Below are 115,343 nucleotides of genomic sequence, written 5' to 3' on the forward strand. Positions count from 1 at the left end.
AGTCCGTGCCGCGCGAACATCCTTCCGCACCATTGCCGTTGCCGGCCAAGGACCGCGGTTCGCTGCCGCTGGTGGTGGGCGCCCTGCTCGGCGTGGTCCTGGTGCTGGGGTCGGTACTGGCCTGGGTGCTGTTGTCCGGCAACGACTCCGGCGACAGCAAGGACTCCGCCACCGTCACCACGACTCGCGCGGGAAACAGCGCGGGTACCTACACGTCGCCGACGATGGCCCCGACCACCACGCTGGTCCCGCTCAGCGCGAACGTATCCAACTCGGACGCACAGGGGTTCGACTCGAGCCCGCGTTGCGGTTCGAGCGATCCCGCCATGGTCATCGGCCGTACGGAGCGTTCGCGCCTGGTCGTATGCCGCAACGCCGCCGGCCGCTACTACTACAAAGGCCTGCGCATCAGTGATGGCGCGACCATCCAGATAAACGATCCGGTGCCCGACGGCAACGGCGGCTTCACCGTCACCAACCCCACGGACGGCACCCAGTACCGCATCACCGCGTACGGCCTGGTCATCACCAAGGACGGTCAGGTCGCGGCCAACGAATCCATGATCGAGTACGCCCACCGCTGAGCGAACCGGCTTGTGAAGTACGCGGTGGCCAACGGCTTCCAGCCACCGGATGTATGGTGGCGATGCGCGACGTGACGACTGATTTCGTGGCGCTTGGGGTAACTCCCCGGGTACGTCCAGAACCAGGTTCGCACCCGACGCAAGTACGGATGCAGGACAGCCGACGGCGCTCAGCCGCCCGCTGAAGGTACGGAGAGGCGGTGGAGTTCGCGAATGCGCGCAGCCGTGGTGAGCAAGCTGGAAGGCCCGGAAGCGATCGAGGTTCTCGATATCCCGGAGCCGGTCGCCTACCCGGGCGGTGTCGTCATCGACGTGCACGCCGCCGGGATCGCCTTCCCCGACGTCCTCATGACTCGCGGACTGTACCAGATGAAGCCGCCGCTGCCCTATGTCGTGGGCTGCGAGGTCGGCGGCATCGTGCGTGAGGCTCCCGAGGGCTCGCATGTCCAAGCCGGGGATCGGGTGATCGCGCTGACGCTGCTGGGCAATGCCGCCGCCGAGGTCGCCATCGCTCCGAACGACATGGTCTTCAAACTGCCCGACAACGTCTCCCTGGAGTCCGGTGCGGGCGTGCTGTTCAACGACCTGACCGTGCACTTCTGCCTGCGCAACCGCGGCCGCCTGGCCCCGGGCGAGACCGTGCTGGTGCACGGCGCGGCGGGCGGCATCGGCACCTCCACGCTGCGCATGGCGCAGGCGCTGGGCGCGGGCCGGGTGATCGCGGTGGTCAGCACCGAGGAGAAGGCCGAGGTCGCTCGCGCCAACGGGGCCACCGACGTGGTGCTCACCGACGGCTGGCTGGCCGCGGTCAAGGAACTGACCGGCGGCCGCGGCGTCGACATCGTGCTGGACCCGGTGGGCGGCGACCGCTTCACCGACAGCATCCGCTCGCTGGCCTCGGGCGGCCGCGTCCTGGTGGTCGGCTTCACCGCCGGCGACATCCCCACCGTGAAGGTGAATCGCCTGCTGCTCAAGAACGTCGAGGTGATCGGCGCGGCCTGGGGCGAATGGGTCATGACCCACCCGGGCTACCTGCGCGAGCAGTGGGAGGAGGTGGCGCCGCTGCTGGCGAACGGCAAGATCACCCCGCCGGAGCCGCAGATCTATACCCTCGCGCACACCGCCGAAGCCGTTTCCGCGCTGGACAAGCGCACCGCCACCGGCAAGGTCGTCGTCACCCTGCGCTGAGCGGGGACGGCACCCTCGTGCAGGACGAGGGCCTCACCTCCGTGTGGACGCGAGGCCCGCAGCGTGATGGACGCGAGTTCCCCGCGCGCTGACGTGGGCGTCGTCCGGTGCGGGCGTGACAGGTTCGGGTCGCGTAGCGTCACGAAACGTGAAGCTGTCCAATCGGGTTCTGAATCGCACCTTGCTCGAACGCCAGCACCTGCTGGAGCGGTCCACGCTCGGCGTGCACGAACTGTGCGATCACCTCGTTGGCCTGCAGGCGCAGGACATGCTGCCGCCGTTCGTCGCCCTGTGGAGCCGCGCAACCGATTTCGACCCGGCCGCGGTGTCGGCGGCGCTCGACGACCGCTCCCTGGTGCGAATCACCTTGATGCGCGGCACCATTCACCTGGTCACCCCGCCGGACGCGCTGCGCATCGCCCCGCACATCCAGCCGGAGCTGGAGAAGATCCCGTTCCGCAAGGGCTTCAACTACGGCGCCCTGGTCGGCCTGGACCCGGAAGAGGTTCGCGCCCAGGGCGAATCGGTGCTGGGCGACGACCCGACTCCCGCCGCCACCCTGCGCGAGCACGCCGCCGCGCGCTATCCCGACCGCGATCCGGGCGCGATCGTCCAGGCCTGGCTCTACCAACTGCCCGTCCTCCAGACCCCGCCGCGCGGCCGCTGGGGCGACAGCAGCCGTCCGGTCTGGTCCCGCGTCCAGCCGTGGCTCGGCGCCCCCCTCGACCTCGGCTACCCCCTGGAAGAACTGCTCCTCCGCTACCTGCGCGCCTTCGGCCCGGCCACCACCATGGACATGCAGACCTGGTCCAAGCTGACCGGCATGAAAGCGGCCGTCGCGAAACTGGGCGACCGCGTCCGCACCTACACCGACGACCGCGGCCGCACCCTCTACGACGCCGCCGACGCCACCCTGGCCGACCCGGACACCCCCGCCCCCGTCCGCCTGCTCGGCTGGTACGACAACGCCCTGCTGTCCCACCAGGACCGCACCCGCATCGTCCCCGACGGCAACGCCCCGCCGCTGCGCGCGTTCGCCAACCAGGTCTCCCCGATCCTGGTCGACGGCTTCCTCTCCGGCGTCTACAAGGTCTTCACCAAGGGCGACACCGCGGCTGTGCGGATCAGCCCGCGCGCGGCGTGGTCCGACGCGGACCGTGCCGCGGTGGAGGCGGAAGCCGGTGCCCTGCTGGCCTTCTCGGAGCCGGATCGCACCCCGGCCGTCGAGATCCTCGAAGCCGGAGCCGACCTGCGCCCGTGATCAGTGCGCGGCTCGGTAGGCCGGGGCCTTGCTCGACCCCGTCGGCGTGAGCGTCCGCAGCAGCGGCAGCGTGCGGTGGGGGACCACCGTGGACAACACCACCACGCTGTGCGACCGCACCACCGAACTGGTCCGGTCGATGCTCAGCAGCACCGCCTGCAACCCGGCGTGCGAGTCCGCGCCGATCCGGCACAGCACGTCCCCGGAACCGGTGGTCGCGTAGGCCTCGAGCACCCCGGGAATGGCCTCGAGGTCGATGGCGACCGCGTCCAGCGCGCCCTGCGCGATCTCCAGGGTGACGAAGGCCTGCACGTCGAAACCGGCCGCGGTGACGTCGATCTGCGGGTCGTAGGAGGAGATCACCCCCGCCTCCTCCATGCGCGCGATGCGGGACTGCACGGTGGCGCGGGCGACCCGGGTGCGGCGGGAGAGTTCCAGGATGCCCGCCTTCTGGTACTCGTGCATGGCGGTGAGGATGGCCAGGTCGAGTTCATCCAGCCGGGCGGGCGTGCGGGACATCGCGGAGCCTCCACTCATGGGGTCGAGCGGAGCCTCCGCTCGTGAGTTCGCTGCTATTCAAATTGTCCAGCACCGGGTAGCGGATGGTGGTGCGATTCACCACAGTGTTCAGTGAATTTCGGCGATATTGCCTAGTGGCGACCGGTGGGCTTTTCCTGATCACATGAGCATCGACGCAGGACACCAGCGCCCGCGGTCCGGCGACCTGCCCGGCGACGACGAACTGCGCCGCCTGGTCGGCCTGATCGACCACGACGCCGCCGCGGACCCCTTCCCCGTGCTGGGCTGGGACGCGCTGGTGTGGGTGGTCGGCAATGCCACCCAGACCGCGCACTACCTGCAGTCCGCGTTCGGCATGCGGCTGGAGGCCTACTCCGGGCCCGAGACCGGCAATCGTGACCACAAGGCGTTCGTGCTGCGCAGCGGCGGCGCCCGCTTCGTGGTGCGGGGCGCGGTGGACCCGGCCAGTCCGCTTGTCGCGCACCATGATCGGCACGGGGACGGGGTGGTGGACATCGCGCTCGAGGTGCCGGACGTGGACCGCTGCATCCGGCGCGCCCGCGCCCAGGGCGCGACCGTCCTGGTCGAACCGCACGACGAGGGCGACGAATACGGGGTCGTCCGCTCCGCCGCCATCGCCACCTACGGCGACACCCGGCACAGCCTCATCGACCGCTCCCGCTACTACGGCCCCTACCTGCCGGGCTATCAGCCCCGCCGCTCCGGGTACGCCCCGCGCCCCGGGCAGCCGGCACGCATCTTCCAGGCCATCGACCACGTGGTCGGCAATGTGGAACTCGGGCGGATGGACCAGTGGGTCGAGTTCTACCGGCGCGTCATGGGATTCGAGAACATGGCCGAATTCGTCGGCGACGACATCGCCACCGACTACTCGGCGCTGATGAGCAAGGTCGTGGCGAACGGCAACCACCGGGTCAAGTTCCCGCTCAACGAACCCGCCCCGAGCCGCAAGCGCTCCCAGATCGACGAGTACCTCGAGTTCTATCGCGGCCCCGGCGTCCAGCACATCGCCCTGGCCACCGGCGACATCCTCACCGCGGTCGACGTGCTGCGCCGCGAGGGCATCGAATTCCTCGACACCCCCGACAGCTACTACGAGGATCCGGAACTGCGCGCCCGCATCGGCCACGTCCGGGTCCCGGTCGCCGAACTCCAGCGCCGCGGCATCCTGGTCGACCGCGACGAGGACGGCTACCTGCTCCAGATCTTCTGCAAGCCCGTCACCGACCGCCCGACCGTGTTCTTCGAGCTCATCGAACGCCACGGCTCCCTCGGTTTCGGGAAGGGAAACTTCAAGGCCCTGTTCCAGGCGATAGAGCGTGAACAGGACGCGCGCGGAAACCTCTGAACAGCAAAGCAACACGACCGCAAACCCTGGCGACGAGCCGGACCCGGCAAAACCAGTAGAGTTCAGGCCATGCGAATGGCGTCAGCGATCGTCGCGGGGTCGGTCCTCGCCTTGCTGCTGTCGGCGTGTGGGGGAGCCAAGGATTCCGAGGACGCTCCGGGGTTGCGCACGCCGCCCAAGGTGGCGACGCTGGGCCCGTTCGTGGGGGAGTGCGGCCACCTCACCGACGACGAGGTCCGGGACCTGGGTGGTCTGGGCACCCTCACCACCGTCTTCAAGAACTCCACCGGCTGCAATTGGCAGGCGGGTGGAATCAGTTCCTCCAGCGTGACTTTCGCCTCGTACCGCGGCAGTCCCATCGATCGTGAGAAGGCGTGGGTGGCCAGCGTCGGCCGCACCCCCGCCAGCATCGAGGTCGGCGGGCGCAAGGGCTTCCAGGCGCTGGACCCCAGCAACGCGGTCTGCGATCTCGCGGTGCAGCTCGACGACGACTTCTTCGAATGGTCCATCTCCTACGGCGCGTTCGGCAGCGGCAATCTCGGCAACCCCTGCGATCGCACCCGCAAGATGGCCGAACTGACCGTGCAGCGGCTCGGATGAGGGGGACCGCCATGCCGCGTCGCAGCAAGCTGGCCGTCGCCGCGTCCGTGCTCGCCCTGACCGCGGCCCTGGCGGGCTGCGGCAAGACCGTGCCGGGCACCGCGCTGCCCGCGGGCGGCACCACCGGTACCGGCGGCGCGCCCCGCATCAACACCAACTTCGACAAGCTGCTGCGCGAATGCCAGGTGGTCGCGGTCGACGACATCGGCAAGGCGGTCGGCGACAACATGTATGTGGAGCCGTCGTTCAACGGCGCGGTCTGCATGTGGAATCTGACCGGTGGCGCCGCGGGCAGCGGCATGGTCACGCTCAGCTGGTACGAGCTCGGTTCGCTGGCCAACGAGAAGGCCAACAACGACCGCCTGAAGTATGTGACCAACGACATAACCGTGCAGGGCCGGCGCTCGCTCGAGACGCACCGCCCGAACGATCCGGACTCGTGCGGTGTGAGCGCACCGGCCGCGGATACCGGCATCGTCGGCTGGTGGGTCAACTACCGCAACGGATCTCGGCACGCGGACCCCTGTGAAGCGGCTCGCAAGCTGGTGGAGTTGACGTTGAACCTGGCCCGATAAGGGCTCTACCAGCCCCGGCGGGGGGACCCTCTTTTGCCCCCCATGGAGCCCGCGGGTATCGTGGACCGCTGTGCCCGGAAGCATTCGGGCAAGTTGATGCGCAGTACGTAGGCCAGCGAGAGCGGCTGACCTTTTCAGCGTGCCTTGAAAAGGGCTCCGAGCTGCGTACGACACGCCCGACCCCGTGGCGGCGAAATGCCGCGGGAACTGGGCGGAAAGCTCGAATGACAAAGACATGAAGTTCCAGACACCTGGTTACTAATAAGGAAAGCCGGTCTATGCCAACCATCAACCAGCTGGTCCGCAAGGGTCGCCGCGACAAGGTCGCCAAGACCAAGACTGCGGCCCTCAAGGGGAGCCCGCAGCGTCGTGGCGTGTGCACCCGCGTGTACACCACGACCCCGAAGAAGCCGAACTCCGCGCTCCGTAAGGTCGCGCGTGTTCGCCTGACCAGCGCGGTCGAGGTCACGGCCTACATCCCCGGTGAGGGCCACAACCTCCAGGAGCACTCGATGGTGCTCGTGCGCGGCGGTCGTGTGAAGGACCTCCCGGGTGTGCGCTACAAGATCATCCGCGGCTCGCTCGACACCCAGGGTGTCAAGAACCGCAAGCAGGCCCGCAGCCGCTACGGCGCCAAGAAGGAGAAGAGCTAATGCCGCGTAAGGGTCCCGCTCCCAAGCGTCCCCTGATCAACGACCCGGTCTACGGCTCGCCCCTGGTGACGCAGCTGGTCAACAAGATCCTGCTGGACGGCAAGAAGTCCACCGCCGAGCGCATCGTCTACGGCGCCCTCGAGCAGGCTCGCGAGAAGACCGGCACCGACCCGGTCGTGACCCTCAAGCGCGCGCTGGACAACGTCAAGCCCGCCCTCGAGGTCAAGCCCCGTCGTGTCGGTGGCGCCACCTACCAGGTGCCGGTCGAGGTCCGTCCGGGCCGCGCCAACACCCTGGCGCTGCGCTGGCTGGTCAACTACTCCCGCGCCCGTCGCGAGAAGACCATGGTCGAGCGTCTGGCCAACGAGCTGCTGGACGCCAGCAACGGCCTGGGCGCTTCGGTGAAGCGTCGTGAGGACACCCACAAGATGGCCGAGTCGAACCGGGCCTTCGCGCACTACCGCTGGTGACCTGTGGCCCGGCCCTCCGTTCGGAAGTGCCGGGAGACGAGTCACATGTCGGGCGCGACAGCCGAGCTGTTCGCAAGCGAGGCACTTACGCGTCGCGCCCGACGTTGACACCGAGGGCTCAGGGAAAAACTCCCTGGCTCATCCCGTTGAATCCCAACTAGCTACGAGCGGGGAAGATTTCCGTGGCACAGGAAGTGCTCACCGACCTGAACAAGGTCCGCAACATCGGCATCATGGCCCACATCGATGCGGGCAAGACCACCACCACCGAACGCATCCTGTTCTACACCGGTATCACGTACAAGATCGGTGAAGTTCACGATGGCGCCGCCACCATGGACTGGATGGCGCAGGAGCAGGAACGCGGCATCACGATCACGTCCGCCGCGACGACCTGTTACTGGAACGACAACCAGATCAACATCATCGACACCCCCGGCCACGTCGACTTCACCGTCGAGGTGGAGCGTTCGCTGCGCGTGCTCGATGGCGCCGTCGCCGTGTTCGACGGCAAGGAAGGCGTCGAGCCGCAGTCCGAGCAGGTGTGGCGTCAGGCCGACAAGTACGACGTGCCGCGTATCTGCTTCGTCAACAAGATGGACAAGCTGGGCGCTGACTTCTACTTCACCGTTCAGACCATCAAGGACCGCCTGGGCGCGAAGCCGCTGGTCATCCAGCTGCCGATCGGCGCCGAGGACACCTTCGAGGGCATCGTCGACCTGGTCGAGATGAACGCCAAGGTCTGGAAGGGCGAGACCAAGCTCGGCGAGCAGTACGAGGTCGTCGAGATCCCGGCCGATCTCGCGGAGAAGGCCGAGCAGTACCGCCAGGAGCTGCTCGAGACCGTCGCCGAGTCCGATGAGGCCCTGCTGGAGAAGTTCTTCGGCGGCGAGGAGCTCTCGGTCGAGGAGATCAAGGGCGCCATCCGCAAGATGACCGTCAACTCCGAGCTCTACCCGGTGCTGTGCGGTTCCGCGTTCAAGAACAAGGGCGTTCAGCCCATGCTCGACGCGGTCGTCGACTACCTGCCGTCGCCGCTGAACGTCGAGTCCGTGCAGGGTCACGTGCCCGGCAAGGAGGACGAGGTCCTGACCCGGAAGCCGTCCTCGGACGAGCCTTTCGCGGCCCTCGCGTTCAAGATCGCGACCCACCCGTTCTTCGGCAAGCTGACCTACGTCCGTGTGTACTCCGGCAAGGTCGACTCCGGCGCCCAGGTCATCAACGCGACCAAGGGCAAGAAGGAGCGTCTGGGCAAGCTGTTCCAGATGCACTCCAACAAGGAGAACCCGGTTCCCGAGGCCGTGGCCGGCCACATCTACGCGGTCATCGGCCTGAAGGACACCACCACGGGTGACACCCTGTGCGATCCGCAGAACCAGATCGTGCTGGAGTCCATGACCTTCCCGGACCCGGTCATCGAGGTGGCCATCGAGCCGAAGACGAAGGCCGACCAGGAGAAGCTGGGCACCGCGATCCAGAAGTTCGCGGAGGAGGACCCCACCTTCAACGTGAAGCTGGACCAGGAGACCGGCCAGACCGTCATCGGCGGTATGGGTGAGCTCCAGCTCGACATCTACGTCGACCGCATGAAGCGCGAGTTCAAGGTCGAGGCCAACATCGGTAAGCCGCAGGTGGCCTACCGTGAGACCCTGACCAAGACGGTGGACAAGTACGAGTACACCCACAAGAAGCAGACCGGTGGTTCGGGTCAGTTCGCCCGTGTCATCATCGCGCTTGCTCCGCTGGTCGACGCCGAGGACGGCGCCACTTACGAGTTCGAGAACAAGGTCACCGGTGGCCGCGTTCCTCGTGAGTACATCCCCTCGGTCGACGCCGGTATCCAGGACGCCATGCAGTACGGCGTGCTCGCCGGCTTCCCGCTGGTGAACGTGAAGGCTTCGCTGCTCGACGGCGCCTACCACGAGGTCGACTCCTCGGAAATGGCGTTCAAGATCGCCGGCGCGATGGCCCTCAAGGAAGCGGCCCGCAAGGCCGGTCCGGTGATCCTCGAGCCGCTGATGGCGGTCGAGGTCACCACGCCCGAGGACTACATGGGCGAAGTGATCGGCGACCTGAACTCCCGCCGTGGCCAGATCCAGGCCATGGAGGAACGCAGTGGTGCCCGTGTCGTCAAGGCGCTGGTTCCGCTCTCGGAGATGTTCGGCTACATCGGTGACCTGCGGTCGAAGACCCAGGGCCGGGCGAACTTCTCGATGGTGTTCAATTCGTACGCGGAGGTTCCGGCCAACGTGTCGAAGGAGATCATCGCCAAGGCGACCGGCGAGTAATTCGCTGTCGGGGCGGATTCTCGAGAGTCCGCCCCGCGTGGTCGTCGAACGACCCCCTGTAATACAAACCGCACTGCTGCAAAAAAGCACGCACTAACTAGTCCAGGAGGACCACAGTGGCGAAGGCGAAGTTCGAGCGGACGAAGCCCCACGTCAACATCGGCACCATCGGTCACGTCGACCACGGCAAGACCACGCTGACTGCCGCGATCACCAAGGTGCTGGCTGACACCTACCCGGACGTGAACGCCGCGTTCGCGTTCGACCAGATCGACAAGGCGCCGGAGGAGAAGGCTCGTGGTATCACGATCAACATCTCCCACGTCGAGTACCAGACCGAGAAGCGCCACTACGCGCACGTCGACGCCCCCGGTCACGCGGACTACATCAAGAACATGATCACCGGTGCCGCCCAGATGGACGGCGCGATCCTGGTCGTGGCCGCCACCGACGGCCCGATGCCGCAGACCCGTGAGCACGTGCTGCTCGCCCGCCAGGTCGGCGTGCCCTACATCCTGGTCGCGCTGAACAAGTCCGACATGGTCGACGACGAGGAAATCCTCGAGCTCGTCGAGATGGAGGTCCGCGAGCTGCTGGCTTCGCAGGAGTTCGACGAGGATGCCCCCGTCGTGCGCGTCTCCGGCCTGAAGGCGCTCGAGGGCGACCCGAAGTGGACCGCGTCCGTGCTGGAGCTCATGAACGCCGTCGACGAGTCGATCCCGGACCCGGTCCGTGAGACCGACAAGCCGTTCCTGATGCCGATCGAGGACGTCTTCACGATCACCGGTCGTGGCACCGTCGTCACCGGTCGTATCGAGCGCGGTGTGATCAACGTGAACGAGGAAGTCGAGATCGTCGGCATCCGCGAGAAGTCGCAGAAGACCACCATCACCGGTGTCGAGATGTTCCGCAAGCTGCTGGACCAGGGCCAGGCGGGCGACAACGTCGGTCTGCTGGTTCGTGGTCTGAAGCGTGACGACGTCGAGCGTGGTCAGGTCGTCGTGAAGCCGGGCACCACCACCCCGCACACCGAGTTCGAGGGCCAGGCGTACATCCTGTCGAAGGACGAGGGCGGCCGCCACACCCCGTTCTTCAACAACTACCGCCCGCAGTTCTACTTCCGTACCACGGACGTGACCGGCGTCGTGACCCTCCCCGAGGGCACCGAGATGGTCATGCCCGGCGACAACACCGAGATGAGCGTCAAGCTGATCCAGCCGGTCGCCATGGACGAGGGCCTGCGTTTCGCGATCCGTGAGGGTGGCCGCACCGTCGGTGCCGGTCGCGTCACCAAGATCATCAAGTGATTCGCTGAATCATCTGGTGATTCCTTGAATCGCTGACAGACGGCGTCGCTCCGAAAGGGGCGGCGCCGTTTGCCTTTTCGGCGTCCCTCGAGTCGCCGCATGCGAAAGGGCCGCTTCCCTCGGGGGAGCGGCCCTTTCGTGTGTCCGGGAGTGGTCAGGAGGCGGTGAGCCGGTCCTCGCAGGTCGCGCCGAGCAGGCGGCCGGATTCGAAAGCCGCTGCGGCGGAGGGCAGTCGGGCTGCACGCCCGGAGGCCAGGATGCGGACGGCGCCCGCTCCCGCGGTGGGCCGTCCGAGCGCGTCCAGGCGGCGCAGGGTCTGCCCGGCCACGGCCTCGGCGCTGTCGAAGACGCGCACCCCGGCGGGCAGCGCGGCGAGGATGTCGTCGAGGACGAGCGGGTAGTGGGTGCAGCCGAGCACGATGCCCTCGGTGTCGGCGGGGGTGCGGGCGGCGGCGTCGGCGATGGCCTCGGCGATGACCGGGAGGTCGCCGCGGTCGATGGCGTCGGCGAGCCCGTGGCAGGCGACCCCGGTGACCTCGGCATCACCGCCGAACTGCGCGATCAGCCCGGCCTGGTAGGCGCTACCGGTGGTGGCGGCGGTCGCCCAGACGGCGACCTTCGCGCAGGCGGCCGCGGCGGGCTTGATGGCGGGCACGGTGCCGATCACCGGCACCTCGGGCCCGACCATGGCGCGGACGTGTTCGAGCGCGGTGACGCTGGCCGTATTGCAGGGCAGCACAATGACTTCCGCGCCCTCGCGCAGGGCGAGGCGTGCGGTGTCCAGCACCCGGTCGATGACCCATTGCTCGGGCTTGGGGCCCCAGGGCGCGCCGTCGGGGTCGTTGAGCAGCAGCAGGTCGAGATCGGGCCGCAGCTTCCGCAACCAGGCGGCCGTGGGCAGCAGCCCCAGTCCGGAGTCGATGAGCGCGACGATCACACCATGCACGGTAGTGAAGGCACCGGCCTGATCGCGAACCGCGGGTCGGAATGTCGTGGTCGCCCGGGTGTAGCCGAACGGTTCCCGGCTCCGGTTCAGCCCGCGGTAGCCACCGGCTGCAGGTTCGCGGCGAGTTCGCCGCGGGCCTTCATGACCTTGCCCGCCATGCTCGCACCGACCACGGCGACCAGCGTGCCCGCGCGGCGGTAGTGGGCCAGGAACTTGCGGCCCTTGTCCTCCACGATCTCGATCTCGTCGGCCAGCGCCGGGATGCCGAGCACCTGGATCTTCATGTCGTACTGGTCGCTCCACACGTACGGCACCTGGATCTCGGCCGGGGCCTCGCCCAGCAGCGCGGCGGCCAGCACCTGCGCCTGCTCGCCGGCATTGGTCCAGTGCTCGACGCGCTTGTTGCGGCCGATGGCGTGCGGCCAGGCGGCCACGTCGCCGAGCGCCCAGACGCCGGGGATCGCGGTGCGCCCGGTCTCGTCGGCGAGCACGCCGCCGCCGTCGGCGGGCGCGGCCAGCGGAATGCCGGAGCCGTCGAGCCACTCGGTGACGGGCACCGAGCCGATGCCGATGACCACCAGGTCGGCGTCGACGACGCTGCCGTCGGCGAGCCGGACCCCGCTCACCGAGTCGCCCTCGGTGACAAGCGTTTCCACCCCGACACCACAGCGCAGCTCGACGCCTTCGGATTCGTGCAGCCGGGCCACCAGCGCACCGACCCGCTCACCGAGCGCGGCGTAGAGGGGAGTGGGCTGCGGTTCGACGATGGTGACGTCGAGCTCGCGCGCCCGGAAGGCGGCCGCGAGTTCGCAGCCGATGAAGCCGGCGCCCACGATGACGGCCTTGCGGGCCGAGCCCAGGTGTTCGCGCATCGCGGCGGCGTCGTCGTGCGAGCGCAGCACGTGCACGCCGGAGACCTCGGGCAGTCCGGGGATGCGGCGCGGCCGCAGCCCGGTGGCGATGACCAGGGCGTCGTAGGCGGCTTCGGTGCCGTCGGAGAGCCGGACCCGGCGCGCGTCGGTGTCGACGCCGGTGGCGGTGACGCCCAGGCGCAGCCGGATGTCCTGTTCGGCGTAGAACTCGGCGGGCCGCAGCGCGGTGTCGTCGGTTTCGCCGCGCATGTACTGCTTGGACAGCGGCGGCCGGTCGTACGGGGCGTGGTTCTCGTCGCTCAGCAGGGTCAGTTCACCGGTGTAACCGGCACGTCGGAGCTCCTCTGCGGTGCGCAATCCCGCGAGTCCACCACCGACAATTAGAACCTGTTCTACCGAGTGCGACATGTGCCCACCTTAGCGGTTCCCCGAGGCCCTCACCGACGTGTCGGCCGTCACACCCGAGATGCGGCCCAATCGTATCCGGGCATTTATTGATCGGGCGGTCAATCAGGATTACAACGGGATCAGAACATATTTCCTGGCCTTTCAAAGGAGGCATTCCATGTTCACCGTGAGTCGCGCGGAGCACGCCTTGACGTTCGTGCTCGGCGTAGTAGCCGCGCTGTCCCCGATCTGGGTGGCGCACAGCGATCGCGCACTGTGGACCCTCGTCGTGCTCGGTGTGCTGATCGCACTCGCGGGCCTGGCGCAGTTGCGCGATATGGGTACCGCGATGACGGGCCGAGCGCTCGGCGTCCTCGGTGTCCTGATGTTCATCTCCCCGTGGGTGATGAACTTCCACTCCTACAGCAACGCCTCCTGGGTCGCATGGATCGTGGGCGCGTTGACGGTCGTGGTCGCGTTGGCCGAGATGCCGGAGGTTGCGGGCCGATTCGGCACCGCGGCGCACCACTGACCGGGTCGCGGCGCGCCGGCCTCGTTCTCCTGTGAAGGGCGGGAGACCTCACGAGGCCGGCGCGTCCTTCCCGTGTTCCAACCGCGCGATATGCTTGTTCCCTACGTCCGCCCGACCGGTGGCGGCCGCCTCCGCTTCGAAGCGTGAGGAGGAAGTCGAGCAGTGCCTGCACCACGGAAGCGTCGCAGCAAGAAGGTCGACGGGGACGCTCGCCAGCTCATCCTCGATGCGGCGGAGAAGCTGTTCGCGGCCAATGGTTTCGACGCCACGGCCACCGCGGCCATCGCCGAGGCCGCCGCGGTGCCCAAGGGCCTCGTCTTCTACTACTTCCCGACCAAGGACGCGATTCTGTCGGCCCTGATGGCCGAGCGCGTCCCGCCGGAGCCGATCGACGACATCTATTCGGTGGTGGTGCCGGGTGATCCGGCCAAGAGTCTGGTCAATATGGATGCCGCGCTGAATCTGCGCGATCACCATTCCTCGGTGCTGCGCGTCATCATGTGGCGCGAGGCCGATACCCATCCGGATGTGCGCAAGCAGTTGCGCCGCATGCGGGATCAGCTGCTGGACGCGACCGCGCGGGTGCTGGCGGCGAGCGCGCCGGGCCCGGTGCAGCCGGGGACCCTGCGGGCCTGCGCGGCGGCGTGGGTGTCGGCGATGCTGGCCATCGCGAGCACGGATCGGTTGCACGCGCTGGACGGGCTGCCGTTGCCGACGGCCGACGAGATCCTGAATGTGGCGAACGTGGTGGCCGCGGGCATGACCCAGATGGGTTGAGTTCGCCGCGACATCATGTTTGCTGGCGTGTCGCTATTTCTTCTCCAACCTTCGCAAACCACACTCGTTGTGGGGCAAGCATGCGATTCTCACTGCGAAGTTCGTGGAGGAACTGGTGAAAGCCAAGCTGTTGCTGCGTATTTTCGGATTGTTCTCGGCGGGTCTGGCTCTCGTGGCGATGGCGCCCGCGGCGCACGCGGATCCGATCTATCCCGCGCCCGACCCGGATCCGTTCTACGCGCAACCGGCCGATATCGCCGACCACGCGCCGGGTGACGTGCTGGCGACGCGGCCCATGCCGCCGCTGCTGATGTTCCCCGGCACCACGGTCACCATGGTGAAATTCCGGTCCACCGGTTCCGAGGGCGGCCCCATCGCCGCGGTCACCACGGTGCTCACACCGCAGGAGCATCAGCCGGGCGGGCCGCTGCTGTCCTATCAGCACATCATCAACGGCCTCGGTGCGCAGTGCGCGGTATCGCGGGTGCTGTACACCAGCGATCCGAATCTGTATGTGAAGGAAGCCGTCGCCCTGAACGTGGCGCTGCGGCGCGGCTGGTCGGTAGCGCTGCCGGACCACCTCGGACCGAACTTCGCTTACGGCGCGGCCAAATTGGGCGGCCAGATCACCCTGGACGGGATTCGCGCGGCCAAGCGGACACCGGAACTGGGCCTGGGCGAGAGCCGGGTCGCGATGGCCGGATACTCCGGCGGCGGCATGGCCACCGCGTGGGCGGCGGCGCTGGCCCCGCGCTACGCGCCGGAACTGGATATCGCGGGCGCGGCCACCGGTGGCGTGCCGATGAACCTGGAGAAGATGGTGCGCCAGCTGGGCTTCCAGCCGCATCCGGCGTTCGGGCTGGCCATGGCGGCGGCCATCGGCCTGGAGCGGGAGTATCCGGACCGGCTGCCGATCAGCACCCAGATGAACGCCGCGGGCCTGTCCGCCCGCAATGCCATGGCCAATGGCTGCACCAACGAGATCATGGCCATCGGCGCGGGCCACAGCGCGCGCGAGTTCGCGGCCAGCACTTCGCTGATCGACGATCCGACGGTGATGTCGGTGCTGCAGGAGAACAGTCTGGAGCTGTACGACGGTGTGCCGAATACGCCGATCTTCGAATGGCATTCACCGACCGATCCGCTGATCCCGGTGGACGCCATCGTGAATACCGACCGCCGGTACTGCGCGGCGGGGGTGCCGGTCGAGGTCAATCTGAACTCGTCGCCCGAACACCTGTCCGCGGCGGTGCTGGGCCTGCCCGCGGCGCTGGACTGGGTGGACGCCCGGTTGCGCGGCGAACCGGCGCCGACCACCTGCTGAGCCGGTCCGCCGCCGGGCGGCGCGTGCGTCAATGCCCCAATACCGTTGGTCGTGAGCCGGTTTCGTGGTGACCGGGCGCACGGCCGGACCGTAGCCCGACTCGCACCCGCCGCCACCGCCCGGTAAGAATGGCGGCCATGGATGCCGATTTCACCACCGGCCCGGGGGATTCGCGTTCCGCGCGTCAGCCGGGTTACCGCCTCACCCACCCGGACGCGCCGGGCACCTCGCCGAATCCGGTGCTGACCGGCATCGATACCGGCGGGCACGCCGGGTTGTCCCACAACGGTCACGACGGTCTGAGCCGCAACGGTCACGACGGTCTGAGCCGCAACGGTCACGACGGTCTGTCTCGCAACGGGCACGACGGGCTGAGCCGGAACGGCCACGACCAGCAGGTGCAGTGGTCCTCGGCGCCCGTAACCCTGCGCAGCACACCGGAATCGGAGGCCCTGTCGCGCCGGATCGCGCCCGATCTGCCGCAGCGCTCCGCTGACCAGCCGCAGCGCAACTTCGACCTGACCCAGCGCGCGCCGGAGTTGCCGCAGCGCGCTCCGGAACTGCCGCAGCGCAGCCCCGAACTGCCGCAGCGCACCTCGGACCCGGAGGCCGTGGCCGCCCGGCTGGCCGCGGACGAGCCGTTCTCGGCCCGCATCACCACCGACAGTGAGCCGTTCGCGGTCCCGGCCAACGGTGAGCCGTTCGGAACGCGTCCCGCCGCCAACGGTTCGCCGTTCGCCCGTTCGATCAATGACAGCGGTCCGCTGACCCGTCCCGCCGACAGCGGGCAGTTCACCCGTTCCGCCCCGGAGAGTGAGCCTTTCGCGGCGTCGTCCGCCATGGACAGCGACACGCTGGGTCTGCGTCCCGCCCCCGAGGTTCAGTCCTTCGCCCTGCCGGCCGAACCGCGGGACAGCGGCTTCGGCGCGAGCCCCGCCGTCGAATTCGAGGCTCCGGTGTCGCGCCGCTACGCGCCGGACCCCGAGCCGCCCGTCCGGTACGAGATCCCGGAGCGGCTGGAAACCCCTGAGCGACTGGAAATCCCGGAGCGACTGGAAATCCCGGAGCGACGGGAGGCTCCGGCCCGCCTCGAGAGCCTGGCGGCCCCGGCCGGTCTGGAGAGTATGGAGGCGGTCGCCGCGTCCCTGCGGGAGAGCGTGCACGAGGCGCCGCGCGAGTCCACCCGCCCGGCGGGCGCTCCCTCGCGTCGTCGCGCCGCACCGGAACCCGTTGTCGAGCACCAGGTTTCGAGCGTGCCTGATCCCATCGCCGAGCCTGTTGCCGCGCTGTCCGAGCCTGTGGCTGTGCCTTCCGGCACCGTGGCCGCGCTGCCCGAGCCGGCGCACGCGCTGACGGAGCCGACGCCCGTCGTGACCGAGTCGACGCTGATCGCGACGGAGTCGACGGTCGTCGCGCCGGTGTCGACCGCCGCCGCGCCGGAGCCCAAGGCCGCCGCCGCGTTCCGTACCAGCGACGCCGCCATCGACCTGCACCACATCATGAGCCTGCTGGTCGCCAGCCACGATCTGGAAGTGGCCGCCACCGCCGCGGAATCCGGCGAGGCGGATATCGCGCAGCTGGCCGACGCCGCGCACCGGACCCGTTCGGCGGCCGTGGAATTGGTCGCCGCCTGGTACGGAGGGGCGGACCACATGCGAAATTTTGGCGAGGTCCTCTTACGAGCCGCGGCGGACACACGGTAAAGCTCGAGGACGTCCCCGGCGGGTTACCCGGACCGTTATGGGAGCAGGCGTCACTTTAGGATTCGTTCGAGAGGGCCTCGGATCACTGACTCGGGAGGCGCGATGAGCGGTACCGGTGCGGCGTCGAATGGATTGACCGCCGATGCGGTGCGCGCGGATTTGGCGGCGCTCGCCGATCCGGCCGACGCGGTGCATCTGCAGCGCTTTTTCAAGACCGGGCCGGGCGAGTACGGCGAAGGGGATGTATTCATCGGCGTCCGGGTTCCGCTGACCCGGAAGGCGGTGAAACGGTTTGCCGGGATGCCGCTTTCGGAGATCGACGTTCTGCTCGACAGTCCGGTGCACGAGCATCGGCTGGCGGCGCTGGTGATTCTGAATGGCGAGATGGCGAAGGCGTCGCGCAAGCGCGGGGGCGATGCGGCGCGGCAGCGCGAGATTGTCGAGTTGTATCTGGCGGCGGTGCGCCGGGGCCGGGTGAACAACTGGGATCTGGTGGACGCCTCGGCGGAGTTCATTCTCGGCCCGTGGTTGCTGGAGCGCCCGCGCGATCTGCTCGAGAAATTCGCGGCGGGGGATTCGCTGTGGGAGCGGCGGGTGGCGTTGCTGACCACGTTCGCGTTCATCAAACAGGGCGATACCGTGACGACCCTGGAATTGTGTGAGCGGCTGCTCGATGACCGCCGCGATCTCATCCAGAAGGCGGTGGGCTGGATGCTGCGGGAGATCGGGAAGCGGGTGGATCCGGTGATTCTCACCGGATTTCTGGACGCGCACGCGGCGGCGATGGGCCGCACGGCGTTGAGTTACGCGACCGAGCACCTCGCCCCGGAGCGGCGGGCGCACTACCGCGCCCAGCGGTGACCGCCGCGGCGTAGCCCACGCTGTCGGGTTGCTGTGACGCATAGCTCGGTAGATTCGCACCGATTGTTCACCTTGGGTTAAGTTTACGTTCATTTGTCGAGACCACTCTGTGATCAGTCGATGACGACCGATACCAGCTCGAAACGAGTTGGAGCCCCACACGCGGAGACCGCCGCACTTCGGCGAGAGCGTGAACGAACGGTGATAGCTGGGAAATCTCCCGAATCCCGTTCCGCCACCTTGCACATCACAATCCATGCAGTGCGTCGGCAGGCTCCCGAGGGAGACCCGCCGTGGTCAGCGCTGCGCCAGTGAGAATCGCCATGCATAAGTTCTTCGCTCAGCCCGTCAAATCCGTCACCGGCCTGGCCGCTATCGCGCTCGCCGCGTCGGCCGTGATCACCGCCGGCGCCGCCTCCGCGGACGTCAACGGTGTGCCGCCCGAGTTCCAGGCCACCGCCCAGCAGGTGCAGCAGCAGGCCGTCGGCCTGAACGCGTCGCTCCCGCCGGCGCAGCAGGACCAGGTCCGCGCGGCCGTGCAGGGCCTGCCCGCGCCCTTGAATCAGGTACTGCCCCCCGCCTTCGCCAACGACCTCGACGGCTGGATCCGCAATGCCATGTACGTCCTGAACCAGCACGGCATCCCGGGCAGCTACGACGGCATCTTCCGCAATATTCAGCGGGAGTCCGGCGGTAACCCGCAGGCCATCAACCTCTACGACTCGAACGCCGCCGCGGGCATCCCGTCCAAGGGTCTGCTCCAGGTGATCGATCCGACCTTCCAGGCGTACCACGTCGACGGCACCTCGTGGGACATCTACGATCCGGTCGCCAACATCACGGCCGCCTGCAATTACGCGGCGCACCGCTACGGCTCGATCGACAACGTCTTCTCGGCGTACTGAGCCTTACGGACACAATAGAATTCGGCCGCCGCGTGCATCACGCGGCGGCCGACTCGTTTCGGGCGTTAGCTCAGAACTGGATCTTCAGGCGGTCCGTCACCGGCCGGGCCTGGCAGCCCAGGATGTAGCCGTTGGCGATGTCCTCGGGGTCGAGGATCTCCGCGTTCTCCATCTCCACCTCGCCCTCCAGGACGGTGCAGGCGCAGGAGCCGCATTCGCCCTCGAGGCAGGAGTAGGGCACGTCCAGGCCCTTGGAGAGCATGATGTCGACCAGGGTCTGGCTGCGCGGCCAGGTCATCTCGTGGGTCTCGCCGTCGAGTTCGACCTCGACGCTGGCGGCGTCGGCGGCCTCCTCGGCGCTGATCTCGGCCGGGGCGACATCGGCGAACGGGTCGCCGGAGAGCGAGTTGAAGACCTCGGCGTGGGTGCGGTTGCGCGGCACGCCGAGCTGGCCGAGGGCGTCGTGGACCCGGTCCATGAACGGCTTGGGGCCGCACATGAACGCCTCGTGGGCGGTGTAGGGCGAGACCAGGGCGGCGAAGGCGTCGGCGGTCGGCAGGCCCTGGAGGGCTTCGAGCCAGTGGATGACGACGACCCGCTGTGGGTTCTTGTCGGCGAGTTCGCGCAGCTCGTTGGCGAAGATGACCGACTCGTGGTCGCGGTTGGCGTAGACCACCACGATGCGGCCGTCGCCGCGGGCGAGCGCCGACTTGAGGATGGACATCACCGGGGTGATGCCGCTGCCGGCCGCGAACAGCAGCAGGTCCTCGTCGAGGTTCTTGGGGGTGAAGACGCCGGACGGCGGCAGCACCTCGATGGAGTCGCCGGCTTTCACGTTGTCGCACACCCAGTTCGACGCATAGCCGTCGACGGTGCGCTTGATGGTCACCTTCGGCTTGTCGTCGGTGTGCGGCGAGCTGGCCAGCGAGTAGCAGCGGGCCACGGACCCGGTCAGGTCGCTGGGGATGCGCAGGGTCAGGAACTGGCCCGGCGTGTAGGCGAAGCGCTCGCTGAGTTCCTCGGGCACGTCGAAGACCAGCGAGCAGGAGTCGGCCGTCTCGTTGATGACCGCGGAGACCCGCAGCACGGCCGATCGCGAGCTGTGCGGTACGTCGACGGTGGTCATAGTGTCCTCTCGAACCCGGCAGTGATGGTCAGCCGGAGCAGTCTACCCAAACTAGAACGTGTTCTAGTTTGACTATACGTGGCTGTCGCGCTGCCGGACAAGCTGAGCTTCCAGACCGGCGATCAGCACGTCCATCGAGAAGTCGTAGGAGAACTTGCCACGCAGATCCGCCAGGTGTTTGGTGGCGCGTTCCACCGCCTCGGGCAGCACCCGGTCCAGCAGCGACGAACGGTCGCGCGGGTTCACCTTGGAACGACCGAACAGATAGGTGTGGATGGTGGCGTAGGCGGAGAGCACATTGCGCTCGTCGAAACCGGCGTCGAAGAGGATTTCCATCACGGCCGCGATCAGGTCGAGCTGTTTGCCGAGCATCTGCTCGATCAGGACGTCGCCGAGACCCGGGTGCTTGCGCAATTTCTCGTCGATCTGGTCGATGAGATCCCGCAAACGCATTTGCCACGTGCCGAATTCGGGTGGCGGCTTGCGGACGCCGGTGAGCGCCGCGGTCGCCACCAAGTCGAGTAGCTCCCGCTTGTCGGCGACGTAGTAATAGGGGGCCATCGGCGAAACTCCGAGTTCGCGGGAGAGCCGTCGCATGGACAGCTTCTCCACGCCGTCCTGCCGGACCACCCGCAGGGCGGCCTCGACGATCTCGGATTCCGAGAGGGTGTTACCGCCCCCGCCTGTCTGCATGCGCCCGACTCCCATACCGCCTCGACCACCACGGGCACGGATACCCGTCCCCTACCTGTTCAACTGCCGATTTTCCTCCCGGCAGTCTAGAGCGCCCACGACCGCACCCGTCGAGCTACCACCAGATGCGCGAGACACCGAATACGCCTCCTCCCTTGCGGAATGTCGCCTCAGTGTTCGCGGCCGTCCCGATTCTGGACTGCGGCTCGATAGACCTCCGCCTTGGAGCGGGGGAGCGAAGCGGAGGAGCGGAGGAGGGAAGAATCGGGACCAGGGGGCCGCGAACCCGCCCGTAGCGAAGCGGAGGGCAGATAACACCGCGTGGCAATCATCATTGCCAGTGGTGTGCTGACTTAGCATTCGGGAATGCGCCATGATCGCCTTCCCGATGGTTTCGGGGTGCGAATCGATCCCAAGGTGCGCACTTATTCCGGTGGACGGCTACTGGTCGGCGGCACGCCGACGAAGTTGCTACGGCTCGCTCCGGAAGCTGCGGCCTTGATCGGTGACGGGTACCTCGAGGTGACCGACCCGGCGTCGGCGCGGGTTGCCAGACGTCTTCTCGATTCCGGTGTCGCGAATCCGCGTCCGCGGCTGTTGCCGTCGCTGGAGGACGTGACCGTGATCGTGCCGGTGCACAACAACACTCCCGAGCTGTCGCGGCTGTTGTCGGCGCTGCGTGGCCACACGGTGATCGTGGTGGACGACGGTTCGGATCAGCCGGTGCGGATTCCGGAGGCGCGCAGCCGATGCCGGATCACCGTGCTGCGCCGTGATCGCCGGCACGGCGCGGCCGCGGCCCGCAATTTCGGATTGCGTTCCGCGTCAACGGAATTCGTGGCCTTCCTGGATCCGGAGGTGGTGCCCCGGACCGGTTGGCTGGAGGTCATGCTGGGCCATTTCAGCGATCCCAAGGTGGCGCTGGTGGCCCCGCGCATCCTGGCCATGGATCCCGATTCCACGGTGCTGGCCCGCTACGAGCACACCCGCGGTTCGGTGCATCGCGGCCGCCGCGAGTCGGCGGTGCAGGCGCACGGCCCGGTGCCGTACGTGCCGAGTTCGGCGGTGCTGGTGCGCCGGCTGGCCCTGCTGGGCGAGGGCGGTTTCGACGAGTCCATGGGCGCGGGCGGCGATGTCGACCTGTGCTGGCGGCTGGACCGCGCGGGCTGGCGGCTGCGCTACGAGCCCGCGGCCCGGGTGGCGCACAGCAATCCGGTGTCGCTGCGAAAGTGGTTCGCCCACAAGGTCACCCATGGGACGGGTGTGGCGCCGCTGGCGCAGCGGCACAGGGGGATGGCCGCGCCGCTGTCGCTGCCGATCTGGACGGCGGTGTCGGCGGGCCTGCTGAGCACCGCGTCGGGCTGGGGCATCTTCGGCGGGGTGCTGACCCTGGGCGCGACCCTGGTCCGATTACGCCGGGTGTTCGCCGGGCTCGACAATCCGACCCGGGTGGCCGCCATCTATATGACGCGCGGTTTCGGCGGTGCGGTGTGGCGGCTGGCGTCGGCCATGTGCCGGCACTATTGGCCGGTGACGCTGCTGGGCATGTTGTGCTCGCGCCGGATCCGGCACATCGCGATCACCCTGGCCATGGCGGAGGGCTTGGCGGACTGGTTCACCCATCGGGAGCCCGGCAGCCTGGATCCGATCCGCTACGTGTTCTGCCGGCGGCTGGACGATGTGGCCTACGGGACGGGCGTGTGGTGGGGCGCGGCTCGCACCCGCAGCGCGGCGGCGCTGAAACCGACGCTTCCGTCCAGTTGATCAGCGGTAGTAGATCTCCAGTGTGGTGATGCGCCCGTCAGGGCCGAGACCGAAGACGTCGATCGCGTAGGTGCGGTTGCCGGGCTTGCCGAGCGGGCTGGTCGCCTCGAGCTGTGCGACTTCGACTGCCGGGCCCGGGATTACCCGCGTGATCTCGGTCCGCGCCCGGCCCGCGAACACGACATCCCGATAGAACCCGGCGATTTCGTCGTGACCGGTGAAAATACCTCGCGGATTGCGCAGTTCGGCCCCGGGCGCGAAGAGCGCCAGCAGCGCGGGCTCGTCGGCGGCGTTGACCGCCCGTACGTAATCGTCCGAAATGCTCATCTACTCCTCCTCCCCGCGCGCCCGCAGCCGGACCGGCATGTGCCGGACGCCGGTGTGCTTGTTGCTGCGCGTGTATTCGACGGCCCCGGTGAGTTCGGCGATCTCGACCCGGTCGAGCAGTGCGTCGAACACCACCCGCATCTCCATGCGGGCCAGGTTGGATCCGAGGCAGAAGTGCCCGCCGCGTCCGAAGGCGAGGTGCGGGTTGGGCCGCCGGGTGATGTCGAAGGTGTGCGGGTCGGTGAACACGGCCTCGTCGCGGTTCGCGGAGGTCCACCACAGGGTGACCTTGTCCCCGGCCTTGATTCGCTGACCGCCGAGTTCGGTGTCGCGGGTGGCGGTGCGCCGGTTGTAGGAGGTGGAGGAGGCCCACCGCAGCATTTCGTCGACGGCCCCGTCCAGTTGGGACCGGTCCTCGCGCAGGCTGCGCCAGACCTGGGGCCGTTCGATGAGCGCCAGCATCCCGACAGCGATGGAGTTGCGGGTGGTCTCGCTGCCCGCCGCGATGAGCAGGCTGAACAGCATGGCCTTCTCCATATCGGTGAGCGGCTGCCCGTCGATGGTGGCGTGCGCGGCCAGGGAGAGCAGGTCGTCGGCGGGCGCCGCGGTCTTGGCGGCGAGCAGTTCCCGCCCGTAGGCCCGGGTTTCGGCGACGGCCCGCTGGGTGCGCGCGGTGGCCTCGCCGAGGTCGCGATCGTCGTAGTCCAGGGCGACGTTGGCCCAGCCGAAGAGCCGGTGCCGGTCCTCCTGCGGCACCCCGAGCAGTTGGGCGACGGCCTGCAGCGGCAGTTCGGCGGCGAGGTCGAGGAGAAAATCGCACTCGCCCTTGGCCAGTGCCGCGTCGACCAGGTCGGCGGCGCGTCGCCGCAGGTCGTCCTCGATGAGTTTCAGGGTGCGCGGCGCGACGCTGGGCATGAGCAGTTTCCGCACGCCCGCGTGCCGGGGGTCGTCCATCATGTTGAGCAGCACGCCAACGGCCCAGTCCACGGGCAGGTCCTCGATGAGGGTGCCGCCGCCGCGCCGTTCCCCGCCGCTCTCGGAGGAATAGGTGACCGAATCCCCGGCTACGGCAACGATGTCGGCGTACCGGCTGACCACCCAGAACCCTTCCCCGTCGGGGGTGTGCGGGGTGGGCGGATGCCACCGGACCGGCGCATCGGCCCGCAGCCGGTCGAAGACCGCGTGTGGGAAGCCGTGCGCGAAGCGGTCGAGATCGGTCAGGTCGATGTCCTCCACCCCACCCACCCTCGCACAGTGCCCGAGCCGGGGCGGTACATTCGGTGAACCGTGTTAACCGAAAACCTGGCCGCCGCAAGGATTTCGGGGCGGGGTGCGCGGTCGTGATCCGGTCAGCGGCGCCACCGCAACCTCGGCAAGTCCCTCGCGACGCGCGGATCGCGCGGAGTGACTGAACACGGCGTGTTTAACAAGATGCTGCGTAGCTCACATTTCCGTAGGGCACGGTTGCTGTGTGACCTGTCGGACAAACGTCCTGCTTCCGCCTTGGGCTCTCAGGTCCGCCGGTACCCTTTGGGTGCGGAAAGAAAGGCAAATGGTCAGCAATCTTGCGGGTGGGGGAAACCCTAACCACGGCGCCGAACCGGGCAGTCAACTCGGTGCGCTCGAAACATATGCCGCCCAGGCTCACGGATATCTCAGCCTGGGTGGAGAACAGCTGGGGCAACTGCCCGGCTTGTTACGTCCCATGGTCCTGGAATCGTGGCTGCGCAGCGTGCGCGGCGGCGTGGACCCGATGGACGATGGGGACGGTCGCGGCCTGCGTGGCGCGGACCTCGAGCGCTATCGCGACGCGCATCCGATCGCCGCGGTGATGCCGCTGGTGGACAAGCTGTTGCTGCGGGACGCGACCAGTACCGGTTTGATCGTGGTGGTGGCCGACCAGTTCGGCCGCGTGCTCTCGGTGCACGGCAATGCCGACCGGGTGCAGCCGGCCGCCGAGGCGGGATTGCGGGAGGGCAACGACCTGAGCGAGCGCCGGGTCGGCACCAATGCGGTGGGCCTGGTGGTGCGCACCGGCCGCGCGGCCTGGATCCACGGCCCCGAGCATTTCCTGCACCGCATGCACCAGATCACGGGAGCGGCTGCGCCGGTGCACGATCCGGACGGCCGCCTGGTGGGCGTGCTGATGATCGCCGGCGGTGTGCGGGTGGCGCGCCCGGAGATCCTGGCACTGGTGAAGGCGGCGGCCACGGCCGCGGAGATGGATCTGCTGCTGGCCGCGGTGCGTTCGGGTCAGGACCGGCGTTCGCACGCCGACGCGCCCGCGCCGGAACGCCTGGGCCTGGAGGTGCTCGGGCTCGGGCAGCCGCAGTTGACCGTGGCGGGGGAGCGGGTCCCGTTGTCGCAGCGGCACGCGGAGATCCTGTTGCTGCTCGCCGAGCATTCCGAGGGGTTGTCGGCCGATCACCTGGCCCTGCTGCTCGATGACGCCGATCTGGACAACGCCACGATTCGCGCCGCCATGTCGCGGCTGCGCTCGGTGGTCGGTTCGAACGTCTTCGGCTCGCGCCCGTACCGGTTGCGCGTGCCGATCGCCACGGACGTGGAGGCGTTGCGCGCCGCCCTGGATTCCGGGGATGTGGACGCCGCCGTGCGGCTGTACGCGGGCCCGGTGTTGCCGCGCTCGACCGCTCCGGGAGTTATAGACATTCGCGATGAATTGCGGGTGCGCTTGAGAACGGCTGTATTACGTTCCGGCGACGCTTCGGTCTTGAGTCGGTGGACCGCGGGCGCCGAAGGGCGTGACGACGCGGCGGCGTGGGCGGCCTATCGGGCCACCGTGGACCGCGAGTCTCCGCTGTATGCGCAGATCGAGGCCAAGATCCGGGTGCTGGATCGGCGCCTGGGCGCCGATGCAACGCAGTTGCAACGTTTCGACTCCTAATCTCCACATCCGAAAGTGCGGTCGGTCACACCGCCGCCTTGTTATGTGGTCTGACCCACATTCATCGCGATCTTCGCGCCGGATCGGCTGCCAACTAGACGCTCGTCCAACTTTTTTTCAGGAAAAAGTTCCTTTTTATTGTGTAAACGCCTAGTGTCCACAGGCATGAACGGCATCCCTGTGATGCAGGTGACAGTTGGAGGAGATCGGCAGTAGGACAGTCCGGATGCGGTGACCCGGAGGCAACCGCATCCCGGCCGGCGAGCCAGTAAGCCCGGCCGCTTCGAGCACTAGTTGGATCACGCGCGGATTCGCCGCGCATTCGTCGAAAAACCCAGGGCGATGCGATAACTCGCGGCCTGGTGCGCTCTCGTCAGCCGAGCGCACTCAGGTCTATTTCGTGATGCCCCGAAACCGTTGGTCGACATAGCAATTCGCCATGACAAGGGAGGCTCTGGTGCAGGGTACGGACTCGAGTGGTCTCGGACCGAGTGAAGTTCCGACGTCGACTGAATTGTCTGCGCCGTTCCCGCTCGGACCCGCGCAGATCGGGCTGTGGTACGCCCAGCTGCTGGCTCCCGAAGTGCCCCTCAACCTGGTCCAGTACGTCGACATCGAGGGTGACTTCGACGTCGACCTGCTGCTGCGCGTCGCCGAGGACGGCGTCCCGATCTGGCGCTCCTCCCAGCTGCGTTTCACCGAGATCGACGGACAGCCCCACCAGTACATCGACCCGACCGCGGGTCACAACACCGAGCTGATGGACCTGCGCTCGGAAGCCGATCCCATCGCCGCCGCGCACGAGTGGATGCAGGTCCAGATCCTCGAGCCGATCGACCTGCTCACCGGCAAGCTGTTCTCGCCCACCCTGATCCGGGTCGCCGACCAGCGCTGGTTCTGGTTCTTCGTCGGTCACCACATCGTGGGCGACGGCTACGCCGCCCTGAACACCATGCAGTGGACGGCCCGTCGCTACACCGCGCTGCAGCGCGGCCTGGAGCCGGAGACGGTGAAGGTCGGCACGCTGCGCGAGCTGGTCGAATCCGAACTGGCCTACCGCGAGAGCAGCCGCTTCCGCACCGACCGCGCCTACTGGCAGGAGCGCACCGCGGGCCTGGACGGCACCATGTCGCTCAAGGGCCGCACCGCCCCGCCGCGCTCGGACAACCTGCGCCGTGGCGTGGTGCTGCCGGAGGACCTGGTCCGCCGCATGGAAGAGTGTGGCGCGCAGCATGATTCGGGTCTGGCGGGCGTGATCATCGCCGCCTTCGCGGCCTACATGGCCAAGCTGACCGGCCAGGACGAGGCCGTGCTGAGCCTGCCGGTCACCGCCCGCACCACCGCGGTCATGCGCCGCTCGACCGGCATGCTGTCCAACATCGTGCCGCTGCGGATGGCGGCCGGGCCGGACACCACCTGGCTGGAGCTGCTCACCGCGGCTCGCCTGGAGATCTCCGGCGCGCTGCGCCACCAGCGCTACCGGCACGAGGACATCCGCCGGGACGCGGCCGAACTGCAGGGCGCTCCGGCGTCGCGGGCGCTGTACGGCCCGATGGTCAACATCATGCTGTTCCACCCGCAGCTGGACTTCGGCGACATCCAGGGCCGGCTGAACCTGCTGTCCACCAGCCCGGTCGAGGACATGAGCCTCAACGCCTTCTACGGCGAGAACGACCGGGTGCGCCTGGACCTCGAGGTGAACCCGAACCTGTACACGGCCGACGAGATCGACCGCCACATCGAGCGTTTCGTGGCGTTCGTCGAGCGGCTGGTGGAGCTGGACCCGGCGGCCCCGCTGTCCGCGGTCGAGGTCATCACCGAGCGGGAGCGCGAGGTGGTGCTGCGCGAGTGGAACGACACCGCGTTCACCGTGGACCCCGAGGCGACGCTGGTGTCGATGTTCGAGGCGCAGGCCGCCCGGACGCCGCAGTCGCTCGCGGTGCGTTTCGGCGGGACCCCCGCCTGCGATCTCACCTACGCCGAGTTCGCCGGACGGGTGAATCGGTTCGCCCGCTACCTGATCTCGCGCGGCATCGGCCCGGAGTCGCTGGTCGCGCTGCACCTGCGCCGTTCGCCGGAGCTGCTGGTCGCGGTGTACGCGGTGCAGGCCGCCGGTGGCGCCTACGTGCCGCTGGACCCCGATCACCCGGCCGACCGGATCGCGCACATCCTGGACACCGCCGCGCCCGCGCTGGTGCTGACCACCGCCGCCGACCGTCCCGCCACCGCCGCCGCCGTGCTGGACATCGCCGACCTGACCGAGGCCGCGCTGGCCGAGTTCTCGGCCGCCACGGTGACCGATGTGGACCGGCTGTCCCCGCTGCGTCCGGCGAACACCGCCTACGTCATCTTCACCTCGGGTTCCACCGGCCGCCCCAAGGGCGTGGCGGTGAGCCACCGCTCCATCGTCAACCGCATGGTCTGGATGCGCGAGACCTTCGCGCTGTCCGCCTCGGATGTGATGCTGCAGAAGACGCCGATGACCTTCGACGTCTCGGTGCCGGAGCTGTTCTTCGCGCTGCAGATCGGCGCGACCCTGGTGCTGGCCCAGCCCGACGGCCACCGCGATCCGGCCTACCTGCGCGCGGTGATCGACGAATTCGGCGTCACGGTGGTGCATTTCGTGCCGTCGATGATGGATCCGTTCGTGGCCGAACTGGAGGCCGCCGCGGCCGCGGGTGCACCGCCGCTGCGGATCCGGCAGCTGTTCGCCTCGGGCGAGGCGCTGCCGGGCCCCATCGCGCAGCGGCTGCGCGCCCTGACCGGCGCCCCGCTCCACAATCTCTATGGCCCCACCGAAGCTGCGGTCGAGGTCACCTCGCACGAGGTGACCGCCGCGGACATCACCGCCGTGCCGATCGGCGCGCCGGTGTTCAATACCCGGCTGTACGTGCTCGACGCACGCCTGCGGCCGGTCCCCATGGGGACTCCGGGTGAGCTGTATCTGTCGGGGGTTCAGCTCGCCCGGGGTTACCTGGCGCGTCCGGGTCTGACGGCGGAGCGGTTCGTCGCCGACCCGTTCGCGGCTCCGGGTGAACTCATGTACCGCACCGGTGATCTGGTCTGCTGGACCGAGTCGGGTGAGATCGAGTACTTGGGGCGCACCGACTTCCAGGTGAAGGTGCGCGGCCTGCGCATCGAGCTGGGTGAGATCGAGACCGTGCTCGGCGATGTCGAGGGCGTGTCCCGCGCGGTGGTGATCGTGCGCGACGACCAGTTGGTCGCCTACGCGGTCGCGACCGACGAGGTGGACGCGATCAAGCTCAAGGCCGCTGCCGCGCGGGCGCTGCCCGCCTACATGGTGCCGAGCGCGTTCGTGCTGCTGGAGGCGTTGCCGGTCAACGCTTCCGGCAAGCTGGACCGGGCCGCGCTGCCGGATCCGGTCCGGGTCGCGGTGGTGCACGAGGTGCCGGTGACGGTGACCGAGCGGGCCGTGGCCGCCATGTTCGCCGAGGTGCTGGGCACCGACCAGGTCGGCCGCACCGACGACTTCTTCGCCCTGGGCGGCAACAGCCTGATCGCCACCCAGGTGGCGTCGCGGCTGAACGCCGAGCTGGGCTGCCGCCTCACGGTGCGCGAGATGTTCTCCGCCACCGGCGTGGCCGAGCTGGCCGCGGTGATCGACGCCCAGTTCGTCGACGCCGACGCCGAGTCCGGCAGCGCGGTCGCCCTGGTGCGCCGCGACCGGCCGGAGGCGCTGCCGCTGTCCCCGGCGCAGCAGCGCATCTGGTTCCTGAACCGTTTCGACACCGCGAGCGCCGGCTACAACATGCCGTTCGTGGTGCGGCTGCGCGGCGAGGCCGATCCGGAGGTCATGCGGGCCGCGCTGGCCGACGTGCTGGGCCGCCACGAGGTGCTGCGCACCGTGTTCCCCACCACCGCGGCGGGTTTCGCGCAGCAGCAGGTACTGCCGGTGGCGGTGGCGACCGAGCCGGTGGCGCAGGAGCCCTGTGACGCCGACGAACTGGACGCCCGCCTGCGCGCCTTCGCCGCCCAGGGGTTCGACCTGGAGCGCGAGATCCCGTTCCGTGCACGACTGTTCACCGTTACCGGCGCCGTCGCGTCCGATTGCGGACTGGGCGGTCCGGTGCTGGTCGACGCCGCGGATCTCGACGTCCCCGAGTACGCGGTCGCCATCGTGCTGCACCACATCGCCGCCGACGGCCTCTCGCTGCCCATCCTGGCCCGCGACCTGATCACCGCCTACCTGGCCCGCACCGGCGGCCAGGCGCCCGCCTGGGAGCCGCTCGCGGTGCAGTACGCCGATTACACGCTGTGGCAGCGGGATCGGCTCGGCGCGGCCGACGACCCGGAGTCGCTGCTCTCCCGGCAGCTGGACTTCTGGCGCGGCACCCTGTCGGGCGCGCCGGACGTGCTCGAGCTCCCGGCCGACCGTCCCCGGCCCGCCGTCGCGACCGGTCGCGGCGGCAAGCTCGACGTCGAGCTCACCGCGGAGTTGCACGCCGCCATTTCGGAAACGGCTCGGGCCGAGGGCATCTCGACCTTCATGCTGATGCACACCGCGCTGGCGGTGCTGCTGTCCCGCCTTTCCGGCGAATCGGACATCGTCATCGGCACCCCGGTCGGCGGCCGCGGCGCGCGCGAACTCGACGACCTGATCGGCATGTTCGTCAACACGCTGCCGCTGCGTACCGAGATCGACGGCGAGCTCAGCTTCCGCGACCTCGCGCACCGGGTCCGTGACATCGATCTTGCCGCGTTCGCGCACGCCGACGTCCCCTTCGAACAGCTCGTCGAGACCCTGAATCCGGTGCGGTCGGCGGCCCGGCATCCGCTGTTCCAGGTGGCCCTGTCGTTCACCGCCGCCGGAGACATCAGTCTCGAACTGCCCGGATTGCTTGCCACGACGAGTACCCTGGACACCGAGGTGACCAAATTCGACCTGTCGGTCGCGGTCACCGAAAGCTTCGCCGGTGCCGGTCCCGGGGAAGGTCCGGCACCGGCGGGGATCCACGCGGAGTTCGAATTCGCGGTGGATCTCTACGATCCCGCCACCATCGAGGTCTTCGCGCGCCGCTATGTGCGCCTGCTCGAGGCGATCACCATCGATCCGGCCGTGGTCGTGAACACGCTGCCGCTGCTGTCCGAGGCCGAATACGCCGATCTGACAACCCGTTCCGGTGGAGCCGTGGACGCGGTCAGCCTGCTGCCGGAGATCATGGCCGCGGCTGTGGCGTCCGCTCCGGACCGAATCGCCTTGATCGAGCGCGATGTCCAGTTCACCTACGCCGAACTGGACGCCCTCTCAAATCGCTTGGCGCGCCTGCTGATCGAGCGCGGCCTGGGCCCGGAGCAGCTGGTGGCCGTGAGCCTGCCGCGGTCGATCGAGTACATCGTCGCCGTGTGGGCCATCGCCAAGACCGGCGCCGCCTGGGTGCCGGTGGACCCCGCCTTCCCGGCCGACCGCATCGAGTACATCGTCCGCGACGCGGGCGCGGTGCTCGGCCTGACCGTGGCGTCGGTGCGCGACGCGCTGCCCGGCACGCTGCCCTGGCTGCTGCTCGACGACGCCGAATTCACCAGCGCCCGCACGGCCTTCCCGGCCGATCCGATCACCGACGCCGACCGGGTGCGGCCGCTGCGCGCCGCCAATGTCGTGTACTCCATCTACACCTCCGGCTCGACCGGCCTGCCCAAGGGCGTCGTGGTCACCCACTCGGGTCTGGCGGGTCTGTCCGAGGCGCAGTACGAGCGCTTCAGCGGTTCCGCCGAGGCGCGGGTGCTGCACGTGACCAGCTCCTCGTTCGACGTCTCGGTCGGCGAGCTGCTGCTGGCCCTGCGGTCGGCCGCCACCCTGGTGGTCGCCCCGACCGGCGCGCACATCGGCGACGAGCTGGCGGAAGTCATTCGGGCGCACGGGGTCACCCACGTCTTCATGACGCCCTCGGGCGCGAGCACCATCGATCCGGCCGACGTCCCCACCCTGCGCCACGTCGCGGTCGGCGGCGAGGCGCTGTCGCCGGAGATGGTGCGGCGCTGGGCCGAGGCCGGGCGCGACATGATCAACGCCTACGGCCCCACCGAGGCCACCGTGGTCGTGAACATCACCGGCGCGCTGGCGGCGGGCGAGACCGTCACCATCGGCCACCTGGTGCCGGGCGCGCGCGAGTGGATCCTGGACCAGCGGCTGCGGCCGGTGCCGGTCGGCGCGATCGGCGAGCTGTACCTGGGCGGCCTGCCGGTCACCCGCGGCTACCGCAATCGCGCGGAGCTCACCGTGAGCCGGTTCGTGGCCTGCCCGTGGGCGCCCGGTGAACGTATGTACCGCACCGGCGACCTGGTGCGCTGGACCGCCGACGGCCAGGTGGAGTACCTGGGCCGCAACGACTCCCAGGTGAAGCTGCGCGGCTTCCGCATCGAACTCGGCGAGATCGAGGCCGCGCTGGCGGCGCTGCCGCAGGTGCGCCGGGCCGTGGTGGTCCTGCACCACGACGCGGTGCGCGGCGACCAGCTGGTGGCCTACCTGGTGGCGGCCGCCGGCGGCGTGGACGTGGCCGAGATCAAGACCGCGCTGGCGGATCGCCTGACGGCGTACATGATTCCGTCGGCCTTCATGGTGCTCGACGCCATGCCGATGACCGTCAACGGCAAGCTCGACTACCGCGCGCTGCCCGCCCCGGTCTTCGCGGCCCGCGAATTCCGCGCCCCCGCGACGCCGATCGAACTGCTGGTGGCCGAGGTCTTCGCCGAGGTGCTGGGCCTCGCGCCCGCCGCCGACATCACGCCGGTGGACGCGGCCCTCACCGCGGCCGTGGCCGTCGCCGACTCCGCGCTCGGCTCGAATGCTCCAGTGGCGCACCTGGATTCGGTCGTCGAGGCCGACGCGCCCGCCGCCGGTGTCGGCGCGGACGACGACTTCTTCGAGCTCGGCGGCAACTCGCTGATCGCCACCCAGGTGGTGGCGCGCCTCGGCGCGGCCCTGGACACCACCGTCCCGGTGCGCCTGCTGTTCGAGGCGTCCAGCGTCGCCGAACTGGCGGCCCGGCTGGCCGACCTGGCCGGTACCGGCGGCCGCGCGCCGCTGGTGGCTGGGGAGCGGCCCGAGGTGGTGCCGCTGTCCTACGCGCAGCAGCGCATGTGGTTCCTGAACCGCTTCGACAACAGCTCGATCGCCGACAACCTGGTCGCGGCCATCCGCCTGGACGGCCCGCTGGACGCGGACGCGCTGGCCGCCGCGGTCACCGACGTGGTGGCGCGGCACGAGACGCTGCGCACCGTGTACCCGGCCGTGGACGGCGTGGGCCGTCAGCTGGTGCTGCCGGTCGAGCAGTCCGGTGTCGCACTGGTTTCGGAGCAGGTGCGTGCCGAGGATCTGGAGAACCGGATCTTCGAGCTCGCGGTGCTGCCGTTCGCGGTGGACGAGCGGGCTCCGGCCCGGCTCACCCTGCTGCGGGTGGCGCCCGAGACCCACGTGCTGGTGCTCGCCGTGCACCACATCGCCGCCGACGGCTGGTCCATCGCGCCGCTGACCCGGGATCTCATGCTGGCCTACGCGTCCCGCACCGCGGGCGCGGCCCCGGCGTGGACGCCGCTGCCGGTCCAGTACGCCGACTACACGCTGTGGCAGCGTGACCTGCTGGGCGCCGAGGACGACCCGGAATCCCTGCTGGCGGATCAGGTTCGCTTCTGGCGCGCCGAATTGTCCGGGCAGCCCGACACTCTGGAGCTGCCCGGCGACCGGCCGCGCCCGGCCGTGGCGACCCGCCACGGCGCGCAGTACCGCTTCGCCATCTCCGCCGAGCGGCACGCCCGCCTGCGCGAGCTGGCCGAGGGCGATCGCGCCACCCTGTTCATGGCGCTGCACGCGGCCTACGCCACGCTGCTGGCGAAACTGTCCGGCGCCGCGGACATCTCGATCGGCTCCGTCGTCGCCGGCCGCGGCGAGCAGGCGCTCGACGACCTGGTCGGCATGTTCGTCAACACCCTGGTGCTGCGCACCGAGGTGGCCCCGGACCGTTCGTTCCGGGAGCTGCTGGCCCAGGTGCGTGAGACCGATCTGCGCGCCTTCGCGCACGCGGACGTCCCGTTCGAGCGCCTGGTCGAGGTGCTCAGCCCGATGCGCTCGCAGGCCCGCCACCCGCTGTTCCAGGTGGCCCTGGATCTGCAGAACACCACGCAGACCAGCCTCGAGCTGAACGGCCTGACCGCTTCGCGGGTCGAGCTGGACCCGGGCATCGCCAAGTTCGATCTGCAGCTGTCGCTGGTCGAGGATCGTGCGGCGGGCGGGCTGGACGCCGTGTTCACCTACGCCACCGACATTTTCGACGAGGCCACCGTCGCGGCCTTCGCCCGTCGCCTGGACGTGGTGCTGGACGCGGTCACCGCCACCCCGGACCGCCCGGTCGGCGATATCGACCTGCTCACCGACGCCGAGCGCGCCCAGGTGCTGACCGGCTGGAACGACACCGCCCACGACATCCGCTCGGCGCTGCCGGTCGGCGCCTGGGGCGAGACCACCCCCGCGACCCTGGTCGCCCTGTTCGAGTCGCGGGCTCTGACCTGCCCGAACGCCCCGGCCGTCGAATTCGGGGGAACAGCTCTGTCCTACGGCGAGTTCTCCGGCCGCGTACACCGCCTGGCCCGCAAGCTGGTCGAGTCCGGCGTCGGCCCGGAATCCCGGGTGGCGCTGGCGATCCGCCGTTCCCACGATCTGCTGGTCGGCATGTACGCGATCCTGGCCGCCGGCGGCGCGTACGTCCCCGTCGATCCGGATCAGCCCGAGCAGCGCACCGACTACGTGCTGGACGCGGCGGGCCCGGTGCTCGTGCTGACCACCGCCCGCGACGGTTTCACCACCGCCCGCGACATCCCGGTGCTGGCCGTCGACACCGTCGATCTGGCCGGGTACGCCGCGACCCCGCTGACCGACGCCGATCGTCTCGCGCCGCTGCGGGAGTCGAACGCCTGCTACGTCATCTTCACCTCCGGTTCCACCGGCCGCCCCAAGGGTGTCGCGGTCTCGCACGCCGCCGTGGTGAACCGCCTGGTGTGGGGTCAGGACCGCTACCGCCTGACCGCCGACGACGTGGTGCTGCAGAAGACCCCCTTCACCTTCGACGTGTCGGTGTGGGAGTTCTTCTGGCCCTTGCAGATCGGCGCCAAGCTGGTCGTGGCCGCCCCCGACGGCCACCGCGACCCGAAGTATCTGGCCGAGTTGATCATTCGCGCGGGCATCACCCACGCGCACTTCGTGCCGTCCATGATGGCGGTCTTCGTGACCGAGCCGGCCGCTGCCCACTGCACCGGTCTGCGCCAGGTGTTCGCCTCCGGTGAGGGCCTGCCCGTCGGCACCGCCGCCCGCATGCGCGAGCTGACCGGCGCGCGCGTGCACAACCTGTACGGCCCCACCGAGGCCGCGGTCGAGGTCACCCACCACGAGGTCGCCGACACCGATGTCGCGTTCGTGCCCATGGGCCGTCCGGTCTGGAACACCCGGACCTATGTGCTGGACGGCCGCCTGAACCCGGTCGCGCCCGGCGTCGCCGGTGAGCTGTACCTCGCGGGCGATCAGCTGGCCCGCGGCTACCTGGGCCGTCCGGATCTGTCCGCGGATCGCTTCGTGGCCAACCCCTTCGGCGACGGCGCGCGCATGTACCGCACCGGTGACCTGGTCACCTGGACCGCCGAGGGTGAGCTGATCTACCTGGGCCGCACCGATTTCCAGGTGAAGCTGCGCGGCCTGCGCATCGAACTGGGGGAGATCGAGGCCGCGCTGCTGGCGCAGCCGGGCGTCAACCAGGCGGTCGTGCTGGTGCGCTCGGACGACCGCGCGGGCGATCAGCTGGCGGGCTACCTGCAGCGCGAGCCCGGCCACGCCATCGACCTGGACGCGGTCAAGGCGGCGCTGGGCGGCCTGCTGCCCGCGTACATGGTTCCGGCCGCGTTCGTGGTGCTGGACGCCTTCCCGGTCAACGCCTCCGGCAAGCTGGATCGCGCCGCGCTGCCCGCCCCGGTCTTCGAGACCGCGGCCTACCGCGCGCCCGAGACCGTGGCCGAGGATGTGGTGGCCGGGGTCTTCGCGGATCTGCTCGGCGTCGACCGGATCGGCGCGAACGACGACTTCTTCGCGCTCGGCGGCAGCTCGCTGCTGGCCGCCCGCGTGGTGGCCCGGGTCGGCGCGGCGCTGGACGCCGAACTGTCGGTGCGCGACCTGTTCGACGCCCCGAGCGTCGCCGGTCTGGCCGCGGTCGCCGAATCCCGTTCGGGCAGCGGCACGCTGGTGCCGCTGACCGCGCGCCCGCGCCCGGCGCTGGTGCCGCTGTCGGACGCGCAGCGCCGCATGTGGTTCCTCAACCGCTACCACGCCGACGCGACCGGGGTCGGCCCCGGCGCGGCGGCGGACAACATCCCCATGGTGCTGCGGGTGACCGGCCCGCTGGCCGCGGCCGCCCTGCACTCCGCGCTGCGGGATGTGGTGGCGCGCCACGAGACCCTGCGCACCGTCTACTCCGACGGCCCGGACGGTCCCGTGCAGCGGGTGCTGGCCGAGGGCGATGCCCGGCTGGTCACCGCGCCGATCACCGCGGACGAACTGACCGCCCGGGTGGCCGAGGTCGTCGCCCGCCCGTTCGACCTGACCACCGAAACCCCGGTGCGCGCGGCCGTTTTCAGCCTGTCGCCGACCGATCACGTGCTGGTGCTGGTGGTTCACCACATCAGCTCGGACGGTTTCTCGATGGGCCCGCTGGCCGCTGACTTCATGACCGCGTACCAGGCCCACCGCGCCGGGGTGGCGCCCGCCTGGGCCCCGCTGCCGGTGCAGTACGCCGACTACACCCTGTGGCAGGCCGAGCGCCGGGGTGACGAGACCGATCCGGCCTCGCTCGCGCACCGGCAGCTGGCGTTCTGGCAGCAGCGCCTGTCCGGGCTGCCCGAACAGCTGGAGCTGCCCGTGGACCGCCCGCGTCCGGCGGTGGCCTCGCTGCGCGGCGGCACCCACCGCATGCGCGTGGACGCCGAATTGCACGGCGGCCTGGTGGATCTGGCGCGCGCCCACGACACCACCCTGTTCAGCACCGTGCACGCGGCGCTGGCCGTGTTGCTGGCCCGGATCTCGGGCAGCACCGACATCGCGATCGGCACCCCGGTCGCGGGCCGCGGCGAGCAGCAGCTCGACGCCCTGGTCGGCATGTTCGTCAACACCCTGGTGCTGCGCAGCGAGATCGACCCGCGCGCCGGCTTCGACACCGTGCTGAACGCGGTGCGCGCCGACGACATCGCGGCCCTCTCGCACGCCGAGGTGCCCTTCGAGCGACTGGTCGAGGTGCTGTCCCCGGCCCGCTCGCAGGCCCGCCACCCGCTGTTCCAGGTGGCGCTGACCTTCCACAACTACGCGCTGCCCGCGGTGGAGCTGCCGGAGCTGACGGTGCGCCCGGAGGCCCTGGACGCCGGGGTGTCGAAGTTCGACCTCCAGTTCACCGTGCTCGAGCAGCACGGCCCGGACGGCCGCCCGAACGGCATGGACATCGAGATCAGCTACGCCAGTGAGCTGTTCGACGCCGACACCATCGCCGCCCTGGCCGGTCGCTTCGACCGGGTGCTGGCGTCGGTGGCCGCCGACGACACCGTGGTGGTCGGCGACATCCCGCTGCTGACCATCGAGGAGAGCGCCCGCGTTCTCCACGAGTGGGCCGGCACCGGACCCGATATCGCTGAATTCACCACGCTGGCAGACCGTTTCGCCACTGCGGCGGCCATCGACCCGGCCGCCCCGGCGGTGCGTTCCGGCGACGTCACGCTCAGCTACGCCGAGCTCGACGCGCGCTCCAACCGCCTGGCCCGTTGCCTGATCGCGGCCGGCGTCGGCCCGGAATCCCTGGTGGCCGTGGCCCTGCCGCGCACCGAGGAGCTGGCGGTGGCGTTGCTGGCCGTGGTCAAGGCGGGCGGCGGCTACCTGCCGATCGACCCCAACTACCCGGCCGACCGCATCGAGTACGTGATCGACGACGCCCGCCCGGTGTGCGCGATCAGCAGCGGCGCGGCCCAGCTGCCCGCCGGCTGGTTCGGCGGCCCGGTGGTCTGCCTCGACACCATCGACCTGGACGGTTACGACGCCGCCCCGGTCACCGACCGCGACCGGCGCGCCCCGCTGCGCCCGGCCGACATCGCCTACGTCATCTACACCTCGGGCTCCACCGGCCGCCCCAAGGGCGTGGTGATCCCGCACCGCAATGTGATCCGGCTGTTCGACAATGCTCAGGGCCACTACGGTTTCGGGCCCGCCGACGTGTGGACCATGTTCCACTCCTACGCCTTCGACTTCTCGGTGTGGGAGCTGTGGGGCGCGCTGCTGTACGGCGGCAGCGTGGTGGTGGTCGACTACTTCACCTCGCGGTCGCCGCAGCAGTTCCGGGAACTGCTGTCCACCGCGGGCGTGACCGTGCTGAACCAGACCCCGTCGGCCTTCTACCAGCTGATCACCGCCGACGCCGAGAGCGACTCCGAGCTCGCGCTGCGTTACGTGATCTTCGGTGGTGAAGCGCTGGAGCCGCAGCGGCTCTCGGGCTGGTTCGCCCGGCACCCGCAGGGCCCGGCCCTGATCAACATGTACGGCATCACCGAGACCACGGTGCACGTGTCCTACCGTCCGATCACCCCGGACACCGGTTCGGCCAGCGTGATCGGCGGCGCGCTGCCGGGTCTGACCGTGCGCGTGCTGGATTCGCGGCTGCGTCCGGTCCCGGTCGGCGTCCCCGGCGAGATCTACGTCTCCGGCGGTCAGCTGGCGCGCGGCTACCTCGAGCGCCCGGCGCTCACCTCCGGCCGCTTCGTGGCCGACCCGTACGGCGCCCCCGGCGAATCCGCCTACCGCACCGGCGATCTGGCGCGCTGGACCCCCACGGGCGATCTGGAGTACCTGGGCCGCATCGACCAGCAGGTGAACCTGCACGGCTTCCGCGTGGAGCTGGGCGAGATCGAGGCGGCGCTGCTGCTGGATTCGCGGGTCCGCGAGGCCGCGGTCATCGTGCGCCACGACGAGGCGGCGGACGTCTCCCGCATCATCGGCTACGTGGTCCCGGCGGCGGGCGCGGTGGTGCCCACCACCGAGCTGCGCACCGCCGTCGCCCGCGAACTGCCCGAGCACATGGTTCCGGCCGCACTGGTGGTCGTGGACCGGATCCCGTTGACCGTCAACGGCAAACTGGACCGCGCGGCGCTGCCCGCACCGGTCTTCGAGGGCACCGAGTACCGCCAGCCCGCCACCGTGGCCGAGGAACTCATCGCCAACGTGTACGCGGACCTGCTGGGCATCGAGCGGGTCGGCGCGGACGACGACTTCTTCGCCCTGGGCGGCAGCTCGCTGCTCGCGGCCAAGGCGGTCGCCCGCATCGGCGCGCTGTTCGACACCACCGTCGGCGTGCGCGCGCTGTTCGAGGCCCCGACCGTGACCGCGCTGGCGGCGCGGGTGCAGGCCGAGGCCGACGGCCCGAAGCGGCCGGTGCTGGCCGCGGGCGCCCGTCCCGAGCACCTGCCGCTCTCGCCCGCCCAGCAGCGCATGTGGTTCCTGAACCGCTTCGACCGCTCGTCGACGGCCTACAACATCCCGGTGGCGCTGCGCCTGACCGGCGAACTGGACGCCCCGGCGCTGGAGGCCGCGTTCGCGGCGGTGATCGAACGCCACGAGACCCTGCGCACCGTCTACCCGGAGCTGGCCGAGGGCCCCGCGCAGGTGATCCTGCCCGCCGCGGACGTGATCGCCGAGCTCAAGCCGGTCGACCTCACCGAGGCCGAACTGGTCGGCAAGGTCACCGAATTCGCCATGACCACCTTCGACGTGACGGTGGACGTGCCGGTGCGGGTGCTGCTGCTGCGCATCGTGGACGCGGACGGCGTGCCGACCGGCGACCACGTGCTCGCCGGTGTGCTGCACCACATCTCGGCCGACGGCTCCTCGGTGGTGCCGTTCGTGCGCGACCTGATGATCGCCTACAACGCCTGCCTGGGCGGCGCCAAGCCGTCCTGGACGCCGCTGGTCGTGCAGTACGCCGACTACGCGCTGTGGCAGCGCGCGCTGCTGGGCTCGGAGGACGATCCGGAGTCGGTGGCCGCGGGCCAGCTCGCCTACTGGCGCGAGACCCTGGCCGGGCTGCCCGACCAGCTGGACCTGCCCGCCGACCACCCGCGTCCGGCGCGACAGAGCCTGCGCGGCAGCTACATCCGGCTCTCGCTGGACGCCGAGCTGCACGCCGGCCTGACCGAACTGGGCCGCCGTCACGGCGCGACCCTGTTCATGGTGGTGCACGCGGCCTGGGCCGCCCTGCTGTCACGGCTGTCGGGCACCTCCGACATCGCGGTCGGCACCCCGATCGCGGGCCGCGGCGACGCCGCCCTCGACGACGTGATCGGCATGTTCGTCAACACCCTGGTGCTGCGCACCGGAACCGATGGCGCCGAGTCGTTCACCGATCTGCTGGCCCGGGTCCGCACGGGCGACATCGCCGCCTTCGGCAATGCCGACGTGCCGTTCGAGCGCCTGGTCGAGGTGCTCAACCCGGCCCGGTCCACCGCCCGGCACCCGCTGGTCCAGGTGGGCCTGTCCTTCCAGAACCACGAGCGCGCCAGCCTCGAACTGCCCGGCCTGACCGTGTCGGAGGTCGAATTCGACACCCACGTCGCGCAATTCGATCTGCACCTGTTCGCGGTGGACCACTACGCCGAGTCCGGCGCGCCCGCCGGACTGGAGCTGACCCTCGGCTACGCCCACGACCTGTTCACCGAGGCCACCGCGCAGCGCTTCACCGCCGCGCTGGCCCGGCTGCTGGAAACCGTGGTGGCGCAGCCGGAGACGGCCATCGGCGAGGTCGACCTGCTGGGCGCGGGCCTGCGGCAGCGCATCCTGCACGACTGGAACGCCACCGCGCGCCAGCTGGCCCCGGCCACCCTGGCCGACCTGGTGGACGAGCAGGCGGCCGCCGCCCCCGGCGCGGTCGCGCTGCTGGACGACGCCGGAACCTCGCTCACCTACGGCGAATTCGACGCCCGGGTGAACCGCCTGGCGCGTCGCCTGATCGCCGCGGGCGTCGGACCCGAGACCGGTGTGGTGCTGGCCATGCGCCGCGGCATCGATCTGGTGGTCGCCATGTACGCGGTGGTGAAGGCGGGCGGCGCGTACGTGCCGATCGACCCCGACCACCCGGCCGACCGCATCGCCTACATCGTCGAGACCGCCGCTCCCGCAGTGGTTCTCACCACCTCGGCCGACGGCGTGTCGTTCCCCACCGAGGTGCCGGTGTTCGAGGTGGACCGGCTCGACCTGTCCGCGCTGTCCGCCGCCCCGGTCACCGACGCCGAGCGGGTCCGCCCGCTGCGCGAGCAGCACCCGGCGTACATCATCTTCACCTCCGGTTCGACCGGCCTGCCCAAGGGCGTGGCGGTGCCGCACGCGGCCATCGTCAACCAGTTGCGCTGGCTGCGGGCCACGTTCGAGCTGGGCGCGAGCGACCGCGCGCTGCTGAAGACCCCCGCCACCTTCGACCTGTCGGTGTGGGAGTTCTGGTCCACCCTGACCACCGGCGGCAGCCTGCTGGTCTCGGCCGCGGGCGAGGAGCGCGATCCGGACCGCCTGCGCGCCCTGATCGAGGGTCACGGCGTCACCGTCCTGCACCCGGTGCCCTCCCTGCTGGGCATGCTGCTGGCCGGCGGCCCGCTGCCCGGGTCGGTGCGCGCGGTGCTGGCCATCGGTGAGGCGCTGCCCGCCGCCACGGCCGCCGAGTTCCTCGACCACCACGCCGGGAACGACTCCGGCGCACGGCTGTTCAACCTGTACGGCCCGACCGAGGCGGCCGTCTCGATCACCGCCTTCGAGGTGACCGAGCGCCACCGGCAGGCCGTGCCGATCGGCTCGCCCGCCTGGAACAGCCGCGTGTACGTGCTCGACGCCCGGCTCTCCCCGGTCCCGGTCGGCGTGCCCGGCGAGCTGTACCTCTCGGGTGCGCAGCTGGCCCGCGGCTACTTCGGCCGCCCGGCCCTGACCGCCGACCGCTTCGTGGCCGACCCGTTCGCGGGCGGCCGCATGTACCGCACCGGCGACATCGTCCGCTGGCGCGAGGACGGGGCGCTCGAGTACATCGATCGCGCCGACTTCCAGGTCAAGATCGGCGGTTTCCGGATCGAGCTCGGCGAGGTGGAGACCGCGCTGCGCCGCCAGCCCGGCGTCACCGCCGCGGTCGCGGTCGCCCGCACCGCGGGTGACGCGGGGTCGCGCCTGGTCGCCTACGCCGCGGTGCCCGGCACCGCCGCCGAGAGCCGCGACGAGGTGTCGGCCGCGCTGCGCGCCGCCCTGGGCGCGGAGCTGCCGAAGTACATGGTCCCGGCCGCGCTGATGGTCCTGGACGCCCTGCCGCTGAACGCCAACGGCAAGGTGGACCGGGCCCAGCTGCCGGAGCCGGTCTTCGCGGTGGCCGCCTACCGCGAGCCGACCACGGCCGTCGAGCAGGCGGTCGCGGCGGGCTTCGCCGAGGTGATCGGCGCGGCCGAGGACATCCTCATCGGCCTGGACACCGACTTCTTCGCCCTCGGCGGCAACTCGCTGATGGCGACCCGGCTGGCCGCCCGGCTCGGCGCGGATCTCGGTGTGCGGGTGCCGGTCTCGGCCCTGTTCGAGGCGCCGACCGTGGACGGCCTGGCGACCTGGATCGCCACCGCCGACCACGCCGACGCGCTGCCGCCGCTGGTGCGCCGCACCGACGCGGGCCCGGCCCCGCTGTCGCTGGCGCAGCAGCGGATGTGGGTGCTCAACCGCCTGCACCCGGAGTCGGGCGCCTACAACGTGCCGACCGCCATCCGGCTCACCGGCCACCTCGACCGGGCCGCGCTGACGGCGGCCCTGCGGGATGTGCTGGAGCGCCACGAGATCCTGCGCACCCGCTACCCCGAGGTGGACGGCGAGGCCGTGCAGGTGGTGCTCGAGGTCGGCGAGCTCGACGGCGAGCTGACCCCGGTTCCAGTGTCGGAGAACGATCTTCAGGCCACGCTCGTCGAGGTGGCCGCGGCGGGCTTCGATGTGACCGTGGCTCCGCCGGTGCGGGTCGTGCTGTTCGAACTGGCTCCGGACGAGCACGTCCTCATGGTGGTGCTGCACCACATCAGCGCCGACGGCTACTCGGTGCTGCCCATGACCCGGGACCTGGTGCTGGCGTACACCTCCCGTACGTCCGGCGCCGCTCCCGCCTGGACCCCGCTCGAGGTCCAGTACGGCGATTACGCCGCCTGGCAGCGCACTGTGCTCGGCTCCGACGCCGATCCGCAGAGCCTGCTCTCGCGCCAGCTGGCCTTCTGGGTGGACGAACTGTCCTCCGCCCCGGACCAGCTGGAGCTGCCCACCGACCGGCCCCGGCCGGCACGGCGGGACATGCTGGGCAAGACGATCGATTTCGCGGTGGACTCCGACACCGTCGAACGACTGTCGACCCTGGCCCGCGCGCACGGCGCCACCCTGTTCGGGGTCGTGCACGCCGCCTTCACCGTGTTGCTGGCCAAACTGTCCGGCCAGCGCGACATCTCGATCGGCGTTCCCGTCGCCGGTCGCGGTGAGCGGGCACTGGACGACCTGATCGGCATGTTCGTCAACACCGTGGTGCTGCGCACCGAGGTGGACGGCAAGCTGACCTTCACCGACCTGCTGAAGCAGGTGCGCGATCGCGATCTGGCCGCGTTCGATCACGGTGACGTCCCGTTCGAGCGGGTGGTGGAGGCCGTGCTGGCCGCCACCGGCCGAGGCCGTTCGGCCTCGGTGAACCCGTTGTTCCAGGTGGCTTTCGCCTTCCAGAACATGGCGCCGGTGTCGGTCGAACTGCCCGGGCTGACCGTGGCGGCGCTCGAGCCCGAGCTGATCGAGGCCAAGTTCGACCTCCAGCTCACCGGCATCGAGCAGCACGACGCGGCCGGGAAGGTCACCGGTCTGGACATGCGATTCGGGTACGCGATTGACATTTTCGAGGCCGACTCCGTGCGTCTGCTGGCTCAGCGCCTGCGGTCGGTCCTCGACACCGTCGTCGCGAATCCGGACGTGTCGTTGCGCGCCATCGACATCCGGACCGAGGCGGAGCGCAACCGCCGCCCCGGCACCGGTGCGCCGAAGGCCGAATCGGTCGCGCCGCAGCAGAATTCCTCCACCTCTGCCGCGGCCGACCTGCCCACCCTGATCGCCGCCGCCGCGGCCGCCGCTCCCGCAGCGGTCGCGGTCACGCACGGCGAGCACACGGTGACGTACCGGGATCTCGCCGAGAAGATCGCCGTCACCGCCCGCGCCATGGGCGCCGCCGCGAAGCCGGAGGCGCTGGTCAACGTGGCACTCGCCGGGCTGGTGCCCGGCATTCTGGCCGCCCTCGGCGCGGCCGGACTCCGTCAGGTCCTGAGCACGCTCACCGCGGACGCGCAGGCCCTGGTCCTCAGCACGGAAAGCACGTCGGAAGGAAGCCTCTGATGCACTACGCAGAGTCGATCGCCACCAACCGGACCGGACGGGTCACGGCCTTGCGCCGGGCCTACGGCGTGGGCGACCTACCATGTCTGATCGCCGTCGTGGCCGAGCTGGACGCCGACCGCGTCGCGCTGCGCTACGCGGGCGACACCGTCGCCTACGGTGTCCTGGCCGCCGAGATCGCCATGCTGAGCGAGGCCATGGGCGGCGCGCTCGAGCCCGAGGCGCTGATCCAGGTGGTGGTCTCCGGCCAGCTGCCCGGCCTCATGGACGGCGAGGCCGGCGGCCTGACCACGGCACTCGAGGCCCTGGTCGACGACGCCGTGCTCGCGGCGTCCGACGTCCTGGACCCCAAGCTGGCCCCGGTCGAGACGCTCAGCACCCAGTTCCGGGCGCAGGTCCAGCGCACTCCGGACGCCATCGCCATGGACTACGACGATGAGACCCTCACCTACGCCGAATTCGCCACGCGCGTCACCGTTCTCGCGCGCCACCTGCGCACCCTGGGCGTCGGCCCGGACGTGCTGGTGGGCCTGGCGGTGCGCCGCTCCTTCGAACTGCTGGTCGGCATGTTCGCCATCCTGGAGGCGGGCGGCGCGTACGTGCCGATCGATCCGGACCACCCGGCCGAGCGCACTTCCTACGTGCTCGAGGTGGCCCAGCCCGCGGTGGTGCTCACCACCACCGCCGACCAGCCGCCGTTCGAGATCGCCGCCCCGGTGCTGCGCATCGACGAGTTCGAGGACAACGCACGGGAACTGGGCATCCACGGCGACCGGCTGCTGTCCCCGGCCGACGACCCGGAGCTGCCCCAGCCGGGCCCGGACAACCTGGCCTACGTCATCTTCACCTCCGGCTCCACCGGCCGCCCCAAGGGCGTGGCCATTCCGCACCGCGCGGTGATCGCGTTCCTGCGCTGGCAGCAGCGGCAGTTCCGGCTCACCGACCAGGACGCGCTGCTGTTCAAGACCTCCACCACCTTCGACGCCTCGGTGTGGGAGATCTTCTGGCCCCTGACCACCGGCGCGCGGATCGCGATGACCCGCCCCGACGGCCATCTGGACCCGGCCTACCTGGTGCGGGTGATCCGCGAATCCCGGGTCACCACCGCGTTCTTCGTGACCTCCATGCTGGCCGCGCTGGTGGGCGAGGTGATGCGCAGCGGCGAGGAGATGCCCGATTCGCTGCGCTACCTGCTCACCGGTGGCGAGACCGTCCCCGTCGGAACCGCCGCTGACTTCCGCAGCGTCAGTGGCGCGACCCTCTTCGACGTGTACGGCCCGACCGAGTCCACCGTGCTGGCCACCTCGCACGAGGTCACCGCCGCCGACGTCGACTCCATCCCGATCGGCAGCCCCGGCGACGACGTGGAAGTGCTGGTCCTGGACGAGGATCTGCGTCCCGTGCCGGTCGGCGTGGTCGGCGAGCTCTACATCGCCGGCCCGCAGCTGGCCCGCGGCTACGCCGGTCGTTCCGGCCTGACCGCCGAGCGTTTCGTGGCCAACCCGGAGGGCCCCTCCGGCGACCGCATGTACCGCACCGGCGACCTGGTGCGCTGGGTGTCCAACCCCGACAACGGCCCCGATGAGCTGGAGTACGTGGGCCGCAGCGACTTCCAGGTGAAGATGCGCGGCCTGCGCATCGAGCTGGGCGAGGTCGAGACCGCGCTGCGCCGCGACGCCGCCGTCGCCCAGGCGGCGGTGCTCATGCACACCCGCGCCAACGGCGAACAGAACCTGGTCGGCTACGTGGTGGCCGCCGACGGTCACGAGATCGACAGCGCCGCCGTGCTTTCCACCGTGCGCACCCACGTGCCCGAGTACATGGTGCCGTCGCTGCTGGTGCCGATGGCGCAGCTGCCGCTCAACGTGAACGGCAAGGTGGATCGCCGGGCACTGCCCGAACCGGACTTCGCCGACGCCGTCACCGCGTACCGCGCGCCGGAGACCGCCGCCGAGGAGGCGGTCGCCGCCATCTTCGCCGACCTGCTCGACCTCGAGGTGGTCGGCGCGGACGACGACTTCTTCACCATCGGCGGCAACTCGCTGATCGCCACCCGCGCCATCGCCCGCATTCGCGAGACCCTCGGCGTCACCGTGGACGTGCGCGACTTCTTCGAGCGGCCGACGGTGTCCGCGCTGGCCGCGCTGGGCGACAACGCCGGCCCGGCCCGGCCGCCGCTGACCGCGGGCCCGCGCCCGGACCACATCCCGCTCTCGCCCGCCCAGCAGCGCATGTGGTTTCTCAACCACTACGCGCGCAGCGAATACGATCCGGCCGCCGACGAATTCGATCCGGCCGCGGTGGACAACATGCCGTTCGCGCTGCGGCTGCGCGGCGACCTCGACACCGCGGCGCTGGCGGCCGCGTTCGCCGACGTGGTGGAGCGGCACGAGTCGCTGCGCACCTACTACCCGGCCGCCGAGCAGGGCCCGGCCCAGATGGTGCTGCCCGCCGCCGCGGTCGACCTGACCCCGCGCGACGTGCCCGAGGACCAGCTGGTCGGCACCGTACTCGGTTTGGCCGCACAGGGTTTCGACGTCACCGCCGAGGTGCCGCTGCGCGCCCGGCTGCTGCGCTCGGGCCCCGGCGACCACACCCTGGTCGTGGTGGCCCACCACATCGCCGCCGACGGCGCCTCCATCGGTCCGCTGGTGCGCGACCTGGTGATGGCGTACGTGGCCCGCCAGGCCGGGCAGCGCCCGCAGTTCGCGCCGCTGGCCGTGCAGTACGCCGACTACGCGCTGTGGCAGCGCGCCTGGATGGGCGACGAGTCCGACCCGGATTCGGTGTCCGCCCGCCAGATCGCCTTCTGGGCCGACGAACTCGCCGAGCTGCCCGCCCAGCTGGACCTGCCCGCCGACCGCCCGCGGCCCGCCGCCTCCAGCGGCCGCGGCGCGACCTTCGAGACCGTGCTCGACGCCGACCTGCGGGCCGCGGTGGACAAGCTGGCCGCCGCGCACCGTGCCACCCCGTTCATGGTGCTGCACGCGGCGCTGGCCGCCGTGCTGGCCCGGCTGTCCAACACCACCGACATCGCCATCGGCACCCCGGTGGCCGGGCGCGGCGATCAGGCCCTCGACGACCTGGTCGGCATGTTCGTCAACACCCTGGTGTTGCGCACCGAGGTGCGCGGCGCGGACTCCTTCGGCGACCTCATCGCCCATGTGCGCGACCGCGATCTGCGCGCCTTCGCCCACCGCGACGTGCCGTTCGAGCGCCTGGTCGAGGTGCTCAACCCGCCGCGCGCCCGCAACCGCCACCCGCTGTTCCAGGTGGCCCTGTTCATGCAGAACCTGGGCGAGCTGACCGCCGGGCTGCCCGGCCTCGCGGCCGAGGAACTGGACTTCGATCCGGGCATCGCCAAGTTCGACCTGCAGCTCACCGTGAACACCGCCGGTGACGGCTACCGGGTCGAATACACCTACGCCACCGACCTTTTCGACGATCACACGGTGCGCGAGCTGGCCGCCAAGTTCACCCGGCTGCTGGCCGCCGCCACCGCGGACGCCACGATCGCCGTCGGCGATATCGAACTGCTCGACGCCGGGGAGTACGACTACGTCACCTCCAGCTGGAACGCCACCGGCTCCCGGGTTCCGGATCTGTTCCTGCACCAGGGTTTCGACGCACAGGTCGCCCGGAGTCCGAAGGTCCGCGCCCTGGTCTTCGGCGACACCGAACTGACCTACGCCGAGTTCTCCGAGCGGGCCAACCGCCTGGCGCGGCACCTCATCGCCGCGGGCGTCGGCCCGGAATCGCTGGTCGTGCTCGCCATGGCGCGCTCGGTGGAACTGGTCGTGGCCATGTACGCCGTGCTGCGCGCGGGCGGCGCCTACGTGCCGGTCGACCCCGCGCACCCGGCCGAGCGGATCGGCCACATCCTGGCCACCGCGGGCCCGCACTCGGTGCTCACCACCCGCCGTGACGGTTTCACGCTGCCCGAGACCATCGACGTGCCCCTGCACCACCTCGACGAGTTGAACCTCGAGGACTACTCCGCCGCCAAGATCGGCGACAAGGAGCGGCACGGGGTCCTGCACCCCGACCACCCCGCCTACGTGCTGTTCACCTCCGGCTCCACCGGCAAGCCCAAGGGCGTCGCGGTCACCCACCGCGCCATCGCCAACCAGCTGGCCTGGATGCAGGCCGAGTACGGCGTCCGCGCCCAGGACGTCTACCTGCAGAAGACCGCCACCACCTTCGACGTCTCGCTGTGGGGCTACTTCCTGCCGCTGCGCGCGGGCGCGACCCTGGTGGTCGCCACCCCCGACGGCCACCGCGACCCCCGCTACATCGCGGAAACCATTGCCCGGCACCAGGTCACGCTGACCGACTTCGTGCCGTCCATGCTGTCGGTGTTCGCCGCGCACGCCGAGCCGGGCGAACTCGACTCGCTGCGCGACATCTTCGTCATCGGCGAGGCGCTGCCGCCCGAGACCGTGACCGCCTTCTGGGCGGTCAGCGATGCCGGTGTGCACAACCTGTACGGCCCCACCGAGGCCGCGGTGTCCATCACCTTCCGGGAGGCGCACCGCTCCGACACCCTCGCCGTCCCGATCGGCGAGCCGGAGTGGAACTCCCAGGTGTTCGTGCTGGACTCGCGCCTGCACCCGGTCGCCATCGGCGTGCCCGGCGAGCTGTACCTGGCCGGCACCCAGCTGGCCCGCGGCTACCACAGCCGCTTCGACCTCACCTCGGATCGCTTCGTGGCCAACCCCTTTGGCCGGCCGGGCGAGCGCATGTACCGCACCGGCGACCTGGTGAAGTGGACCGAGGACGGCGAGCTGGTCTACCTCGAGCGCCTGGACTTCCAGATCAAGTTCCGCGGCCAGCGCATCGAACTGGCCGAGATCGAGAGCGCCCTGCTGCTGGCCCCCGAGGTGGCCCAGGCCGCGGTGCGCCTGGTCAGCGCCGACTCCGGCGATTTCCTGGCCGGCTACGTGGTGGCCGCCCCCGGCGTCGAGCTGGATCCGGAAACCCTGCGCGAGGGCCTGACCCGGGTGCTGCCGCCCTACATGGTGCCCACCGCCCTGATGGCGCTGCCCGAACTGCCGCTCAACTCCAGCGGCAAGCTGGACCGCAAGGCGCTGCCCGTTCCGGAACTGCGCGCCAAGGCTTTCCGCGAGCCGGTCGACCCGGCCCAGCGACTGGTGGCGGCGGTGTTCGCCGAGGTGCTGACCGTCGAGCGCGTCGGCCTCGACGACGATTTCTTCGCCCTGGGCGGCAGCTCCCTGGACGCCGCCCGGGTCACCTCCCGCATCGGCGCCGAGCTCGGCTCCCGGGTGGCGGTGCGGCTGCTGTTCGAGTTCTCCACCGTCGAGGGCCTGGCCGCCGCGCTGGTCGCCGCCAACCCCGACGCCGCCCGCCCCGCGCTGGCCGCGCGCCCGCGCCCGAAGCGCATTCCGCTCTCGCCCGCCCAGCAGCGCTTGTGGTTCCTCAACCGCATCGAGGCCGAGGACGGCGAGCACAGCGTCTACAACCTGCCGATCGTGCTGCGCCTGCGCGGCAACCTGGACATCGCCGCCCTCGAACAGGCCACCCTGGACGTGCTGGCCCGCCACGAGTCGCTGCGCACCAGCTACCCGGACTCGGAAGCCGGTCCGTACCAGCACATCCTGGACGTCGAGGACATCGGCCTGAGCCTGAGCCCGGTGCCCGTCACCGCGGCCGAGGTGGCCGGGGCGATCACCGCCTTCGCGTCCGCCGGTTTCGACGTCACCACCGAACTGCCGTCGCGCATCGGTCTTTTCATCGTCGATGAGCACAGCGTGATCGACGACGAGGCCGCGCCGGCCGCCGAGTACGTGCTGGCCGTGGTCGTGCACCACATCGCCGCCGACGCGCTGTCGCTGCAGCCGCTCATCGGCGACCTGATGCGCGCCTACCTGGCCCGGACCGCGGGGCAGCAGCCCGGCTTCGAACCGCTGGCCGTGCAGTACGCCGACTACGCCCTGTGGCAGCACGAACTGCTCGGCGACGCCGGCGAACCCGGCACCGTCGCTCACCAGCAGATCGAGTTCTGGCGCGAGACCCTGGCGGGCCTGCCGCCGCAGCTGAGCCTCCCGGCCGACCGCCCCCGCCCGGCGGTCGCCACCAATGCCGGCGCCGCCGTGCCGTTCTCGGTCGACGAGACCGTCGCCGCCGGACTGCGCGAGCTGGCCCGCGCCCACGGCGTCACCCTGTTCATGGTCGTGCACGCCGCCTTCGCGGCCCTGCTGGCCCGCACCTCCGGCACCGCCGACATCCCGGTCGCCTCCCCGATCGGTGGCCGTGGCGACCGCGAACTCGACGCCCTGATCGGCATGTTCGTCAACACCCTGGTGCTGCGCACCCAGGTCGAGGCCGACCGGCCCTTCAGCGATCTGCTGGGCACGGTGCGCACCGCCGACCTGGCCGCCTTCGGCCACGCCGAGCTGCCCTTCGAGCGCATCGTGGACGCGCTGGCCGTGGACCGCACCACCGGCGCGCCGCCGCTGGCCCAGGTCATGCTGTCGTTCAACGACGCCCGCATGAGCGGCGGCACCGGCACCTTCGAGCTGCCCGAACTGGCCGTCACCCCCGTCGAGATCGACGACCCCACGGTCAAATTCGACCTGCACCTGGTGGTCGGCGAACTCGGCGAGCAGGCCGGGCTGACCGGCAACCTGCGCTACGCCACCGAGATGTTCGACGCCGCCACCGCGGCCTCGCTCACCGAGCAGTTCGGCCGTCTGCTGGCGGCCGTGGCCGCCGACGCCACCATCCTGGTCGGCGACATCGACCTGCTCGGCGACGCCGAGCGCGAACTCGTCGTGCGGGGCTGGAACGCCACCGCCTTCGACGTGGACGCCGCGCTGGGCCTGACCCCGGCCGCCACCGCTGACGCCAAGACCCTGATCGCGCTGTTCGAGGAGCAGGTCACCCGCACCCCCGACGCGATCGCCCTCACCTTCGAGGGGACAAGTCTGTCCTACGCCGAGTTCGCGAGCCGCGTCCGTCAGCTCGCGCGCTGGCTGATCAGCGAGGGCGTCGGACCGGAATCCCTGGTCGCGCTGGGCATGCGCCGCTCCCTGGACCTGGTGATCGGCATGTACGCGGTGTCCGCCGCCGGCGCCGGCTACCTGCCGCTGGACCCCGACCACCCGGGCGAGCGCCTCGAGTACATCCTCGAGACCGCCGACCCGGTGACCGTACTGACCTCCGGCGCGGACCTGCCGCTCGACACCGCCCAGGTGCGCATCGACCTGCTCGACCTGACCGGCATCGCCGACGCGCCGATCACCGACGCGGATCGCATCGCCCCGCTGCGGGATTCCAACACCGCCTACGTCATCTTCACCTCCGGCTCCACCGGCCGCCCCAAGGGCGTCGCGGTCAGCCACGCCGCGATCGTCAACCGCCTGGTCTGGGGCCGCTCGGCGCACGGCCTGACCGCCGCCGACGTGGTGCTGCAGAAGACCCCGATGACCTTCGACGTGTCGGTCCCGGAGTTCTTCCTGCCCTTGCAGATCGGCGCGCGCCTGGTGATCGCCAAGCCCGAGGGCCACAGCGATCCGGTGTACCTCGCCGAACTCATCGCCCGCGAGGGCATCACGGCCGCGCACTTCGTGCCGTCCATGATGACCGTCTTCGTCGCCGAGGAGGCCGCCGCGCGGTGCACCTCGCTGCGGATCGTCTTCGCCTCCGGTGAGGCGCTGTCCTCGAAGCCCGCGCACCAGCTGCGCGCGCTGACCGGCGCGGAACTGCACAACCTCTACGGCCCGACCGAGGCCGCCGTCGAGGTGGCCTACCACCAGGTCACCGATGCCGACGTGGACGCCGTGCCGATCGGCCGCCCGACCTTCAATACCGAGCTCTACGTGCTGGACGCGCGCCTGCGCCCGGTCCCGGTGGGCGTCGCGGGCGAGCTGTACCTCGCCGGCGACCAGCTGGCGGTCGGCTACGTGGCCCGTCCCGATCTGACCGCGGATCGCTTCGTGGCCAATCCGTTCGGTGCGTCGGAGCGCATGTACCGCACCGGTGACCTGGTCAAGTGGAACCGCGACGGTGAGCTGGAGTACCTGGGCCGCACCGACTTCCAGGTGAAGCTGCGCGGTCTGCGCATCGAGCTCGGCGAGATCGAGGCCGCGCTGACCGCGCACCCCGCCGTCGCCCAGTCCGTGGTCGTGGTGCACGGCTCCGGCGCCGACGCGCAGCTGGTCGGCTACGTGGTGCCCGCCGCGGGCGCGGAGATCTCGGTGGGTGCGCTGAAAGCCGAACTGGCGCAGCGACTGCCGGTCTACATGGTGCCCGCCGTCCTGATGGCCCTGGAGTCCTTCCCGGTCAACAGCTCCGGCAAGCTGGACCGCGGCGCGCTGCCCGCCCCGGCCGCCGCCACCACCGCCTTCCGCGCGGCCACCGGCCCCGAGGAACGGATCGTCGCGGAGGTCTTCGCCGCCCTGCTCGGCGCCGCGCGAGTCGGCGCGGACGACGACTTCTTCTCCCTCGGCGGCAACTCGCTCATCGCCACCCAGCTGGTGGCGCGCCTGGGCAAGGCCGCGGGCGTGCGGATTCCGCTGCGCGCGGTGTTCGAGGACGCGACCGTCGCGGGCCTGGCCGCCAAGATCCGTGCGGCCGACGCCGAGACGCTGGTCGAGCTGCCGCCCGTGGTCGCGCAGGAACGCGGTGACCACATCCCGCTGTCCATCGCCCAGCAGCGGCTGTGGTTCCTCAACCGCTTCGACATCCGCGACGGCTACACCATTCCGTTCGCGCTGCGCCTCACCGGCGCGCTCAATGTCGAGGCGCTGCGTGCCGCGGTCGCCGACGTGGTGGACCGCCACGAGACCCTGCGCACCATCTACCCCGAGCACGACGGCCAGGCGAGCCAGCTGATCCTGCCCACCGGCACCCGGCTCAGCGACCTGACCCCCGAGCCCGTCACCTCCGCCGACCTGCCCGGACTGGTGGAATCGGTGGCGCGCACCGCCTTCGACGTGACCGCCGAGGTGCCGTTCCGCATCCGGCTGCTCGAACTCACCGACGAGCCGGGCGTCCACCTGCTGGTCCTGGTGGTGCACCACATCGCTGCCGACGGCTGGTCCTTCGGCCCGCTCACCCGCGATATCGCCACCGCCTACGTGGCCCGGTGCGCCGGTGAGGTCCCCAACCTGGCGCCGCTGCCGGTGCAGTACGCCGACTTCGCGCTGTGGCAGCGCGCCGCCCTGGGCGGTCCCGAGGACTCCGAATCGGTGCTGGCCCAGCAGCTCACGCATTGGACCCGCCGCCTGCACGGCGTCCCGGACGTGCTGCCCCTGCCCACCGACCGTCCCCGGCCCGCCGTGGCCAGTGGTCGCGGCGCGGGCTTCAGCGGCCGCTTCGACGCCGAATTGCATTCGGCTGTCCTGGCTTTCGCGGCCGAGCGCCGGGTCACCCCGTTCATGGTGCTGCACACCGCGCTGTCGGTGACGCTGGCCCGTCTGTCCGGCACCGCCGACATCGTGATCGGCACCCCGGTCGCGGGCCGCGGCGACGAGGCCCTCGACGACCTGGTCGGCATGTTCGTCAACACCCTGGTGCTGCGCACCGAGGTGCGCCCGGACGCCGCCCTGGCCGAGCTGCTCACCCAGGTGCGCGACACCGACCTGACCGCCTTCGACCACGCCGTGGTGCCCTTCGAGATGCTGGTCGACGCGGTGAATCCGGTGCGCTCCCAGGCGCACGCGCCGCTGGCCCAGGTGACGCTGACCCTGCAGAACCACGCCCGGCCCAGCATCAAGCTGAACCGCCTGGCCATCGAGGCGCTCACCGTGGACGCCACCGCCACCCAGTTCGACCTGGACTGGACGCTGGCCGAGACCACCGGCGCCGACGGCGCGCCCGGCGGCATCGACGTCTACATCACCTACGCCACCGACCTCTTCGACGCCGCCACCATCGGCGGCTTCCAGGAGACCTTCGAACGCGTGCTGCGGGCGCTGCTCGCCGATCCCCGCGTCGCCGCCGGTGACGTGGAGATCATGTCGCGCGCCGAACGCGGTGCGCTGCTGGTGGATCGCAATGCCACCACCCGGCCGCTGCCGGTCGAGACCCTGGCCGAGCTGCTCGACGCGCGGGCCGCGCTGGATCCCGACGTGGACGCGCTCGTCTTCGAGGGCGAGCGGGTCGGCTACGCGAACCTGGCCCGGCGCGTGAATCGCCTGGGCCGCCTGCTGATCGCACAGGGCGTCGGCCCGGACGCGATCGTCGGAGTCACCGCCCAGCGGTCTGTCGACATGGTGGTCGCGCTGTACGCGGTGGTGGCGGCCGGAGCCGCCTACGTGCCGGTCGACCCGTCCCACCCGGCCGACCGCATCGCGCATGTGCTCGGCACCTCGGACAGCACCCTGGTGCTGACCGTCGGCGGGGCCACGCTGCCCGAACTCGCGGGCGTGCGCGTGCTCGACCTCGCTGAACTGGCGGAATCCGGTGCGCTGGACGAGTTCTCGGATGCGCCGATCACCGACGCGGACCGGCTCGGTGTCCTGCACCCGGACAACCTCGCCTACGTGCTGTACACCTCCGGCTCCACCGGTCTGCCCAAGGGCGTGGCCACCAGCCACCGCGCCATCATGAACCAGCTGCGCTGGCTCGAGGAGCGCTACGGCGTCACCCGCGAGGACAGCATCATGCAGCGGGCCCCGCTGGCCTTCGACGTCTCGGTGTGGGAGTGCTTCCTGCCCGCCATGGTCGGTGCGCCCCTGGTGATTCCGCGCCCGGGCCCGCTGGACCTGGACTACCTGGCCGGCCTGATGCGCGAATTCGGCGTCACCATCGCCGAACACGTCCCGTCGGTGCTGGCCGCGCTGATCGCCGAGGGCCACGGCGACGCCCTGAAGTCGTTCCGCCACCTGCACACCGGTGGTGAGGCGCTGCCCGTCGAACTGCTCGGCCGGCTGCGTGAGCTGGTCGGCGGTTCGGTGCACAATGCCTACGGTCCGACCGAGGCCGCGATCTCGACCATCTACCACGAGTTCTCCGACGCCGACCCGGATTTCGAGGTCGCCATCGGCCGCCCGAACTGGAACACCCGCGCCTACGTGCTCGACGCCCGCATGCGCCCGGTGCCGATGGGCGTCATCGGCGAGCTCTACCTGGCCGGCGCCCAGCTGGCCCGCGGCTACCAGGGCCGCGGCGCGCTGACCGCCGACCGGTTCGTGGCCGACCCGTTCGGCGTACCCGGCGCGCGCATGTACCGCACCGGCGACCTGGTGCGCTGGAACCGGGCCGGCGACCTGGTCTACATGGGCCGCAACGACTTCCAGATCAAGCTGCGCGGTCAGCGCATCGAGCTCGGCGAGATCGAGGCCGCCCTGCTGTCCGCGCCCGGCGTGGCCAACGCGGTGGTGCTGCTGGCCGAGGACACCACCGGGGCGGACTGCCTGGTCGGCTACGTCTCCGGCGAGCAGCTCGACGCCGAGGCGGTGCTGGCCCACGCCCGCACCCAGCTGCCCTCCTACATGGTGCCCGCGCACGTGGCGGTCCTGGACGCCATGCCGCTCACCACCGTCGGCAAGCTCGACCGGGCGGCCCTGCCCGCCATCGAGTTCACCGCGACCACGGTCGCCTTCCGGGAGCCCGCGCCCGGCGCGGAGGCCACCCTGGCCGCCCTCGCCGGAGACCTGCTCGGCGGCGTCACCCTCGGCGCGGACGACGACTTCTTCGCCCGCGGCGGCAACTCGCTGCTCGGCATGCGCCTGATCGCCCGCGCCAACGCGGCCCTCGGCGTGGAACTCAGCGTGCGTCAGCTGTTCGAGGCCCCGACGGTCGCGGGCCTGGCCGCGCTGGCCACCGCGGCGGGCACCGGCCTGCCGCTGCGGCGCATGGTCCGGCCGGAGCGAATCCCGTTGTCCCCGGTGCAGACCCGCATGTGGCTGCTCAACCGGCTGGACCCGGAATCCGCGGCCTACAACCTGCCCTCGGCGGTCCGGATCACCGGCGAGATCGACACCAGCGTCCTGCTGGCGGCCTTCGGCGACGTGGTCACCCGCCACGAGGCGCTGCGCACCATCTACCCGTCGGACGCGGACGGCGTCGGCTACCAGCTGATCCTGCCCGCCGAGACCGCGCCGCTCCCGCTCGAGATCCACACCGGCGAGAACGCCGCCGACCCCGCCTGGATCGCGGCCTTCGCGAACACCGGATTCGACGTCACCACCACCGTGCCGATCCGCGCCGCGCTGCTGCGCGAATCCGAGGACAGCCATGTGCTGGCCGTGGTGCAGCACCACATCGCGGGCGACGGCCAGTCGATGAACCCGCTGCTGCGCGACACCGTCACCGCCTACCTGTCCCGGGCGGCCGGACACGCGCCGGAGTGGACCGACCTGCCCGTGCAGTACGCCGACTTCGCGCTCTGGCAGCGGGCCACCCTCGAGCTCATCGGAGACCGCGAACTCGGGTTCTGGACCGAGACGCTGCGCGACCTGCCCGAGGAACTGTCCCTGCCCACCGACCGGCCCCGCCCGGAGGTGGCGTCCGGCCGCGGCGCGTACCTGCACACCAAGGTCGACGGCGAGCTGGCCGTCGCGATCAAGCGAATCGCGGAGGCGCACAACGTCACCCCGTTCATGGTGTGGCACGCCGCGCTGTCGCTGCTGCTGGCCCGCCTGTCGGCGAGCACCGACATCGCCATCGGCACCCCGATCGAGGGCCGCGGCAATGCCGCCCTCGACGACCTGGTCGGCATGTTCGTCAACACCCTGGTGCTGCGCACCCAGCCGGAACTCGGCCGCGGTTTCGACGCGCTGCTGGCGCAGACCCGCGACGCCGACCTGGCCGCGTTCGACCACGCGACCGTGCCCTTCGACCAGGTCGTGGACGCGCTCGGGGTTTCCCGCACCCAGGCGCGGAACCCGCTGTTCACCGTGGCCCTGGCGTACATGAACCTGGACACCCCGACCTACTCGGCGCCCGGCCTGACCCTGGCCGGCGTCGACTACGAGGCCCCGGTGTCCCGCTTCGACCTCCAGGTCACCGTCTCCGACGAGCCGGACGCCGAAGGGCGGCTGGCCATCGAATGGAACTACGCCACCGACCTTTTCGACGCCGAGACCATCGCGTCCTTCGCCGATCGCCTGGAGCGGGTGCTGCGCGCCGTGGCCGCCGACGCGACCGCGCCGATCGGTGACATCGAGCTGATGGAGGCGGCCGAGCGCCGCGATGTGCTCGAGCTGTGGAGCGATCCGGGCGCGGGCATCGGCGAGACCGGCGACACCATCACGAGCCTGTTCGAGAACGCGGTGGCACGCCACCCCGAGCGGATCGCCGTCGGTTTCGGCGACGAGCAGCTCACCTACGCCGAACTGGATCGGCGCGCGAACATGCTGGCGCGCAGGCTGATCAGCCACGGCGCGGGCCCGGAATCCCTGGTCGCGGTGCTGCTGCCGCGCACCGCGGAGCTGGTCGTCGCCCTGCTGGCCGTGCTCAAGGCCGGTGCGGGCTACGTGCCGCTGGACCCGGCCTACCCGGCCGACCGCATCGGCTACGTGCTCGAGCACGCGAAGCCGACCAGCGTCATCACCGACTCCACCGTCGGCGTCGAACAAGCGCTGGGAGACGCCGCGACCGCCGCACTGAACATCATTCGCCTGGATGAGGATTCGCGGGAATGGCCGGGCACGCCGGTCACCGATGCCGACCGTCCCGCACCGCTGCACCCGGACAACCTGGCCTACGTGCTCTACACCTCCGGCTCCACCGGCCGCCCCAAGGGCGTCGGCGTGACGCACCGGAACGTGGTGCAGCTCATGGAGAACATCGTTCCCGAGTTCGAGTTCAGCCAGGACGATGTGTGGGTTCTGTTCCACTCCTACGCCTTCGACTTCTCGGTGTGGGAGCTGTGGGGCCCGCTCTTCCACGGCGGCAAGGTCGTGGTGGTCGACTTCCTGCTCTCGCGCTCCCCGGAGCAGTTCCTCGAACTGCTCAGCCGGGAGCGGGTCACCGTGCTCAACCAGACCCCGTCGGCCTTCTACCAGCTCGACGAGGCGGATCGCCTCGCGGCGGCGGCCGGTACCGCGCACGACCTGTCGCTGCGATACCTGATCCTCGCCGGTGAGGCCCTGGAACTGCGCCGCCTCTCGGATTGGGTCGCCCGCCGCGGCGACGCCGAGCCACGACTGGTGAACATCTACGGCATCACCGAGACCACGGTGCACGTCACCCACCGGTCCCTGGACGCCGGAACCATCGCCGCCGCCACCGGTTCGGTGATCGGTGAGGCCATCCGCGGGCTGCGCACCTATGTCCTCGACGAGCGCCTGCACCCGGTACCGGTCGGCGTCTCCGGCGAGCTCTACGTGGCCGGTGCGCAGCTGGCGCGCGGCTACATGAACCGCCCGGACCTGTCCGCGGCCCGCTTCGTGGCCAGCCCCTTCTGCGCGCCGGGCGAGCGGCTCTACCGCTCCGGTGACGTGGCCCGCTGGAACCGCGACGGCGAACTCGAGTACCTGGGCCGCGCCGATGATCAGGTCCAGGTGCGCGGCTTCCGCATCGAACTCGGCGAGATCGAAGCGGCCGTGCTCGCACAGCCGGGCGTCGCGCAGGCGGCGGTCATCGTGCGCGAGGACCAGCCGGGCGATCAGCGCATCGTGGCCTACCTGGTGCCGGACGCGGCGAGCCGCGACATGGAGCCCGGCGGCGTCTCCGTCACGATCGACGCCGTCCGCGACGGGGCCGCCGAGCGGCTGCCGTCCTACATGATCCCGTCGGCCTTCGTGGTGGTGGACGGAATCCCGTTGACCGTCAACGGCAAACTGGACCGTCGCGCCCTGCCCAAACCCGAACTCCGCACCGCCGAGTTCGTCGCCCCGCGCACCGACGCCGAGCGCACCGTCGCCGGCATCGTGGCCGCGGTGCTGGGCATCGAGGACGCGGAGCGGGTCGGTCTGGCCGACGACTTCTTCGCCCTCGGCGGCAACTCGCTGACCGCCACCCAGGTGGCCGTGCGGCTGTCCGCCGCGTTCGGTGCGCAGGTGCCGGTGCGCGCGGTGTTCGAGGCCCCGAACCTGGAGGCGCTGGCCGCCGCCGCGGTCGCGACCGACCTGAACGTCGCGGTCCGCCCGCCGCTGCTGCCCCGCACGGCGGCCGGCCCCGCGCCGGTTTCGCCTGCCCAGCAGCGCATCTGGTTCCTCAACCGCCTGGATCCGGATTCGACCGCCTACAACATCCCGCTGCCCATCCGCCTGACCGGACCCCTGGACGTGGCGGCGCTGCAGGCCGCGATCGCCGATGTGGTGGTCCGGCACGAGGTGCTGCGCACGGTCTACCCGGAGACGGCGACCGGTCCGGTGCAGGTCGTGCTGCCCGCCACCGCGGTGTCGGAACTGCCCGCGCTGGAAGCGATTCCGGTCACCGAGGCGACCGTCGTCGCGGCGGTCACCGAGCTGATCGGTCAGGGCTTCGACGTCACCGCGTCGGTGCCGCTGCGGGCCGCGCTGTACGAGCTGGCCCCCGAGGACCACGTCTTCGTGGTGGTCATGCACCACATCGCCGGTGACGGCGCCTCGCTGGCCCCGCTGGCCGCGGACGTCATGACCGCCTACGCGGCCCGCAAGTCCGGCGTCGCCCCGGCGTGGACGCCGCTGCCGGTGCAGTACTCGGACTTCGCGGTCTGGCAGCGCGATCTGCTGGGCGCCGAGGACGATCCGGACTCGCTGATCTCCCGTCAGCTGGGCTTCTGGACCGAGCGCCTGGCCGGGCTGCCGCCGCAGCTCGAGCTGCCCACCGACCGGCCACGCCCGGTGGTGCTGGAGACCGCGGGTCGGCGCGTCGACTTCACCGTCGACGCCGAAACCCACACCGCGCTCACCGATCTGGGCCGTGCGAACGGGGCCACCCTGTTCATGACGGTGCACGCCGCGTTCGCGACCCTGCTGTCGCGGCTCACCGGGTCTGCCGACATCGCGGTCGGCACCCCGATCGCGGGCCGCGAGGACGCCGCGCTCGACAACCTGGTCGGCATGTTCGTCAATACGCTGGTGCTGCGCACCGGCGTCGACCCGGCCGAGGGCTTCGACGCGCTGCTGCGCCGGGTCAAGACCGACGACGTCGCCGCCTTCGGCAACCCGGACGTGCCGTTCGAGCGTCTGGTCGAGGTGCTGAAGCCGGAGCGCTCGACCGCGCGCCACCCGCTGGTGCAGGTCGGTTTCTCCTTCAACAACCAGCGTCCGGCCGCCTTCGACCTGGACGGGCTCACCGTCGCCGCCGTCGAATTCGACAGTGACGTCACGCAGTTCGACCTGCACCTGGTGATCGTGGACAGCTACGACGCCGACGGAACTCCCGCCGGACTGACCGCCACCATGACCTACGCGACCGCCCTGTTCGATGCCGTCACCGTGGAGTCGTTCGTGCGCCGCTTCCAGCGGGTGCTCGACGCGGTCATCGCGGACGCGTCGGTGCGGACCGGTGACATCGACCTCCTCGACGCGGACGAGCGCACGCTCATCCTCGAGGAGTGGAACGACTCGGCGGCGGTCTTCGGGGTCGAACCCGAACCCACCCTGGTCTCGCTGTTCGACGCGGCCGTGGCCGCCAACCCCTGGAACATCGCCCTGGTGGCCGAGGGCCTGGCGCTCACCTACGCCGACCTGGACGCGCGGGTGAACCGCCTGGCGCGCTTCCTGATCGAGCACGGCGTCGGCGCCCACGACACCGTGGCCCTGGCGCTGCCGCGCTCCGCCGACCTGGTCGTGGCCATCTACGCGGTGATCAAGACCGGCGCCGCCTACGTGCCCGTCGACCCGGCCCAGCCGGGGGAGCGGATCGCCCACATCCTCGACACCGCGCGGCCCGTCCTGGTGCTGACCGCCGCGGATCTCGAACTGGACGAGGCGATTCCGGCCGTGCGACTCGACCGGCTCGAGCTCGGCGGCTATCCGTCCGAGCCGATCACCGCGCGGGAACGCCGGCACGGCCTGGTCGCGGGGAACACCGCGTACGTCATCTTCACCTCCGGCTCCACCGGCCGCCCCAAGGGTGTGGCGGTGTCGCACCAGGCGATCGTCAACCGCCTGGTGTGGATGCAGTCCGAGTACCGGCTCACCGCCGCGGACGTGGTGCTGCAGAAGACGCCGGCCACCTTCGACGTGTCGGTGTGGGAGTTCTTCTGGCCCTTGCAGGTCGGCGCGCGCCTCGTCGTGGCCGCCCCCGAAGGCCACCGCGACCCGGCCTACCTGGCCCGCGTCATCGACGCCGAGGGCGTCACCACCGCCCACTTTGTGCCCTCGATGCTGGCGGCCTTCGTGGCCGAGCCGGCCGCGGCCGGATGCATCGGGCTGCGCCAGGTGTTCGCCTCCGGTGAGGCGCTGCCCGGTGGCGTGGCCCAGCGGCTGCGAGCGCTCACGGGCGCGGAGCTGCACAACCTGTACGGCCCCACCGAAGCCGCCGTCGACGTCACCTACCACCAGGTCGTCGACGCCGACGTGGACACCGTCCCGATCGGCCGCCCGGTGTTCAACACCCGGGTCTACGTGCTGGATTCGCGCCTGCGGCCGGTTCCGGCGGGTGTCGCCGGTGAGCTGTACCTGGCCGGTGACCAGCTCGCCACCGGGTACGTGGAACGGCCCGACCTGACCGCGGATCGCTTCGTGGCCAATCCGTTCGGTGCGTCGGAGCGGATGTACCGCACCGGTGACCTGGTCAAGTGGAACCGCGACGGTGAGCTGGAGTACCTGGGCCGCACCGACTTCCAGGTGAAGCTGCGCGGTCTGCGCATCGAGCTCGGCGAGGTCGAGACGGCGCTGACCGCGCTGCCCGAGATCGACCAGGCCGTGGTCGTGGTCTGGCCGGGTCAGGACAGCGGCGGCGAGCACCTGGTCGCCTACCTGGTGCCGGCGGGCTCCGGCGCCCCGGACGCCGACGCCGTCCGCCGCGTGCTGGCGCAGCGCCTGCCGTCGTACATGGTGCCCTCGGCCTTCGTGACCTTGGACGCTCTGCCGCTCAACACCTCCGGCAAGCTCGACCGCCGGGCGCTCCCGGCTCCCGAGTTCGCCGCCCGCGAATTCCGGGCTCCGGCAACGGAGCTGGAGACCACCGTGTGCGCCGCCTTCGCCGAGGTGCTCGGCGTCGAGCGGGTCGGCCTGGACGACAGCTTCTTCGAGCTCGGCGGCACCTCGCTGGTCGCGGCCCGGCTGGCGTCGCGACTGGGCGAACTGCTCGGCACTACGGTCCCGGTGCTGCTGCTGTTCACCGCGTTCACCCCGGGCGAGCTGGCCCGGGAACTGGAGGCGGCGAGCGGCGCCGATCCGGAGGCCGCGCTGGACGTGCTGCTGCCGCTGCGCCGCGAGGGCAGCGCGGAACCGCTGTTCTGCATCCACCCGGTCGGCGGCATCTCCTGGTCCTTCGCGGGCCTGGCCGCCCACCTGGACTCCGATCGCCCGATCTACGGTCTGCAGTCACCGGCCCTGAAAGCCGATGGCGTGCTGCCGGATTCGATCGAGGACTGGGCCGCCGAATACGTGGCCGCGATCCGGTCGGTACAGCCGTCCGGGCCGTACCACCTGCTCGGCTGGTCGCTCGGTGGTGTCCTCGCCCACGCGGTCGCGGTGCGACTGCAGGGCGCGGGCGAGCAGGTCGCCACACTGGCCATGCTCGACAGCCACCTGGCCCCCGCCGGGGCCGGGCCGGTGTCCACCGACGCCGCCCTGGCCGAGGTGCGGGAACTGCTGGGCAGCCTGCTCGGTGACCGCGCCGGCGAGCTGGACCTCGAGGCCGTCACCACGCCCGCCGACCTCGCGGCCCGCCTGGTCGCGTTGCCGGACCAGGGCGACGGCTGGGGTCCGGCCTCGCTCGGCGAGGACCGGATCGCCCGCATCCTCGCGTCGAGCCTGCGCTCGATGGAGCTGGCCCAGGCCTACCGTCCCGGCCGTTTCCACGGCGACCTCACGTATTTCACCGCAGCCCTGGAGGAACCGGCCGCGGCCGGCGCCGCCGGGTGGACCGCCGCCGTCGACGGCGCGGTGCGCGATCACGCGGTACCCGAAACCCATTGGCAGATGACATCGCCGACGGCGCTCGCGCTCATCGCGCGGTCGCTGAACGCACTGTGGCACTGAATTCCCAGGTGAGAAAGGCTGATCCACCATGAGCAATCCATTCGATGACGAGAATGCCCAGTTCTACGTGCTCGTCAACGAGGAGGCCCAGCACTCGCTGTGGCCGGTGTTCGCCGCCATCCCCGGCGGCTGGACCGCCGCGCACGGTCCGGCCCTGCGGCAGAGCTGCCTGGACTATGTCGAGGCGCATTGGACCGATATGCGGCCGGCGTCGCTGGTCCAGGCCATGGCGGTCGAGCCCGAATAGACCCGCGGAACACCGAGTTCCGCATCCACAGACCCGGGGTCAAACGACCTCGTGCGGCGGTCCCGAGAACAAACACACATCGAGGGGGTCTGTCCGCGTCGTGAAAGAAAGGGAATCACCATGACCACCACTCCTCCGGATCCGGGCACCGCGCCCTCGGTCGACATCGGCGCCGTCGTCTCCCAGGTCCTGAAGTTCCTGGGCGCCGGTTCCACCGCGAGCTACAACCCCAAGGGCCCGAAGCTCAAGAAGCACAGCGCGAAGTAATTCGCGCCGGATACACGAAATTCTCGAAAGGAAATCGCGATGGATTTCTACACTGGCAGCGGAATGACCGACCTGCTCATCGCAATTGCCAAGGTGGTCGGCTCCGGCTCCTCGACCTCGGTCACCCAGCCGGGTGGCGGCACCACTACCCCGACTCCGGTCGTCTAGGAGGCGTGCATGTTCAGCGGTAGTGCTGTGAACGACTTTCTCAGCTTCCTGGCGAAGTCGCTGGGCACCGGCTCCTCCTTCACCTGGCCGCCGGCGACTACGTAGCAGCTTTCGGGCAGGTGTGTGAAGGCCGCCAGGACAACCCGTCCTGGCGGCCCCCCGGGGCTCAGCGCCGCAATCGATCCAGGACCCAGCCCGCGGTCTCGGCGCTGGATCGGATCAGCGAGTGGTCCACCGGCGCCGCGTCCGGGAACAGGTCCTCGTAGACCGCGTTCTCGACGCCCGGTTCGTCGAGGGTCGAGCACAGCGGCGCGGGCGTGGCGAGCTGATCCCGGCGCGTCGCGATCACCGAATAGGTGACCCCGGGCTGGGTGACCCGCGTGTCGAAAATCGCCTTGTACACCGGCGAATCCGGTGTCATCTGCAGGGCCGTGGCCAGCTCCGGCGAGGCCGCGGCCAGCAGGGCGCCCAGCACGGGCAGCTCGTGCAGCAGTTGCACGGGGGTGATGGGCGGATTCTGGATGCCGAGGACACCCGCGCCGTCGCAGCCGCGCACCTCGGGCGTGATGAACACGGCGTGGCTCACCGTCGGCGCTCCGCCCAGCAGCTTCAGGTAATAGTTCGACACGATGGTCCCCGCCGAGTGTGCCACGATCTCGACCTTCTCGGCCCCGGTGGTCTCCCGCACCTTCTCGATGAAATCCGCGATCTGCCCGGCCTCGGCGGGCATGTCGCCGTTCCACCGCTTCCCGTTCACCACACCGCCCTGGAACAGCAGCGCGCAGTATCCGGCCCCGCGCAGTGCGCCGACCATGGTCTCCCACTGCGCGGCGGTCTGATCCGTGGTGCCGTCCCCGCCGGGCAGTACCACCACGGGATACGGATGCGCGGCGGTCGGCCCGCAGTCGATGGCCGGTTCGATGGTGTCCCCGACCGGCAATGGCCGATCCGCGGACCCGGTGTCCGGCGCGGCCTGCGCGGGCGCGGCCGACCACAGGACGGCGGCGCTCAGCGCTATCGCGACCGTGCTGATGATTCTCATGGGCAACAACGCCTTTCGGCCCTCGTCGTGCAGTCCTCCCCGACCATGCGCTGTGCACGATACCGGCCGGCCGCGGGAATTCGGTGAAGCGAATTCGACTCGCGCACGCAGCTTCGTGGATGAGCGAACGATTGGCAAATATATTTGCTCAGAACATAAATAACTCTCACCACGAAAGTGTCCCGGAGCGCCCGAACTCGCGCAATCGCTGAAGATTAGCTATGAGAGGGAGATATGAGCCGGCCCGAGCCCCTGGAACCACACGTGATCGGTCTCTACTGGGACCGGGACGGCGATATCTGGCAGCGGGAGGACGGCGGCTGGCGGCTCATCCTGCAGAGCGGCGTGGCCGTGGACCCGGTCTCGCTGTGGGAGTGGGACAACGGGCACGTCTGCGACTACGCGCCGTTCGTCCCACTGACCGCGCTGAAGGCCTAGCGCTCAGCGGCTCGGCGCGTCGGCGCCGAACAGGGTGACCTCCATCAGCCGGATCACCCTGGGCGGCGGGCAGATCGACGGGTGACCGCCGAACTCCCGTCCCAGATCCACCACCAGACCGAAGCCGGCCTGCACCAGGATGCGGGCCTCGCTCTCGGACAGTTCCGGGCGCACCGCCACCAGCAGCCGCACCCACTCGGCCACGATGAGCCGCTGCACATTGCGCAGCATCGTGCGCTCCTCGGCCGAGACATGGCCGAACTCGGCGTAGTACACGAAGGTCAGCTCGCGCTCGGCGAACGATCCCGCGACATACAGATCCACCAGTTTGCGCAGCGCCTCGGCCGGACTCGACGAGGTCGCCACCGCCGGGCCGATCGCCCCGGACACCCGGTCCGCCGCCCGGCGGAACGCGGCTGCCAGCAGATCGCCCTTGCTGCGGTAGTACCGGTACACCGCCGAGGCCGCCGACAGATCGGCCGCCGCCGCGATGTCCTCCACGCTCACATTGGGATAGCCGCGCTGGTGGAACAGCTCCACCGCCTTCTTCAACAGCAGCTCGTGCTTGAAACTGCGCGGGATCTCCACCGCCCGCGGCGGCTCCGCCGCGGTGCCCTCCGGCGGCAGCTCGGTGTCGAGGATGGCGTCGCAGGCCGAATGCAGCAGGGCCGTCAGCGATTTCGCGGGCAGGGTGGCGTGGTGGTCGCCGATGCTGGAGATGACGCTGAGCATCGACACCGCCCGCACCGCGCGATCGTGCCCGTCGAGTTCGGGCCGCACGTCCGCGATGAGCGCGCGCAACGTGGTCAGTGCCACGATGAACTGCTCCTCCAGGATCTGCCGATCGGTGTCGTCGAGATAGCGGCGCTCCCAGCGCACCAGGGTGACGGTGGCGCGGTTGGCGATGGTCTCGGCGATCATCCGATCCAGTACCCGGTTCAACCGGGCGCGCGGGGCCAGGCCCTCGGACTCGTCGGGCAGCGTGGCCGCCTCGGCGGTGAGCCGCGACAGACGGAGCAATTCCTCCCGGAACAGCGCGTACTTGCTCGGATAGTGCCGGTACAGGGCAGCCGAGGAGATACCGAGCCGGGTGGCGATGTCCTCCATGCTCACGCCGTGGTAGCCGAGTGATCCGAAGGCGGCGGCCGAAGTGGCGGCGATCTGCGCGCGCCGATTCTTCGGGCGGCGGCGGATCACGCGCTGCGGCTGCTCCTCGACGGTCATATCGCAATGGTAATCACCAGGCATTTCGGCCGACGTCCCGCCGCCGATCTCGGTAGTCTGCCGGGATGCGCACGGTTGACGTCGAACGCACCATCGCCGCCCCGCCCGCGGATGTCTTCGACTGGCTCACCGATGTCGCGAATTATCAACGGGTTCCGTTCGTCCGCCGCGTCACCCTGGTCCGTCCCGGCAATACCGCGGGCAACGGCGTGGGCGCGGTGCGGCTGGTGGTGACCCCGCTCATGCGGCTCACCCAGGAGATCACCGAATACGATCCGCCCCGGCTGATGCGGTATCGCGGGCTGAAATCCGTTCCGCGCCTGCGGCATCAGGAGGGTTGGATCAGCTGCGAGCCGGTCGAGGGCGGCACGCTGGTGCGCTGGTCGACGACCTTCGAGGTCGCCGCGCCCGTGCTCGCGTCGCTGTGGACCTTCCTGTCGGCCCCGGTGGTGAGCCTCAGCTTCGACATGGTGCTGCGGACCGCCGCGCGCGAACTGCGCGGTGCGTGAACGCGGCGCCCCGCGCGCCGTTACCATCTGGGGCCATGGCCGAGATCAAGGTGGAGCGCCGGGACTCCGTGGCGCTGGTGACGGTGCACGACCCCGACAAGCGGAATGCGTTGACGCTGGATCTATCCGCCGATCTCGCGGACGCGGTGGCGGACGCCGAGGCCGACGCGTCGGTGCACGCCCTGGTGGTCACCGGCACGCCCCCCGCCTTCTGCGCGGGCGCCAACCTGACCGCCCTGGGCGAGGCGAAGGAAGAGGGCCTGCGGGCCATCTACGAAGGCTTCCTGGCGGTGGCGCGCTGCACACTGCCGACCATCGCCGCCGTCGGCGGGCAGGCCGTGGGCGCGGGCCTGAACCTGGCCCTGGCCGCGGACCTGCGCTTCGCGAATACCAACGCCCGCTTCGACGCTCGCTTCCTGCGCCTGGGCATCCACCCCGGCGGCGGTATGACCTGGATGCTGCAGCGCGCGGTAGGCCCGCAGCAGGCGACGGCCATGACGCTGTTCGGTGAGGTGCTCGACGCCCCGGCCGCGGCGGCCGCCGGGCTGGTCCACCGCGTCGTCGACGGCGATCACGCCGCCTTGGTGGCCGCCGCCGTCGAATACGCCTCCGCGACAGCGGAAGTCCCGCGAGACCTGCTCATCACCACCAAACGCACCATGCGCGCCACCCGCGCCCTGCCCACCCACGCCGAAGCGGTCAGCGCCGAGGTGGTCCCGCAGCTCGCCTCGCTCGAATCGCCGGAGTTCGCCGCCCGCCTGGCCGCGGCGCAGACCCGGATCAGCGGGTCGTCCGCGAATTGAGCTCGATCGAACGGTGAAACAGCCTGTGGCGTGAACGGATTCGATGCCGTCCGCGCCAGGGCGCGTTTCGGGGGATGGTGGGGGAGTCAGTCCAGGGCGGCGAGCGCCATGCGCCGCAGGACCGGCCTTGCCTTGGTGGCGCTGGCCGGTGCGCTGTGCGGGGTCGAGTTGATCAGTCCGAAGGTGGCGTGCGCTTGAACGCGCGCGGCCTGCTCGGGTAGCTCGGGCCGTAGTTCGCGCAGCACCGTCACCCACACCTCCACGTACTGCCGCTGGGTGCGCCGCACCTGGCGGCGGGCCGACTCCGGCAGATTCTCCAGGTCGCGGTCCTGGATGCGGATCAGCTCGGGCTCGCCGAGTGCGAAGTCGAGGTGGAAATCCACCAGTCCGTGCAGCGCCGCGCGCGGCGAGCCCGCCGCGTGCGCCACCGCCCGGCCGCCGTCGAGCAGCCGCTGACTGATCCCGACCAGCAGCTCGACCAGCAGCGCCTCCTTGTTGGGGAAGTGCCGGTACACGGCGGGCCCGCTGATGCCGGCCGCCGCGCCCAGATCGTCGAGCCGCATCCCGAGGAATCCGCGGTCCGCGATGAGCCGCGCACCCGCCTCCAGCAGCTGCTCCCGACGCTGCGCCTTGAGCTGCTCGCGCCGGGTCAGCCCCACGGATTCCGTCGCACTGTTCACCGTGGCTCCTTTCAGCGGTGCTGGACAACTCAGTTAGTGAAGATTATCTTATTTTCCAGTTATTGGTGACTAACCGAGCGGACCGGATCGGTCGCACGGGGAGGCGGAGCGGATGACGCTGAGCGAACAGACGCGGACCGGGAACCGGGACGCGCACCTGGCGTTGGTCGACGAGCTGCGGGAGCGATTGGCCGTCAGCGCGCTGGGCGGGCCCGAGAAGTCCCGGGAACGGCACCTGGCCCGCGGCAAGCTGCTGCCGCGCCAGCGGGTGGACCAGCTGCTCGACACCGGCAGCCCGTTCCTGGAGCTGTCGCCGCTGGCGGCCAACGGCATGTACGACGACGAATGCCCCGGTGCGGGCGTGATCGGCGGCATCGGCCGGGTCTCCGGGCGCGAGTGCGTGATCCTCGCCAACGACGCGACGGTCAAGGGCGGCACCTACTACCCGATGTCGGTCAAGAAGCACCTGCGTGCTCAGGAAGTCGCGCTGCAGAACAATCTGCCCTGCGTCTACCTGGTCGACTCCGGCGGCGCCTACCTGCCGCGTCAGGACGAGGTGTTCCCCGACCGCGAGCACTTCGGCCGCATCTTCTTCAACCAGGCCACCATGAGCGCCAAGGGGATCGCGCAGATCTCCGCGGTCATGGGCTCGTGCACCGCGGGCGGCGCGTACGTCCCCGCCATGAGCGACGAGACCGTCATCGTGCGCAATCAGGGCACCATCTTCCTGGGCGGCCCGCCGCTGGTGAAGGCGGCCACCGGCGAGGTCGTCACCGCCGAGGAGCTGGGCGGCGGCGACCTGCACTCGCGCACCTCCGGCGTCACCGACCACCTGGCCGAGAGCGATCAGGACGCGCTGCGCATCGTGCGCAATATCGTGGCCACGCTCGGCCCGAAGACGCCGACGCCGTGGGATGTCGCGCCGACCGTGGACCCGATCGCGCCGCAGGACGAGCTGTACGACGTGGTCCCGGTGGACCTGCGCACCCCCTACGACGTCCGCGAGGTCATCACCCGCATCGTCGACGGCGGCGAATTCCAGGAATTCAAGGCCGAATACGGCAAGACCCTGGTCACCGGTTTCGCCCGGATCCACGGCCACCCGGTCGGCATCGTCGCCAACAACGGCGTGCTGTTCGCCGAATCCGCCATGAAGGGCGCGCATTTCATCGAACTGTGCGACAAGCGCAAGATCCCGCTGCTGTTCCTGCAGAACATCACCGGCTTCATGGTCGGGCGCGACTACGAGGCGGGCGGCATCGCCAAGCACGGCGCGAAGATGGTGACCGCGGTCGCGTGCGCCCGGGTGCCGAAGCTGACCGTGGTGATCGGCGGCTCCTACGGCGCGGGCAACTACTCCATGTGCGGGCGCGCGTATTCGCCGCGCTTCCTGTGGATGTGGCCCAATGCCCGGATCTCCGTCATGGGCGGCGAGCAGGCGGCCTCGGTGCTGGCCACCGTGCGCGGCGAAGCGCTGGGAGGTGGAGCGCAGTCGGAGGAGGATCTGGAGAAGTTCAAGGCCCCGATCCGTGAGCAGTACGAGGCCCAGGGCAATCCGTACTACTCCACCGCCCGCCTCTGGGACGATGGCGTCATCGACCCGGCGGACACCAGAACCGTTGTCGGCCTGGCCCTCTCCGCCTGCGCGCAGGCCCCGCTCGAGCCCGTTTCCTACGGCGTCTTCCGGATGTGATGACCATGATGAACAAGGCAACCCCCGTCGTCTTCGACACCGTGCTGGTCGCCAATCGCGGCGAGATCGCGGTCCGCGTCATTCGCACCCTGCGCGACATGGGAATTCGATCGGTCGCGGTCTACAGCGACGCCGACGCCGACGCCCGCCACGTGCGCGAGGCCGACACCGCGGTCCGCCTCGGCCCGGCCGCCGCGCGCGAGTCCTACCTGAACATCGACAAGGTGGTCGCCGCCGCCGTGCGCTCCGGCGCGCAGGCCGTGCATCCGGGATACGGCTTCCTGTCCGAGAATTCGGCCTTCGCGGCCGCGCTCGAGGCGGCGGGCATCGCCTTCCTGGGCCCGTCCGCCCGCGCCATCGAGATCATGGGCGACAAGATCACCGCCAAGAACGCGGTCGCCGAATACGGCGTGCCCGTGGTGCCCGGCATCGCCAAGCCCGGTCTCACCGACGCCGAATTGATCGCCGCCGCGACCGAGATCGGCTACCCGGTGCTGGTCAAGCCGTCCGCCGGTGGCGGCGGCAAGGGCATGCGCCGCGTCGACGATCCCGCCGACCTGCCCGCGGCCCTGGTCAGCGCCCGCCGCGAGGCCGGCGCCGCGTTCGGTGACGACACCCTGTTCCTGGAACGCTTCGTCACCAAGCCGCGCCACATCGAGGTGCAGATCCTGGCCGACCAGTTCGGTCACGTGCTGCACCTGGGCGAACGCGAATGCAGCCTGCAGCGCCGCCATCAGAAGGTGATCGAGGAAGCCCCCTCGCCGCTGCTGGACGCGCGCACCCGGGCCCGGATCGGCGCGGCCGCCTGCAATACCGCGCGCAGTGTCGACTACGTCGGCGCGGGCACCGTCGAGTTCATCGTCTCCGCGGACCAGCCGGACGAGTTCTTCTTCATGGAGATGAACACCCGGCTTCAGGTGGAACATCCGGTCACCGAACTGGTCACCGGCGTCGACCTGGTGGAATGCCAGGTCCGCATCGCGGCCGGGCAGAAGCTCTCCGCCGCGCAGGAGGATGTCCGGCTCACCGGGCACGCCATCGAGGCGCGCGTGTACGCCGAGGATCCGGGCCGCGACTTCCTGCCCACCGGCGGCACCGTGCTCGCCCTGTCCGAGCCGGAAGGCCCGGGCGTGCGGGTGGATTCGGGTCTGCGCACCGGCACCGTCGTCGGGTCCGACTACGACCCGATGCTGTCGAAGGTCATCGCGCACGCCGACGACCGCGGCGCGGCCATCGCGAAACTCGATGCGGCCCTGCGGGACACCCAGATCCTCGGCGTGCGCACCAACACCGATTTCGCGCGCTTCCTGCTCGCCGACCCGGACGTCCTCGCCGGACAGCTCGACACCGGCCTGCTGGACCGCCGCGCCGCCGACTTCGCCCCCGCCGCCGTCACCGATGAGCAGTTCATCGCGGCCGCCGCGCGGCTGTGGCTGCGGCACTGGCCGACCGGTCCGGTGGATCCGTGGCAGCTGCCCACCGGCTGGCGGGTCGGCGCGCACGCGCCCTTCGGTATCCGCCTGATCGGCGGCGACCGCACCACGCACGTGTTCTTCTCCGGCACCCCGGACCGGGCCACCACCTGGATCGAGGACGGCGAGCGGCGCACCCTCACCGTCGATTCCGACGGGGACACGCTCACCCTCGCCATCGACGGTCTGCGCGGCCGCTACCGGGTCGCCACCGCGCCCGGCCACCTCTGGGTCGCCGACCGCACCGGCACCGCCCTGCTGCGCGAGGTCGCCGAGGCCGATGTCCGCGTCGGCGACGCCCACGTCGGCGACGCCGAGATCCAGAGCCCTATGCCGGGTTCGGTCATCGCCACCCCCGCCGCCGACGGCGATGTCGTCGCGGCGGGCGCCCCCATCGTGGTCGTGGAGGCCATGAAGATGGAACACACCCTCACCGCCCCCATCGCCGGCCGCGTCGAACTGCTGGTCGAGCCGGGCGCGCAGGTGAAACTCGAACAGCCGCTGGCTCGCATCATCGCCGAGGAGAACACCCAGTCATGACCGATTTCCTGTCCACCGGAACGCTTCCGGACGAATACCGCGAACTCGCCCTCACCGTCCGCGACTTCGCCAACCAGGTGGTGGCCCCGGTCGCCGCCAAGCACGACGCCGAGCACAGCTTCCCGTACGAGGTCATCTCCGGCATGGCCGACATGGGCCTGTTCGGCCTGCCGTTCCCCGAGGAGTTCGGCGGCATGGGCGGCGACTACTTCGCGCTCTGCCTGGCGCTCGAGGAGCTCGGCAAGGTCGACCAGAGCGTCGCCATCACCCTGGAGGCCGGAGTCTCGCTGGGCGCCATGCCGATCTACCGTTTCGGCAACGACAAGCAGAAGGCGGAGTGGCTGCCGCTGCTGGCCAGCGGGCGCGCGCTGGGCGCGTTCGGCCTCACCGAGCCGGGCGCCGGCAGTGACGCGGGCGGCACCCGCACCACCGCGGTGCTCGACGGCGACAGCTGGATCATCAACGGCTCCAAGCAGTTCATCACCAACTCGGGCACCGACATCACCCGGCTGGTGACGGTCACCGCGGTCACCGGGGCGGTGGACGGCAAGAAGGAGATCTCCACGATCATCGTTCCCGCCGACACCCCGGGCTTCACCGCCGAGCCCGCCTACAACAAGGTCGGCTGGAACGCCTCCGACACCCACCCGCTCAGCTTCGTCGACGTCCGGGTGCCGGAGGAGAACCTGCTCGGCGAGCGCGGCCGCGGCTACGCCAACTTCCTGCGCATCCTCGACGAGGGCCGGATCGCCATCGCCGCGCTGTCGGTCGGCGCGGCCCAGGGCTGCGTGGACGAGAGCGTCCGCTACGCCAAGGAGCGCGAGGCCTTCGGCCGCCCGATCGGCAGCAACCAGGCCATCGCCTTCAAGATCGCCCGCATGGAGACGCGCGCCCACATGGCCCGCACCGCCTACTACGACGCGGCCGCGCTCATGCTGTCCGGCAAGCCGTTCAAGAAGCAGGCCGCCATCGCCAAGCTGGTCGCCAGCGAGGCCGCCATGGACAATGCCCGCGACGCCACGCAGATCTTCGGCGGCTACGGGTTCATGAACGAATATGCTGTGGCCCGGCACTATCGCGACAGCAAGATCCTGGAAATCGGTGAGGGCACCACGGAGGTGCAGTTGATGCTGATCGGTCGGGAGCTCGGCCTGTGACCGAGGTGAAGCGGGTCGTCCAGCGCGGTCTGTGGTTCGACGAGTTCGAGATCGGTGTGGTCTATGAGCACCGGCCGGGTCGAACCATCACCGAGGCCGACAATGTGCTGTTCACGACGCTGACCATGAACACCCAGGCCCTGCACCTGGACGCCGCGTTCTCCGATGCGCTGCCGCCGTTCCACCAGCGGCTGGTGAACTCCATGTTCACGCTGTCCACGCTGGTGGGTCTGTCGGTCGCGCAGCTGACCCAGGGCACCATCGTGGCCAACCTCGGGTTCTCCGACATCGCCTTTCCCAAGCCGCTCTTCCACGGGGACACGCTGTATGCGGAGACCGTGGTGACCGACCTGCGGGAATCCAAGAGCCGTCCGGGCGAGGGCATCGTGACCTTCGCGCACACCGGACGCAATCAGCACGGTGAGATCGTGGCCACCGCCGTCCGCAAGACCCTCGTCAGACGCAATCCACTGTCCAGCACGCAGGGAGAACCCGCATGAGTTGGGAAATGCCCGGTCCCGCGTGGCTTTTCTGCCCAGCGGACCGGCCCGAGCGGTACGGCAAGGCCCTGGCCGCCGCCGACGTCGTCATCATCGACCTCGAGGACGGCGTCGCCGAGGCCGACAAGGCGTCCGCTCGTGAGGCGCTGATCGCCAACCCGCTGGATCCGGAGCGCACCGTCGTCCGCGTCAACGCCGCGGGCACCCTCGAGCACATGCTCGACCTGGACGCCCTGGTGCGTACCGAATACCGCCGCATCATGCTGCCCAAATGCGAATCGGCCGAGCAGATCACGCGGCTCGCCGACTACGAGGTGATCGCGCTCATCGAATCGCCGCTGGGCGCGCTCGCCGTCGGCCGGGCGGTCATGGTGCGCAATGCCATCGGCGTCATGTGGGGCGCGGAGGACCTGGTCGCCGCGCTCGGCGGCAATTCCAGCCGGCACGCGGACGGCGGCTACCGGGATGTGGCCCGGCACGTGCGGTCGCAGTCGTTGCTGGCGGCCAAGGCGTACGGCAAGTTCGCGCTGGACTCGGTGTATCTCGACATTCCGGATCTGACCGGGCTGGGTGCCGAGTCCGAGGACGCGGTGGCCATCGGCTTCGACGCCAAGGTGGCCATCCACCCCAGTCAGCTGCCGGTCATCAGGACCGCCTACGCGCCCGCCGCCACGGAGGTCGACTGGGCGCAAAGGCTTTTGGTGGAAGCACCCAACCATCGGGGTGTCTTCACCTTCGAAGGGCGCATGGTGGATATGCCGGTCATCCGGCACGCCGAGCGCATCGTGCAGCGGGCCGACGCGGCCGGCAGCGCGGGATACGCGTCGTAGGAGGTATGGCGGTGGAACCACAGTGGGTGCCGAGCGACGACGATCTCGCCGAGGCCCAGGTGACCAGTTTCGCGCTGTTCGTCGAGAAGCGCACGGGACAGTCCTTCCCGGACTATCAGGCGTTGTGGCAGTGGTCGATCGACGACCTGGAAGGGTTCTGGGGCGCGCTCTGGGACTACTTCGACCTCGGCGAGCGGGCCGGCGAGGTGCTCGGCTCCGTGGACATGCCGGGCGCGCAGTGGTTCCCGGGAGCGCGGCTGAACTATGTCGAGCAGGTGCTGCGGCAGGTTCGTGACGACCGGCCCGCGATCCTGTCGGTCGACGAGACCGGTGAGATCACCGAGATCTCCTGGGCCGCGCTGGTCGCCACCGCCGCGGCGTTCGCGCGCACTCTGCGCGAACTGGGCGTCGGCCCCGGCGACCGGGTCGCCGGGTACCTGCCGAACATCGCCGAAGCCGTCATCGCGTTTCTGGCCACGGCCGGCATCGGAGCCATCTGGAGCGCTTGCGGCCAGGACTATTCCGCGCAGGCCGCCCTCGACCGGCTCGGCCAGCTCGAGCCGAAGGTGCTGGTCACGGCCGACGGGTACCGCTTCGGCGGCAAGGTGCACGACAAGACCGCCGATATCGCGGCGCTGCGCGCGGGCCTGCCCTCGCTGGCCGGGACCGTCGTGGTGTCGCGCATCGGCGCGGCCGTGCCGGACGCGATCACCTGGGAGAACGTCGACCCGGGCGACGCGGACGTGGACTTCGACATCGAAGCCGTGGACTTCGCGCACCCGCTGTGGGTGCTGTACTCCTCGGGCACCACCGGCAAGCCCAAGGGCATCGTGCACGGACACGGCGGCGTGCTGCTGGAGCATCTGAAAGCCGTTGCCCTGCAATCCGATATCGGGCCCGACGACACGTTCTTCTGGTACACCAGTCCCAGCTGGATGATGTGGAACTTCCAGGTCGCCGGACTGCTGGTCGGCGCCACCATCGTCTGCTACGACGGCAGCCCGGCCGCGCCCACCCCGGACGCGCTGTGGCAGCTGGCCGCCCGCACCCGCGCCACCGTCCTCGGCACCAGCCCCGGCTATGTGCTGGCCTGCGCCAAGGCCGGATCCGTGCCGCGCAGCGACCACGACCTGTCCGCGCTGCGGCTGGTCGGCATCACCGGCTCGTCGCTGCCGCCGTCCTCCTCACTGTGGCTGCGCGACAATGTCGGCGAGCGGGTGCCGGTGGCCTCGATCAGCGGCGGCACCGACGTGGTGTCGGCGTTCATCGGCGGCGTCCGCACCGTGCCGGTGTGGCCGGGCGAACTGTCGGCCCCGTATCTCGGCGTGGCCCTGGACGCCTGGGACGAACAGGGCAATCCGGTTCGGGACGAGGTCGGCGAGCTGGTCATCACCAAGCCGATGCCGTCCATGCCGGTGTCGTTCTGGAACGACGCCGACGGCTCCCGCTACCGCGACGCGTACTTCGAGATGTTCCCCGGCGTCTGGCGGCACGGCGACTGGATCACCATCACCGGCCACGGCAGCATCGTCGTGCACGGGCGCTCGGATTCCACCCTGAACCGGCAGGGCATCCGCATGGGCAGCGCAGACATCTACCAGGCGGTGGAACGTATTCCGGAGATCGCCGAAGCGCTGGTCATCGGTGCCGAACAACCGGACGGCGGCTATTGGATGCCCTTGTTCGTGGTGCTCACCCCCGGCGTCGAATTGACCGACGAATTGCGCGGCCGGATCAATGCGACCATTCGCGCGGAGGTGTCCCCGCGGCATGTCCCCGACGAAATCATCGCCGCCCCCGGCATTCCGCACACCCGCACCGGCAAGAAGCTGGAAGTGCCGATCAAGAAGCTCTTCCAGGGCGCGGAAGCCGCCACCGTGGTGGCCCCCACCGCCGTGGACGTGCCCGAGCTGCTCGAGTGGTACGCCGCCCAGAAGCCGCGCGGATAACCGGAAGCCCGCAGGACGAGCGGAGTTTCTCAGTGTGCGCCGGGCAGGCGTCGCCGCCCGGTGCACACCTCCGACGCCAAATCCTCGTAGCCGACGGCCAATTCGGCCAGGTGCTCCCAGGCCACGGTGAGATCCCGGCCGGATTCGCGCGCCAAGGCGGCATAGGCGGCGGCGGTGAGCCGGGCCAGCCGGTCGATGACCGCGCCGAGCGTCTCGGTGTGCACGCGGGCCGCGCCGTGCGACGGCGGCAATTGCGCTGTCACCCAGCAGTCGATCTCGTGCACCAAATTCGAACGGCGCGTGTCGAGTTCGGTGAGCTGCTCCGGCCGGGCACTGAGCAGACTCTCGTGAAGTCCGGTCAGATCGTGCGCGGCGCGCAATAGTGGATGTCCGGGAAAACCTGTCCCACGGCAAGCCTGAAGGACTTGGTTCTTGGATGGCAGTGTGTCCCTCATCGCTACTGCTCCTAACACCGCTACCTGCGAATTCCAAGCACAGTAGTCAGCGCAGATGACAGGGACGTGTCTGCCGGTTCAACAGCCCACTGCCATTCCGCTAGGGGAACCTCGCCATAACCGGAGATCAATCGGTGAGCTGTCCTATGTGGAACGATCAGTCTCGAATCCGGCCGGTCGTGAAAACTGTGGATGAATCGGAAATCCGTTCAGCCGAGCACGGATACAGCCGTCCGCGCGGCATCACGCAGGCGCGCAGCGGAATCCGGCGTTCGCTCGAGAACTCGGACACCCTGGAGGAAAACCAGGAGGAATCGGGCAAGTGAACGCGGATCCGAATCCGCGGCCAGTTCCCCCTGCGCGCGAGCCCGCAGCAACGCCGAAGTCAGCGTCGTTTCCAGGTGTGCCCAGCTCGACTCCACCAGCCGCGCCACCGCCTCGTCGGTGCGAGCCCGTTCGACCGCGCTGTTCACCACCATGCAACCCAGATGCGAATCGGGACTGGAGGCTTCGCGCACGAACCGCTCGACCAGACCGCGCACCGCGGGCAGTACCGGACCCGGCTGCGACAGCTCCGCCATGATGGCCGGATCGGTGGTCTCGAGATAGCGCCGCAGGGCCTTCAGATAGAGGTCGCGCTTACCGCCGAAGGTGCCGTAGATGCTCGCCTTGGCAATCCCAAGATGCTCAACCAGATCCGCCATCGACGTCGCCTCGTAGCCGTGCTCCCAGAACAATTCGAGAGCGCGGCGCAAGGCGGTGCCGGGGTCGAACTCCTTGGTCCTCGCCATGACGAGCACCCTACGTCTTTCGGGACCGTCCGGTCCGCTAACGCTGCCGTGACACGAGGTCGAAGAAGGTCTGGATATCGGCCGTGTGCGCCCGGGGCACGTCCATGGCGAGGAAATGGTTACCGGTATTGCCCTCGGGCCAGTACGCGATGGTGTTGTCGCGTTCCGCGAGGCGGCGCATGAGCGGCGAACCGCCGGAATACACGCCGATCGGGACCAGTTTCTGGCCCGCCGGCCAGGCGAATCCGTCGTCGCCGAGGCCGTTGTACATGGGCCACGACGAGGTGGCGGCGGTGTTGGTGAACCAGAAGACGCTCGCGTTGGCCAGCAGCTGGTCGCGGTCCACCGCCTGCTCGAGGTGGTCCGCCAGCGGCGAGAACTCGGTGAACTTGTGCACCAGCCAGCCCAGCAGCCCGACCGGCGAATCGGTCCACCCGTGCGCGAAGGTCTGGGGCGCCTGCCGCAACAGCACATGGTGGTTCACCCCGGACTGCCACTTCTGCATGAGATCCCATTCGGCGCGCTCCTCGGCCGTCATGGTGGGCACATCCGCCGCGGTCGGCATCCCGATACCGCCGTCGATGTGCACGCCGATCAGATGATCCGGATCGGCGATCGCCATCTCCTGCACCACGTACGCGCCCAGATCCCCGCCCTGCGCGCCGTACCGGTCGTAACCGAGGCGCGCCATCAGCTCCACCCACATGCGGGCGACCCGGCGCGGCTTCATCCCCGGCTCGCGCGGCCCCTCGGAGAACCCGAACCCGGGTACCGACGGAATCACCACATGGAACGCCTGCGTCGATTCCATGCCGTGCGCCCGGGGATTCGTCAGCAGCGGAATGGTTTTCGTGAACTCCACGAAACTGTTCGGCCACCCGTGCGTGAGAATCAGCGGCACGGCCTCCGGATCCTCGGAACGCGCATGCAGGAAATGCACATCCAGCCCATCGATCTCGGTCCGGAACTGCGGGAATTCATCGAGTGCCGCTTCCTGTGCACGCCAGTCGAATTCGGTGCGCCAGTACTCGGCCAGCTCGCGCAGATAATCCACCGGCACACCACGCTCCCAGCCCTGCCCGGGCAGCTGCCCGCTCCACCGGGCCCGTGCCAGGCGGTCGTGGAGGTCGTCGAGCTCGGACTGCGGCACGGCGATGCGGAACGGGCGGATGTCGGCGCTGGTCATCATGGCTCCTCGTGGTCTTCGGTCAGCGGTTCACCGACCAAATTACGAAGGATGTAGGACTATTCTTGTCCTACTTCGAGCGCAGGATGGAATTCATGAGCGATACGTCGGCGCGGCTGCTTCGTTTGCTGTCCCTCCTGCAGACCCCGCGCGAATGGCCCGGCAGCGAACTGGCGGACCGCTTGGGCGTCACCGACCGCACGGTGCGCCGCGATATCGACCGACTCCGCGACCTCGGCTACCCGGTCGAGGCCACCATGGGGGCGACCGGCGGCTATCGCCTGGTGGCCGGTGCCGCCATGCCGCCGCTGCTCCTCGACGACGACGAGGCCGTGGCCATCGCCGTCGGCCTGCGTGGCGCCGCGGGATCCGCCATCTCCGGAATCGAGGAGGCCTCGGTCCGTGCGCTCGCCAAACTCGAACAGGTCCTGCCCGCGAAGCTGCGCCGCCGAGTGCGGGTGCTGGGCGCCGCCACCATCGCCCCGGGCGCGGGCGCGAATACCGTGGACCCGGAACTGCTCACCGCACTCGCGGCCGCCATCTCCAATACCGAACGCGTCCGTTTCGCCTACGAGGCGGCGGATGGTGCGGAGACCCGTCGCAATGTCGAGCCGGTCGGCCTCGTGCCCTATCGGCACCGCTGGTACCTGGTCGGGTTCGATCTCGACCGCGGCGACTGGCGGAGCTTTCGAGCCGACCGGGTCAGCCGGGTGCTCGCCACAGGCGCTCGGTTCGTGCCCCGAGAGCTTCCCGCCGCCGACCCCGCCGCGTATGTCACCGGGGATCGAACCGACTGGGGTACGCCGTCATTGCACTTCCAGGTGGACATCGCCGCTCCGGCCGCGGCGGTGATCGGCCGGCTGGGGGAGGGGCCGGGCGATATCGTGGCGCGCGGGCCGGAGGCTTGTGCACTGGATATGCGGCGAGACGATCTGCCGGAGTGGGTGGCGCATCGCTTGCTGCAGTTGGGGGTCGAGATCAGGGTGCATGGTCCGGCCGAGTTGGTGGAGGAGATGCGGAAGATCCGTGATCGCGCGGGGCGGGCGGCATCACTGTGACGACCCCCCGATCATTCATGCGGCGATTGCTGATTTCCGCTGTGTAAGAACACCATCCACCATCTGGTAAACGCTATCCATCTGATCCAGATGCGAAAGATCGTGCGTGACGAGAAGGGTGGACGCACCGTGCTCGCGCACGATCCCGACGATCAGATCGATGATCGCGGCGCCACGCTCCTGATCCAACGCACTGGTCGGTTCATCGATAACCAGCAGCGACGGATCATTCATCAGTGCCCGGGCGATATTGACGCGCTGCCGCTGCCCGCCCGAGAGCTGAGCGGGCCGCTTGTTCTCGTGGCCGCTCAACCCCACCGCGTGCAGCAGATCCCGCGCCCGCGCCCGAACCTCACGCCGCTTGCCGGGCGAAACGAACCAGCTCTGCCCCAGATGCACCATCGCCTCGAGCTGCTCGATGGTGGTCAGCGCGGGAATCAGATTGGACTGCTGGAACACGATCCCGATCGAGTTCCGGCGCATGGTCGCGGCATCGCGGCGGCTCAGCTCGGCGAGATCGAGGGTCCCCGAGGCGGTTTCGAGTTCGACCCGTCCCGAGTCCGGCCGCAGCAGCGTCGACACCGTGGCCAGCAGCGTGGACTTGCCGGACCCCGACGGCCCTGTGATGGCGGCGATCTCGCCACCACCCACGCGCAGGTTCACGTGGTCGAGCGCGGTGATGCGGTCCGCGCCGTCCGGAAAGGTGAGGGTGAGGTCGGAGACGGTCAGTGTGTTGGTCATCGCGATGCTCCTGGGAGACAAGGGGATTGTGGTCATCAGCGGGCCTGGTTGAGCGCGGTCAGCGGATCGGTGGTGACGAGGAAGCGCAGCGCGAACGCGGCGCCCAGCAGGCCGAGCGCGATCAGGGCGGCCGCGGGGAAGAGCGTGGTGCTCGCGCTGAGGATGAACGGCACCGCGCCGCCCATGAACAGTCCGGCCACGACCGTGATTCCGACACCCACGCCGACACCGAGCAGCAGCACGATCAGGGCCTGGCTCAGGGCATCCCGGATCAGCGATCCGGTGGTCGCGCCCAGGGCCTTCAGGGTCGCGATGTCGGGCTGCCGCTGCACGGTCCACACCGTGAAGAACGCGCCGATCACGAGCGCCGAGATGGCGAACAGCATGACGGTCATCAGCGTCAGCGAGCCGTTCTCGGCCTGGTAGGAGGCCATGGCCGACAGCGAGTCCTCGGTGCTCGTCGTGGTGGTGTGGGCGCTGGCGTCGAGAGCCTGCTGTTCGCTCACCCCCGACACCGCGAGGATGGTGGCCGCGCCCGAATGCGGGTTCAGCGCCTGCCAGTCCGACAGGGTCATCCACACCACCGGGGTGTGCGCGTACCAGTCGTCGTCGGTCACGCCCGCCACGCTGTAGCGTGCCGACCCCAGCTCGACCGTGTCGCCGGTCTTCGCGTCGAGGTTCTTGGCGGCCGCCTTGGACAGGATCACCGCGCCCGGCTCGGTAGCTGTGCGCTTGCCAAAGGGGGTGCCCTGTACGCCGAACAGCGCGACCTGGGTCGGGGACACGCCGTTGACGGTGGCGCGGGTGCGGCTGATGCCGATCGGGTCGACGGTGCCGCCCGCGCGCTCCCAGGTCTGCACCTGTTCGGTGCTCAGCGTGGAGGCGTCGAAGGAGGGGGTGGAGCCGGTGTCGGAGAAGACGACGGTGTCGGTCTTCAGCGATTCGATGGCGGAGATGTTCTGGTGCGCCAGACCGGCCGTGAGACCGCTGAGAAAGCTGACCAGCAGCGCGACCAGCGTGACCACCAGGGTAATCAGGAGGAAGCGGCCGCGGGCCGCCCGCAGATCTCTGAATGCGACGAACATACTTACACCCTCTCCGGGAAAGGCGTTCCGGCCATCGCGCCGCGGAACGAATCCCGGTCCGCCAACGGCAGGGCGGCGTTTCCTACTTTCGATGGATGCCCGGGTAATTGCCGGGCATAAGCTGGTCGCGTGCACCGGTCCCCCCTGACTCCCGTCTTCTCCGCCCTGCAGCTCGGGCTGCATGTGCTGGTCGTGGCGTTGACCGTCGTGGTGGCGGTGCAGGAGGTCTTCTCCGGAGCGCATCGGGTACTGGTGGTGGTGCTGGCCGGGGTCTTCCTGGGGGTCTATTTCATCGGTGGCCGGTACCGGCGCAACCTGGTCGGCGCGCGGGTGTGGCTGGGAGTGCTGACGCTGCTCTGGCTGGCACTCGTTCTCGTCGCCCCCTTGGCCGTCTACCTGGTCTTCGGGCTCTTCTTCCTCTATCTGCATCTGCTGCCGCGCTATTGGGGCGTGGTGGCGGTGATCGCCGCGACCGTGGTCGCCGTCGTCGGGTTCGCCGCGCACCGCGGGTGGACGGTCGCCGGTGTGATCGGCCCGCTGCTGGGCGCGCTGGTCGCGGTCGCCATCGGGCTCGGCTACGAAGCCCTGTTCCGGGAGGCCGCGGAACGGCAGCGGCTCATCGACGAATTGCTCGCCACCCGAGAGACTCTCGCCGAACAGGAACGCACCGCGGGAAAGATGGCCGAACGCGAGCGGCTGGCGCAGGAGATCCACGACACCGTCGCGCAGGGGCTCAGCAGTATTCAGCTGCTGCTGCACGCGGTCGAGCGGGCCGCCCCCGATCATCCGGCGCTGGAACGGATTCGGCTGGCCCGGGAGACCGCCGCCGACAGTCTCGTCGAAACCCGCCATCTCATCGCCGAACTCACGCCGGCCGCGCTGGAGGGTCAGTCCCTCGCGGGCGCGCTCACCCGGATCGCGGAGCGGGCCGCCGCACCCGGACTGGACGCGCAGGTGCTCGTCGAGGGCGATCCGCAGGCGCTGCCCATGCCGATCGAGGCCGCGCTGGTCCGCATCGCGCAGGGCGCGGTGTCGAATGTGGTGCGGCACGCGCAGGCTCAGCGGATGCGGGTCACCCTCACCTACGGCGATGACGCCGTGCACCTCGACGTGGTCGATGACGGGGTGGGCATCGATCCGGCCGTACTGGCCGAATCCCCTTCGGGCAGCTTCGGTTTGAACGCCATGCGCAATCGGGTGGAGCAGCAGGGCGGCACCATGGATGTCGAATCCGAACCCGGCCACACCGCGGTCACCGTCTACTTCCCCCTGGAGGACCAATGATCCGCATCCTCCTCGCCGACGACCACGCCATCGTCCGCGCGGGCCTGCGCGCGCTCCTCGACTCCAGCGTCGCCGAAACCGATTCCGACGACATCGAAGTCGTGGGGGAGGTCGCCACCGCCGAGGATTCGGTGGCCTTCTGTTCCACCACCCAGGTCGACCTGGTCCTGATGGACCTCCGCTTCGGCCCCGGCAAGTCCGGCGCCGACGCCACCGCCGCCCTGCGCGGCCTCGCGAACCCGCCGAATGTCCTGGTGGTCACCAACTACGACACCGACGCCGACATTCTCGGCGCCATCGAGGCGGGCGCGGTCGGCTACATCCTCAAGGACACCCCGCCCGCCGAACTCCTCGCCGCCGTCCGCTCCGCCGCCGAAGGCGAGAGCGTCCTCTCCCCGTCGGTCGCCTCCCGCCTGATGACCCGGGTCCGCAAACCCGACACCACGCTGAGCCCCCGCGAGATCGAGGTGCTGCGCCTGGTCGCCGACGGCCACTCCAACCGCGAGATCGGCAAACGCCTCTTCCTCTCCGAGACCACCGTCAAATCCCACCTGGTCCACATCTATTCGAAGCTCGGCGTGAAATCCCGAACCTCCGCCGTGGCCAGGGCCCGCGAGCGCGGAGCGATCTGACCGCGCGGAACAGCCGAACTCAGTGGGCGGCAGGCGCGGCGGCCAGCAGCGCGGGCCAATCCTGGGCCGAGGCCCAGTCGGCGAAGGAATGCCAGGCGATCTCGGGGTAGTCGCGGCGCAGACCGGCGACATCGACATCCAGGCCGACGGTCGAGAAGTACTCGAACATGGCGGCCAGATCGGTGGAACGGGAGCGCACGTACGCGAGCGGGACCTCCCGGTGCGCGATCGGCGCGTCGATGGCGGCGGCCAGGGTCGCGGCGATCTGCGCGGGCGTGAGCTCGTCCGCGGCGATATCGATACGGCGACCGGCGAATTCGGCGCGGCGGTCCAGGGCGAGGGCGGCGAAGGCGCCGATATCGGTGGCGCTGATGAGGGTCAACGGCTGCTCGGCGGGCATGGGCCAGGAGAAGGTCTGCTCGCGCAGGCCGTCCAGGGTCCAGCCGGTGGCGTAGTTGTCCATGAAGGCGGCCGGAGCGATGACGGTCCAGGGCACGCCCGAGGCGGACAGTCGGCGTTCGATCGCGAATTTGCTCTCGTAGTGCGGCACACCGGTTTCGCGGTCGGCGTGCGCGACGGAGGTGAAGACGAGGTGGCCGAGGTGAGCGGCGACGGCGGCCTCGACGAGGTTCTCGCCGTGCCGGACCTCGACGGTGGTGTCGGTGTCGAACGGGGTGGTGACCGCGAACAGCGAATCCGCCCCGGCGAACGCGGCATCCAGCGATGCGCGATCGTCGAAGTCGGCCCGGCGGATCTCCGCGCCGAGCGCGCGCAACTGCTCGGCGGCGGGGGAGTCGGGGAAACGGGTGAGGGCACGGACGTGGTGGCCCCGATCGAGCAGGGCGCGGGCGGTGGCTCCGCCCTGGGCGCCGGTGGCTCCGGTGACCGCGATGGTGAGCATGGTTCCTCCACAAGGTAGTATCTGCTGCGTGACGCATTAACTGCGTCACGCAGCAATCTAGCCAATATTGCTGCGCCGCGCAGCTATTCAGGAGTGTGATCCGGATGACATCCCAGCGCCGCCGGGCGTTGTACGACGAGCTCTCCGGCGAATCGCGCCGGTACATGGCCGCGTACACGCTGTTCAACCAGGCCATCGCGGACAAGCTCGGACTGCATCCCACCGACCTGCAATGCCTGAGCCTGCTCACCGCGGAATCGCAGCCGCTGACGGTCAAGCAGATCGCCGACATGACGGGCTTGACCACCGGCTCCGCCACTCGTCTGGTCGACCGCATGGAACGCGGCGGCTATGTCACCCGCGAAGCCGATCCCGAGGACCGCCGCCGCGTGCTGGTCACCCCGGTCCCCGAAGCGGTCGCCCGCATCACCGCGACCTGGGACGACCTGGGCGAGGGGTGGGAGGCCATGCTGAACGATCACACCGACGCCGAACTCGAGGCGATCATCCTGCATATGCGAAAGGCTCAGGAGCTCAGCAAAACCCAGATCGCCCGCCTCCGGGGCACGCACGGCTGAGCGTCGTACGGTGTCCGCTATGGCCTCACTCTCCGATTCCCGAGTACGCGAGTTTCTGAGCGCGGGCACCCGCACCGGCAAGCTGGCCTTCGTGGCCGCCGACGGCCGCCCCCTGGTCGCCCCGATCTGGTTCGTCCTCGACGGCGACGTCATCGTCTTCAATACCGGCAAGGCCACCGCCAAGGGTCGCTCGATCCTGCGTGACGGCCGCGTCACTCTCTGTGTCGACATAGCCGAGCCCCCATACTCTTTCGTCCAGGTGCAGGGCGTGACCGAGGTGTCCGAGGATCCCGGCGACCTGATCCGCACCGCCACCGATATCGCCGCCCGCTACATGGGCGCGGACCGCGCCGAGGAGTTCGGGAAGCGGAACGGCGTCCCCGGGGAGCTCGTCGTCCGGCTCTTCCCCACCAGGGTGCTCGCCGATTTCAAGGTCAGCGGCTGAAACCTCCGATTGCGGAACCGTGAGTTCCGTTATGTGCAGGACGTGGCGACGCGGGCCGGGGTGGGCAAGGCCGCGCTGTATCGGCGTTGGCCGTCGAAAGCCGCGCTCGCACTGCATCATCTGATCGGGGACCTGCGGCCGCGCGAGTATCGCGATACCGGCGGTCTGCACGGTGATCTGCGCGAGGTCGCGGCCGACTTCGTCGAGCGCATGGGCAATCCGAGGGTGCGGGCGGTGCTGCCCGAGCTCATGGCGGATCTGATGCGCGACGGAACCTTGCAGACCGTGTTCGAGGACGTCTGCCTGCTGCCCGAGCGCGCGCTCATCCGGGCGGTCGCCGAGCGGGCGGTCGAACGCGGGGATCTGGCCGGGCTGCCCGACTTGGATTGGGCGCACGCGCAATTCGCGGGACCGGTCTTCCTCTGGCTCACCATGCTCGGCGGGCAGGGGGATCGGGCGCTGATCGACCAGGTCGCGGATTCCGTTGCCGCGAGCTGGATGTACGACAAGGAGAAGGACCAATGAACACCTGGCTGTGGATCGGGCAGATCGTGCTCGCGGTGTCGTTCGTGCTCGGGGGCGTCGTGAAGGCGGCGATCGAGAAGGACAAGCTGCGCGGCGGGATGCCGTGGGTGGACGACCTGTCGCAGAACGCGGTGCGGGGGATCGGGATCGTGGAGATCCTGGGCGGCCTGGGGGTGGTGCTGCCGTGGGCCACGGGGATCGCGAAGGTGCTGACGCCGGTCGCCGCGGTGGGGCTGGCCCTGGTGATGGTCGGGGGATTCGTGACCCACGTGCGGCGCGGGGAGTACGGGCGGTCGCTGTCGAACGTGGTGCTGTTCGTGGTGGCGGTGCTGGTGGCGGTCGGACGGTTCGCCTGAGCGGGTGTGCGAGACTCGCCCGATGACAGTGCACTTCATCGGGGCCGGGCCCGGGGCGGCGGATCTGCTGACCGTGCGTGCGGTCGAACTGCTGCGCCGATCCCCGGTGTGCCTGTTCGCGGGGACCTATCTGGACCCGGGAGTGCTGGCGTACTGCGCGCCCGACGCCGAGCTGATCGATACGCAGAAGCTGGATCTGGACGAGATCGTGGCGCACTGCGCGCGGGCGCACGCCGAGGGCAAGGATGTCGCGCGGCTGTGCTCGGGCGACCCCTCCCTCTATTCGGCCCTCACCGAACAGAAGCGACGCCTCGATGCGCTGGGGATTCCGTGGGACGTGACGCCCGGGGTCCCCGCGTACGCGGCCGCCGCGGCCTTGCTCGGGGCGGAACTGACTGTGCCCGAACAGGTGCAGTCGGTGGTGTTGACTCGGACACACGCGCGCTCGACGGCTATGCCCGATTCGGAGGCTCTGGCCAACTTCGCCCGCACCCGGGCCACGCTGGTGCTGCACCTGGCCATCACCCGGATCCACACTCTCGCGCAGGAGCTGACCGCCGACTACGGCAGTGCCTGCCCGGTGGTCGTGGTCTACCGCGCGACCCAGCCCGAGCAGCGGATTCTCCGGGGCACCCTGACCGATATCGCGGATCGGGTGGAGGCGGCCGGATTGCGGCAGGCGGCGGTCATCCTGGTGGGTCCGGCGCTGGCCGAAAGTATCGGTTGTGCCCAGTCCCACTTGTACGACCCTGGTCGCGATAGGTCGCATATCACTGGGTGAAACAGCGAAATGGGACGATAGCCGACGGCTATGGCCCTTTCTGGTTGTGGCTTGCACGCTGACGGTAGATTGGACCGAGTGTCCGTCACCAAGATTGCGTCTTCGACCCGGCAATGGCCGGGGGGTGTGGTCGCGCCCATGTAACAAGATCGGCCAGCTGGGGGGATACCTCCCAGGGAGTCTCAATACGGTGAAGTAAGCCCCGAACGCCGGACGCCACGCTCACAGCAGCGGTGGCGTCCTGTTCGGGTTTTTCGGCGGGGAACGCTGCGGTCGTGGTGTTCCGGAAGCGAGGTTTGGGTTGGACCGGCTGGATTTCGGCGGCATCGGCGAAGCTGGCAGCGAAATCGCACCGGGATCGGGCGAACTTTTCCCGCTGTCGCCGGCGCAGCTCGGCATCTGGTATGCCCAGCACCTGGACCCGCAGGTTCCGATCAATATCGCCCAGTTCGTGGAGCTGCGCGGGGAACTCGACATGGCGCTGCTCGAGGCCGCCATGGTGCGCGGCTCGGAGGAGTTCGGTTCCGGCTTCCTGCGCATCGTCGAGCGTGACGGCGAGCCCATGCAGATGGTGGACCACTCGCTGGACCGCACCATCTACCACGTCGATCTGAGCGCCGAGGCCGATCCGGCCGCCGCGGCCCACGCCTGGATGCGCGCCGACTACAGCGCGCCCCTGGAGCTCACCCGCGACCGCCTCATCCGCACCTGCATGCTGAAACTGGCCGACGGCCATTACTACTGGTATGCGCGCATCCACCACATCGTGCTGGACGGTCTCGGCGCGGTGACCTACATGACCCGGGTCGCCGAGGTCTACACCGCGTTCGTCAATGACGTCGAGCCCCCGCCCCACAAGCTGACCGACCTGCCCACCCTGGTCGAGCAGGAGTTCGCCTACCGCGACTCGAGCCGCTTCAAGTCCGACAAGGAGTACTGGGCCGAGCGGATCGCCGGGGTCGAGGACGGCACCAGCCTGGCCGGACGTTCCGCGCCGCCGGCCGCGATCAACCGGATCGCCACGGCCGCGCTCACCGAGGGCCAGACCTCGCTGCTGGATCAGGCCGTGGCCCGCCACGAGTCCTCGCCCGCGGGACTGCTGATCGCCGGTTTCGCCGCCTACCTCGCGCAGTGGACCGGCAGCCAGGACGTCGTCCTGAGCCTCCCGGTGACCGCGCGCACCACCGCGATCATGCGCCGCTCCGGTGGCGCGGCCTCGAACATCGTGCCGCTGCGCCTGCAGGTCGGCCACGACTCGACGGTGACCGATCTGCTCGCGCAGGTGACGGTGGCCGTCTCGGGCGCCCTGCGCCACCAGCGCTACCGCGCCGAGGACATCAAGCGCGACAGCTCCTCCGGTGACTTCTCCGGGGGCGAGGTCGGCTCGCAGTTCTTCGGCCCTTGGGTCAACATCATGTTGTTCCACAACGAGGTCGTGCTCGGCGACATCACCGGCGAGTACAGCGTGCTGTCCACCGGTTCCATCGAGGACCTGGGCGTCAACTTCTACCAGTCGGTGAAGGGCACCCGGAACCACATCGACTTCGAGACCAACCCCAACCTGTACTCCGACCACGAGACCCGCAGCCACCACGCGCGTTTCCTGGAGTTCTTCGACCGCTTCCTGGCGGCCGAGGCGGAGCAGCCGGTCTGGGGCCTGCCCATCACCACCGCGGCCGAGCGCACCCGCACCCTGGTGGAGTGGAACTCCGCCGCGCACGAGGTGCCGGTCACCACGCTGCCCGCGTTGCTGGACAAGCAGATTCCGCTGACCCCGGACAATGTGGCCGTCGAGTTCGAGGGCGAGCAGCTCACCTACGCCGAGTTCGGCGAGCGGGTCAACCGCCTGGCCCGCTTCCTGATCGAGGACGGCGTCGGCCCGGAATCGCTGGTCGCCCTGGGCATGCGGCGTTCGCTGGAGCTGGTCGTGGGCATGCACGCGGTGCTGCGCGCCGGTGGCGCGTACGTGCCGATCGACCCCGATCATCCGGCCGACCGCACCGCCTACATCCTCGAGTCCGCGGCACCGGTCTGTGTGCTGACCACCGCCCGTGACGAGCTCGAACTGCCGGAGTCCGTGCGGCGCTTGGAGATCGACACCCTCGACGTCTCCGGGTTCTCCGCCGAGCCGGTGACCGACGCGGACCGCCGCGCCCCACTGCGCCCGGACAACACCGCCTACGTCATCTACACCTCGGGTTCCACCGGCCGCCCCAAGGGCGTCGCGGTCACCCACCACGCCATCGTCAACCAGGAACTGTGGATGCTCGACGAGTATCCGATGACCGAAGACGATGTGTACCTGCAGAAGACGGCCACCACCTTCGACGTATCGCTGTGGGGCTACTTCATGCCGTTGCTGGTCGGCGCGAAGCTGATCGTGGCCACCCCGGACGGTCACCGCGATCCGCTGTACGTGGCGGAGATGATCGAGCGCCACGGCGTCACGGTCACCGACTTCGTGCCGTCCATGCTGACGGTGTTCGTCGCGCACGCCACCCGCGCCCAGTGCGCCACGCTGAAGTACGTCTTCGTGATCGGTGAGGCGCTGCCGCCGGAGACCGGCGCGGGCTTCCGCGAGATCACCTCGGCCGGCCTGCACAACCTGTACGGCCCGACCGAGGCCGCGGTCTCGGTCACCTACTGGGAGAACACCGCCGCCGACACCGTCACGGTGCCGATCGGTGTGCCCGAGTGGAATGTCGAAGTCTACGTGCTGGATTCGCATCTGCGGCCGGCCGCCATCGGCGCCGCGGGTGAGCTCTATCTGGCGGGCCGCCAGCTGGCGCGCGGCTACAAGGGCCGCCCGGATCTGACCTCGGACCGCTTCGTCGCGAATCCGTTGTCGCTCACCGGCGAGCGCATGTACCGCACCGGTGACCTGGTGCGCTGGAACGGTTCCGGTGCGCTGGAGTACATCGGCCGCACCGACTTCCAGGTGAAGTTCCGAGGTCAGCGCATCGAGCTCGGCGAGATCGAGACCGACCTGCTGGCCCACCCGTCGGTGAGCCAGGCCGCCGTGCTGGTGATGGACACCGCCACCGGTCAGCAGCTGGTCGCCTATGTGGTGCCGGTGCCGGGCCAGTCCATCGACCCGGCCGAGCTGACCCGATTCGCCGCCGAGAAGCTGCCGACCTACATGGTCCCGGCGTCGATCATGGTGCTGGAGGCGTTCCCGCTCAACACGTCCGGCAAGCTGGACCGCAAGGCCCTGCCGGAGCCGGTGTTCAGCGTGGACGCCGCCGGGTACCGGGCCCCGCGCACCGCCGCCGAGGAGATCGTGGCGGGCGTGTTCGCCGATGTGCTCGGTCACGACCGGGTCGGCGTGGACGACAACTTCTTCGATCTGGGCGGCAACTCGCTGGTCGCCACCCAGGTGGTGGCCCGCATCTCGGCCGCGTTCAGCACCCGCCTGGGTGTGCGCGCGCTGTTCGAGACCCCGACCGTGGCCGGGCTGGCCGCGCGCGTGGAAGCCGCTGGGCCTTCCGATGTCTCGCGTCCGCCGCTGGTGGCGCAGCCGCGTCCGGATCGGGTGCCGCTGTCGCTGGCGCAGCAGCGGATGTGGTTCCTCAACCAGTTCGACCCGAATGTCCCGACCTACAACCTGCCGTTCGTGGTGCGGTTGCGCGGTCAGGTCGACATCGAGGCGCTGCAGCTGGCGCTGACCGACGTGGTGGCGCGCCAGGAGTCGCTGCGCACCATCTTCCCCGAGTCCGGGGACGGCGGCTTCCAGCAGGTGCTGCCGATGGACGAGGTGGATCTCGGCATCGAGGTGCACGATATCGCCGAGAGCGAATTGCGCACCGCGCTGGCGCAGTTCGCGTCCGCGGGCTTCGACGTCTCCACCCAGCTGCCGATCCGCGTGCGGGTGTACCGGGTCGCCGCCGAGACCGGCCGCCACTCCGCCGCCGATGACAGCGAGCTGGATCTCGCGGTCGCGTTCGTGGTGCACCACATCGCCGCCGACGGTTTCTCGTTCGGTCCGCTCTCGCGCGACATGACCGCCGCCTACCTGGCCCGGGTCGCCGGGCAGGAGCCCGCGTGGGCGCCGCTGCCGGTGCAGTACCAGGACTTCAGCATCTGGCAGCGGGAGCTGCTCGGCTCGGAATCCGACGCCGACTCCATGGCCGCGCGCCAGAACGACTACTGGCGGACGGCGCTGGCCGGGCTGCCGGATCAGCTGGACCTGCCCGCGGATCGCCCGCGGCCGCCGGTGCAGAGCTTCCACGGCTCCCGCGTCACCTTCGAGATCCCGGCCGAGCTGCATGTCCGGCTCGCGGGATTGGCTCGCGCCCAGGGCGTCTCGCTGTTCATGGTCATGCACAGCGCGCTGGCCGTGCTGCTGGCCCGCCTGTCGGGCACCAGCGACATCGCCATCGGCACCCCGGTCGCCGGTCGCGGCGAGCAGGCGCTCGACGACCTGATCGGCATGTTCGTCAACACCCTGGTGCTGCGCTCGGAAGTGGATGGGGCGGAACGCTTCACCGATTTCCTGGCCCGCACCCGGGAGACCGACCTGGCGGCCTTCGCCAATACCGATGTCCCGTTCGAGCGACTGGTCGAGGTGCTCAACCCGACCCGTTCGCAGGCCCGGCACCCGCTGTTCCAGGTCATGCTGTCGTTCCAGGAGATGTCGCACGGCTCCATGGAGCTGCCCGGCCTAACCGTCTCCGCGGACGAGCTCGAGGTCGACATCGCCAAGTTCGACCTGCAGTGGACGCTGACCGAGCAGCGCGGTCTGGGCGGCGAGCCCGGCGGGCTGTCGGTGATCCTGTCCTACGCCACCGACCTGTTCGACGCGTCGACCGTCGCCGAGTTCGGGCAGCGCTATCTGCGCGTGCTCGAGACCGCCGTGGCCGCCCCGGACACCGTGGTCCGCGATATCGACGTTCTCGACGCCGGTGAGCGCGAGACCGTCCTGCACGCCTGGAACCGCACCGCGCGTGAACTGCGCGGCGCGGCAACGGTTCTCGATCTTTTCGAGCAGCAGGTCCGGATCCGGCCGAACGCCACCGCCCTGATCTTCGATCCGGGCGAGCGCAGCGGCAGCATGTTCGGCCCCGCCGAGGAGCTGACCTACGCCGAGTTCTCCGCGCGAGTGAATCGCCTGGCGCGCAAGCTCATCGACGAAGGTGTGGGCCCGGAGTCCCTGGTGGCGGTGGGCATCCGCCGCTCGGTGGACATGCTGGTCGCCATCTACGCCACCCTGACCGCGGGCGGCGGCTACGTGCCGATCGATCCGGACCACCCGGCCGAGCGCACCGACTACGTGCTGCGCACCGCCGAGCCGGTGGTGCTGCTCACCACCGTCGACGACGCCGTGGAATCCACGGATTGCCCGGTGCTGCAACTGGATTCGCTGGATCTCGACGAGTACGGCGACGCCCCGGTCACCGACGCGGACCGGCTCGCGCCGCTGCGCCCGGACAATGCCGCCTACGTGCTGTTCACCTCCGGCTCGACCGGCCGCCCCAAGGGCGTGGCCATCCCGCACGCCGCGGTGCTGAACCAGATCGCCTGGATCACCGCCGAATACGGCATCGACGACACCGATGTGATCCTGCAGAAGACGCCGGTCACCTTCGACGTGTCGGTGTGGGAGCTGTTCGGTTCGCTGGCCGTGGGCGCACAGCAGGTCATCGCCGCGCCGGACGGCCACCGCGATCCGATGTACCTCTCGGAGGTCATCGGACGCCACCGGGTCACCATGACCTCGTTCGTGCCGTCCATGCTGAGCGTGTTCGCCTCGACCGCGTCGGCGTCCGAATGCCTGTCCCTGCGTGCGGTTCTGGTCGCCGGTGAGGCGCTGCCGCCGGCCACGGTGACCGCGTTCCGCCGCTTCTCCACCGCGGCCGTGCACAACCTGTACGGCCCGACCGAGTTCACCGTGCACGCCACCGCCGCCGCCATCGACGCGCCGGTGGTCACCTCGGTGCCGATCGGCCGTCCGGTGTGGAACGCGCAGACCTATGTGCTCGACGAGGGCCTGCGCCCGGTGCCCGCGGGCGTCCCGGGTGAGCTGTACCTCGGCGGTGTGCAGGTGGCGCGCGGCTACTTCGGCCGCCCGGACCTGAGCGCCGAGCGTTTCGTCGCCAACCCCTACGGCGAGCCGGGTTCGCGGCTCTACCGCACCGGCGACCTGGTGCGCTGGAACCATGGGCGCTCCGCAGGCTCCGCGCCCGCGGGCGGAATCGACCACGGCATTCTCGAATACATCGGCCGCACCGACTTCCAGGTGAAGTTCCGCGGTCAGCGCATCGAGCTCGGCGAGATCGAGACCGCGCTGCTGGACCACCCCAAGGTGCAGCAGGCCGTGGTGCTGGTCATCGACACCGTGGCAGGCGATCAGCTGGTCGCCTACATCGTGGCCGGCGGGCCGGTGGACCTGGACGGGGTCAAGACCTCGTTGCAGCGCACCCTGCCCGCGTACATGGTGCCGGGCTCGATCATGGTGCTCGACGCGTTCCCGCTCAACGCCTCCGGCAAGCTGGATCGCAAGGCGCTGCCGACGCCGCGGTTCGAGGTGCGCGAATTCCGCGCTCCGACAACGCCGATCGAGGAGATCATCGCGCAGATCTTCGGCGAGGTGCTGGGCATCGCCCGCGTCGGCGTCGACGACGACTTCTTCGAGCTGGGCGGCAACTCGCTGATCGCGACCCAGGTGGCGACCCGCCTGGGCACCGCCCTGGACACCCGCGTGCCGGTGCGCATGCTGTTCGAGGCGGCCACCGTGGAGGCCCTGGCGGCCCGCGTGGAATCGCATGTCGGCGACGGCGGCCGCAAGGCGCTGGTCGCTCGCGAGCGGCCCGCCGAGGTTCCGCTTTCCCTCGCGCAGCAGCGCATGTGGTTCCTGAACCGCTTCGACACCGCCTCCGCGGTCAACAACATCCCGGTCGCTATCCGGCTGTCCGGTGAGCTGGACATCGCGGCGCTGCAGGTCGCGGTCATCGACGTGATCGACCGCCACGAGTCGCTGCGCACCGTCTTCCCGGAGACCACGCACGGCCCGGTGCAGCGGGTGCTCGACGCCGCGCAAATCGTGCCGGACCTGACCCCGGTGCCGGTCACCGAGTCCAATCTGATCGACCACCTGGTCGAGCTGGCCACCATGGCCTTCGACGTCACCGGCGAAGTGCCTTTGCACGCGGCGCTTTTCGAGATCAGCGACACCGAGTACATCCTCGGCATGGTGGTCCACCACATCAGCGCCGACGGCTGGTCCATGGGCCCGCTGGCCCGCGACGTGATGGTCGCCTACGCGGCCCGCACCTCGTGGGAGGCTCCGGCCTGGGCGGAACTGCCGGTGCAGTACGCCGATTACGCGCTGTGGCAGCGCGAGGTGCTCGGCTCCGAGGACGATCCGGACGCGCTGATCTCCAAGCAGATCCGCTACTGGACCGAGGCCCTGGCCGATCTGCCCGACGAGCTGGTGCTGCCCTCCGACCGGCAGCGTCCGGCCGTGGCCAGCTACCAGGGTGGCACCTACCCGTTCGCCATCTCCGCCGAAACCCAGCAGGCGCTGGTGGATCTGGGCCGCCGGCACAACGCCTCGCTGTTCATGGTCATGCACTCGGCGCTGGCGGTGCTGCTGGCCCGCCTGTCGGGCACCTCCGACATCGCGATCGGCACCCCGGTGCACGGCCGCGGTGAGGCCGCCCTCGACGACCTGATCGGCATGTTCGTCAACACCCTGGTGCTGCGCACCGAGGTGGACGGCTCGGAGACCTTCGCCGACCTGCTGGCCCGGTCCCGCGACACCGACCTGCACGCCTTCGCCCACGCGGACGTGCCGTTCGAGCGCCTGGTCGAGGTCATCAACCCGGCGCGTTCGCAGGCCCGCCACCCGCTGTTCCAGGTCATGCTGACCTTCCAGAACACCCGGCAGGCCAGCCTGGAGCTGCCCGGCCTCTCGGTCAACGGCATCGACTACGACGCCCGCCTGGCCAAGTTCGACCTGCAGCTGACCCTGCAGGAGGCGCAGGACGACCACGGCGAGCACGCCGGCATGTCGGCCGAGATCTCCTACGCGCTGGACCTGTTCGACGAGTCCACCATCGCGGCGTTCGCGCGGCGACTGGACCTGATCCTGGAAGCCGTTGTCGCGCACCCGGATCGGCCGCTCGGCGATATCGACCTGCTGGTCGCCGGTGAGCGCGATCAGGTGCTGGACGGCTGGAACGACACGTCGTTCAACCTCGCCTCGGTGCTGCCCGCGCTGCCGGAGGGCGAGGCCGCCACGCTGGTCTCGCTGTTCGAGGCCCAGGCCCTGACCAGCCCCGATGCGCCTGCCGTGGAATTCGAGGGGACAGGTCTGTCCTACGCCGAGTTCGCGGCGCGGGTGCACAAGCTGGCCCGCAAGCTCATCGCGCAGGGCGTCACCGCGGAATCGCCGGTGGCCCTGGCGATCCGGCGTTCGCTGGATCTGGTCGTGGCCATGTACGCGGTGCTGGAGGCCGGTGGCGCGTACGTGCCGCTGGACCCGGACCAGCCGATGGAGCGCATCGACTACGTGCTCGACACCGCGCGCCCGGTCGCCATCCTGACCACCGGCCGCGACGACTTCGTGACCGGCCGCAATGTGCCGGTGCTGGAAGTCGACACCCTGAACCTGGACGCCTACTCCGACGCTCCGATCACGGATGCCGAACGGGGACAGGCGATCCGGCCCGAGCACACCGCCTACGTGATCTTCACCTCCGGTTCGACCGGTCGCCCCAAGGGTGTGGCCGTCGAGCACGGCGCGATCGTGAACCGCCTGCTGTGGATGCAGCACGAGTACCCGATCGACGCGAACGACGCGGTGCTGCAGAAGACCCCGGCCACCTTCGACGTGTCGGTGTGGGAGTTCTTCTGGCCCTTGCAGACCGGTGCGCGCCTGGTGGTCGCCAAGCCCGACGGCCACCGCGACCCGGTCTACCTGGCCCACGTCATCGCGGAAGCCGGCATCACCACGGCGCACTTCGTGCCGTCGATGCTGTCGGTCTTCGTCGCCACCCTCGGCACCGACAGCGGCGATTCCGCCACCACCGCACCGCGGCTGCGGCAGGTGTTCGCCTCCGGTGAGGCGCTGCCCGCGCCGACCGCGCAGAAGCTGCGCGAGCTGACCGGCGCGCGTCTGCACAACCTGTACGGCCCGACCGAGGCGGCCGTCGACGTCACCTACCACGAGGTCGTGGACGCCGACACCGTGTTCGTGCCGATCGGCCGCCCGGTGTGGAACACCGAGACCTACGTGCTCGACGCTCGTCTGCACCCGGTCGCGCCGGGTGTCGCGGGTGAGCTCTACCTCGCGGGCGATCAGCTCGCGCGCGGTTACCTGGGCCGCCCGGACCTGTCCGCGGACCGCTTCGTGGCCAACCCGTTCGTCTCCGGCGACCGCATGTACCGCACCGGCGACCTGGTCTCCTGGACCGCCGCCGGTGAACTGAACTACCTGGGCCGCACCGACTTCCAGGTGAAGCTGCGCGGTCTGCGCATCGAGCTCGGCGAGATCGAGGCGGCGCTGCTGGCGCAGCCGACCATCGCGCAGTCCGTCGTGGTGGTCCGCACCGACGCGCACGCGGGCGATCAGCTCGTGGGTTACGTGGTCCGCGAGCCCGACGCCGCGGTCGACGTCGACGGCGTGAAGGCCGCGCTGAGCGCCTCGTTGCCCGCCTACATGGTTCCGGCCGCGCTCGTGGTGCTGGACGCCTTCCCGGTCAACGCCTCCGGCAAGCTGGACCGCAAGGCGCTGCCCGCGCCGGTGTTCGAGGCCAAGCGGTTCCGCGCCCCCTCGACCCCGATCGAGGAGATCATCGCGCAGATCTTCGCCGACCTGCTGGGCATCTCCGGAACGGAGAACGGCCCCGAGCGCGTCGGCGTGGACGACGACTTCTTCGAACTGGGCGGCAACTCGCTGGTCGCCACCCAGGTGGTCGCCCGCCTGTCGGCCGCGCTGAACGCCGAGATCGGTGTGCGCGTGCTGTTCGAGGCCCCGACCGTGGCCGCGCTGGCCGCGCGGGTGGAGTCGCACGCGGGAACCGGTGTGCGCCAGGCGCTCACGGTCCGCACCCGCCCCGAGTACCCGCCGCTGTCGCTCGCCCAGCAGCGCATGTGGTTCCTCAACCGGTTCGATCCGGAATCGGCGGCCAACAACATCCCGGCGGCCGTACGGCTCACCGGTGCACTGGATCTCGACGCCATGCGCGGCGCGATCGCCGACGTGATGGCGCGCCACGAGTCGCTGCGCACCCTGTACCCGTCGCACGAGGGCGTCGCCTACCAGAAGGTGCTGCCCACCGGCCGCGCCATTCCGGAGCTGGATGTCATGGACGTGACCGAGGGCGAGCTGTTCGCCGCGGTCTACGCGTTCGCGGCGCAGGGCTTCGACGTCACCGCCGAGACCGCGGTGCGCCTGCGCGCCTACCGCCTCGCGGCCGACGAGCACGTGCTGGTCCTGGTGGCCCACCACATCGCCGCCGACGGCTTCTCCATGACGCCGCTGGTCCGCGACCTGATGACCGCCTACATCGCGCGCAGCCAGGGCGAGACCCCGGGCTGGACCGAACTGCCGGTGCAGTACGCGGATTACGCGCTGTGGCAGCGCGAGACCCTGGGCTCGGAAGAAGACCCCCGCTCGCTCATCACCGAGCAGCTGGACTACTGGCGCGACACCCTGTCCGGCCTGCCGGACGAGCTGCGCCTGTCCACCACGCCGCGCCCGGCCGTCGCCTCCTACGACGCGGGCACCCACCGGTTCCAGGTGCCGGGCGAGCTGATCGCCGGGCTCAACCGGGTGGCGCAGGCCCATGGCACGACCCTGTTCATGGTGGTGCACAGCGCTTTCGCCGCGCTGCTGGCCCGCCTGAGCGGCACCGACGACATCGCGGTCGGCATCCCGGTCGCGGGCCGTGGCGAGCAGGCGCTCGACGACCTGGTCGGCATGTTCGTCAACACCCTGGTGCTGCGGTCGCCGGTGGACACCGGCGCGAGCTTCACCGACCTGCTGAAGACCGTGCGCGAGCGCGACCTGCAGGCCTTCGCCCACGCGGACGTGCCGTTCGAGCGCCTGGTCGAGGTGCTCAACCCGGCCCGCTCGCAGGCGCGGCACCCGCTGTTCCAGGTGATGCTGTCGTTCCAGAACCTGGGGCGTGCCTCGCTGGAGCTACCGGGCCTGAGCGTCGCCGAGCTGGCCATCGATCAGCAGTCGGCCAAGTTCGATCTGCAGATGACGCTGAGCGAAGTCGTCGACGGCGACTCTGCCATGGACGCCGAACTCGTCTACGCGACAGACCTTTTCGACGCGCAGTACGCGGGTGTGTTCGCGCAGCGCTTCGTCGCCATGCTGACCGCCGTGGCCACGGATCCGGCCCAGCTGGTCGGCGATGTCGAGCTGCTGAGCGAGACCGAGCGCCGTCAGCTGCTGGTGGGCTGGAACGAGACCGCGTTCGAGCTGGACACCGCGCTGCCGGAGATCGAAGAGGGCGCGGCGGCGACGCTGGTGTCGCTGTTCGAGGCGCAGGTCGCGCTGACTCCGGACGCGACGGCCGTCACGTTCGAGGGGGCAAGTCTGTCCTACGCCGAGTTCGCGGCCCGTGTGCGCACGCTGGCGCGCTGGCTCATCGCGGAGGGTGTCGGACCGGAATCCTTTGTGGCGCTGGGCATGCGCCGCTCCATCGACCTGGTCGCGGGCATGTACGCCGTGGCCGTCGCCGGTGGCGCGTACGTGCCGCTGGACCCGGATCATCCGGCCGAGCGCACCCAGTACATCCTCGAGACCGCGCAACCGGTCTGCGTGCTCACGTCCGGTGACGACCTGGAAGGCGTCGAGGCCCGCCAGGTTCGGATCGACGAGCTGGACCTGTCGGCGTTCGACACCAGCCCGGTCACCGATATCGAGCGCCGCTCGCCGCTGCGCCCGGGCAACACCGCCTACGTGATCTTCACGTCCGGCTCCACCGGCCGCCCCAAGGGTGTGGCGGTGAGCCACGCGGCCATCGTCAACCGCCTGGTGTGGATGCACGCCCAGTACGGCCTGGCCGCCTACGACGTGGTGCTGCAGAAGACCCCCGCCACCTTCGACGTGTCGGTGTGGGAGTTCTTCTGGCCCTTGCAGGTCGGCGCGCGCCTGGTGGTCGCCAAGCCGGACGGCCACCGCGACCCGGCCTACCTGGCCGAGATCATCGTCCGCGAGGGCGTGACGGTCACCCACTTCGTGCCGTCCATGCTGGCGGTCTTCGTGGCTGAACCGGCCGCGGCCGACTGCGTCAGCCTGACCAATGTCTTCGCCTCCGGTGAGGGCCTGCCCGCGCCGACCGCGCAGAAGCTGCGCCGGCTGACCGGGGCGCGCCTGCACAACCTGTACGGCCCGACCGAGGCCGCGGTCGACGTGACCTTCCACGAGGTCGTCGACGCCGACATCGCCTCGGTGCCGATCGGCGCGCCGGTCTTCAACACCCAGGTCTACGTCCTCGACGCGCGTCTGAACCCGGTTCCGGTGGGTGTCGCGGGTGAGCTCTATCTCGCGGGTGACCAGCTGGCCACCGGCTATGTGGCCCGCCCCGACCTGACCGCGGATCGCTTCGTGGCCAACCCGTTCGGCGCCGGCGCGCGCATGTACCGCACCGGTGACCTCGTCACCTGGACCGGCAACGGCGAGCTGGAGTACCTGGGCCGCACCGACTTCCAGGTGAAGCTGCGTGGTCTGCGCATCGAGCTCGGCGAGATCGAGTCGGCGCTCACCGCGCTGCCCGCGGTCGCGCAGGCCGTGGTCGTGGTCCGCCACGACGAGCGCACCGGCGATCAGCTGGTCGCCTACCTGATCGCCGCCGACGGCCACCTCGACCTCGACGCCGTGAAGGACGTTCTCTCCGAACAGCTTCCGGCCTACATGGTCCCGGCCGCCTTCATGGTGCTGGACGCCTTCCCGCTCAACGCCTCCGGCAAGCTGGACCGCAAGCAGCTGCCCGCCCCGACCTTCGCCGCCAAGGTCTTCCGCGCCCCGGCTACCCCGGTGCAGCAGACGGTCGCCGGGACCATCGCCGACGTGCTCGGTCTGGACCGGGTCGGCCTGGACGACGACTTCTTCGAGCTCGGCGGCAACTCGCTGATCGCCACCCAGGTGATCGCGCGCCTGTCCGCGGCGCTCGACGCCGACATCCCGCTGCGCGCCCTGTTCGAGGCCTCCACCGTGGCCTCGCTCGCCGCACAGCTGGAATCGCGCGTCGGCACCGGCGCGCGCGCCGCCCTGGTCGCCCAGGAGCGTCCGGAGCTGGTGCCGCTGTCGCTGGCGCAGCAGCGCATGTGGTTCCTGAACCGCTTCGACAACCGCACCGCGGTCAACAACATCCCGGTGGCGCTGAAGCTCACCGGCGCGATCGACCCGGCCGCCTTCACCGCCGCCCTGGGCGACGTGCTGGCCCGGCACGAGTCGCTGCGCACCGTCTACCCCGAGATCGAGGGCGACGGCTTCCAGCGCGTCCTGCCGCTGTCCGAGATCGACTTCGAGGTCCGGACCGAGTCCGTCACCCCGGCCGACCTGACCGCGCGCATCACGCAGCTCGCGAGCGTCTTCTTCGACGTCACCCGCGAACTGCCGTTCCGCGCCACGGTGCTGAGCCTCAGCGAGACCGAACACGTGCTGGTGCTGGTGCTGCACCACATCAGCGCCGACGGCGCCTCGCTGCGCCCGCTGCTGCGCGACGTGGTCGCCGCCTACCTGTCCCGCGCGACCGGCGAGGCCCCGGCCTGGTCGCCGCTGCCGGTGCAGTACGCCGACTACACGCTGTGGCAGCGCGAGATCCTCGGCGCGGAGACCGATCCCGAGTCGATCGCCGCCCAGCAGATCGCCTACTGGACCACCCAGCTGGCCGACCTGCCCGAGCAGCTGGAGCTGCCCGCCGACCGGCCGCGGCCCGAGGTCGCCACCAATGCCGGTGGCATGCACGACTTCTCGATCGACGCCGACCTGCACCGCGCTCTCACGAGCGTGGCCCGCGAACACGACGTCACCCTGTTCATGCTGGTCCACGCGGCGCTCGCGGCCTGGTCCGCGCGCCTGTCCCGGGCCACCGACATCGCCATCGGCACCCCGATCGCGGGCCGCGGCGAACGCGCGCTCGACGACGTGGTCGGCATGTTCGTCAACACCCTGGTGTTGCGCAGCGAGGTCAAGCCGGACGCCGCCTTCCGCGATCTGCTCGCCCAGGTGCGCCGCACCGACCTGGCCGCCTTCGCGCACGCCGACGTGCCGTTCGAGCGGCTGGTGGACGTGCTCAGCCCGGTCCGCTCGCAGGCTCACCACCCGCTGTTCCAGGTGGCGTTGACCTTCGAGGCCGCCGGCGCCAAGGACGCGGCCGCGGTCGAGCTGCCGGACCTGGCCCTCGAGGTCGTCGAATTCGATCCGGGCACCGCCAAGTTCGACGTGCAGCTCACCGTGAGCGAGCACGCCGACGGGTCGCTGGGCCTGTCCTGGAACTACGCCACCGATCTGTTCGACGCCGAGACCGTCATCTCCTTCGCCGAGCGCCTGGTCCGCATCCTGCGCGCCGTCGCCGAGGACCCGTCGGCCCTGATCGGTGATATCGACCTGCTGGGCGAGGGCGAACGCCACGACGTGGCCGAGTACTGGGTCTCCGCGGGCGAGGACATCGTCGAGCTGGCCGAGACCGCGCGCGCCGCCGTCGCCGAGGCCGAACTGACTGTCGCCGAAGGGATCTCGGGCATCGCGCCCGAGGTCGCGGCGCTGGCCGCGCTGGGCGGGGCCGCCGAGCGCCTGTCCAACCCCTTGGCGGCGCTGGCGAGCCCGTTCGCCGCGGCCGAGGCCACCATCTCGGGCCTGTTCGACCTGGCCGTGGCCGCCCACCCGGAGCGGGTAGCGGTGCGGTTCGGCGACGAGGAGCTCACCTACTTCGAGCTGGATCGCCGCGCGAACGTGCTGGCGCGCAGGCTGATCGGGGAGGGCGCGGGTCCGGAGTCGCTGGTCGCGGTACTGCTGCCGCGATCGGCGGATCTGGTCGTGGCGCTGCTGGCCGTGATCAAGACCGGTGCTGGTTACGTGCCGATCGATCCGTCCTACCCGGCCGACCGTATCGCCTTCGTGCTGTCGGACGCGAAGCCGACCAGCGTGATTACCGACTCGACCGTGCAGGTCGAGCTGCCCGCCGACCTGAACACCGTTCTGCTGGACGGCTTCTCGCTGGAGGCCGGGAACATCGTGGACGCGGCCGACGGCCCCGTCACCGATGCCGACCGCCGCGCGGCGCTGAACCCCGATCACGTCGCCTACGTCATCTACACCTCCGGTTCGACCGGCCGCCCCAAGGGCGTCGCGGTCGCGCACCGGAACGTGGTGCGCCTGATGGCGAACACCGATCGCGAGTTCGGTTTCGGACCCGACGACGTGTGGACCCTGTTCCACTCCTACGCCTTCGACTTCTCGGTCTGGGAGCTGTGGGGCCCGCTGCTCTACGGCGGCAAGCTGGTCGTCGTCGACTACTACGTGTCGCGCTCGCCGGAGCAGTTCCTGGAACTGCTGCGCCGCGAGCGGGTCACGGTGCTCAACCAGACGCCGTCGGCGTTCTACCAGCTGGCCGAGGCCGACCGCATCGCGGCCGCCGCCGGTGACCAGCAGGACCTGGCCCTGCGCTACGTCGTCTTCGGCGGTGAGGCGCTGGAGCTGCGCCGCCTCTCGGATTGGGTTGCCCGCCACGGGGATTCCACCCCGTACCTGGTGAACATGTACGGCATCACCGAGACCACGGTCCACGTGTCGGTGCGGGTGCTCGACGCCGACACCATCGCCGCCGCCACCGGTTCGGTGGTCGGCCGGGCCATCGCCGGTCTGCGCGTGTACGTCCTCGACGACCGCCTGCACCCGGTGCCGGTCGGCGTCGCGGGTGAGATGTACGTCGCCGGTGCGCAATTGGCGCGCGGCTACCTGGGTCGACCGGACCTGTCCGCGGCCCGCTTCGTGGCCAGCCCCTTCGGCGCGCCGGGCGCCCGCCTGTACCGCTCCGGTGACGTGGCCCGCTGGAACCGCTTCGGCGAGCTCGAATACCTGGGCCGTGCCGACGATCAGGTCAAGGTTCGCGGCTTCCGCATCGAGCTCGGCGAGATCGAGTCCGCGGTGCTGGCACAGGCCGGGGTCGCGCAGACCGCGGTCATCGTGCGCGAGGACCAGCCGGGCGATCAGCGCATCGTCGCCTACGTGGTGCCGCAGGACGGTGTCGCGCCCGCCGTGGACGCCGTCCGCGACGGCGCGGCCGAGCTGCTGCCCGCCTACATGGTCCCGTCCGCCGTCGTGGTCCTGGACCGGATTCCGCTGACCGTCAACGGCAAGCTCGATCGTCGCGCCCTGCCGGCCCCGGCCGCGCAGGCTCGCGCCTTCCGCGCGCCGGAGACCCCGACCCAGGAGACGGTGGCCGCCGTCTTCGCCGAGGTCCTCGGCCTGGAACGGGTCGGCCTGGACGACGACTTCTTCGATCTGGGCGGCAACTCGCTCATCGCCACCCGCGTCGTGTCGCGCATCGGCGCGGCCCTCGACACCACGGTCGCGGTGCGCACCCTGTTCGAGGCGACCACGGTCGAGGCCCTCGCGGCCCGCATCGAATCGCATGCCGACGGCGCCTCACGCGCCAAGCTGACCGCCCGCACCCGGATTCAGGGCGAGCTGGTGCCGCTGTCGTTCGCGCAGCAGCGCATGTGGTTCCTGAACCAGTACGACACCTCGTCGGCGGCCTACAATCTGCCGCTGGCCATCCGCCTCACTGGTGAACTCGACACCGCGGCACTGGAACTCGCGGTCGCCGATGTGGTCCGCCGCCACGAGTCGCTGCGCACCAAGTACCCCGAGCACGGCGGCACCCCGATGCAGGTGGTCGTCCCGGCCGAGGAGATCGCCCTCGACCTGCGGCCGGTCACGGTCGCGGCGGCCGAGCTCACCGCCACGGTGACCGCGTTCGCCACACTGGGCTTCAATGTGGCCGAGCAGGTTCCGCTGCGCGCCCGCCTGTTCCGCGCGGGCGGTGAGGACGCCACCGAGCACGTGCTCGTGGTGGTCGTGCACCACATCGCCGGTGACGGTTTCTCCATGTCCCCGCTGGCCCGCGACGTCATGGTCGCCTACACCGCGCGCACCCAGGGCGCGGTGCCCGGCTGGGCCCCGCTGGCCGTGCAGTACGCCGACTTCGCGCTGTGGCAGCGCGATGTGCTGGGCTCGGAAGAGGATTCGTCCTCGATCATGGCCCGCCAGGTCGCCTACTGGCAGCGCGTGCTCGGCGGCGTGCCCGACGAGCTGGCCCTGCCCACCGACCGCCCGCGGCCGGCCATCGCCTCGCACCGCGGCGCGACCCTGCAGCGGACGCTGTCGCCCGAGCTGATCGCGGCGCTGGAAGACGTTGCCCGCCAGCGCGGTTCGTCGCTGTTCATGGTGATGCACAGCGCCCTCGCGGTGCTGCTGGCCCGCCTGTCCGGCGGCGACGACATCGCGGTCGGCACCCCGGTCGCCGGTCGTGGTGAGGCCGCGCTCGACGACCTGGTCGGCATGTTCGTCAACACGCTGGTGCTGCGCACCGGCATCGAGCCCGGCGAGTCGTTCACCGACCTGCTGGACCGCGTGCGCCACACCGACCTCGACGCCTTCGGCAATGCCGACGTGCCGTTCGAGCGGCTGGTGGAACTGCTGGCGCCCGAGCGCTCGCAGGCCCGCAACCCGCTGTTCCAGGTCATGCTGGCCTTCCAGAACCTGGACCGCACCAGCATCGAACTGCCGGGTCTGACGGTCTCCACGCTGGATCTCGACGAGAACATCTCCCGCTTCGACCTGCAGTTCACGCTGTCGGAGCAGGACTCCGGCATGGCGCTGGCCCTGACCTACGCCACCGATCTGTTCGACGCGGCCACCGCGGCCGGGTTCGCGCAGCGCTGGGTGCGGGTGCTCGAGGCCGTCGCCGCGAACCCGGAGATCGGTGTCGGCGCGATCGACATCCTGGACTCCGGCGAGCGCGCCGATCTGGTGGCCCGGTTCGGCCTGCCCGCCGTCCCGGCGCGCACCCTGCCCGAGCTGATCGCCGACGCCGTCGCCATCGACCCCGCCGCGCCCGCGGTGGTGTTCGAGGGCCGGAGTCTGTCCTACGGCGAGCTGGATGCCCGCTCGAACCGCCTGGCGCGCTTGCTCATCGAGCGCGGCATCGGCGCCGAGGACCTGGTCGCCGTCGCCGTCCCGCGATCGGACGACTCCTACTTCGCCGAGTGGGCGGTGTCCAAGACCGGTGCGGCCTTCGTGCCGGTGGACCCGAACTACCCGGCCGACCGCATCGCCCACATGGTCACCGACTCCGGTTCGCCGGTCGGCCTCACCGTGGCGTCGGTGCGCGCGGACATGCCGGACTCGGTCGAGTGGCTGGTGCTCGACGAGCTCGACCTGAATGCCTTCGCGGACACCGCGATCGCCGCCGACGAGCGGGTCCGCCCGCTGCGCCCGGAGCACCCGGCCTACGTCATCTACACCTCCGGTTCCACCGGTGTGCCCAAGGGCGTCGTGGTCAGCCACGCCGGTCTGGCCAACTTCACCGTCGAGCAGGCCGAGCGGTACGCGCTCGACTCCTCCTCGCGCGCACTGCATTTCGCGTCGCCGTCGTTCGACGCGTCGATGCTGGAATTCCTGCTCGCCATCGGCAAGGGCGGCACCCTGGTGGTCGTCCCGCCGGGCACCTACGGCGGCGAGGAGCTCGCCGAGCTGATCCGCCGCGAGCGCGCCACCCACGCGTTCATCACCCCGGCCGCGCTGTCCACCTTCGGACCGGCGGGCCTGGACTCGCTGCGCGTGCTGGTCGCCGGTGGTGAAGCCGTCCCGGCCGACCTGGTCGAGAAGTGGGCGGTTCCGTTGGCGGACGGCACGATGCGTGCCTTCCACAACGGTTACGGCCCCACCGAGACCACCATCATGACCAACATCAGCGACGCGCTGGTTCCGGGTGACCTGGTCACCATCGGCGGTCCCATCCGGGGCATGCAGTCGCTGATCCTCGACAACCGCCTGCGCCCCGTGCCGGTCGGTGTCGCGGGTGAGCTGTACCTGTCGGGCATCCAGCTGGCGCGCGGCTACCACGCGCGGCCGGGCCTGACCGCCGACCGCTTCGTCGCGAACCCGTATGTGGACGGCGCGCGGATGTACCGCACCGGTGACGTGGTGCGGTGGACCCCGGACGGCCTGGTCGAGTACGTCGGCCGCTCCGACTTCCAGGTCAAGGTGCGCGGTTTCCGCATCGAGCTCGGTGAGATCGACGCGGCGCTGGCCTCGCACGAGACCGTCGACTTCGCGGTCACCGTGGGCCACAAGAACGCCGCGGGCGCGACCTCGCTGGTGTCGTACGTGGTTGCCACGCCGGGTCATTCGATCGATGTGGCGACCGTGACCGCGCACGTCGAGCAGCGTCTGCCCGCGTACATGGTGCCGTCCTCGGTCATGATCATCGACCGGGTGCCGCTGACTCCGGTCGGCAAGCTGGACCGCCGGGCGCTGCCCGAGCCGGTCTTCGCCACCGAGGTGGTCTTCCGGGCCGCGCGCAATGCCCTCGAGCAGACCATCGCCGAGGTGTTCGCCGAGGTGCTGGGCCTGGAGCGGGTCGGCATCGACGACTCGTTCTTCGCGCTCGGCGGTGACTCCATCGTCTCCATCCAGCTGGTGTCGCGGGCCAAGGCGCGCGGCGTGGTGTTCTCGCCGCGCGATGTGTTCGAGCAGCGCACCGTGTCCGGTCTGGCCGCCATCGCGGAAGCCTCGGACGGCCAGGGCGATTCGGCCCCGCAGCTGACCGAGCTGCCCGGCGGCGGCGTGGGTGTCATGCCGCTGACCCCGGTGGTCCGGTTCATGGCGGGCCGGCCGGGCGAGTTCGGCCGCTTCAACCAGACCATGGCCCTGGAACTCCCGCACGGCATCGACCGCGCGGGCATCGCCGCCACCGTCGGCGCGGTCATCGACCGCCACGACATGCTGCGGGCGCGTCTGCGTCGGGTGCCGGACGCGGACTGGATCGTCGAGACCGCCGCGCCCGGAACCATCGACGCGGACTCGCTGATCGACCGCACCGGGTTCGACGCCGCCGTCACCGACGAGCGGCTGTTCGAGATCGCCGCGGCCGCACTGGATGCCACGCTCGACAAGCTGGATCCGGCCGCGGGCCAGGTCATCCGGTTCGTGTGGCTGGAGCCCTCGGACGACAGCCGCGCCGGACGCCTGATCGTCGCCGGTCACCACCTGGTGGTCGACGGTGTCACCTGGCGAATCCTGGTGCCGGACTTCGTCGCCGCCTGGGGCCAGCTGTCCGCCGGGCAGACCCCCGAGCTGGTCGCCCCCGCCACCAGCATGCGCACCTGGGCGCACGCCCTCGAGCGGGAGGCCGCCACCGAGGAGCGCGTCGCCGAGCTCGCGTTCTGGCGCGACGTCGTCGAGAGCCCGGACCCGCTGCTCACCGAGCGCGCCATGGACCCGGCCGTCGACGTCACCGCGACCATCGTCAAGCACCGCGTCGAGCTGTCGGCCGAGGCCACCCGCTCGCTGCTGACCACCGTGCCAGCCCTGTTCCACGGCGGCGTGAACGACGGTCTGCTGACCGCGCTCGCCTTGGCGGTGGCCAAGTTCCGCGCCGGCAAGGGCCTGGGGGAGAAGAACACAGCCCTCGTCCGCCTGGAAGGCCACGGTCGCGAGGAAGAGGTCGTGCCCGGCGCCGACCTGTCCCGCACGGTCGGCTGGTTCACCGCCATCTTCCCGGTGCGCTTCGACCTGTCCGGCATCGATGTGGACGCCGCCCTCACCGGCGGCGCGGCCATGGGCCGGGCCATCAAGACGGTCAAGGAACAGCTGCTCGCGGTGCCCGACAAGGGCATCGGTTACGGCCTGCTGCGATACATGAACTCCGACACCGCCGCCCAGCTGCCCAAGCAGCTGCCGGGCCAGGTCAGCTTCAACTACCTGGGCCGGGTCAACGAGGGCGACGTGCCCGAGGCGCTGCGCGGCTTCGGCTGGATCCCGGCGGCCGACCTGGCCGACCTGGCGGGCTCCTACGACGCCGATATGCCCGCCATGGCCCCGATCGACATCAACGCCATCGTCGCGGGCGACAAGCTGACCGCGCAGATCGGCTACCCGAGCACGCTGATCTCCGCCACGGAGATCGCCGAGTTCGCCGCCCTGTGGATGTCGGCTCTGGAAGCCGTTGCCGCGCACGCTGATTCGGCCAAGGGCGGGCACACCCCGTCCGACTTCGGCCTGGTCCGCGTCACCCAGCGCGACATCGACGGCTGGGAGAAGCGCTACGGCTCCCTGCACCAGGTGTGGCCGCTGTCCGCGCTGCAGGCCGGTCTGCTCTTCCACGCCCAGCTGGCCGCCACCTCGGTGGACGTGTACACCGCGCAGGCGGTGCTCACCCTCGAGGGCCGCGTCGACGCCGACCGGCTGCGGTCGGCCGCGCAGGCGCTCATCGAGCGTCACGAGATCCTGCGCACCGCTTACGTGAACGACGCGTCCGGCGTGCCGGTGCAGGTCGTCATCGACGGCGTGCGGGTGGCGTGGACCAACCACGACCTCACCGATATCGCCGACGCCGACGCCCGCGCGGCCCGGGCGGCGGAGATCATCGCCGAGGACCGCGTCCAGCGCTTCGATCTGACCGCGCCGCCGCTCATCCGCTACACGCTGGTGCGTACCGACGCCCACAGCTACCAGCTGGCCGTGGCCAACCACCACATCCTGCTCGACGGCTGGTCCATGCCGCTGCTCATGCAGGACCTGCTGGTGCTCTACGCCACGCACTCCGACACCGCGGTGCTGCCGCCGGTGCGGTCCTACCGCTACTTCCTGGAATGGGTCGCGCAGCAGGATCGTTCGGCGTCGCTGGCGGCCTGGCAGAAGTCGCTGCTCGGCGTCTCCGAGCCGACCCTGCTCACCCGCCCCGACACCGGCCGCGAGATCACCGCGCTGTCCGGCGAGTACTTCTTCGACCTGGACGAGGCCGCGACCGCGCGCCTGACCGGGCTCGCCGCCGAACTCGGCGTCACCCCGAACACCGTGCTCCAGGTCGCCTGGGGCATCCTGCTCGGCCGCCTCACCGGCCGCGACGACGTGCTGTTCGGCACCACGGTGTCCGGTCGCCCGGCGCAGCTCTCGGGCGTCGAGTCCATGGTGGGTCTGTTCATCAACACGGTGCCGGTGCGGGTCGCCTTCGACCCGGCCGAGGCGGCGAGCACGCTGCTCACCCGCACCCAGGGCGAGCAGGCCGACCTGCTCGACCACCACTACGTGGGCCTGGCCGACATCCAGTCGGCCGCCGGCATCGGCGGACTCTTCGACACCCTGGTCGTGTTCGAGTCCTACCCCGTCGACGCCGACGGCATCCGGTCCCAGGCCGCGGACATCGACGGCATGGCCGTCACCGGCCTGGACGCCGCGGACGCCACCCACTACCCGCTCACCCTCATCGCCCAGCTCGACACCCGTCTGCGCATCCGCGCGGGCTACCTGCGCGACCTGTTCGGCGAGGCCACCGTCGAGCGCATCGCGGACCGCCTGATCCGGGTCCTCACCGCGATCACCACCGATCCCGCCGCCGCCGTGGGCGATATCGAGCTGGTCGACGCCGCCGAGCGCACCCAGGTCGTCGAGACCTGGAACGAGACCGCGTTCGATGTCGAGGCCGTGCTCACCGAGCACAAGGCCGAAGCGGCGACCCTGGTCGCCATGTTCGAGGCGCAGGCCGAGCGGACCCCCGACGCGATCGCCGTCGCCTTCGAGGGGACAGCTCTGTCCTACGCCGAGTTCTCCGAGCGCGTACACCGCCTGGCCCGCTGGCTCGTCGAGCGCGGCGTGGGCGCGGAATCGTTCGTGGCGCTGGGCATGCGCCGCTCGCTGGACCTGGTCGTCGGTATGTACGCCGTCGCTGTCACCGGCGCCGCCTACGTGCCGCTGGACCCGGACCACCCGGCCGAGCGCACCGAGTACATCCTCGAGACCGCCGACCCGGTGACCGTGCTGACCTCCGGTGAGGACCTCGCGGTCGACACCGCGCAGGTGCGCATCGACAAGCTGGATCTGTCGAGCTACTCGGCCGCGCCGCTGACCGACGCGGATCGTCGTGCGCCGCTGCGGGATTCGAACACCGCGTATGTGATCTTCACGTCGGGTTCGACCGGTCGTCCGAAGGGTGTGGCCGTGCCGCACTCGGCGATCGTGAACCGCCTGGTCTGGATGCAGGCCGAGTACGGTCTGACCGCCGAGGACGTCGTCTTGCAGAAGACGCCGGCGACCTTCGACGTGTCGGTGTGGGAGTTCTTCTGGCCCTTGCAGATCGGCGCGAAGCTGGTCGTGGCCAAGCCCGAGGGCCACCGCGATCCGGCCTACCTCGCAGACCTCATCGCCCGCGAAGGCGTCACGGTCACCCACTTCGTGCCGTCCATGCTGGCGGTCTTCGTGGCCGAGGAATCGGCCGCGCGGTGCACCAGCCTGCGCATGGTCTTCGCCTCCGGTGAGGCGCTGTCGCCGAAGCCCTCGCACAAGCTGCGCGAACTCACGGGCGCCGAGCTGCACAACCTGTACGGTCCGACCGAGGCCGCGGTCGACGTCACCTACCACCAGGTCGTGGACGCCGACACCGAGACCGTGCCGATCGGTCGCCCGGTGTTCAACACCCAGGTGTACGTGCTGGATTCGCGTCTGCGCCCGGTTCCGGTCGGCGTCGCGGGCGAGCTGTACCTCGCCGGCGACCAGTTGGCCCGCGGCTACGTGGCGCGCCCGGACCTGTCCTCGGATCGCTTCGTCGCCAACCCCTTCGGCGACTCCGCGCGCATGTACCGCACCGGTGACCTCGTCACCTGGACCGCGGACGGCGAACTCGAGTACATCGGCCGCACCGACTTCCAGGTGAAGCTGCGTGGTCTGCGCATCGAGCTCGGCGAGATCGAATCCGCGCTCACCGCACTGGATTCCATTGCGCAGTCGGTGGTCGTGGTGCGCCACGACCCGCACGCCGGTGACCAGCTGGTCGGCTACGTCATCGCCGCGGCGGGCCGCAGCGTCGACGTGGACGCGGTGCGCGCCGAGATCGGCGAGAGCGTGCCGTCCTACATGGTGCCGTCGATCCTGATGGTGCTCGACGAGTTCCCGCTCAACGCCTCCGGCAAGCTGGACCGCAAGGCGCTGCCCGCGCCGGTGTTCGAGGCCGCGGTGTTCCGCGCCCCCGTCACCCCGGTCGAGCAGATCGTGGCCGGCGTGTTCGCCGAGATCCTCGGCCTGGAGCGAGTCGGTCTCGACGACGACTTCTTCGCCTTGGGCGGCAACTCGCTCATCGCCACCCAGGTGGCGGCGCGCCTGTCCGCCGCGCTGGACACCCAGCTGGGTGTGCGTGAGATCTTCGAGTCCTCGACCGTGGCCGCGCTGGCCGCCAAGGCCGAAACCCATTCCGGCTCCGGCACCCGCCTGGCGCTGGTCGCGCAGGAGCGGCCCGAGCGGCTGCCGCTGTCGCTGGCCCAGCAGCGCATGTGGTTCCTCAACCGGTTCGATCCCGAATCGGCCGTGGACAACATTCCGGCGGCCGTGCGGCTGTCCGGTCTGGTGGACCGCCAGGCCCTGCAGATCGCCGTCGCCGACGTGCTGGCGCGGCACGAGTCGCTGCGCACCCGCTACCCCGAGATCGACGGGCACGCGTACCAGGAGATCGTCCCGACCAGCCAGGTCATCCCGGACCTGACCCCGGTCGAGGTCTCCGAAACCGCACTGCCGCAGGCGCTCTCGGAACTGGTGCTGACCGGCTTCGACGTCACCGTGGACGTGCCGTTCCGGGCCCGCCTGTTCGAGGTCAGCCCCACCGAGCACGTGCTCGCGCTGGTGGTGCACCACATCTCGGCCGACGGCTTCTCCATGGGCCCGCTCACCCGGGACGTCATGACCGCCTACGGCGCGCGCGTCGAGGGCGGCGAACCCGGCTGGCAGGTGCTCGACGTCCAGTACGCCGACTACGCGCTGTGGCAGCGCGAGGTGCTCGGTGACGAGCGCGACGCCGAATCGGTGATCTCCCAGCAGATCTCGTACTGGCGGGAGTCGCTGCGCGGCCTGCCCGACCAGCTGGACCTGCCTTCCGACCGGCCGCGTCCGGCCGTGGCCTCGGGCCGCGGCGCCACCCACGTGTTCGACATCGACGCCGAAACCCACGGCGCGCTGGCCGAACTCGCCCGCACCCGCGGCACCACGCTGTTCATGGTCATGCACTCGGCGCTGGCCGTGCTGCTGTCGCGCCTGTCCGGCGAGTCCGACATCGCCATCGGCACCCCGGTCGCCGGTCGTGGTGAACGCGCCCTCGACGACCTCATCGGCATGTTCGTCAACACCCTGGTGCTGCGCACCGAGGTGGACGGCGGCGCCGGCTTCACCGAACTGCTGGACGCGGTGCGCGGCACCGACATCCAGGCTTTCGGCCACGCCGATCTGCCGTTCGAGCGCCTGGTGGAGATCCTCAACCCGGCCCGCTCGCAGGCCCGGCACCCGCTGTTCCAGGTCATGCTGTCGTTCCAGAACACCGGCATCACCGAACTGGAACTGCCCGGCCTGACCGTCAGCGCCGTCGAACTACCGATCGACACCGCCAAGTTCGACCTGCAACTGGTGCTCACCGAGAACGCCGCCGCCCCGCAGTCCGGCATCACCGCCGAACTCATCTACGCCACCGACCTGTTCGACGCGGCCACCATGGCGCGCTTCGCCGACCGGTTCGACCTGCTGCTGAAGGCCGTCGCGGCCAAGCCGGAGCGGGCCGTGGGCGATATCGACCTGCTGGTCGGCGGCGAGCGCACCCGCGTGCTGCGCGACTGGAACCGCACCACCGCCGACGTCGTGTCCGTGGTCGCGGAACTCACCTCGGGCACCCTGTCGGCCGAGGACACCCCCGCGGGCGAGACCGTGCGCAGCGCCTCCGGCGACGCGGGCGAGACGCTGGTCGCGCTGTTCGAGGCCCAGGCCGAGCGGACCCCCGAAGCGACCGCGGTCGCGTTCGAGGGCACAGCTCTGTCCTACGCCGAGTTCGCGGGCCGCGTGCACCAGCTGGCCCGCAAGCTCATCGAGGCCGGCGTCGGCCCGGAGAGCATGGTGGCCCTGGGAATTCGCCGCTCGCTGGACCTGGTGGTCGCCCTGTACGCGATCGTCGAGGCCGGTGGCGCGTACGTGCCGCTGGACCTGGACCAGCCCGCCGACCGCATCGACTACGTGCTCGAGACGGCCCGGCCGGTGTGCGTGCTCACCACCGAGCGCGACGGGTTCACCCACGCCACCGTGCCGACCCTCGCCGTGGACACCGCGGACCTGTCGGGCTACTCCGACGCCGCGCTGACCGACGCGGATCGCTCCGCGCCGCTGGATGCTTCGAACACCGCGTACGTGATCTTCACGTCCGGTTCGACCGGTCGCCCGAAGGGTGTGGCCGTGCCGCATGCGGCGATCGTGAACCGCCTGGTGTGGATGCAGGCCGAATACGGCCTGACCGCCGACGACGTGGTGCTGCAGAAGACCCCGGCCACGTTCGACGTGTCGGTGTGGGAGTTCTTCTGGCCCCTGCAGATCGGCGCGAAGCTGGTCGTGGCCAAGCCGGACGGGCACCGCGACCCGGTGTACCTGGCGGAAACCATTGCCCGCGAAGGCGTCACGACCGCGCACTTCGTGCCGTCGATGATGGCCGTGTTCGTGGCCGAGCCCGCCGCCGCGCGGTGCACCGGCCTGCGCCTGGTGTTCGCCTCCGGTGAGGCGCTGCCCGCGACCACCGCTCAGCAGCTGCGCCGGGTCACCGGCTCGGCCCTGCACAACCTGTACGGCCCGACCGAGGCCGCGGTCGACGTCACCTACCACCAGGTCGTGGACGCCGACACCGAGACCGTGCCGATCGGCCGTCCGGTGTTCAACACCCAGGTGTACGTGCTGGATTCGCGCCTGCACCCGGTCGCTCCCGGCATGGCGGGCGAGCTCTACCTGGCCGGTGTGCAGCTGGCGCGCGGCTATGTGGCCCGCCCCGACCTGTCGGCGGACCGCTTCGTCGCCAACCCCTTCACTCCGGGCAAGCGCATGTACCGCACCGGTGACCTGGTCACCTGGACCGCGGACGGCGAGCTGGAGTACATCGGCCGCACCGACTTCCAGGTGAAGCTGCGTGGTCTGCGCATCGAGCTCGGCGAGATCGAGGCCGCGCTCACCGCGCACCCCGCGGTCGCCCAGTCCGTGGTGGTGCTGCGCTCCGACGCCCGCACCGGCGACCAGCTGGTCGCCTACGTGGTCCCGGCCGACGCCGCGACCGGCGAGCCGATCGCGCTCGACGCCGACGCCATCGACGTGGAAGCCCTGCGCGCTTACCTCGGCGAGCAACTGCCCTCCTACATGGTTCCGGCCGCCTTCGTGGCCCTGGGCGGATTCCCGCTCAGCGCCAACGGCAAGCTGGACCGCCGCGCCCTGCCGGAGCCGGAGTTCGCCGCCCGCGCATTCCGCGCCGCCGCGACCCGGGCCGAGGAGATCGTGGCCGAGGTCTTCGCCGAGGTGCTCGGACTCGAGTCCCCGGTCGGCGCCGACGA

At 70.2% G+C, this 115,343-nt stretch carries 57 protein-coding genes (2 of these 57 only partly in view); 41 read left to right on the forward strand and 16 right to left on the reverse strand.

Annotation, left to right across the window (positions count from 1 at the left end):
- From ACFRAQ_RS01165 to ACFRAQ_RS01175, 3 genes are all read left to right on the forward strand, one after another.
- Positions 1-584, forward strand: the end of a protein-coding gene (locus ACFRAQ_RS01165; protein WP_379092420.1) for a protein kinase. 1,387 nt of this gene lie to the left of the window's left edge; 584 of the gene's 1,971 nt are visible here — the last part of the coding sequence; the start codon falls outside the window, past its left edge; the stop codon is at positions 582-584.
- A 213-nt stretch (positions 585-797) separates the two neighbouring features.
- Positions 798-1,772, forward strand: a complete 975-nt coding sequence (locus tag ACFRAQ_RS01170) for an NADPH:quinone oxidoreductase family protein (protein WP_379092423.1) — start codon at positions 798-800, stop codon at positions 1,770-1,772.
- Positions 1,773-1,920: 148 nt separating this feature from the next.
- On the forward strand, positions 1,921-3,033 hold the full coding sequence (locus ACFRAQ_RS01175; RefSeq protein ID WP_379092426.1) for a winged helix DNA-binding domain-containing protein: 1,113 nt from the start codon (positions 1,921-1,923) through the stop codon (positions 3,031-3,033).
- On the opposite strand, the gene ACFRAQ_RS01180 is transcribed toward ACFRAQ_RS01175, so the two are convergent.
- Positions 3,034-3,552, reverse strand: coding sequence for an Lrp/AsnC family transcriptional regulator (locus ACFRAQ_RS01180; RefSeq protein WP_379095708.1), 519 nt, complete (start codon positions 3,550-3,552; stop codon positions 3,034-3,036). It abuts the gene before it with no gap.
- A 163-nt stretch (positions 3,553-3,715) separates the two neighbouring features.
- Here ACFRAQ_RS01180 and hppD point away from each other — a divergent pair, with 163 nt between their 5' ends.
- The 7 genes from hppD to tuf all read left to right on the forward strand — a co-directional run bounded on the left by hppD (position 3,716) and on the right by tuf (position 10,814).
- Complete coding sequence (gene hppD / locus ACFRAQ_RS01185; RefSeq protein ID WP_379092429.1) at positions 3,716-4,921, forward strand: 4-hydroxyphenylpyruvate dioxygenase; 1,206 nt, start codon at positions 3,716-3,718, stop codon at positions 4,919-4,921.
- 69 nt (positions 4,922-4,990) lie between these two features.
- Positions 4,991-5,521 (forward strand): DUF3558 domain-containing protein, encoded by a 531-nt coding sequence (locus ACFRAQ_RS01190; protein WP_379092433.1) that lies wholly within the window; start codon positions 4,991-4,993, stop codon positions 5,519-5,521.
- 11 nt (positions 5,522-5,532) lie between these two features.
- The gene (locus tag ACFRAQ_RS01195) at positions 5,533-6,096 is read left to right on the forward strand and encodes a DUF3558 domain-containing protein (RefSeq protein WP_357281732.1); all 564 of its coding nucleotides are present in this window, start codon (positions 5,533-5,535) and stop codon (positions 6,094-6,096) included.
- A 278-nt stretch (positions 6,097-6,374) separates the two neighbouring features.
- On the forward strand, positions 6,375-6,749 hold the full coding sequence (rpsL, locus tag ACFRAQ_RS01200) for a 30S ribosomal protein S12 (protein WP_014353064.1): 375 nt from the start codon (positions 6,375-6,377) through the stop codon (positions 6,747-6,749).
- On the forward strand, positions 6,749-7,219 hold the full coding sequence (gene rpsG / locus ACFRAQ_RS01205) for a 30S ribosomal protein S7 (protein WP_040813378.1): 471 nt from the start codon (positions 6,749-6,751) through the stop codon (positions 7,217-7,219). The genes rpsL and rpsG overlap by 1 nt, the downstream gene beginning before the upstream one ends.
- Before the next feature lie 182 nt (positions 7,220-7,401).
- Positions 7,402-9,507, forward strand: a complete 2,106-nt coding sequence (gene fusA / locus ACFRAQ_RS01210; RefSeq protein ID WP_379092437.1) for an elongation factor G — start codon at positions 7,402-7,404, stop codon at positions 9,505-9,507.
- 116 nt (positions 9,508-9,623) lie between these two features.
- The gene (gene tuf / locus ACFRAQ_RS01215) at positions 9,624-10,814 is read left to right on the forward strand and encodes an elongation factor Tu (RefSeq protein ID WP_328602995.1); all 1,191 of its coding nucleotides are present in this window, start codon (positions 9,624-9,626) and stop codon (positions 10,812-10,814) included.
- Positions 10,815-10,968: 154 nt separating this feature from the next.
- On the opposite strand, the gene ACFRAQ_RS01220 is transcribed toward tuf, so the two are convergent.
- On the reverse strand, positions 10,969-11,751 hold the full coding sequence (locus tag ACFRAQ_RS01220; protein ID WP_379092441.1) for a glutamate racemase: 783 nt from the start codon (positions 11,749-11,751) through the stop codon (positions 10,969-10,971).
- 95 nt (positions 11,752-11,846) lie between these two features.
- The gene (locus ACFRAQ_RS01225; RefSeq protein WP_379092444.1) at positions 11,847-13,040 is read right to left on the reverse strand and encodes an NAD(P)/FAD-dependent oxidoreductase; all 1,194 of its coding nucleotides are present in this window, start codon (positions 13,038-13,040) and stop codon (positions 11,847-11,849) included.
- 157 nt (positions 13,041-13,197) lie between these two features.
- Here ACFRAQ_RS01225 and ACFRAQ_RS01230 point away from each other — a divergent pair, with 157 nt between their 5' ends.
- The 6 genes from ACFRAQ_RS01230 (at position 13,198) to ACFRAQ_RS01255 (ending at position 19,121) form a co-directional block, all read left to right on the forward strand.
- Positions 13,198-13,551 carry an SPW repeat protein gene (locus tag ACFRAQ_RS01230; protein ID WP_357091167.1) on the forward strand — a complete coding sequence of 118 codons (354 nt, stop codon included), beginning with the start codon at positions 13,198-13,200 and terminating at the stop codon, positions 13,549-13,551.
- 162 nt (positions 13,552-13,713) lie between these two features.
- Positions 13,714-14,328: a TetR/AcrR family transcriptional regulator gene (locus ACFRAQ_RS01235; RefSeq protein WP_357281725.1), complete on the forward strand. Its 615-nt coding sequence runs from the start codon at positions 13,714-13,716 to the stop codon at positions 14,326-14,328.
- Between the two features lie 178 nt (positions 14,329-14,506).
- Positions 14,507-15,652 carry a lipase family protein gene (locus ACFRAQ_RS01240; RefSeq protein WP_379095711.1) on the forward strand — a complete coding sequence of 382 codons (1,146 nt, stop codon included), beginning with the start codon at positions 14,507-14,509 and terminating at the stop codon, positions 15,650-15,652.
- Between the two features lie 137 nt (positions 15,653-15,789).
- Positions 15,790-17,355, forward strand: a complete 1,566-nt coding sequence (locus tag ACFRAQ_RS01245; protein WP_379092448.1) for a hypothetical protein — start codon at positions 15,790-15,792, stop codon at positions 17,353-17,355.
- A gap of 132 nt (positions 17,356-17,487) precedes the next feature.
- Positions 17,488-18,216: a DNA alkylation repair protein gene (locus ACFRAQ_RS01250; RefSeq protein ID WP_379092451.1), complete on the forward strand. Its 729-nt coding sequence runs from the start codon at positions 17,488-17,490 to the stop codon at positions 18,214-18,216.
- A gap of 323 nt (positions 18,217-18,539) precedes the next feature.
- Complete coding sequence (locus ACFRAQ_RS01255; protein WP_379092454.1) at positions 18,540-19,121, forward strand: transglycosylase SLT domain-containing protein; 582 nt, start codon at positions 18,540-18,542, stop codon at positions 19,119-19,121.
- A 70-nt stretch (positions 19,122-19,191) separates the two neighbouring features.
- Here the strand turns inward: ACFRAQ_RS01255 and ACFRAQ_RS01260 are convergent, their stop codons facing one another.
- Together ACFRAQ_RS01260 and mftR2 are read right to left on the reverse strand one after the other, a co-directional pair.
- Positions 19,192-20,247, reverse strand: a complete 1,056-nt coding sequence (locus ACFRAQ_RS01260) for a 2Fe-2S iron-sulfur cluster-binding protein (protein WP_379092457.1) — start codon at positions 20,245-20,247, stop codon at positions 19,192-19,194.
- Positions 20,248-20,319: 72 nt separating this feature from the next.
- On the reverse strand, positions 20,320-20,940 hold the full coding sequence (mftR2, locus tag ACFRAQ_RS01265) for a mycofactocin system transcriptional regulator MftR2 (protein WP_357281716.1): 621 nt from the start codon (positions 20,938-20,940) through the stop codon (positions 20,320-20,322).
- Between the two features lie 366 nt (positions 20,941-21,306).
- On the opposite strand from mftR2, the gene mftF reads away from it, so the two are divergent.
- The gene (mftF, locus tag ACFRAQ_RS01270) at positions 21,307-22,704 is read left to right on the forward strand and encodes a mycofactocin biosynthesis glycosyltransferase MftF (RefSeq protein ID WP_379092460.1); all 1,398 of its coding nucleotides are present in this window, start codon (positions 21,307-21,309) and stop codon (positions 22,702-22,704) included.
- On the opposite strand, the gene ACFRAQ_RS01275 is transcribed toward mftF, so the two are convergent.
- Both ACFRAQ_RS01275 and ACFRAQ_RS01280 read right to left on the reverse strand, forming a co-directional pair.
- Positions 22,705-23,031 (reverse strand): nuclear transport factor 2 family protein, encoded by a 327-nt coding sequence (locus tag ACFRAQ_RS01275; protein WP_379092463.1) that lies wholly within the window; start codon positions 23,029-23,031, stop codon positions 22,705-22,707.
- Complete coding sequence (locus ACFRAQ_RS01280) at positions 23,032-24,267, reverse strand: cytochrome P450 (protein WP_379092466.1); 1,236 nt, start codon at positions 24,265-24,267, stop codon at positions 23,032-23,034.
- Between the two features lie 316 nt (positions 24,268-24,583).
- Between ACFRAQ_RS01280 and ACFRAQ_RS01285 the strand changes: the two genes are divergently transcribed.
- From ACFRAQ_RS01285 to ACFRAQ_RS01310, 6 genes are all read left to right on the forward strand, one after another.
- The gene (locus tag ACFRAQ_RS01285) at positions 24,584-25,936 is read left to right on the forward strand and encodes a GAF domain-containing protein (protein ID WP_357281711.1); all 1,353 of its coding nucleotides are present in this window, start codon (positions 24,584-24,586) and stop codon (positions 25,934-25,936) included.
- A gap of 439 nt (positions 25,937-26,375) precedes the next feature.
- A complete protein-coding gene (locus ACFRAQ_RS01290) occupies positions 26,376-44,381 on the forward strand; it encodes a non-ribosomal peptide synthase/polyketide synthase (protein WP_379092471.1) in 18,006 nt (6,001 codons plus the stop codon).
- A complete protein-coding gene (locus tag ACFRAQ_RS01295) occupies positions 44,381-63,433 on the forward strand; it encodes a non-ribosomal peptide synthase/polyketide synthase (RefSeq protein ID WP_379092474.1) in 19,053 nt (6,350 codons plus the stop codon). The genes ACFRAQ_RS01290 and ACFRAQ_RS01295 overlap by 1 nt, the downstream gene beginning before the upstream one ends.
- 28 nt (positions 63,434-63,461) lie before the next feature.
- A complete protein-coding gene (locus ACFRAQ_RS01300; protein WP_357091190.1) occupies positions 63,462-63,680 on the forward strand; it encodes an MbtH family protein in 219 nt (72 codons plus the stop codon).
- Between the two features lie 120 nt (positions 63,681-63,800).
- A complete protein-coding gene (locus ACFRAQ_RS01305) occupies positions 63,801-63,947 on the forward strand; it encodes a hypothetical protein (RefSeq protein WP_357281707.1) in 147 nt (48 codons plus the stop codon).
- A gap of 39 nt (positions 63,948-63,986) precedes the next feature.
- A complete protein-coding gene (locus ACFRAQ_RS01310) occupies positions 63,987-64,115 on the forward strand; it encodes a hypothetical protein (RefSeq protein ID WP_357281705.1) in 129 nt (42 codons plus the stop codon).
- A 166-nt stretch (positions 64,116-64,281) separates the two neighbouring features.
- On the opposite strand, the gene ACFRAQ_RS01315 is transcribed toward ACFRAQ_RS01310, so the two are convergent.
- On the reverse strand, positions 64,282-65,157 hold the full coding sequence (locus ACFRAQ_RS01315) for an esterase/lipase family protein (RefSeq protein ID WP_379092479.1): 876 nt from the start codon (positions 65,155-65,157) through the stop codon (positions 64,282-64,284).
- Between the two features lie 234 nt (positions 65,158-65,391).
- Between ACFRAQ_RS01315 and ACFRAQ_RS01320 the strand changes: the two genes are divergently transcribed.
- A complete protein-coding gene (locus ACFRAQ_RS01320; protein WP_357091198.1) occupies positions 65,392-65,595 on the forward strand; it encodes a hypothetical protein in 204 nt (67 codons plus the stop codon).
- 3 nt (positions 65,596-65,598) lie between these two features.
- Here the strand turns inward: ACFRAQ_RS01320 and ACFRAQ_RS01325 are convergent, their stop codons facing one another.
- Complete coding sequence (locus ACFRAQ_RS01325; RefSeq protein ID WP_379092482.1) at positions 65,599-66,819, reverse strand: TetR/AcrR family transcriptional regulator; 1,221 nt, start codon at positions 66,817-66,819, stop codon at positions 65,599-65,601.
- Between the two features lie 65 nt (positions 66,820-66,884).
- Here ACFRAQ_RS01325 and ACFRAQ_RS01330 point away from each other — a divergent pair, with 65 nt between their 5' ends.
- Together ACFRAQ_RS01330 and ACFRAQ_RS01335 are read left to right on the forward strand one after the other, a co-directional pair.
- Positions 66,885-67,328: an SRPBCC family protein gene (locus tag ACFRAQ_RS01330; RefSeq protein WP_357281699.1), complete on the forward strand. Its 444-nt coding sequence runs from the start codon at positions 66,885-66,887 to the stop codon at positions 67,326-67,328.
- 35 nt (positions 67,329-67,363) lie between these two features.
- Positions 67,364-68,131 carry an enoyl-CoA hydratase gene (locus ACFRAQ_RS01335; RefSeq protein ID WP_379092487.1) on the forward strand — a complete coding sequence of 256 codons (768 nt, stop codon included), beginning with the start codon at positions 67,364-67,366 and terminating at the stop codon, positions 68,129-68,131.
- A gap of 86 nt (positions 68,132-68,217) precedes the next feature.
- Here the strand turns inward: ACFRAQ_RS01335 and ACFRAQ_RS01340 are convergent, their stop codons facing one another.
- The gene (locus ACFRAQ_RS01340) at positions 68,218-68,811 is read right to left on the reverse strand and encodes a TetR/AcrR family transcriptional regulator (RefSeq protein WP_379092490.1); all 594 of its coding nucleotides are present in this window, start codon (positions 68,809-68,811) and stop codon (positions 68,218-68,220) included.
- A gap of 112 nt (positions 68,812-68,923) precedes the next feature.
- On the opposite strand from ACFRAQ_RS01340, the gene ACFRAQ_RS01345 reads away from it, so the two are divergent.
- From ACFRAQ_RS01345 to ACFRAQ_RS01370, 6 genes are read left to right on the forward strand one after another with little or no spacing between them, the layout of a single operon-like run.
- Complete coding sequence (locus ACFRAQ_RS01345) at positions 68,924-70,504, forward strand: carboxyl transferase domain-containing protein (protein ID WP_379092493.1); 1,581 nt, start codon at positions 68,924-68,926, stop codon at positions 70,502-70,504.
- 5 nt (positions 70,505-70,509) lie between these two features.
- Positions 70,510-72,516, forward strand: a complete 2,007-nt coding sequence (locus ACFRAQ_RS01350) for an acetyl-CoA carboxylase biotin carboxylase subunit (protein ID WP_379092496.1) — start codon at positions 70,510-70,512, stop codon at positions 72,514-72,516.
- Positions 72,513-73,673: an acyl-CoA dehydrogenase family protein gene (locus ACFRAQ_RS01355; protein WP_379092499.1), complete on the forward strand. Its 1,161-nt coding sequence runs from the start codon at positions 72,513-72,515 to the stop codon at positions 73,671-73,673. The genes ACFRAQ_RS01350 and ACFRAQ_RS01355 overlap by 4 nt, the downstream gene beginning before the upstream one ends.
- Positions 73,670-74,173 (forward strand): MaoC family dehydratase, encoded by a 504-nt coding sequence (locus tag ACFRAQ_RS01360; RefSeq protein ID WP_379092502.1) that lies wholly within the window; start codon positions 73,670-73,672, stop codon positions 74,171-74,173. The genes ACFRAQ_RS01355 and ACFRAQ_RS01360 overlap by 4 nt, the downstream gene beginning before the upstream one ends.
- Positions 74,170-75,003, forward strand: coding sequence for an HpcH/HpaI aldolase/citrate lyase family protein (locus tag ACFRAQ_RS01365; RefSeq protein ID WP_379092505.1), 834 nt, complete (start codon positions 74,170-74,172; stop codon positions 75,001-75,003). The genes ACFRAQ_RS01360 and ACFRAQ_RS01365 overlap by 4 nt, the downstream gene beginning before the upstream one ends.
- A 5-nt stretch (positions 75,004-75,008) precedes the next feature.
- Positions 75,009-76,952 (forward strand): acetoacetate--CoA ligase, encoded by a 1,944-nt coding sequence (locus ACFRAQ_RS01370; RefSeq protein WP_379092508.1) that lies wholly within the window; start codon positions 75,009-75,011, stop codon positions 76,950-76,952.
- A 29-nt stretch (positions 76,953-76,981) separates the two neighbouring features.
- Here ACFRAQ_RS01370 and ACFRAQ_RS01375 read toward each other — a convergent pair whose 3' ends face one another.
- The 3 genes from ACFRAQ_RS01375 to ACFRAQ_RS01385 all read right to left on the reverse strand — a co-directional run bounded on the left by ACFRAQ_RS01375 (position 76,982) and on the right by ACFRAQ_RS01385 (position 79,384).
- Entirely contained in the window at positions 76,982-77,407 is a 426-nt protein-coding gene (locus ACFRAQ_RS01375; protein ID WP_379092511.1) for a DUF4254 domain-containing protein, read from the reverse strand.
- A gap of 209 nt (positions 77,408-77,616) precedes the next feature.
- The gene (locus ACFRAQ_RS01380) at positions 77,617-78,198 is read right to left on the reverse strand and encodes a TetR/AcrR family transcriptional regulator (protein WP_379092514.1); all 582 of its coding nucleotides are present in this window, start codon (positions 78,196-78,198) and stop codon (positions 77,617-77,619) included.
- Positions 78,199-78,235: 37 nt separating this feature from the next.
- On the reverse strand, positions 78,236-79,384 hold the full coding sequence (locus ACFRAQ_RS01385; RefSeq protein WP_379092517.1) for an epoxide hydrolase family protein: 1,149 nt from the start codon (positions 79,382-79,384) through the stop codon (positions 78,236-78,238).
- Between the two features lie 95 nt (positions 79,385-79,479).
- Between ACFRAQ_RS01385 and ACFRAQ_RS01390 the strand changes: the two genes are divergently transcribed.
- On the forward strand, positions 79,480-80,442 hold the full coding sequence (locus ACFRAQ_RS01390) for a helix-turn-helix transcriptional regulator (RefSeq protein ID WP_379092520.1): 963 nt from the start codon (positions 79,480-79,482) through the stop codon (positions 80,440-80,442).
- A gap of 15 nt (positions 80,443-80,457) precedes the next feature.
- On the opposite strand, the gene ACFRAQ_RS01395 is transcribed toward ACFRAQ_RS01390, so the two are convergent.
- Entirely contained in the window at positions 80,458-81,183 is a 726-nt protein-coding gene (locus ACFRAQ_RS01395) for an ABC transporter ATP-binding protein (RefSeq protein ID WP_379092523.1), read from the reverse strand.
- 35 nt (positions 81,184-81,218) lie between these two features.
- On the reverse strand, positions 81,219-82,268 hold the full coding sequence (locus tag ACFRAQ_RS01400) for an ABC transporter permease (protein ID WP_379092526.1): 1,050 nt from the start codon (positions 82,266-82,268) through the stop codon (positions 81,219-81,221).
- Positions 82,269-82,397: 129 nt separating this feature from the next.
- On the opposite strand from ACFRAQ_RS01400, the gene ACFRAQ_RS01405 reads away from it, so the two are divergent.
- Both ACFRAQ_RS01405 and ACFRAQ_RS01410 read left to right on the forward strand, forming a co-directional pair.
- Positions 82,398-83,552 carry a sensor histidine kinase gene (locus ACFRAQ_RS01405; RefSeq protein WP_379092529.1) on the forward strand — a complete coding sequence of 385 codons (1,155 nt, stop codon included), beginning with the start codon at positions 82,398-82,400 and terminating at the stop codon, positions 83,550-83,552.
- Complete coding sequence (locus tag ACFRAQ_RS01410; protein ID WP_357281670.1) at positions 83,549-84,184, forward strand: response regulator transcription factor; 636 nt, start codon at positions 83,549-83,551, stop codon at positions 84,182-84,184. Before ACFRAQ_RS01405 ends, ACFRAQ_RS01410 begins: the two co-directional genes overlap by 4 nt.
- Before the next feature lie 19 nt (positions 84,185-84,203).
- Here the strand turns inward: ACFRAQ_RS01410 and ACFRAQ_RS01415 are convergent, their stop codons facing one another.
- A complete protein-coding gene (locus ACFRAQ_RS01415) occupies positions 84,204-85,085 on the reverse strand; it encodes an NmrA/HSCARG family protein (protein WP_379092534.1) in 882 nt (293 codons plus the stop codon).
- Between the two features lie 104 nt (positions 85,086-85,189).
- Between ACFRAQ_RS01415 and ACFRAQ_RS01420 the strand changes: the two genes are divergently transcribed.
- From ACFRAQ_RS01420 to ACFRAQ_RS01445, 6 genes are all read left to right on the forward strand, one after another.
- Positions 85,190-85,663, forward strand: coding sequence for a MarR family winged helix-turn-helix transcriptional regulator (locus ACFRAQ_RS01420; protein WP_379092537.1), 474 nt, complete (start codon positions 85,190-85,192; stop codon positions 85,661-85,663).
- A 19-nt stretch (positions 85,664-85,682) separates the two neighbouring features.
- Positions 85,683-86,108 (forward strand): PPOX class F420-dependent oxidoreductase, encoded by a 426-nt coding sequence (locus ACFRAQ_RS01425; protein WP_379092540.1) that lies wholly within the window; start codon positions 85,683-85,685, stop codon positions 86,106-86,108.
- 42 nt (positions 86,109-86,150) lie between these two features.
- Positions 86,151-86,633, forward strand: a complete 483-nt coding sequence (locus ACFRAQ_RS01430; RefSeq protein WP_379092543.1) for a TetR/AcrR family transcriptional regulator C-terminal ligand-binding domain-containing protein — start codon at positions 86,151-86,153, stop codon at positions 86,631-86,633.
- Positions 86,630-86,989: a DoxX family protein gene (locus ACFRAQ_RS01435; RefSeq protein WP_379092545.1), complete on the forward strand. Its 360-nt coding sequence runs from the start codon at positions 86,630-86,632 to the stop codon at positions 86,987-86,989. The genes ACFRAQ_RS01430 and ACFRAQ_RS01435 overlap by 4 nt, the downstream gene beginning before the upstream one ends.
- Positions 86,990-87,011: 22 nt before the next feature.
- Positions 87,012-87,770 (forward strand): precorrin-4 C(11)-methyltransferase, encoded by a 759-nt coding sequence (gene cobM, locus ACFRAQ_RS01440; RefSeq protein ID WP_379092548.1) that lies wholly within the window; start codon positions 87,012-87,014, stop codon positions 87,768-87,770.
- 301 nt (positions 87,771-88,071) lie between these two features.
- On the forward strand, positions 88,072-115,343 hold the 5' portion of the coding sequence (locus tag ACFRAQ_RS01445) for a non-ribosomal peptide synthase/polyketide synthase (protein ID WP_379092551.1). It continues 16,840 nt past the right edge of the window; only the first 27,272 of its 44,112 coding nucleotides appear in the window; the start codon lies at positions 88,072-88,074; the stop codon falls past the right edge of the window.

The organism is Nocardia sp. NPDC056611, assembly GCF_042792755.1.
In the GTDB taxonomy this organism is placed as follows: domain Bacteria; phylum Actinomycetota; class Actinomycetes; order Mycobacteriales; family Mycobacteriaceae; genus Nocardia.

Excerpts from the sequence above, each read along its gene's own strand:
- ACFRAQ_RS01345 (WP_379092493.1), top strand. The coding sequence starts at position 68,924 with ATGACGCTGAGCGAACAGACGCGGACCGGGAACCGGGACGCGCACCTG.
- ACFRAQ_RS01355 (WP_379092499.1), top strand. The coding sequence starts at position 72,513 with ATGACCGATTTCCTGTCCACCGGAACGCTTCCGGACGAATACCGCGAA.
- ACFRAQ_RS01420 (WP_379092537.1), top strand. The coding sequence starts at position 85,190 with ATGACATCCCAGCGCCGCCGGGCGTTGTACGACGAGCTCTCCGGCGAA.
- ACFRAQ_RS01230 (WP_357091167.1), top strand. The coding sequence starts at position 13,198 with ATGTTCACCGTGAGTCGCGCGGAGCACGCCTTGACGTTCGTGCTCGGC.
- ACFRAQ_RS01350 (WP_379092496.1), top strand. The coding sequence starts at position 70,510 with ATGATGAACAAGGCAACCCCCGTCGTCTTCGACACCGTGCTGGTCGCC.
- ACFRAQ_RS01225 (WP_379092444.1), bottom strand. The coding sequence starts at position 13,040 with ATGTCGCACTCGGTAGAACAGGTTCTAATTGTCGGTGGTGGACTCGCG.
- ACFRAQ_RS01375 (WP_379092511.1), bottom strand. The coding sequence starts at position 77,407 with ATGAGGGACACACTGCCATCCAAGAACCAAGTCCTTCAGGCTTGCCGT.
- ACFRAQ_RS01435 (WP_379092545.1), top strand. The coding sequence starts at position 86,630 with ATGAACACCTGGCTGTGGATCGGGCAGATCGTGCTCGCGGTGTCGTTC.
- ACFRAQ_RS01390 (WP_379092520.1), top strand. The coding sequence starts at position 79,480 with ATGAGCGATACGTCGGCGCGGCTGCTTCGTTTGCTGTCCCTCCTGCAG.
- mftR2 (WP_357281716.1), bottom strand. The coding sequence starts at position 20,940 with ATGCAGACAGGCGGGGGCGGTAACACCCTCTCGGAATCCGAGATCGTC.
- rpsG (WP_040813378.1), top strand. The coding sequence starts at position 6,749 with ATGCCGCGTAAGGGTCCCGCTCCCAAGCGTCCCCTGATCAACGACCCG.
- ACFRAQ_RS01255 (WP_379092454.1), top strand. The coding sequence starts at position 18,540 with ATGCATAAGTTCTTCGCTCAGCCCGTCAAATCCGTCACCGGCCTGGCC.
- ACFRAQ_RS01295 (WP_379092474.1), top strand. The coding sequence starts at position 44,381 with ATGCACTACGCAGAGTCGATCGCCACCAACCGGACCGGACGGGTCACG.
- ACFRAQ_RS01260 (WP_379092457.1), bottom strand. The coding sequence starts at position 20,247 with ATGACCACCGTCGACGTACCGCACAGCTCGCGATCGGCCGTGCTGCGG.
- ACFRAQ_RS01190 (WP_379092433.1), top strand. The coding sequence starts at position 4,991 with ATGCGAATGGCGTCAGCGATCGTCGCGGGGTCGGTCCTCGCCTTGCTG.
- ACFRAQ_RS01385 (WP_379092517.1), bottom strand. The coding sequence starts at position 79,384 with ATGACCAGCGCCGACATCCGCCCGTTCCGCATCGCCGTGCCGCAGTCC.
- ACFRAQ_RS01325 (WP_379092482.1), bottom strand. The coding sequence starts at position 66,819 with ATGACCGTCGAGGAGCAGCCGCAGCGCGTGATCCGCCGCCGCCCGAAG.
- ACFRAQ_RS01425 (WP_379092540.1), top strand. The coding sequence starts at position 85,683 with ATGGCCTCACTCTCCGATTCCCGAGTACGCGAGTTTCTGAGCGCGGGC.
- ACFRAQ_RS01305 (WP_357281707.1), top strand. The coding sequence starts at position 63,801 with ATGACCACCACTCCTCCGGATCCGGGCACCGCGCCCTCGGTCGACATC.
- ACFRAQ_RS01315 (WP_379092479.1), bottom strand. The coding sequence starts at position 65,157 with ATGAGAATCATCAGCACGGTCGCGATAGCGCTGAGCGCCGCCGTCCTG.
- ACFRAQ_RS01170 (WP_379092423.1), top strand. The coding sequence starts at position 798 with ATGCGCGCAGCCGTGGTGAGCAAGCTGGAAGGCCCGGAAGCGATCGAG.
- ACFRAQ_RS01380 (WP_379092514.1), bottom strand. The coding sequence starts at position 78,198 with ATGGCGAGGACCAAGGAGTTCGACCCCGGCACCGCCTTGCGCCGCGCT.
- ACFRAQ_RS01240 (WP_379095711.1), top strand. The coding sequence starts at position 14,507 with ATGGCGCCCGCGGCGCACGCGGATCCGATCTATCCCGCGCCCGACCCG.
- cobM (WP_379092548.1), top strand. The coding sequence starts at position 87,012 with ATGACAGTGCACTTCATCGGGGCCGGGCCCGGGGCGGCGGATCTGCTG.
- ACFRAQ_RS01275 (WP_379092463.1), bottom strand. The coding sequence starts at position 23,031 with ATGAGCATTTCGGACGATTACGTACGGGCGGTCAACGCCGCCGACGAG.
- ACFRAQ_RS01285 (WP_357281711.1), top strand. The coding sequence starts at position 24,584 with ATGGTCAGCAATCTTGCGGGTGGGGGAAACCCTAACCACGGCGCCGAA.
- ACFRAQ_RS01320 (WP_357091198.1), top strand. The coding sequence starts at position 65,392 with ATGAGCCGGCCCGAGCCCCTGGAACCACACGTGATCGGTCTCTACTGG.
- hppD (WP_379092429.1), top strand. The coding sequence starts at position 3,716 with ATGAGCATCGACGCAGGACACCAGCGCCCGCGGTCCGGCGACCTGCCC.
- rpsL (WP_014353064.1), top strand. The coding sequence starts at position 6,375 with ATGCCAACCATCAACCAGCTGGTCCGCAAGGGTCGCCGCGACAAGGTC.
- ACFRAQ_RS01330 (WP_357281699.1), top strand. The coding sequence starts at position 66,885 with ATGCGCACGGTTGACGTCGAACGCACCATCGCCGCCCCGCCCGCGGAT.
- mftF (WP_379092460.1), top strand. The coding sequence starts at position 21,307 with ATGCGCCATGATCGCCTTCCCGATGGTTTCGGGGTGCGAATCGATCCC.
- ACFRAQ_RS01195 (WP_357281732.1), top strand. The coding sequence starts at position 5,533 with ATGCCGCGTCGCAGCAAGCTGGCCGTCGCCGCGTCCGTGCTCGCCCTG.
- ACFRAQ_RS01335 (WP_379092487.1), top strand. The coding sequence starts at position 67,364 with ATGGCCGAGATCAAGGTGGAGCGCCGGGACTCCGTGGCGCTGGTGACG.
- ACFRAQ_RS01410 (WP_357281670.1), top strand. The coding sequence starts at position 83,549 with ATGATCCGCATCCTCCTCGCCGACGACCACGCCATCGTCCGCGCGGGC.
- ACFRAQ_RS01395 (WP_379092523.1), bottom strand. The coding sequence starts at position 81,183 with ATGACCAACACACTGACCGTCTCCGACCTCACCCTCACCTTTCCGGAC.
- ACFRAQ_RS01180 (WP_379095708.1), bottom strand. The coding sequence starts at position 3,552 with ATGTCCCGCACGCCCGCCCGGCTGGATGAACTCGACCTGGCCATCCTC.
- ACFRAQ_RS01370 (WP_379092508.1), top strand. The coding sequence starts at position 75,009 with ATGGCGGTGGAACCACAGTGGGTGCCGAGCGACGACGATCTCGCCGAG.
- ACFRAQ_RS01400 (WP_379092526.1), bottom strand. The coding sequence starts at position 82,268 with ATGTTCGTCGCATTCAGAGATCTGCGGGCGGCCCGCGGCCGCTTCCTC.
- ACFRAQ_RS01300 (WP_357091190.1), top strand. The coding sequence starts at position 63,462 with ATGAGCAATCCATTCGATGACGAGAATGCCCAGTTCTACGTGCTCGTC.
- ACFRAQ_RS01245 (WP_379092448.1), top strand. The coding sequence starts at position 15,790 with ATGGATGCCGATTTCACCACCGGCCCGGGGGATTCGCGTTCCGCGCGT.
- ACFRAQ_RS01415 (WP_379092534.1), bottom strand. The coding sequence starts at position 85,085 with ATGCTCACCATCGCGGTCACCGGAGCCACCGGCGCCCAGGGCGGAGCC.
- ACFRAQ_RS01365 (WP_379092505.1), top strand. The coding sequence starts at position 74,170 with ATGAGTTGGGAAATGCCCGGTCCCGCGTGGCTTTTCTGCCCAGCGGAC.
- ACFRAQ_RS01310 (WP_357281705.1), top strand. The coding sequence starts at position 63,987 with ATGGATTTCTACACTGGCAGCGGAATGACCGACCTGCTCATCGCAATT.
- ACFRAQ_RS01290 (WP_379092471.1), top strand. The coding sequence starts at position 26,376 with ATGACAAGGGAGGCTCTGGTGCAGGGTACGGACTCGAGTGGTCTCGGA.